Raw genomic sequence first — 111,942 nt, 5'->3', positions numbered from 1 at the left:
AAAGGGACAAAGACCTATGGCACGACGGTCGAATTCGAAGAGCCGGTTCGGGGTCGGCGTGTTCGACCAGATCGTCAATGCACAGCCATGGCCGACTGCGCCGTTGCGGGCAAACTATCTGGGTGCGGTGGCCGCCGGTGCGGACTCGTTTTGGGTGGGCGATCACCTGAACTCGTTGTTCCCCCGTTCGATCGCCACGCGCCGCTACGTCGGTGCGGCGCGACTGGTCCCGAAAGTCGACGCGATCCTCGAACCCTGGACCGTGCTCGGCCATCTCGCTGCGCGCAACCGGGTCGGGCGCCTGCGACTGGGAGTCAGCGTCACCGACGCCGGTCGCCGGAACCCCGCGGTCACTGCTCAGGCGGCCGCGACGCTGCACATACTCACCGGCGGACGGGCGATCCTGGGCATCGGAACGGGCGAGCGCGAAGGCAACGAACCCTACGGCGTGGAGTGGTCCAGGCCGGTAACACGGTTGGAAGAAGCCCTTGCCACCATCCGGGCCCTCTGGAGCTCCGGCGGCGAGTTGATATCCCGCGACTCGCCGTACTTCCCGCTGCACGACGCCGTTTTCGACCTGCCTCCCCACAAAGGGAAATGGCCCGAAATCTGGGTCGCTTCACACGGCCCGCGCATGCTCAGAATCACCGGCCGCTACGCCGATGCCTGGGTACCAGCACTCATCGCCCCCACCGATTACGCCGCCGGATTGGATGCGGTTCGAAGTGCCGCCTCCGACGCCGGCCGCGATCCCATGTCGATCAAAGGGGCCTGGCAAGGATTCGCTGTCGTCGGCCGCAACCGCGACGAGGTCGATGAGGCACTGAGCAGCGACGCCATCAAGTCCATTGCACTGCTAGCTCCAGCGGCGTGGTGGGAGCGCCACGGCGTTTCACATCCGCTCGGCCTTGCCGGCGGGGCAACCGACATCATGCCTCAACTGATCGATGAACAAACCGCACTGTCGTACACCCGGCAAGTCCCACAATCATTACTCAGGGAAGGCTTACTGGCCGGCACCCCAAACGACATCGTCGAACAGGCCGCCGAATGGCGAGACCAGGGCGTCCGCCACATCACACTGGGGAACATCAGCACGTTACAACCGAACTTACGCAAGGGACTTGCGTCGACTTTGCCGTTCCTCCAGGCGGTCCGTGGACTGAAGCGTCTCTGAGCCAAGCGATCTGGGGGTGCCGGGCTTGGCGGACGCGACCGTCGGTCGGCCAACTACGCATCCGTCGAGGCCACCGAAGTCACTCCTCCGCTGCCATCGGCTACTTGTACAACCCAATGGCGTTGTGAGTCCACTGCAGTTGTCATGATGGAGGTATGGCTGCTCGCGACCGCGACGATTCGGGCCGGCCCCGCAGCGCACGTCCGCGCGACGCCTTGGGTCGCCCACTTCCGCCTGGTGCCACCGGCATCCCGCGAATACCGGACGACCTTTGTCTGCCGCCGGCAGACAGCCTCGACTATGCCCAGGAACTACTGGACCAAGGCTTGGCGTTCCACGCGCACGAGGTACTTGAGGCCGCTTGGAAGAACGGCCCGGACGACGAGCGGATGCTGTGGCAGGGCTTGGCGCAACTCGCGGTCGGCATTACGCATGTCCAACGCGGCAATTGCACCGGCGCGGCCAGCCTGCTGCGACGCGCGGCCGGCCGACTGTCCGCCGATCCGCACGTGGGGCGTTACTCCGTCGATGGCGCAGGTCTGGTGGCGTTCGCCAATGCGCTGGCTGACGACCTTGACGCGGGAGCGGAAGTCGCCACTGACCGGCTGCGACCGCGGCTACGGATCTGACAGACGCGACGTGCCCGGGTAGCTCGCCCCAGTGACCGTGGCACACTCCCAGCTGTGCACTGCCACCACGGGCGCCGGCGTGATCGTGCCATCGGTGAAGCTGCGTTTCGAAGCGCCGGCCGGGGCGTCTAGCCCGGTTCTGATCGACCACATGGGTGGGACCACGACCTCGAATCGAGATCTGCGCGTGCAGATCGGCATCGCACAGATTGCGCAGGCCGGTCACTACCGGGTTATTACCGAGGGTCCTGGCAGCGGGAACCAGCGGCCGCGGTTGTCCTTCGGCCATGGAAGTCCATATGGTTCGGCGATCTGGCCATTTGTTGGGTTGATCGTTCTTGCGGTGGTCGCGTTGCCCCTGTCGATCCTGTGGTGGATCAGTGCAGATAGACGCAATCGACCACTCGCACAGTCGAATTCAGCCGAGTTCGCGATGCCGGTGCAGCCGGTCGGCGCACCGACCGAACATTCCGATGGGCAAGGCGTCCGAGTAGAACGACTCAGAACCGTGGTCGCACTGCGGCAGTCGGGGGCGCTCACCGAGGCGGAGTTTCAATCAGCGAAGCGCCGGATCCTCAACGACCCGAGTCTTTAACCGCTGCGTGGATATCGCTGCGTGGTCGTCAGACAAGCGGAGGGCGGGGCCGACCAGTTTCCTTGGTCGCCCCCGCCTCGGCCATTCCTACTGTTCGGCCTTCTCGCGAGACTCGTTGATATCGGCGGCCCTACGCGCAGCTTCCGCTTCGGCCTCCTTCTTCGCGGCCTCTCGTTGGGCGTCAGCCTTGTCCTGCTGTGCCTGGCCTTCACGGCGCAGGTCGTCGCGTCCCACGACCGAGCCGATGGCTTCCTTGGCCTTGCCCTTGACGCCTTCCACAACGCCTTCGATGCCTTCCAGGGGTCCGCTCTTGTCGGACATACGTACCAGCTCCTCTGCATACTGTGCGATGCGCCAACGACGCCGGTCGGCCCTGTGCCGACGTGATCGCGAGATACCCCGTGCTACGGCGTGGCCAAACCCGATCCGTAGAGATGTGAGAGCTGTCACGCCAGGCAGGCTTCTAGGGCTCGCCGGGCTCAGGGCGCTTACAGGTGCTCGGTGACGGTCCAGCCGCCGGCGCGGAGTCGGTCGCTGACGCGCTGCACGTCGTGTTGTGACGGCATGGTGTCGATGGCCTTGGTGATGGCGACTTCGATGTCTGTGACCGAGACCGGCAACTGCCCGTCGGCGATCAGTTGGGCGGCCACCTGGCGGACTTCGTCATCGCTGAGTTGGCGTTGCAGGAGTGCCAAAAGCGGCACGAAATCCGTGCTGGGGACGCCTTCTGGGTAGCCGGCGCGCAAGAAACCGACCACGCGAGCCACTATCGCCGAAATTGTCACTGCACTCCCCCGGCCGGACAAAGATCTTGGTCCCCGCACCACGGTAGGCCGCGACGGCGCGCTTCACACGTCGGACGCGACCGAAGCAGATATTTGCCACTTTCTGATAATCATCGGGTCAGTTACTGTTCATCGTCGATTCACACGAAGTTTCAAGGATTGCTGGACTCCATCAGCCGCGTGTCTGAGCCTCGGCCAGACGGCGTAGCCGATACCCGGTGGTAGCGTCGCAGCCGTGGGCGGCAAAGGGTTTGGCAACGTGCCCTTCACGGCCAAACGGGTCTCGTGCCGCATGGCTGTGTTGATCGCGATGCCGGCGGTGGTCGTGGGCTGCGCCGCGCAATCGGATCGCCCTGCTGCGTTGGAAGATGTGGAGACCACGCTGCCGGTTCCGGGCAATATTCCGCCGTTCCCGTTCCCGAGTGACCTACCGTCGGTGCCGTTGCCGAGTGCGGTGCCCAACGTGCAGATGCCCGGCGATATCCCGAAGGTGGAACTGCCGGCCGACGTGCCGCACGTCGAGATGCCCGCAGACATTCCCGAAGTTCCGCTCCCCTCTGCGATTCCCCCGATCACTTTTCCGTAGCTTGTCGTGCGGCCAGGGCGCGAGGTGGACGTGCACCGATCATATGGCCGACCGCCGGTACGGGCACGTGATTCGGCAGGGAGTTCGCTTCCCTGCAATTCGAGTCCTGCGAGAACTGTGGCTTCCTTGCGGGTCGGCTTTTCCGCTACCCGAAAGGGAAGTTCGAATTGCTCGAAAAGGTCAAGAATGGACGCTTCTGATGGCTCAACAGCGCCAGGTGGATATTGGGAGTTTACGATCGGGACAGGCCGGGGTATCGCATACTTTCCGGCATCGGCGACGAGGGGGTGGGCGTTCGTAAAGTGTTGGTGCCCTGTCCTTCTGCTCAATGATCTTCGCTTCACGCCGTCACTGACATTGCGCTGCCCGAATCCGCGTTGACAATACCGATGAAACTCTACTTGGAGGTGAGTTTGTCATGAATCCGTCTGATCATGGCCCCGACGAAATGGCCACGTCGCCGGTGATGTTCAATTTCCGGCTGGAGACGCTCTCGGCGCTCGTGCCCAACGAAAAACTCGTCCAGTGGGAGTCGCTGCTGCGCGAACGAATCGGCGCGCGCAGGGTTGCCCCGCTCCAGTCGGCCGGTGGTTACAGCGGCGGCACGGTCTCCATGTGCGACCTGAACGGCGACGGGTGGATCAACATTGCGACCGAGGGCTGCGACTGCGACTACATCGCGTAGCCGGTCGTTCAGACCTCGACACGTTGCCGGTGCGCCTCACTGGTAAGGAAATTCGCCAACAGCGTGGTCAACGGAATGCCGGCCAGGGCTTCGACAAACAGAAACTGGCCCTGGGGATTCAATTCCAACCAGACCGGGTCGCCATCTTCATCGAGTTTCAAGTCGACTATGCCCATCCGCAGGCCGAGTCGCCGGACCACTTCGCACAGCATGTGCCGAAGTTTCTCTGGCACAGCCCAGTTGGCCATCGGCGTGGTGAGATCGACACGCCAATCGAGTCGATCTGAGTCCAACATTGCCGCGTAGACATTGTCTCCGAACACGTGTGCGCGCAGATGATGTGTGCCCCCGACGAACTGTTGGTAGATCGTCGGGGCGACGCGGATGGAGGCTTCGTCGTCGAGCACCTCCGCGGTGACCATGCGGGTGGGGATGGCGCCCATAGCTCTGGAACCGTGCACCAACTTCACCACGACGTCGTTGCCGAGTCCGTCGCAGAAATCACGAACTGCAGTCGGATTGTTGGAAACCAGTGTGCGCGGCACGGTGAAGCCCACATCGCGTGCCACGCGCAACTGGCTCAGCTTGTTGTCTGCCAATTCGGTTGCCGCCGGGTCGCTGACCCATGATCCGCGGAAGTCGGTGAGCAATATGCCGCGCAGTGACGTCTTCGTGTCGTTGCGTACCACGTCCGCTTGCGGTGGCGTCAGGCCTGAGAGGTCGGCACGATCAGGTGCGTTGGCACGACGCCACCAGATGACATCCAAGTTGGCCACGTGAGTCGGCTCTGGCTGTGACGGCACCTGAGAGTCCGCAACATGGGCTTGCCAGTTGAACCCGCCTGAATTCACCAGCCGATCGACTTCGATGATGGCGCATTCGGTTCCAGGTCTGGATCTCAGCTCATGTGCGACGGCCAGCGCATGGATGTCGTCGGCGACGGTGACGATCGCAGCGTTGACGCTCACGCGGGTACCGTAGCGCGCGACACACCTACGGAGCCCTGGCAACGGGAGTTTTCCGGCGAGCCGACACAAAAGGCCTGTCCGAGTGCCGGTTCGGCGCAGGTAATCGACCACTGTGATATGGGTCACATGTTTTGATTGTCGGAAGTGTCACCGCGACTTTCCGACTGCTGAAGCGGTTTTGAGCTGTCTTCAGGATGCCCGATCTGCTATACGCCGCTCGAGCCCGGGACTTACTCGCGCGCAGCCTCCGTTACCGAGAATTGTTGGAGTCCAACAGCATCGGAGTAAGGCATGCCCGACACGCATTCACGTGCCACGTGACCCGCGTGCCCTGAGATCTGGCGATCCTGTGTAGAGCCTGGACACGACCGTGCGTCGTCCCGCTCAGCGGGCGATTGCAGGGCGGGAGCCGCTCGAGCGCTTCGTAGGATCCGCCCGTATGCGCAACATACTTCACGCGCAACTCGACGCACTGAGCGGCGGGATCGCGGACCTGTGCGATCGCACAGGATCGGCGATGAACGACGCCACCCGGGGATTGCTACAAGCCGACGTGCACGTTGCCGAAGATGTGATCGAGCGGCACCACGACATCACCTACCTGTCAGGGCTGCTCGAAGCAGACGCGCTGACGATTCTCGCCCGCCAAGCGCCGGTGGCCGGGGACCTGCGAGCAGTGGTCAGCGCGCTCAAAGACCTTGCCGACGTGCGACGGATGGGCGCGCTGGCCACCCACATCGCACACATCGGCCGTCTGCGCCACCCCACCAGGGTCGTACCCGACGAGGTCGAAGGCTACGTCGCCGAAATGGGCCGAATCGCGGTGCAGATCGCCGGAGACACCAAAAGTGTTGTGCTGTCTCGCGATCTCGAACGCGCGGCGCAACTGGGTGTCGATGACGAGGCGATGGATGAGTTGCACAGGCAGTTGTTCAGCCGGGTACTGAATCCGGCCTGGACCCACGGAACTGTCAGTGCCGTCGACGTGACGCTACTCAGCCGCTATTTTGAACGCTTCGCCGACCATGCCGTCGACATCGCCAACCGCGTCATCTATCAAGCCTCCGGGGCGCGCCGGCGCGAATAGCCGCCCACTGAGGTGGGATTGTGGAGTCCGACGGAACTCGATTGCGTGTGGCCGTAGGCTCGATGTCGTGGTTGACCTCGCATATGTCATCGCTGGATCTGAAGCCACCGGCGGCGCCGGCCTGCAGGCAGACCTGCGGACTTTCCAGCAGCTCGGCGCTTATGGTGTTGGCACCGTGACCTGCATCGTGTCCTTTGATCCGAACGCGAATTGGGCACACCGCTTCGTGCCGGTCGAGCCGCACGTCGTCGCCGATCAGATCGAAGCCGCGACTTCGGCCTATGACCTGGACGTCGTCAAGATCGGGATGTTGGGCACCCCTGCCACCATCGACGTCGTCGCACAGGCCCTCGCGCGTCAGCCCTGGCGGCACGTCGTCGTCGATCCCGTGCTCATCTGCAAAGGACAGGAACCCGGCGCTGCCCTCGATACCGACACCGCCCTGCGCAGGCAGATCCTGCCGCTGGCCAGCCTGACCACTCCGAACCTGTTCGAGGCGCGCACTCTGGCTGAGATGGACGACATCTCGTCTGTCGACGACCTCGTGGAAGCAGCCCAGCGCATCGCCGATCTCGGACCTCGCTATGTGGTTGTCAAGGGCGGCGTGGAATTTCCGGGCGACGACGCCGTCGATGTGTTCTACGACGGCAGCGACGTCGAGATTTTGCGTACGGCCAAGGTCGGGCAGGCTCGGGTGGCCGGAGCCGGATGCACCCTGGCGGCAGCGATCACCGCAGCACTCGCGACGGGCTCCGCTGTCGGCGACGCGGTGCGATTGGCCAAAGAGTTCACCACGGCAGGCATCGTCAACCGGATAACGGGCAACACTCCGTTCGACGCCGTGCGGCAGTCCGCGCTTCCCTGACCGGATGATCCGCTCCGCGTTGACCAGACGGGCGCCATGAGGCACGCGGCCTTCGCCGAGGCATGGGGATCGTTGCTCGCCGCCGCCGAGCGGCTCCCCGATCGAGATTTCAGGGCGCCGTCCGGTTGTGCCGGGTGGAAGGTTCAAGACCTGCTGTGCCATTTGGTGATTGACGCTCAAGACATTCTCATCACGCTGGCGACGCCGACTGACGACGAGCCGACGCGCGACGCAGCGACCTACTGGGACGTCACGCACACGCTGCCCAGCGGACGGGACCCTCTCGACGCGCTGACCGTGCGACTGGCAGCGGCATACGAGCAGCCGCACCTGCTCAAGCATCACCTCGATGATGTGGGTTCGGCAGCGGCGCGGGCGGCCCAGCTTGCCGCACCAGACCTGCGAGTCAGCACGCAAGGCGAAGTCCTCACTGCCAGCGACTATCTGGATGCCTACGTCCTCGAAGCGACCTTGCACCATCTAGACCTGACCAAGCATGTTCGCGGTGTGGACGGGCCGCCGGCGCCGACCCTGGCGGCATCACGCAAGCTGTTCGTGAGGATCGTCGACGCGTCATTCCCGACGTCGATGTCGGACACCGCTGTCCTGACAGTTGGAACAGGCCGGCGACCGGCGACCGCTGCCGAGCGCGCTGCGCTCGGATCCCTCGTCGACCGCCTGCCGTACGTTCTCGGGTGAACTCCCGCATCACCTCAGCTCTGGTAGGCCAACAGTGCCAACAGCAGCTCTGCCCGGACCCGGGCGACGTCGAGGTTGCACCCGATCAACTCCTGCACCGAGGTCATACGTTTGCGCAAGGTGTGGCGGTGCACGCCGATCGCGGATGCGGCTGTCTCCCAATGCCCGTTGGCCTCCAGAAACGCCCGCAGCGACACCAGAAGTTCACTGCCGTGCTCGCGGTCGTATACGTCGAGAGGTGCCAGGAATGTGTCGGCGACAGTATTGAGCACCTGGCGCGTCGAATCGATCGACAGCAGCGCCCGACCGGCGAACGCCGTGAATTCCAGTGGTACTGCCCCGCATTCGGCCGCCGCAGCGGCAATTTTGGCATGCTCCACGGCCACCTCAAGGCAGCCGACGGGAAGCGGTTCGCTGAGGCCGACCCTGATGAGTTTGCGGGCCGCCGCGGCGACATCGGTGGTGACGCGGCGGACGAATGCGACGTCGTGCGTGCCCGGGAGCACAGCGATCAGCTGGCACCCCTGCACGTGCGCGAACAGCACAGACCCGGTGCGCTCGACGGCCGGTGTGAGTGCGGCCCGCGCCTGCTCGATTGCCGGACCGGACCCGCAGTCGATGACGAGGGCCCGGATGTGCCCGTGCGAATCGGCGACCTGGGCGAGCTGTGCGCGAGCCGGTCCGAGATCGTGCTCGCCGCTCAGCAGTAGCCCCAGCGCGCTCGAATTCAGTTCGCGGTGGGCTTCCACCAGACGGGCGGGCTTCTCGAAGTCCAGTGCGAGTAGTGAATTGGCGTGGCCCAACAGAATCTGGTCGATCGCTGACAGCGGTGCGGCAGTCACCACAGCCAAGACGCCGTGGATCTTGCGGGTCACTTTGATGCGCTGGTATGTGATCGCGGTCCCCGCGACGACACTGCCTGCTCCGGCCGACGCCACCACGGCGCGCACTTCACCGACCAGCTTGGGGTCCAAGGACCGCGGGTGGCATTCGATGACGTCGCCCGATGGGGAAAGGATGAGCACCTTCGCGGACAGTGCCCTGGCGAGCTCGGCCACCACCGCGGATGTTCCGCCGCTGACCGCGGCACGCGTGATCCGCGGCTGCGCGCGCGATGCGCGGAGTACCGCTTCATAGTGCTGATCGGCGAGCCGCTCGCTCATGCGCTTGACCACCGCCGCGAACGGTGTCTCCAACGGCACTTCCAGCAGCGGAATCCCGATCTCGTCGGCCGCGGCGATGAGATCCGGCGGCACCGTCGCATGGCTGAGCCCGACGGCGAAACCGACTGCAGAGACCCCACATTCGTCGAGCCCACGCAGATAGGCCGCGCGCTTCGCGCGGGTCGTCGGCAGTCCGAGTCCGGTGGTGAGGACCAACTCGCCACCGGAGAGCCAGCGGAACGGTTCGGACAACTCGGTGGTCAGTGCCAGGGTGACCTCGCGCAACACTCCGGCGCCGCCACCGAGGAGCCGCAGCGACAGATCCGACTGCGCGAGCACCCAGGACACCGGAACGCCCATCGCAGCAGTGTACAGATCGTCGAAGTTGTACCGATGGTTTCGACGAAACGTCTACTCAGGGATTCCGCTCCAGAAGGGACACGCGTGCCAATGTGAACCGGTCAGAGCGGCTTGAGACCGGCAGCCGGTTCGATCGTGGCGGGCTCGGCAAGCGGTGTACCGCGGTACAGGGCTCTCAGCGAATCGATGAGGTGCCCAGCGCGAATGGTGAGTGCCGAACCGCCCTGTGCGAGTTCCCGCTGCAGCCGGCCCTTGGTGACCAGCACCCCGAGATCTGCGCCCTTCCAGCGGTAGTCGCCGGGTCCGTAGATGCGCAGGAAGAACGACTCCGACTCGTCCTGCAGCTGATGCCAGTCCAGTGCAGCACGGCGGAACACCAGCGCTCCGGTGGAGTCGAGGTAGTACTGACCGGTCGGCGGCGTTGCTTCGAGCAACTCGACGACGTCGGCCGTCTCCTTGATGATCATCTGGCTCCACACATCGGCGGAAGCCAGTTCCTCCCAGCGCTCATTGATCTCGTCGACGTCGATGTCGAATTCCACGCCCATGTATTCCAGGAGATGGAAGAGGAACAGGGGTACGTCGGCGTAGGCGCCCGCGGTGACGTTGGTGATCGCCGAGGCGCCGCTGATCCGTGGGTTGAGTTCGCCGAGATAGACCTCGTCGGTGTCGACGTCCACGAGCACGTCGACCTCGAAGAAGCCGCGGTAGCCTTCCTGACTCAGTCGATCCCCCAAGCGTCGGACGAGTTCGGTTGCCTTGGCGCGCCGCTCCGGTGACAGGACATCCGGATACATCTCGTTACCGCACCAGCCGCCGCGATACGGCGTCAGTTCGGCGTAGCCGGTCAGCTCGGTCATGAACGGACCGACGACTGTTCCGCAGCGAGTCAGGACCGCCTCGACCGCCACGGGCCGGTTGTTGATGCGGCGCATGACCTTGATGTCCTCGCCGACGATGTGTGCGCTGTGCTTGCGCCAATCGGCCTCCGACGAGATGAAGAAGGTGGTCTTGCCGGAATCGCCGTAGGGTGTCTGCACCACGAGTTCGTCACCGAGACCGGCCTTTTCGGCAGCGGCCGTGAGAGCTTCGTAGCTGTCGACCTTGGTCAGCACGTTGGGCACGCTTGGCGCGCCCGCCTCATTGCCGAGCTTGGTGGTGACGATCTTGGAATCCAGATGCTCCCGCAGCGCAGCCGGCGGCAGGATCAGGTCGTAGCCCAGCTCGGCGCAGATGGCCTCGGTCTCGGCGTCGAAGAACACCATCGCCACCTTGGGGCGCACTCCCGGCTGCACCCCGCGGCTCATGTGGGCGCGCACCTCCGCGTTGCGCAACAGCCAGTTGTTGATCTCCTCGCCGCTCGCGAACTCTTGGTAGGGCTTGTGGATCGGGGTGAACACCCGCGGGTGTGCGCCGTCCCAGGCGTCGTAGTAGGTGATGTAGGAGAACCTGCGTACCCAGCGGTCGAGGCCGAGCAAATTGAAGGGTGTCGCACCGATGAAGTACACCGGGACGTCGTTGGTGCGGAAGAAGTGGCGCACCTCCGAAATATTGCGCAGCGGACGACGTTTCGACGCGCCCGACGGAGACGACGCGAAGGCCGCGTCGGTACCGACGCTGACTTCACGCAGATCGTCGCCGAGCGTGGGGCTGGCCGCCGCCGTCACCTGCGCCGTCGCCTGCTCTGTCGCCACGTCCTCGACCGGTGCGGGCGCTTTGGTCGCCTTGGTCTTGGCAGTGGTCTTCGCGGCCCGCTTGCGCGGCGTTGCGGTAGGGCGGGGCTCGGTCATAGACGGGTTCTCCTGTGCGCTGTCGAATCTGCCTGCACTCAGATCGTCGCAGCCGCGTCCATGGCCGCACAGCTACCGAAATGGCACCCGAAACGCGGAAAAAGTGTACAAACCGGCACTCAGGCCGCTGACCATGCCCGAGTCGAACAACGCGCGTCCTACGACCCTGGCCACGTCGAAACGAGCACGGCTGGTGCCCATTTCGGCCACGTCGGTGCCCCGACGGCGAAGCCGCCGGCCACCTGGGCAACGATGCGAGGGCCTTTGGCGGAGCTGTTGTCGTAGAACGTCGCGGATTCCGAGCGGGCCGCCGCGGTGGCTACCATAGGCCAAAGTCGTTGGTAGCGCTCGCGAATCTTGTCGTCCGGCACGTCGTGCCCGCCGGCCTCGACACGGTGTCGCACGCGCAGCACGGCGAGGTCCTCCGGGATCATGACAGCGTGTAACACCACGCCGTATCCGGCCTTGTGCGCGGTGTCGATGAGGTCCAGTTTCGACGGGTGCGAGAACACCGTCTCGGCGATGAAGGACTCGCCCCGATCGATGAGTGCGGCCCTGGTGTGCGCCGCGATGCGCGCGGCGTCGTAGGAATGTGTGGCCGGGTCGGCCGGCCAGCGTCGCTTGGCGATCTCGTCGGCATTGACAAAGGGACTGTTCGGAAGCAGCGGCGCCAAGGTGAGCTCGACGAAGGTCGACTTCCCCGCGCCGTTGGAGCCGACGACGAGGTCGAGGCGTTTCACCGCGCGCCGGTGGGCAGCGCGTCAGCGATCACTGCTGCGGCACCAGCACCGACGTGCTGCCGTCGGGGCGGTACTGCACGATGTCGCCGTTGTCGTCGAGCGCGACCGTGGTGACCCCGCGAGCGGCCAGTGCCGCTCCGTAGTTGCTGCGCGCCAGGCTCTCTTCGATGGCCGCCGAGATCTCGGCGTTGAACACGATGCCCTCCTCGGCCGTCAGGTCCCGCAACGGCGTATCGCCGGCCAGGGCAGCCTCGACCTTGCGGCGGGCGGCGCTGTGCTGGCTGGAGACGGCCCGCCCCACGCGTGCCCAGTGATCGAGCTGCTGTTTGGCCGACCGGCTTTGCCGGGCCCCCTCGGCGGCAGCACTGTCCATCAGATCAGCGGCGAAACGCGTCACCCGGTCTGCGGTGTCAGTCATGGCTACCTCCTGTGTAGCATTGTGCTACGAGTGTAGCAGTCTGCAACACAAGTGTGCGCTCTCGTGGCCTGGCCAGCGAAAACAACGGCATTTTCGTGTTCGACGTGCCCTCGTTTGTAGGCTCCAACGTATGCCGTTCAACTCCGGTGACGTCTTCGCCGGCTACTCCATCCAGCGGCTGCTCGGCGCCGGTGGCATGGGCGAGGTGTACCTCGCCCAGCATCCACGGCTGCCCCGGCTGGACGCGCTCAAGATCCTGTCGACGGACACCACCCGCGACGATGAGTTCCGCGCGCGTTTCACCAGAGAGGCCGAGCTGGCTGCGACGTTGTGGCACCCGCACATCGTCGGTGTGCACGACCGCGGAGAGTTCGAAGGCCATCTGTGGATCTCCATGGACTACGTCGAGGGCACCGATGCCCGGCACATGCTGGAGAAGCAGTACCCGTCGGGCATGCCGTATGAGGATGTGGTGGAGATCGTGACCGCGGTCGCCGAAGCGCTCGATTTCGCACACGAGCGGCGCCTGCTGCACCGTGACGTCAAGCCGGCGAACATCCTGGTGACCACGCCGACGGCAAGCGCCCGTCGCCGCGTGCTGCTCACCGATTTCGGCATCGCCCGCGAGGCCGACGACGTGAGTGGTCTCACGGAAACCAACATGGCCATCGGCACCGTCGCGTACGTCGCGCCCGAACAGCTCAGCAGCAAGGCGCTCGACGGCCGGGCCGACCAGTACGCCCTGGCTGCCACGGCGTTCCACCTGCTGACCGGCGCACCCCTGTTCGATGACGCCAACCGCATCGTCGTCGCAGGCAAACACCTCAACACCCCGCCGCCTCGGCTGTCGGAACGCCGCCCCGACCTTGCCCACCTCGACGCCGCCATGGCCAAGGCACTGGCCAAGAATCCCGATCAGCGCTATGCGCGGTGTATCGACTTCGCGCGGGCGCTCAACGGGCGTCTGAACGAAGCGACCGCGCCCGAACCGGCCCTGGAACGGGTTCCCGCTGATTCGGGTGTGTTCACCGCCGGTCTGGAGAATCCCGGCGACGTTGGCCGTAGTTCCCCGCAGACCCGGCCGCTGGGCGTGCTCACGGTGCTCGGTACGGCGCGCGGGGTGCAGAAACGACCGAGCGGACCGGACGCGCACGAGGAGGTCTGGACTTTCCGCGTCGAGCGGTACGACTCGACGGGGCAAGCCCACACCGTTGTGCCGGTCGAGCTGCGGGGCAACTCCATCACCGGCGAACTCTCGGACGGCGACGTCGTGGAGGTGAGCGGCTTCTGGGATGACCGGACTCTTTTCGCCGATGCAGTGGTCAACCATTCGGCCGGTACGCGCGGCCGACGTCGGCGTGACTCGTTCGAGGTGACGCCGGCCAAGAAGTCCGTGTGGAAGTCCCGCCCGGCGCGCGTCGTCGGAATCCTCGCGGTGCTCGCCGTGGTTGTGGCGACGGCTGTGTACTTCATCACCGGTGGCTTCGGTGTCCCGTCATCCGGTGGCCCCGGGCCGCTCGTCACGCCGCAGCGTGCGACGGTGTTCTCCCCCGGCGGATCACCTGACCATCCCAACGACGCGGGGAAGGCGATCGACGGCAACCCCGACACGGCGTGGCCCACCGACATCTACCAAGACGCCACACCGTTCCCCGCCTTCAAGCAGGGCGTCGGCTTGATGCTGCAACTCGCGGCGCCCACGGCCCTGAGCGAAGTGACCCTCGACGTGCCCAGCACCGGGACCGAGGTGCAGATTCGTGCGTCCGACAGCGACGCGCCGAGCAGCCTGTCCGACACCACCGAGCTGACCTCGAACGTGTCGTTGCGGCCCGGACACAACACCATCCCGATCGACAACAAGACCAAAACGTCCAACGTGCTGGTGTGGATTTCGAAGCTGGGCACGGTCGGCGGGCAGAGCCGCACGGCCATCTCCGACATCACCTTGAGAGCCGCCAGCTGACCGACACCGCGAGGACGGTGGCGGTTCAGAACTTCTTGTCGAGGAACTCCGCGTAGGCCGGCAGATCGAGCTGGCCGTGGCCGGACAACCCGATCACCACCACCTGCTCGGTCGGGTCGTCGGCCACGTGCGCCGCTGCGGCGGCGATGGCATGCGTCGACTCGGGCGCGGGCACGATGCCCTGGGACCGCGCGAATTGGACACCGGCCGAGAACGCATCGTGCTGTGAGATGGCGATGCCCTCGACAAGCCCGAGTTCGACGGTGTGGCTGAGCGCGGGCGCCATCCCGTGGTAGCGAAGCCCGCCCGCGTGAATGGGGTCGGGCACGAAATCCATACCGAGCGTGTGCATCTTGAGCAGCGGCGTCAGGCCGGCCACATCGCCGTGGTCATAGCGGTACTCCCCCTGTGTGATCGACGGGCACGCGACCGGCTCGGCGGCCACCACGCGCGGGTTGGACCGCCCATGGATCTTCTCGCGCAGGAACGGGAACGCCAGCCCGGCGAGGTTGGAACCGCCACCGGCACAGCCGAACACGACGTCGGCACCGTTCGGCTCGACCGCGGCGAGCTGCGCGACGGCCTCCTGCCCGATGACGCTCTGGTGGAGCACGACGTGGTTCAACACACTGCCGAGCGCGTACCGGGTGTCGGGGTCGCCGGCCGCGACCTCGACCGCCTCGCTCACGGCCATGCCGAGGCTGCCCGTGGTGTTCGGGTTCTGGGCCAGGATGGCGCGCCCCGACTCGGTGAGTTCCGACGGGCTCGGGTGCACGGTGCCGCCGTACGTCCGGATCAGGTGACCACGGTAGGGCTTCGAATCGTAGGACGCCCGGACCTGCCATACCTCGATCTCAAGGCCGAACTGCGCCCCTGCGAAGGCGAGCGCACTGCCCCACTGCCCGGCGCCGGTCTCGGTGGTCAGCTTCCGAACCCCGTCGACGCTGTTGTAATAGGCCTGTGCCACGGCCGAATTGGTCTTGTGGCTACCGACCGGGCTGACGCCCTCGTACTTGACGTAGATGTGGGCGCCGGTGTTCAGCGCCTGCTCGAACCGTCGGGCCCGGATCAACGGCGACGGTCGCCACATCGAGTAGATCTCGCGCACCACGTCGGGGATCGCGATGTACGCCTCGGTGGACACCTCCTGGGCGATCAAGCCGCTCGGGAAGAGCGCCGCGAGATCGTCCGGGCCGACCGGCTCCTTCGTTGCGGGATGCAGATGCGGCGGGATCGGCTGATCGAGTTCGGCGGCCAGGTTGTACCAGTGCGTCGGCACCCCGACGGTCACCAGATCCGGATGGGCGGCGTCGGCATGCAGCGTCATGGGGACACTGTAACGATCCGTGGGCGGGCCTTCCCGAGTGTGTTCACACCGGCAGGCCGTTATCGTCGGTCTGCAACGACTGGGTCTTGAACTTCGTCAGAAACGCGTTGAGTGTCCCGCCGTTCGACTCGATGATGGTTCCGCCGTCCTGCCAGATGCCGTCTTGGCCCTGAAACTGACCCGGCGGATCGCCCTGGTTCATGTGGATGTCGTGGACACCCAAACCGGTCGTGTACGGGCGACCGAAGACGTACAGCCTCCTGGAGTGAGACAGCCGCTCCTCCAACAGATTCAGCGCGTTGTCGGCGGTGCTCTCAACCCAGCCGAAGCGGGGTGACCGAAGGATGGTGTTGACCAGATCGATCAGCGGACTCGCGACGAACCCGACGCATCCAGCGTGTCCCCGCAGCAGTGGTGAGCGCAGATAGTCGAGGGCACCCGACTCTTCCGAACGGGCCAGCGGATGCCACTCGTCGGTCGTTGAACTGACGGAGAACAGTCGTTTGTCGAGGTTGCGCACCTCTCGATACTGGACAGGCACACCACTTGGCGTCGACACATCGACAGCGCATTCGTACAGGCCGAGCCGCGCATTCACATAGATCTTGCCGTGATACCACGACCCGAAGTGATTGGGGTCCTCGCGTGCGAAATGGTCGAGGGTACCGATGAGCACTCCGTACGCCGGTAACGCCATGACGCCCTCCTCTAGCCCGCTGCGAACCGATTCTTGCTGTCAGCGAGGGGAAGTGGATGAGTAGCGCGCTACTCGACTTGGGTGGGCGTGGCGCTCAATGGTCGCCGGAGCCCGCGCAGATCGGGACATCGACCAGTTGTCCGTCGCTCTGCTTGACCCGCAGCGGTTTACCGTCCGCGTCGACGATCCGGCCGTCTTCGATGTGGTCACCCTCGCGGAGCTTGCTGTAGGCCTGGACCTCGTCGAAGGCGATGAAGCGGTCTGCCGCGGCGAACACCGAGGAGCCCGGCTTCTGGCGGGCGAACCGGATGTGGTTGAAGAACAGGTTGAGCAGCACCGCGGCGATGGCCGCCGAGCTGATTCCCGAGTGGAAGATGGTCTGGAACCAGGCCGGGAAATGCTCCCAGAAGTTCGGCGCCGCAATCGGAATCATGCCCATACCCACCGACGTCGCGACGATGACCAGATTCATGTTGCCCTGGTAGTTCACCCTGGCGAGGGTTCGGATACCGGACGCCGCCACGGTGCCGAACAACACGAGACCGGCTCCACCGAGCACCGGGTACGGCACCGCGGCGACGCCGCGGCCGAGCACCGGCAGCAGCCCGAGGATCACCAGGATGGCCCCGCCCGCGGTGACGACGAAGCGGCTCTTGACCCCGGTGATGGCGACCAGACCGACGTTCTGGGCGAAGGCGCTCTGGACGAATCCGTTGAAGATCGGTGATACCAGCGAGGCGCCCATGTCGGCCCGCAGGCCATTGCCGATCCGGCGGCGATCGACGCGGGTCTTCACGATCTCCCCGACTGCCAGGATGTCGGCCGTGGTCTCGGTGAGGATGACGAGCACCACGATGGTCATCGACAGGACGCCGGCGACGGTGAACACGGGTGCGCCGAAGTGGAACGGCTCGGGGAACGCGACGATGGGACCGTCTGCCACCTTGGAGAAGTCGGCCTTGCCGAGGACGGTGGCCACCGCGGTGCCGACGATGATCGCGAACAGAATCGAAAGCCGGGAAATGGCAGGCACATTGGATCGACTGAGGATGATCACCACCAGCAGCGTGAAGCCCGCGAGCATGATGTTCTCGATCGAACCGAAGGTCGGCAGCTTGGCGTTGTTGCCCATCGCCCAGTTGGCCGCCACCGGCATCAGGCTCAGCCCGATGGTGGTGATGACCGTGCCGGTGACGACCGGCGGGAAGAATCTGATGATGCGGGCGAAGAATGGTGTGATCGCCAAACCGATTGCGGCCGAGGCCATCACCGAACCGAACGCCGCGGGCAATCCCCCGCCCTGCGTCACGATCGCCACCAACGTGGCGACACTGGCGAACGAGGTGCCCTGCACGAGCGGCAGCTGGGAGCCGAACCATGGAATGCCGACCGACTGGAGAATGGTGGCCAGGCCCCCGATGAAAAGACAGCTGGCCACCAGTACGCCGAGTTGCGCGGGCGGCACACCGGCTGCCCCGCCGACGATCAACGGCGGGGCGATGATGCCGCCGTACATCGTGAGCACGTGCTGGGCGCCGTAGGCGAACGATCGCCCGACCCCGAGCCGCTCGTCCTCGGGGCGCTGGACTTCTTCGGCGCCGTCGTCGACCGTCCGATTGCGGTGCAGTTTCATGGTCACATTCCTCAGCAGAATCCGGCGATCCCCACCCAGGCGGCGTCGGCCGACGGAGCTCCGGCGCGGGCGATGGTGGCCTCGATGAGGCCATAGGGACGGTCGGCGGCGAAGAACACCTCGTTCGGGTTGTCCAGGCCGCAGAAGGACAGGTCGGCCACGAAATGGTGCTTGTTGGGGCACGAGAATTTGATCTCGTCGATCTCGGGGTGCGCGCCGATCACTGCCTCGCCCATCTGATACAGAGTGTGCTGCAGTGCTTTCGAGTATCCCTGCGTGAACGTGTCGAGCATGATCGCGCGGACGTCTTCGTAGATCGCGTTGAAGTCCAGATCGGTGGTGTTGTACCGCCAGCGGGTGGCGATGTCCGTGGCCAGGATGCGATCGGTGGTCTCGGCCAGTGTCGTGTACTTGTCCTTGGGATACCCGACGAAGCCGGACTCGGTGGACTTCAGCACGGTCAGGCCGTAGAAGCCGGTGATCATGGTGTCGCTGTCGCCATCGCGGACCAGCACCGCGGTACGCGTCTCGGGCCCGCTGCGGTAGAAGGAGTGGTCGTGGTCGTTGATCCGGCTCCACCGGTACTGTTCGGCGGCCCAACGCCCACCCGTGACCCAGTCGAATTCGCCGGTGAAGTGGTCGGCCAGCCGCAGCAGCAAGGCCTCGGGAGATCCGATGCCGTCCTTGGCGAACGCGAAGATCGTGTTCTTCTGGGTGTCGGTGGGCACCACATGCGAGTTGTCGCCTTCGGTGTGCGCCGCCGCGAAATCGCCACGCAACTGGGACGTGACGTTGAGGTCCTCGATCTCGTGCCGTGCGGTGTCACGCGTGATGCGCACGACCCGGTTCTCGGCTTTTCCGTACTGGTTGGCGGTGAGCACAACGTCACTCATGTCGATCGCTCCTAAAGGGTTGTGGGTGGCTGAGGTTGGGGTGAGAGGCTTCGCGCAGTCAGCTGCCGCGATAGGTCGAGTAGGCAAAGGGACTGAGCAGCAGTGGCACGTGGTAGTGCGCCTGATCGGCGCTGACGCTGAACGAGATCGAGACCTGCGGATAGAAGGTGTCCTGGCCGCGGCCTGCGAAGTAGTCGCCGGTGCCGAAGTCGATCCGGTAGTGGCCGGGCTCCAGGCGGTCGGGGCCGAGATCGGCGATCCGGCCGTCCTCATCGGTCACCCCGGAGGCGATCTGCTCGCCGGTGGGACCGGCACGCAGCGTGACGGCCACGCCTGCGGCGGGGCGGCCCGCGGTGGCGTCGAGCACGTGGGTCGTGATGTAGCTCATCCCAACACTCCTTGCAGGCGAAGCACCGCGATCTGACGAAGCTGATCGGCCATGATCGACTTCTCCGTCGCGGCGTCGTTGGTGAGGCGTTCTTCGAGCGCGGCGAGGATCTCCTCGCTGCTGCGGCCGGCCGCGCGGATCAAGAACACGTGGCCAAACCGCTTCTCGTAGGCGCGATTCCCCTCGACCAGACGGCGCTGCACGTCAGCATCGGAGGAGACCCCGGATTGTTCGGCCCGCGAAAAGCCGGCCTCCGCCGTGGCACCCGATGCGCGTTCCCCGATCCGCGGATGATGACTCAGCGCAATGGTCAGTTCGTCATCGGTGAACGGGTCGGCGGCCGACCGGGCGACGGCCACCGCCGCCTCGAGGTCCGGGTACGGCCGCGCGTCCACGATGGCGTTCACCCAGCGGTCCACGTCGAGGCAGGGCCGCACGGCCGCTGCGGCGTCTGCTGGGCCCGCGGCGTTGAAGTCCGTCAGTGACATCGGCATCGTCGGCTACGCCATTCCCCGGCTGAGCAGCCGCCCGCGCGGATCCTCGTCGATATCGATCCGCTTGCCGGCCAGCCAGGTACTGCGCACCACTCCGGCGAGCGCGCGCTGGTCATAGGCGGAGACGGGGTTCTTGTGCTGGAGGGCTTTCGCGTCGACGACGAAGGCGTCGTCCGGCGCGAAGACGGCGAAGTCGGCGGCGTAGCCAAGGGCGATGTGGCCCTTGGTGTTCAGCCCGACCTGCCGGGCGGGATTCTCGGCCATCCAGCGGACCACATCGCCCAGGCTGTAGCCGCGTCGCTTGGCCTCCGACCACACCGCCGACAGTGACACCTGCAACGAGGCGATACCGCCCCAAGCGACGCCGAAATCGCCGATGTCGAACCTCTTGAGATCCGCCGTGCACGGGGAATGGTCGGTCACGATGCAATCGATGACCCCGTCGACCAGCCCCTGCCACAACAGCTCCCGGTTGGCCGCTTCCCGGATGGGCGGGCAGCACTTGAACTGTGTGGCGCCCGCGGGAATCTCTTCCGAGACGAAGGACAGGTAGTGCGGACACGTCTCCGCGGTGAGCTTGACGCCGTCGCGGCGAGCCGACGCGATCATCGGCAGCGCGTCGGAACTGGACAGGTGCAGGATGTGGACGCGGCAGCCGGTCCAGCGAGCCAACTCGATGACCTCGGCGATCGCGAGGTTCTCTGCGCCGCGGGGTCGCGACGACAAGAAGTCGGCGTAGTTGTCGCCACCGGGCGAGGCGGCGCGGTCGATGGCGTGGGCGTCTTCGGCGTGCACGATCATCATGGCGCCGAACGAGGCGATTTCCTTGAGCGCCAACTCAAGTCCGTCGGGATCCAACGGCGGGAACTCGTCGACGCCGGAGTGCAGCAGAAAACACTTGAAGCCGAACACTCCCGCGTCGTGCAGCGCGCGCAGATCCGGCACGTTGCCGGGGACGGCCCCGCCCCAGAATCCGACGTCGACGTACGCCTGGTCTGCCGCGACGCGTCGCTTCACCTGTAGCGCTTCGACATTGACCGTGGGCGGGATGCTGTTGAGCGGCATGTCCACGATCGTGGTGATACCGCCTGCCGCGGCCGCCCGCGTCGCGCTGGCGAACCCTTCCCACTCGGTGCGGCCAGGTTCGTTGACGTGCACGTGGGTGTCGACCAGACCGGGGATGAGCACCTCGTCGTCACCGAGCTCGACGAACTGGTCGGCGTCGAGGTCGGCATCGATGGGCTCGATGGTGACGATGCGACCGTCGCTGACGCCGACACATCGCGCTACCTCGCCGGCCGCCGTGATCACGCGCGGAGCACGGAAAACCAGGTCGAGCTTGTCGGACATCGGATTCACCTTCCCTGAGCAGTCGGAGCCTGATCGGCGATCAGAACCTGGTGGCTGGCCGGCAGGGCGTCCCACCACTTGCGGCGAGCGTCAGAGCGGGCCTGCTCGTCGAGCTCGCCGAACAGCCGCAGCCGGGACAGACCACCGTCGGGGTAGACGTCGAGACGCAGATGGGTCACCGCGGCGGTGCCGTCCAGCACGAAACGGTGTCGTGTGTCTGGCTGCACGGCGGTGCGCGCCAACAGTTCGGTCCACGCGTCGGTGTCACCGATATCGGCCGAGCGCGCGTCGATCCCGCTGAGCCGCACCCAGCCGGGCGCGTTGCCGACGTAGTAGCTGGTGTCGATCTCGACGTGCCGGGGCCGGCCGGCCGCGGCGAGAACGAAGACCGCGTAATCGTTGCCACCGCCACGCCTGCGCGAGTTCTCCCAGCCCTCGCCCATGTTCCTGGCCCGGCCGGGCAGGATGATGTTTGCCGGCGAGGCGTAGAAGGCGTCGGAGCAATCCACCAGCCGCCCACCGTTTTCCGCGGCAAGCAGGTCGACCGTCCCGTCGAGGAACCGGGGATCCGGCACCACCTCGCCGTGCAAACGCAACCGCGCCACGCCGCCGTCCGGATAGATCGACAGCCGTACATGAGTCCAGCGGTGACGGTCGGTCACCTCGTAGGCGTTGGGTGTATCGCCCTGCGCGGGAGACTTCGCGACGATCGTCTGCCAATCCGCCTTCATGACTTCCTCGATGGAGGGGTAGCCCTCGATGGACGCGGCCTCGACCGAGATGAACGGCGGGTAGTTGCCCTTGAAATACGCTGTGTCGACGATGATTCCGTGGATGATGCCGGCGGTGCCGAGCCGGACGATCGCGTAGTCGTGGCCATCGTCGCGGCGGCGACGGGTTTCCCACCCGTCATAGACCTTGCCCTTGTGCCCGAACTCGTGCGGGTCGAAGAACGGCGCCTCGGGCTTGATCAGATTCTCCCGCTGCGCGAACAGTTCGTCGTTGGCCGCTGACACGCTGCCGCCGAGGGCGCGCGAGGCAAGATCGGGCAGGCCTGTGAAATCGGTGCTCATGATTCTCCTTATCGGCTGGTGGTGACGAGGTCGGCGGACACCGCGATGGCGCGTCCGATCCGGCGCAGCAGGGCGGCCGCATTCACCATGGACGTGTGGGTGTCGGGCTCGAGCTCGGCGAGCGTGTATGCCTTGGCAATTCCGGCGTCGCGCAACTGGATTTCGCGCAGTGTGCTGCGGCCGGCGACCGCGACGACGGGTACGCCGGCCTCGCGGGCCGCGGCGGCCACGCCGACAGGCGCCTTGCCGTGCAGGCTCTGTGTGTCCAGTGATCCCTCACCCGTGATGACGATATCCGTCTCGGCGAGCTTGCGCCGGAACTCGATGAGGTCGAGGACGGTTTCTATGCCGGGCCGGGTGGTCGCGCCGAGCACCGACATCGCTCCGAACGCGGTTCCGCCCGCGGCTCCGGCCCCTGCCACTCGGCTGTCGTCACGGCCGGTCGCGACGTGCAGCAGCTGGGCCCACCGGGTCATCGACTCCTCCAAGATCACCAGATTCACTGCTGTCGCGCCCTTCTGCGGTGCGTACACCGCCGTCGCGCCCCGCGGGCCGAGCAGCGGGTTGTCGACATCGCACGCAAGCTGAAAATGCGCAGTGCGGGCCGCTGGATGTAGCGCGCCCAGGTCGATGCGCGCCGCCCGTCGCAAGGCGGCTCCCCCGGGACGCACGTCGTTGTCCTCGGCGTCGAGGATCCGCGCACCGAGCGCTTGCAACATCCCGGCGCCCCCGTCGGTGGACGCACTGCCGCCGACCCCGATGATGATCTCGCGCGCACCCTGGTCGAGGGCGTGCCCGATCACGGTGCCGAGCCCGAATGTGGTCGCCCCCAAGGGATCCAGCTCACCGTCCGGGAGGGCCACGAGGCCCACGGCCGCGGCCAGTTCGACCACGGCGGTCGGCCCGCGGCGGGCGTACTGGGTGGTGACATGGCGGCCCGTCGGCCCGGTGGTGGCCACCGCGACCGGCGTCCAACCGGCGGCGACGGCGGCGGCCACCGTACCGTCTCCCCCATCGGCGACCGGGGCCGTGGTGACCGACCAGGACGGGTTGCCTGCGGTGAGTCCCTCGGCGAGTGCGTCGGCCACCTCCGCCGCGGTCAGCGAGCCCTTGAACTTGTCGGGCGCGACGAGTACGCGTGTCACGGCGACCTAATCCAGCAACATGAGGGCTGTGGGCGCGTGTTCGGAGCTCGTGGCGAGTTCCTCGAATTCGGCGACGTTGTCGATCTCGGTCCCCATCGCGATGTTGGTCACGCGTTCCAGGAAGACCTCGACGATCACCGGAACCTTGTGCTCACCGGCCAGCACGCGGGCCCGCTGCAGCGCGCCGGCGATCTCGCCGGGCTCGGTCACCCGAATTGCCTTGCAGCCCAGTCCCTCGGCGACCTTCACATGGTCGACGCCGTAGCCCTTGGGCATGGCGGGCAGGGTGTCGTGGTGGGTGGTCTCCTCGGAGTTGATGTTGTCGAAACCGAGCTGGACGCAGTAGTCCATGTCGAATGCCCGCTGCGCCTGGCGGATCAGGCCCAGGTAGGAGTTGTTCACCACGACATGGATGTAGGGCAGGTTGAATTGGGCGCCGACCGCGAGTTCTTCGATCATGAACTGGAAGTCATAGTCCCCCGAGAGCGCGACCACGGTCGCATCGGGGTCGGCGGTGACCACGCCGAGCGTCGCGGGAATGGTCCAGCCCAACGGACCGGCCTGGCCGCAGTTGATCCAGTTGCGTGGCTTGTACACGTGGAGGAACTGGCCGCCGGCGATCTGTGAGAGCCCAATTGTGCTGACGTAGCGGGTTTCCCGGTCGAAGACACGGTTCATCTCCTCGTACACCCGCTGCGGCTTGACCGGGACGTCGTCGAAGTGGGTCTTGCGTTGCATGGTGCGCTTGCGGCCCTGGCAGTCCGCCACCCACGCCGACCGGTCCGGCAGCGCGCCGGTGGCCTTGCGCTCGCGGGCCACGGCGATGAACTGCTCGAGGGCAGCCTTCGCGTCAGAGACGATGCCGTAGTCGGGGGCGAAGACCCGGCCGATCTGGGTGGGCTCGATGTCGACGTGCACGAATTTGCGGCCCTTGCGGTAGGTGTCGAGTCCACCGGTATGCCGGTTGGCCCACCGGTTCCCGATGCCGAGGACGAAATCCGAGGCGAGCATCGTCGCGTTGCCGTAGCGGTGCGCCGTCTGCAACCCCACCATGCCCGCCGTGAGCCGGTGATCGTCGGGAATCGCGCCCCAACCCATCAAGGTCGGCACCACCGGCACATCCAGCAGCTCGGCCAGCTCCACGAGCAGGTCCGCGGCATCGGCGTTGATGATGCCGCCGCCGGCCACGATCAACGGGCGCTGCGCCGCAGCCAGCATGTCCAGCGCCTTCTCGGCCTGCGCCCGCGTCGCGGCCGGCTTGTGCACCGGCAGCGGCGCATAGGTGTCCGGATCGAAATCGATCTCCGCCAGCTGCACGTCGATCGGCAGGTCCAGCAGCACCGGACCCGGACGGCCCGAGCGCATCAGATGAAATGCCTTGGCAAACGCACCGGGCACCTGGGCGGGCTCCAGCACGGTCATCGCCATCTTGGTGACCGGTCCCGCGATGGCGGCGATGTCAACGGCCTGGAAATCCTCCTTGTGCAGGCGTGCGACCGGCGCCTGGCCGGTGATCGCCAAGATCGGGATGGAGTCCGCCATGGCCGAATACAACCCGGTGATCATGTCGGTTCCCGCGGGCCCCGACGTACCGATGCACACACCGATGTTGCCGGCCTTGGCACGGGTGTATCCCTCGGCCATGTGGGACGCCCCCTCGACGTGGCGGGCGAGAACATGCCGGATGCCGCCGTGGGCGCGCATCGCGGAATAGAACGGGTTGATCGCCGCTCCGGGGAGACCGAAGGCCTGGGTGGCACCTTCGAGCTCCAGAATTTTGACTGCCGCATCCACGGCGCGCATACGAGGCATATCGGTTCTCCGTCGAAAAATAGTTTGGATGAGTTCACTCGGGCTTGCGGCCGGACAGCCGCTCGACCCCGCGGAACAGAGCTGAATGATCAAGGCCGCCATCACCGTTCGCTCGCGCCGAGGCCATCAGTTGGGCGACGACGGCGCCGAGCGGCGTCACCACCCCGGCTTCCCGGGCGGCGGCGGTCACGATGCCGAGATCCTTATGGTGCAGTTCGATGCGGAAGCCGGGGTCGAAAGACCTGTCCAGCATCTTCTGCGCCTTCTGGTTGAGGACGGCGGACCCGGCCAGTCCCCCGCCGAGAACCTCGACCGCGGCTTTGGTGTCCACGCCGTAGGCCTCGAGGAAGACGATCGCCTCGGCCAACAGTTCGATGTTGCCTGCGACGATCAGCTGATTGGCGGCCTTGACAGTCTGCCCTGAACCGCTCGGGCCGACATGCACGATCGTCTTGCCGACGACGTCGAGGATCGGTTTGGCGGCTGCGAAGTCCTCGGCAGACCCGCCGACCATGATCGACAGCGCGGCGTTGATGGCGCCCGCCTCGCCGCCCGACACCGGGGCGTCGAGCAGGCGGAATCCTCGTTCGGCGGCCTGCGTGGCGAGTTCGGTGCTGACATCGGGCCGGATGCTGGAGAAGTCGATGATGAGAGCGCCGGGTTTGGCGTGATCGAATACGCCGTGCTCACCGGCGAGCACGGCCTGTACGTCGGGCGAATCAGGGACCATCACGGCGATGACGTCTGCGTCCGCGACAGCCTGGGCGATGGACTCCGCGGCGGTCCCGCCGGCATGGACCAGCGCCGCGGTGCGCTCCCGCGAGCGGTTGTAGCCGACGACCTGATGGCCTGCCTTGGCGAGGTGAACAGCCATGGGGCTGCCCATGATTCCGAGTCCGATGAATGCGATGGTGCTCACGAGTGTGCTCGATTCCGTCAGAGGGGTGGTTGTCAGTTGGCGGCGCGGGATGCGCGCTGGTCGACCGGTAGCCAGTCGAAGGTGTCCGGGCGGGTCGACTTGTACTCCAGCCCGACGTAGCCGCGATAGCCGTGTCCCGCGAGGCGGCGCAGGTACCCGTCGATGTCGAGGGTTCCGGTGCCGGGTTCGCCGCGGCCGGGTGCATCGGCGATCTGCACGTGTCCGATGCGTGGTGCGTAGGCGTCGATGGCGGCGCCGACGTCGTCACCGTTGACCGCCAGGTGGTACAGATCGGCCAGCAGACGCAGGGATTCGACGCCGTGTTCGGCCTGCACCCGGTCGATCACGGCGATCGCGTCAGACGCACGTGTCAGCGGATACAACGGCGCCCCGCTGACCGGCTCGATGAGCACCACCGCACCGATCTGCTCGGCGGCCTTACCCGCATGCGCGAGGTTCTCCGTCGCGATGTCGTCCTGCTGTTTCGGATCGACACCGTCGATACGGTTGCCGTAAAGCGCATTGAAAGCCTTGGTGCCCAGCCGTTCTGCGATGCTGATGGCGACCTCGACGCTGTCCCGGAACGCGGCGACCTGGGCCGGGTCGGACAGCAGCCCGCGATCGCCTGCCGGCATGTCGCCCGCCGCGAAGTTGAGGCCGGTCAGCGATACGCCGGCGTTCTCGATCGCCGCCACGAACGCGTCGACGTCACTGTCGCGCGGTGCGGAAGTATCGAAGGGCCACCAGAATTCGACGGCGTCGAACCCTGCGTCGCGCGCCGCCTGCGGTCGTTGCAGCAGCGGCACATCGGTCAGCAGGATCGAGCAGTTGACGGTGTAGGCAGAGGTATTCATCGGTGTTCTCTCGCTTTTCGGTTCAGTGAGGGGTTCAGGAGGCTGGGGCGGTGTCGGGGTTCGGGAGCCCGCGATACTGTCGCCATCCGCCGTGTTGGGTGATCTCGATGAGCTCGTCGGCCTTGGTGTCGACCAACCCCGGGCGCAGGCCGACCGCGAGAACCGAACGGCCGTCGTCGAGTTGGATCACGGTCAGCTCGAGCTCCTCGGGCTCGTCCGGCAGGAAGTCGGTGCGGATGCTGTCCAGTGGCACGTCGTAGAGCTCCCCCTCGATCGAAGCGCCCCCGTTTTCGGTCAGCAACAGCGCCGGGAATTCGTCGCGGACGGAGAAGAAGCGGTACAGCGGTGCGGTGCGGACGGCGCCCAGGAATCGGTGTTCGGACACGTTGTGGTGGAGGTTGCCGCCTCGCATCGCTCCCCCGTTGCAGAACAGCTCGGCCATGTGTCGCTCCTCGTCGTCGATTGGGGCGGCGTGACATCCGCCCGGCCTCTGATTTTTCGTATTGTGAAATATATATTTCGTTTCGTGAACACAGTGAAGCGCGCTGACGCGCCCGCTGTCAAGGGTTCGCGGGCCGACGGATTGGGCCAGGCTCAGGCTGCGTGGTGCGCAGGGCTGGGCATCGCTACAGGTCAGGGCATTGCCGAAAATGTCAACGGTGCATCCCTCGGAGCGGGACGTCGAGCCGTCTCGAGGCGCCGATTCCGGCGCAGGGGCTTGACGTGATGCCTGCCACACGGCAGACTTTCGTATATCGAGAGTCGAATTTCACAATGCGAAATTTGATGCCAGCGCGAGATCCTCCTATCTCGTTGCTGACGCCAGATCCGATATCCCCTGCAACGAGGAGCGCCTGATGGCGATATCAGACCAGCCACACACTCAATCCATCGTGGGCAGTCGGTGGCGGCGCGGTGAGGCGACGCCGGCGCGGCCCGGATCCGCCGGCCACCACGACCCGATCCTGCATCACCCGCCGACGGATACGCCCGGGCTGCCCGATGTCAGTGAGCGGCTCTACAACCAGGACCTCGCCCCGACCAAGGCGGCAGGCAGGCGCTGGAGCGGCTACAACATCTTCACGCTGTGGGCCAATGACGTACACAGCCTTGGCAACTACGGCTTCGCGTTGGGATTGTTCGCTCTCGGATTGGGTGGCTGGCAGATCCTGCTCGCACTGGGCATCGGCGCCGCGCTGCTGTTCGGGTTGCTGACCTTCTCGGGGTTCATGGGTTACAAGACCGGCGTTCCCTTCCCCGTCATGTGCCGTATCTCGTTCGGTGTCCGCGGCGCCCAGATTCCCGGAGCCATCCGCGGTGGCGTCGCCATCGTCTGGTTCGGCATCCAGACCTACCTGGCCTCACTGGTACTGCGCGTACTGCTGATCGCGCTGATCCCGGGGCTGCAGACATGGGACCACAATTCGATCCTGGGGTTGTCCACGCTCGGCTGGCTGACCTTCGGCGTCTTGTGGATCGTGCAGACCTACATCGTTCAGCACGGCCTGGACATGATCCGCAAGTACGAGGCCGTCGCCGGCCCGATCATTCTGGCCACCATGGCCGCGCTCGCGGTGTGGATCTTCGTCAAAGCGGGCGGCGGGATCGCCTGGTCGAACGGCAAGCCGTTGACCGGTGGCGCCATGTGGCGCGAGATCTTCGCCGGTGGCGCGCTGTGGGTGTCGATCTACGCCACGTTCGTGCTGAACTTCTGCGACTTCACCCGGGCTTCGAAGACTCGGCGATCCATCGTCAAGGGCAATTTCTGGGGCATTCCCATCAACATGCTGTTCTTCGGCGTGATCGTCATCGTGATGGCCGGCGCCCAATTCAAGATCGACGGCGTCGTCATCGAGAGCCCCGCAGACATCGTTCACGCGATCCCGAACACGTTCCTGCTGGTCGCGGCATCTCTGGCCCTGCTGGTGCTCACCATCGCGGTCAACCTGATGGCCAACTTCGTCGCACCGATTTACGCATTGACCAATCTCTTCCCGCGCAAGCTCAACTTCGCCCGCGCCGGTGTGGTCAGCGCCGTCATCGGTCTGGTCATCTTGCCCTGGAACCTCTACAACAGCCCGGCGGTGATCGTGTACTTCCTCGGTGGCCTCGGCGCCCTGCTCGGTCCGCTGTTCGGCGTCATCATCGCCGACTACTGGCTGTTGCGTCGCACCAAGATCAACGTTCCGGCGCTCTACACCGAGGATCCTGACGGGGTTTACTTCTACCGCAACGGATTCAACCCGAGGGCCATCGCCGGATTCATCCCCGCCGCCGTGCTCTCCCTGCTGATTGCCTTCATTCCCGCGTTGCATGCCGTCGCGCCGTTCTCATGGTTCTTCGGCGCCGGCCTCGGTGCGATCATCTATCTCGTGATCGCCGACCGAAACCAAACGTTCGAGGATGTCTCCGGTGAGCCGATCGCCGTCCCCAGCGTGCACTGATCACATCCGGCCGACACCTCACTTCCGAAGGGCCCGCACATGCGCATCCTTGTCGTGAACGTCAACACCACCGAGTCGATGACCGACTCCATCGGACGCCAGGCCGCCGCCGCGGCCTCGCCCGGTACCGAGATCGTCGCGTTGACACCGCTTTTCGGTGCCGACTCGGTCGAGGGCAATTACGAGAGCTATCTCGCCGCGATCGCCGTCATGGAAACCGTGCGGGCATACCCGGAGCCGTTCGACGCTGTCATCCAGGCCGGATACGGCGAGCACGGTCGTGAAGGGCTGCAAGAACTGCTGGACGTGCCGGTGGTCGACATCACCGAGGCGGGCGCCAGCACCGCGATGTTCCTCGGCCACAAGTACTCGGTGGTCACCACGTTGGACCGCGCGGTGCCGATGATCGAAGACCGCTTGAAGCTGGCCGGTCTCGACGTGCGGTGTGCATCGGTGCGGGCCAGCGGCCTCGGGGTCCTCGAACTCGAAGATGATCCGGACCGTGCTGTGACCGCGATCGTCGAACAGGCGGAATGCGCTGTCACCCAGGACCGGGCCGAGGTCATCGTGCTCGGCTGCGGCGGCATGGCCGGACTCGACGCGGATATCCGCAAGCGGACCGGTGTACCGGTGGTCGACGGGGTCGCCGCAGCGGTCACCATCGCCGAATCGCTGGTTCGGCTGGGCCTGAGCACATCCAAGGTGCGCACCTATGCGCCACCGCGACCGAAGACGTTCAAGAACTGGCCTCCGCGCTGACGTGTCCCACATCGCTCCATCCGCCGGGCGCACTTCGGGATACGAATAACCGATTCCGCTTTGTGGATTACTATGGCGGCATCGGGCGAGACCGAATCGAAGGGTTGGCATCCATGGCACGCACAGAGGGAGCATCCGGCGGCGTGCAGTCGGTCGAGCGCGCATTCGACCTACTTGAGGTCATGGCCGCCGCCGGCGGGCCGATCGGACTCAGCCAGCTCTCGGAAGCCTCCGGACTTCCGGTGCCGACCATCCACCGACTGGTACGCACCCTGGCCAACCGCGGATACGTGCGCCAACTACCGTCGCGGCAATATTCGTTGGGGCCCAGGATGATTCGGCTCGGCGAGAGCGCCACCCGAATGCTCGGCGCGTGGTCGCGGCCACTCCTGGCCGAGGTCGTCAAGACCACCGGGGAGACGGCGAACATGGCGCTGCTCGACGACACCATGGCGGTGTACGTCTACCAGGTGCCCTCCGAACATTCCATGCGGATGTTCACCGAGGTCGGGCGGCGCGTCTACACCCACTGCACCGGCGTCGGCAAGGCCCTGCTGATGCAACTGCCCGACGAGGCCGTCCGGCAGATCGTCGCCCGGGCCGGCATGACCGCCCAGACCGCGTTCACGCTCACCGATCCCGACGCCCTCATCGCCGATCTCGAGCTGAGCCGGCACCGCGGCTACGCGCTCGACGAGGGCGAGCAGGAGATCGGTGTGCGGTGCTTCGCGGTTCCGGTGCCGGATGCGCCGATACCGACGGCGATCTCGGTGTCCGGGCCCGCTGCGCGCGTCACCATCGACTCGGCGGATCACATTGTTCCGTTGCTCGTTCGGGTCGCCAAGGAGCTCAGCGCGCAGTTCAGCGACGGCGCCTGACGGGGACTTTCGCGCGCCGAGTTCGACGCAAACGTTGCGCCGCCGCGCGTGCCGCGACATTGCCGTCGAACTCGGGGCGTGTCAGCGGCGGGACCGCGCCGGGGCGTCCTCCCACAAGGCGGCGGCTGTGCGGTCTGCTTCCCGGATGCCGTGGTCGAAATCGACAGTGACGACCAGAAATTCGGTCGAGTCGGCCTCGCCCACCCGACCCGCCTGCGCCACGGTGGTTCCGTCGGGCGCGATGACCTTGCTCTTGCCGAGCAATTCACCTCCGCATTGGTTGGCCATCACCCACCATTGCCCGTTGACCAGAGCATTCGCCGGATACAGCACGTCCCACCAGGTCTCGGCCGCTGTCTCGTAGGCGGCGGGTTCGACGACGATGCGCGCTCCCAACTGTTGTAGGCGGCGGGCATATGCGGGATGGTCGCCGTCGAAGCAGACACTTAGTCCGACCACCCCGACACCGTCGACGTCGACGACCGTGGGTTCGGTCCCGGCCTCGAACACGTGGTCCTCCCCTAGCGGGGTGTACAGATGAACCTTTCGATGCGCCGCGGCGAGCTGGCCATCGGGTCCGTACACCACCGCAGTGTTGTAGAGGCGATCACCGTCCCGTTCGGGCACGGTGCCGGCGAACAACCAGACGCCGGCGTCGCTGGCCGCGGCTGACAACGCTTGGCCGCGAGGCCCTTCCAACGGCTCGGCAGCCGCCGCCGCATCACCCGCCAACGTCGCCGGGTCGTACCCGCACGGCCACAGTTCCGGTAGGACGACGAGATCGCAGCCACGCCCGGCGAGGTTCGCGATCGACGTCACGGCCGCGCGCAGGTTCTCCTCGGGCTCGTTGCACGCCGGTAACCACTGCGCGATTCCGACCGTGCATGTGTCAGCCATCAGCCGACTATCTCGGCGCTTGCCTGCCGGGGTCAAGCAGTCAGTTCCGATGCCATTCGTCGGTTTCTCAGATGTGGGCAGTAAACACCTATACCGCTTGGCATTTCAGGTCGATCATGCTGTTGGCCGGCCTTGATTGCCGCGGGATCAGCACGGCTGCCGAGTTGTCGGACTCCACGCGTTCGGCGTACTGGTTGTCCGGGTCCGCTGTGATGGTCACGCGGTTGTCGCGCTGGTAGAAGCTGCTGTCCACCGTCAACTGGGCGTAGTTCTGGGCCCGTCCATCGGGGCCGCCGCCGAGCGAGGAGTTGTAATTGACGGTGGCGCCGCTGTCGAGTGACACACGAACCGGAACGAGCTTGTCGACGGTGCCCGGGCCCAGATTCTGTACCTGATAGCCGACGTTGAGGGTGTCACGGCCGGGTCCGGCACCATCGAGCACGACAGAACAATCCGGCGCCACCCAGATGATGAAGTTCGGGCCGCTGGGATCACTCTTCGGCGCGTTGGCCTGTTTGCGTGACGCCGCAGCGGCATTGTCGGCGCGCGTTTGCGTCCGGATGTCGGGAGTCACGCACACCACGTCACCGTCGAAAGCCTCGCGCCACACGAAACCCTGCAGGCACGTGTCGGGTCCGTAGGCTCCCCCGTTGGGCTCGCGGCGGTCGGCTGCCGTGGCGTTCTCTTGGGCGGTGCGAGCACGGACCGCGGGGGTGACGCATACCGTGTCGCCGGTTCGCGCTTCCCGCCAGACGTAGCCCTGGATGCAGGTATCCGGTCCGTAGGGCAGGTCGGTGGGATCGGCCTGCGCGCGGAGCGGACTGGAAACTGCCGCCAACGCGGCGAACAGAGCTATCGACGCCGGTCTGCGCAATAGGTGGTGTGTCATGGTGATCCCTCCGCTTGATCTGTGTTTGGGCAGTTCAGCGACTCCAAGGGCACCATCGCATCGCGGGATGCAGCGGCATAGCGTAGGGGCCTACCCGACTTGTGCGGACACCCTTATTACGAGGGTTAGTATCTACGTATGCATGCAGATAATGCTTCGGTGCATCCTCTTGATCAAGAGCAGGCGGGGCTGATCGTCGAGGTGTTCCGAATGCTCGCCGACGCCACCAGGATTCAGGTCCTGTGGGCGCTCACCGGGGGCGAATTGTCCGTCAACGACCTTGCCTCGCGGGTGGGTAAACCGGCTCCATCGGTGTCGCAGCACCTGGCCAAGCTCCGCATGGCGCGCCTGGTGCGCACGCGACGCTCGGGCACCACGATCTTCTACAGCCTGGAAAACGAACACGTCCGCCAATTGGTCGTCGACGCGGTGTTCAACGCCGAACACGCCGGCCCCGGCGTTCCGCCGCACCACCGCGACGACGCCCGGGTGCGTGAACTGACCGTCGACGCCGACCCGCGGAAAGCGGCACGGCGATGAGTGGCCATCACCCGCATCATCATCACCACCACGATCATGACCATGGCCATGAGCAGCCGGGAGGTGTGCGCGGGTTGGTTCGGGAGATATTCGCGCCCCACTCCCACGACGCGGCGGACAGCATCGACAGCGCGCTGGAGTCCAGCGCGGCCGGCATCCGGGCGGTCAAGATCAGTCTGTTGGTGCTCGGACTGACGGCGATCGCCCAGATCGTCATCGTCGCGCTGTCGGGATCGATCGCGTTGGCGGCCGACACCATCCACAATTTCTCCGACGCTTTGACCAGCGTTCCGCTGTGGATCGCTTTCGTGCTCAGCACCAGGGCCGCCACCCGCCGATACACCTACGGCTTCGGCCGCGCCGAGGACATCGCCGGGCTGTTCGTCGTCGCGATGATCGCCTTGTCCGCGGTGATCGCCGGCTGGGAAGCGATCCGGAGGTTGATCGAGCCGCAGCAGATCGAACACGTCGGCTGGGTCGCGCTCGCAGGCCTTGTGGGATTCCTCGGCAACGAATGGGTTGCCTTGTTGCGCATCCGAGTTGGGCGCCGAATCGGTTCGGCCGCGCTGATCGCCGACGGGCTGCACGCCCGCACCGACGGCTTCACGTCCCTGGCGGTGCTGATCGGTGCCGGCGGCGTGGCGCTCGGATTCCCGCTCGCCGACCCCATCGTCGGGTTGTTGATCACCGTGGCGATCCTGGTGGTGCTGCGCACGGCCGTTCGAGATGTGTTCCGTCGTCTCATGGACGGCGTGGACCCCACATTCATCGACACCGCCGAAGCCGTGCTGGCCGCACACCCCGGAGTGCGAGCGGTGCGCAGTGTGCGCATGCGCTGGATCGGGCACCGCCTGCACGCCGACGCGGAACTCGACATCGACCCCGACCTCAGCCTCGCGAGCGCCCACCGGATCGCCCACGACGCCGAGCACGACCTCATCCATGCGGTACCGAAGCTGACCACCGCGCTGATCCACGCCTATCCCGCGGAGCACGCCCCGATCGGCTAACCCCCGCACTCAGGGAAACCGCTTGAGACAGACGTCTTGATCGCCGAGCACACCGGTGCGGAACGCATCGATACGCGCGAAGCCCGCCGGTGCCGTGAGTCCGTTGACATCGCCGGCCGCCAGCCCGTTGGTGAGTAGCCCGGCCACGGCTTCGTCGAGATCGCCGGCGGTCAGGGCAACCGTGTTGCCGTCGGACGTGCTGACCTGGAGCGCCAGCTTGGTGGTGGCCACCCCGGTCAGGCATGCCGTGCGCAAGCCGGCGTTGGCCGAATCCACCGGCAACCCGGCCTGCTGCTGCACCGACAGCAGATATCGCGATATGAGCACCGAATAGGCGGTGTTGTCGCCCGTGAGGCCGGCCGGACCGTCGGTTGGGGCGCCGAGTTGCTTCAGTGCTGGGAGATCGACGGCAATGGTGTTGGTGGCCGGGCAGAACGAAACCGGCGGTGTGGCTTTCGCGTCGGGACATTTGGTCGCTGCAACGGTGTCGAAGCTCAGAGTCGGGCGTGTCGCAGGCTTGAACAAGATGTTCATCGCGGCGATGACCGACTTGACCGAGGCCTGCGAGACCGGCCAGTTGCCGGTCTGATTGCGCTGCAACTCGACCGGCAGATCGCCGCGCCGGCGGGTGACCTCGTCCACATCGATGGCCATGCAGGTGCCCGGGCCTTCGGCGAAGCCGAATTGAAACGCCGAGATCCGTTCGAATGCCGAGCCGTGCTCGCCCCCGCCTGACACCGCGCGCCTGCCGCTCATGAGCGGGTCGCGGAACGCGATCATGCTCGCCAGCAGGGTATTGAGTCCGTTGCCCGTGGACAGGGTGAAGCGCCGGGAATGACCTTGGGCCACCCAGTTCATGTACGCCCCCGCGAAACAGTCAGCCTGCTGCTCGGCTACCAGCACGGGCGTGTTGGGCGAGTTCAATCCTGCCTGATGCTGTACGGAGTGGCCGTATTCGTGGGCCAACACCATGGTCACCGCCATATCGCCATAAGTCTTCTTCAGTGACGGCAGCAGGGCGCCACGATCCCACCCGATTGACCGGTCTACGGGGCAGTACGCGGCGTTGACCAAGCTGGAAGTCGTTTCGCCGCAGAATGATACGGCGTCAGACGATCGTCGCGAGTCCCAGGAGATGAGTTTGGCGACCGGGGTGAAGTTGCGTTTGAACGCGTCGCGATACACCCCGCCGCTCCAATAGTCCTCGACATCGCTGACCGACTGAACGGCCAGCAGGTCGATGGCGCCGCCGTCGGTGTTGGTCACCGTGCGCGACGGTTTGGGTGCGTTTGAGCGCAGACCCGACGGTCCATCGGTGGCGGGCATGCCAGCCACCATGGAGGGGTCGGCGGATTTCGATATCGCGGATGTGCCGCATGCCCCCAGCAACACCGCCACCGTGGTCACCGCGATGGATCCCAGGATTCGCCGAACCGACGTTCTCATCCGCATGTCGCGCCTCTCGCCGTTCGGTGATTTTCCCACACCGGCACTGATCCGCCGTCGCCTTCACGGATGTCGAACTCTATCCGAGAGCGCCGGCGAGACGAATTGCGAAGCCGTTGGCGGAGACTCGGTTGATCAAAGCGAAACACACTGCCAGGCCGTTGATTTCGCGATCTGCCGCACCTGGATAGAGCGACAGGGGTTCGACGACGAATCCCTGTGCAGTGAGTCGCTCGGCGACGCGCCGGTCGTCATGTTCACCGGGCAGCACGACGGCGACGTGGAGACCGGCCTCGACGCCGAGTACGGAGAGCTCGGGGCAGTGGGTGCCGAGCGCGGCAATGAGGATGTCGCGGCGATGCCGGTACTCGCGTGCGGCGCGGGCCAGGTGCCGCTGCAGGTCACCGGCGAGGATCAGCTCCGCGAGCGCGTCGCGGGTGATCACGGACAGCGCGAGCCGACGCTCACGCAGGTAGGTCAGCACGGCATCGCGCAGCGGTCGGGGTGGGACGAGCCAGGCCGCGCCCAGGCCGGGGGTGAGGATCTTCGACGCCGTCCCGATGTAGGCGACGTGCTCCCCCGCTCCCGGGACCGACCGGACCGCCGGAAGCGGCGCGACCCCGTAGCGGAATTCACCGTCGTAGTCGTCCTCGACGATGATCGAGCCGGTCCGCCTGGCCCAGGCGACCAGTTCGGCACGCCGGTTCACCGACAATCGGTGTCCGAGCGGATACTGGTGCGCCGGCGTGCAGTACACCAGGCCTGCGGCCTCGTCCAGCTGATCGACGCGCAGGCCGTCGTCATCGACCGGAACGAAGGTCGGGTGCAGCCCGGCCCGCAGGAATTCCTCGTATGCGGCTGGATAGCAGGGCGATTCGAGATAGCACCGCGTGAGACCGCTCACCGCCGCCACGGCCTCGAAGGCTGCCCCGGAACCGGGCACGTCGATCACGGTGTCGGTGTCGATGCCGCGATTCGTCCGCAGGTGATCGGTCAACGCCGTGACGAACGAATCGCTCGTGTCCTGCCACGGCGACGAGGTGGTCGGGGTCCGGGCCGCCGCCGCGCGCCAGGCGCGGGTCCACGCGCGCATGTCGATCAACCCCGGGTCGGGATAGCCCGGGCGGAGGTCCACCGAGGGAACCCGTTCGGGAGCAATGCCATTCGACGGCGACGGACGCCGCGCGCGGTCGGTGCGGGGCCGGCCTGCCGGACGGCTGGAGAGTCCGGCGGCTGCTGCGGCCGCCGCGCCGGACGTCGTGCGGGTACCCGAGCCGGGCACTCCTTCGAGGAACCCGGCAGCGACCAGCTCGTCGTAGGCGGCCGCGACCATGGTGCGCGAACATCGGAGGTCGTCGGCCAATGCACGTGTGGAGGGCAGCCAGTCCCCATCCGCGAGTTGGCCGCCGGCGATCAGGGCCACCATCTGCGTGGCGATCGACTTCGCGCTCAGGTCGCTGGTGCTCAGCGGAAGATGGACCAGTCGGGTGTGCCGCGGCATCTGCCCAGAATACTGGCATTCGATATCTGCGGTTTCTGGCCGTTCCAGTAAGGCCGCAATCATGGTTTTGTGTAAGCCATGGAGAAGCTCACCCGCAAAGAAGGTCGACAGTCCACCGAGCGTGCCGCCTTGGAGGAGTTCCTCGACGGGCAGTGGTGGGGCGTGCTCGCCATGGGCGGAGTCGAACGACGTGACGGCAGGACGCGGCCCCTTGCGGTGCCGACGCTGTTCGTCCGGCACGAGGACCGGATTCTCATGCATGGTTCGACTGGCGCCGGCGCGATGGGAGCCAACGCAGTGGCAACCTCTGCGGCGTTCTGCGTGACCGCGATGGACGCGCTCGTGGTCGCTCACAGCACTTTCGACTCGTCGGTGCATTACCGGTCGGCGGTGCTCTACGGTGATCTGCAGCCCGCCCGCAGCGAAGAACGCGCCATGCTCTTGGACCGGTTCAGCGATCTGCTGCTTCCCGGGCGCACGGGCGAAGTCCGTGGCATGACACCGAAAGAGATCGCCGCCACCAACGTCGTCGCCATGCCCATCACCGATGGGGACTGGGTGTACAAGGTCAACGACAGTCCGGTCAAAGAGCCCGACGAGGACACCGACGTGTGGGCAGGCACCGTCCCGTTCGTCGTCAATTATGGGACGCCGCACCGGGCTTCGTGGTCATCGGCCGAATTGCCGGACTCCGTGCGGACATTGGTCGCCTCGGGACGTCCGAGCTCCGTCAGGTCTGCGCCGGTGTGACCAGGAACTTCTCCCCCGTCGCCTTACGCGAGATCATCTGTAAGATCTGCGGTTTGAGCAGGTCGGCCAGCGGGATCGTCTGGGTGTAGTGGCTGGCGAACGTGGTTTTCACCCCGGCCGCCACGCGGGCGTGCAGCTCGGCGATGCGGGAGGGGCCGATCTTCTGCAGGAACGGGGTCAACAGCCACCCGCCGACGCTCCAGCTCATGCCGAATGAGCGGTCGAGCTCCGTCGGTCCGGTATCCAGGGATCCGTAGATGTAGACCTGTTTGAGGACAGACGACCCGTACCTGCTGTAGCTCGTCATCCGTCGACCGGCCGCGGTCTCCATGGCAGAGAGGATTGTGCTCGCCAGGCGCCCGCCGCCGATCGCGTCGAAGGCCAGGGTGGCGCCCGTCTCGGCGACGGCCTCGACGAGCGTCGGGACGAAGTCGTCGGCGGTCGAGTTGCAGACATAGCGGGCCCCGATGCCCCTGAGCAGCTCCTCCTGCGCCGCGCTGCGGACGATGTTGACCAGCCCGACGTTGTCCTGCGCGCAGATCTTGTTGAGCATCTGCCCAAGGTTGGATGCCGCGGCGGTGTGGACCAGGGCCGTGTGTCCTTCGTCGCGCATGGTTTCGACCATCCCCAGCGCGGTGAGCGGGTTGACGAAGCACGATGCCCCCTCGGCGGGGGTCACGTCGTCGGGCAGCACGAGACAGTTGCCGGCAGGCACTGTCCGGTACTGGCTGTACATGCCACCGGCGAGCACCGCGACGGTCTTCCCGAGCAACGAGGCCGCGTCGTCACCCGCCGAGATCACCACGCCAGAGCCCTCGTTGCCCACAGTCATCGACTGTCCGAGGCGGCTCGCCATGGCGTGAAAGCCCTTGGGCGGGACGGAGATCGATGTGTGCCGGGCCGCGCCTTCGCCCTCGGTTCGTGCAGTCGCCAGGTCCGCCGCGCCCAGCAGCAGCCCCAGATCTGACGGATTGACCGGCGACGCTTCGACACGCACGACGACCTCGCCCGGGCCCGGCGGAGTGACCGGCTGGGGCTCGAGTGTCAGCTCGAGCTCACTGGCCTCGGTGAGCAGGGAGCGAAGTTCAAGACCCGAGACAGGCAGGTCGGCGGTGGCGGAGTCAGTCATGACGCTGCGTCCTTCCAGGCGTAGTCGCTCGGTCGAGGGCAAGAGTGACTCCATTTTGGCCTGACGCACCGCCGATGTCTGCGGACTCGCTCGGCGGACGAGGATAATCGGCCCTTCGAACAACGCGCGGGATCGAGGATGCATCGATGACTCCGGAGGGACTGGCCGCAAGGTCCGACGGCGCCGACGGACCACGCAACGGCTGGGCGCCATCAGGGCTGACGCCGTTTCTGCTGGGCCCGACGGCGCCGCTGTGGCTGGGCTTCGCGGTCGGTGCTGTGCTGATCGTCGCCGAGGCGGCATTGGTGGGCCTGCTCGGCAGGGCTCTGCCGCATCAGATGTTCGGCGTGGTGTTTTTCCTTGGCGTGCTTGTGATCTCGGCCGGATGGCCGATGTGGATGGGCGTGGTGATGACGTTCGCGAGCACCGTCGTCTATCTGCGTATGCACCTCGGTGGCATGGTGATTCCCCATACGCTGCAGGACTTGATCCCGATCGTGGTGTACATGCCCGTTGCCCTGCTGGCCAATGTGCTCGTCGGACAGGCGCGGTTGCGTGCGGTCGAAGCCCGGGAGGCTGCCGAGAAGGTCAGCGAGCTCGCCGAGCGTCAGGCGGCGCTGCGCCGGGTCGCGACCCTGGTCGCCCGCGGGGCGCCGCCCGACGAGGTGCTGACCGCGGTTGCCGACGAAGTCGCCAACGCCCTGCACATGGGCAATGCGGCGTTGTTTCGGTATGTCGACGACGAGTACGGCGAAATCGTCGCGGTCCACGACGAGGCAGGCCATCCACGGATGCCCGTAGGCGTCCGACTGCGGCTGACCGGTGACAACGTCGCAGGCATGGTGCTGCGGACCGGTCGTGCGGCACGTCTGGACAGCCACGAGGATGCGACCGGGGCGGCCGCTGCGGCGATCCGTGACCTCGGCCTGCGCTCCGGGGTGGGCGCCCCGATCATCGTCGAGGGACGCCTGTGGGGTGCCGCGATCGCGGGCTCCTCGCGACCCGGGGCGCCGCCGCCGGATATGGAGTCACGCCTTGCCGACTTCGCCGAGCTGGTGGCGACGGCGATTGCCAACACCGAATCCCGCCGGGAATTGATGGCCTCACGGGCACGGATCGTGACGGCAGGCGACGAAGCCATGCGGCGGATAGAACGAGACCTGCACGACGGTGCCCAGCAGCGGTTGGTCGCGCTGGCGTTGACGAGCCGATCGCTGCAGGCATCGCTACAGCCCGACGATGCGCTGGCACACGAGATCGCCGAACTCGGTGACGGATTGGTAGCGGCCAGCGAGGAACTCCGCCAGATCACCCACGGAATACACCCCGCGGTTCTCACCAACGGGGGTCTGCGGCCGGCGTTGCGCGCGTTGGGCCGCCGGGCGCCCCTGCCCGTCGAGGTGTCCGTCGATGTCGCGAACCGACCACGCGAGTCCGTCGAAGTCGGTGCGTATTACGTTGTCGCAGAGGCATTGACAAACGTCACCAAGCATGCCGACGCATCGCAGGTCGAGGTGTCCGTCGATGTCGACGGCGGCGCCCTGCGCATCGTGGTGGCCGACGACGGTGTGGGGGGCGCCGACACCGGCGGTGGATCGGGACTGGTCGGCCTGAAAGACCGCGTGGAGGCACTGGGCGGCCGCCTGCAGATTGTGAGCCCGATGGGCCGGGGCACCACCTTGACCGCGTACATTCCGCTTGCCGCTGACTGATGGCCTGCGCGCCAACAGGTTCCGTTGAGCCTTTCTCAGCGTAGGTTCAGGGACCCGCCTCTAGCGTCTCGGGCATGGCCGATACCGCAAGATCCGGGACCAGTTCTTCCGCACTGAGCCGGGTTCCCGAAGTCACCGTGTGGTTCTGGGTGATCAAGGTGCTGTGCACCACCGTCGGTGAGAGCTTCGCCGACTGGATCAACATGACGCTCGGTGTCGGGCTGGTTCGGACAGCCATCATCTTCACCGTGATCCTGGCGGTCGTGCTGGGGTGGCAGCTGAGCATGCGCCGCTACGTCCCCTTCGTGTACTGGCTCACGGTCGTCGTGATCAGCGTGACCGGCACGCTCTACACCGACATTCTCACCGACGCCATGGGAATTCCGTTGGCGGCGAGCACCTTTGCCTTCGCCGCGGCGCTGGCCGTGGTGTTCGGCGTGTGGTTCGCGCGCGAGCGCACGCTGTCGATCCACAGCATCGTCTCGCTACCGCGTGAACTGTTCTACTGGCTGGCCGTTCTGGTGACGTTCGCGCTGGGCACGGCCGTCGGCGACTGGACGTTGGAGCTCACCGGCTGGGGTCCGGGGCGGTCGGTGCTCCTCCCGGCCGGGCTGATCGCCGCAATCGTGATCGGCTGGCGGTTCGGCGCCAACGCCGTGCTGTCGTTCTGGCTCGCGTACATCCTCACCCGTCCGCTGGGTGCGAACCTCGGCGACTGGCTGGCCGCCCCGAAGTCCGAGCAGGGTCTGGGACTGGGCGTCGCGGTGACGAGCGTGATCTTCCTCGGAGCCATCCTGGCCACGGTCGTCTACCTTTCGGTGACGCGCTCCGACGTGATCGAACGCGACGTTGCCACCGCGGCGGCGCCAGATCGTGACGCCGCCCGCGAGCGCGTCATGCTCGGTTACCTCGGCGTGGTCGCCATCGGGACCGCAGCCCTGCTGGCGTGGGCTGCCGCGCAGCCCCACCAGATGCCCGCAGGCGGTGAAGCGGAATCGGAATCGGCCGCAGCGGTGACGCTACCGGCCGGGCAGTCGGTCACAGCCCAGTTCCCGCCCGCCGCGGTCACCAAGTACCGCGGAATCGTGCAGGACACCCTGGTGAAAGTCAACGCGGGTGACCAGACCGGTGCGGTCACCCGCATCAAGGACCTCGAAACCGCATGGGACGACGACCAGGCCACCCTGCAACCGATGGACAACGCCGGGTGGGCCGTGCTCGACGGTCAGATCGACCAGGTTCTCTCTGCGCTGCGTGCGCCCTCACCCGACCAGGCCACCGAAACACGAACCCTTAATCAACTGCTCACCTCGTTGCAGTAGCCGCCGGCACCTGACAGTCCGATGGGAAGATCCTGCTACTGCGTGTCGCATCGCTCGCGGTACGCCGAGCAGAGGTAGACCGGCTGACTGTGGGTGTCGGCAGGCGGCAACAGCAACCGCACAGGTACTCGTCTGCAAGATATGACCGTGGCGGTTGAGATGGCAGAGCCCTTGCGCCACCGCATCGCACAGCTATCCCTGGTCGACGGGTGGGTGCCGATCGCGGTGCAGGTGCTGGCTGCGCTGCTCGTGCTGTACGTGATGTGGGCCCACGCCGACCGCCGAGGCTGGCGGAGGCTTGCGCTCGCCGCCCTGATCGGCGCGCCGATTGCGGTATGGGCTCGCTACTACATCTCCTCGATCGGAGTCTCCGGTGAGGCGGCGCCGAGCCGACTGTGGCTGTGGATCGGATTGATCGGTGCGGCTGTGAGCCTCATCTTCCTCACGTGGCGGCGCGCGTCCTGGTGGCGGCGCGGTGCATCGGTGCTGGCCGTACCCCTGTGTGTGGTGTGCGCGGCACTGTCGGTCAACACCTGGGTGGGCTACTTCCCCAAGGTCCGCACTGCGTGGATGCAACTCACCACGGGTCCGCTACCCGATCAGACCGACCGGGTCGGCGTCACCGCCATGCAATTGTCGAACGCAAGGCCTGATCGAGGCGTCGTCGTGCCGGTGCGGATCAATTCCAACGCATCGGGTTTCGCGCATCGCCGAGAATTCGTCTACCTGCCGCCGATATGGTTCGCGAGCAAGCCGCCGCCACGCTTGCCCACGGTGATGATGATCGGGTCGGCGTTGAACACGCCGGCCGACTGGCTTCGGGTCGGTAATGCGGTCGCCACCATCGACGACTTCGCCGCCCAGCACGATGGCAGCGCGCCAGCAGTGGTCTTCGTCGACGCGACCGGCGGGTTCGACAACGACACCGAATGCGTGAACGGACCCCGCGGGAACGCCGCCGATCACCTCACGAAAGACGTTGCCCCCTTCATGGCGGCGAATTTCGGAGTCAGCGCCGAGCGCACCCATTGGGGCGTCGCCGGATGGTCGATGGGCGGAACGTGCGCGGTCGTCTTGGCTGTGATGCACCCCGAGCTGTTCAGCGCCTTCGTCGACATCGCCGGCGACATCGGCCCCAACACCGGTAGCCGTGAGCACAGCATCGCCACGTTGTTCGGCGGCGACGCCGACGCGTGGGCCGCATTCGACCCCACCACCGTCATGAAGAAACACGGCCGCTACACCGGCGTGACGGGATGGTTCGAGGTGCCCGGGTCGCCTGACGGCACGTCACGTGACCCGGTGTCGAATCCCGAGGGCCAGGACGTCGCCGCGCGTTCGCTGTCGGCCACCGGCGCAACGCAGGGCATCACGTCCACGGTGGTGACGCGGCCCGGCAGGCATGACTGGCTGTTCGCGTCCCAGGCCTTCGGCGATGCGCTGCCTTGGCTGGCAGCACAACTCGGAACCCCTTCGGTACCACGAGTGGCGATGCCGAATTCGACGACAGATGCGGCAGGGCCGACGGGCATTCCCGGCTTTACTCAGCACCATTGACTCGGCCATTCGAGTAGCGCACTACGCTAGCCGATCTCGGTTCTCCGACCGACCCTTGATGTCTGCACCTTTGACGAGGGTGCCTGCCGGCTGAGACTCGGAGGGACAGCTGTGGACGTCGAGACCCATTCCCGCGGAAAGATACTGGCCGCGATCGGGGTGCCGGTGGCGATCACCCTGCTGTCCGGGGCGACCGTACCGTGGTGGTGGCACGAGGTTTTCGACCACCACGGCGCAGGCGGCGGTTCCACGGCTCAGAATCCGGGCGCCGCAGCGGGTACAGAGGGCAAGACACCCGGGCCGGTCTCGGCGGGAACGTGCGCTGTGACGGTTGCCAACCCGCTGGTGATGCTGCGTGAGACACCGGAGCCATTCGGGCAGGAATCGGTGAAAGTGGCGGCGGGCACGTACAAGGTGTCCGACATCGCCGACACGTCGTGGGCAGGCGCTCCGCAACGGTGGTTCAGAATCGATGTCGGCACCCGTTCCGGCTGGATCCGCGACGATTCCTTCAGCATCGATTCGCGATCGGATTCCTGCCCGTAACGCCTCCGCTCGACTGCTCAATAGCATTGATGGCAAACAGTTTTCAATTCGTTACCGCAGTGTCCGAACCGTTATCGCTTGCACAGCTGCGCCATAAGGTCGCCACAGGGCCGGCAAAAATCCAGGTCATAGCTTTGCTTCGCATCCGGCATTGACGCCGTAACACGAAGAAACGGAGTAAACCTATGACGTTCAAGCGAACCCTGGGTGTCTCGGCGCTGGCCGCGGGCATCGGAATGGCCGGGCTGTTCGGTGTCGGTCTCGGCACGGCAAGCGCGGACCCGGGCTGGGGCTGCGACCGTCCCGGCGCCCCGCAGTGCGACAACCACCGCGACGATCGCGGACCCGACCGCGGACCGGCCGGACCGGTCGACTGGCACAACCGCGGCATCGATCAAGGCCGCAACGACCACCAGCCGTTCAACTGGAACGGCCAGCAGGTGACGCCGATGCAGGCAGCGGACGGCCACGGTTGGGGCTTCTGGTTCCTGGGCACCTGGATTCCGATGTAACTCCACCGAAACTGTCGATGGGCCGCCGCTTTCGGGGCGGCCCATCAGCTATCCGGCGCCGCGGTCGTCGGTCGGGCGCGTCGCGAACGGATTGAACTTCGACAGCCCCGGGATGTTCGACAGCATCCGGAACACGTCGTTTCCGGTGGCGACGAGCGCCTCCAACTGAGGCAGAAGCCGATCCATCGTGCGGAACATCGGGTCGGCCATCGCCAGATAACGCTCGGTGCGATCGATCGTCGTATTGAGCCGTTCAGTCGCAACCGCCAGATTCTCGATCAGATCGGGTAATTGCACGGCGAGTTGGGCTGATGCGGGCGGAATGCGCATCGCGCTGTTCGCGACGGCCTGCGCGGTCTCGACCGCCGACTGAGCGGTCTCCACCGCAGCCTGTGCGGCCGATTTGAGGTCACTCGGTTTGGGAAACTTCGGACTGGTCATGTCGGTAACTGTGCCGCACCGCGACGTCGCTGTCAGCAGGTTTGGTCGGCGGTGTCGGGGCTGCATCGAATCGGATACCGCGCGGGAGCGTTAGGCTGCTTGCGGCGATCGGCAACCGGAAATCGGCGGGCCCACCGTGGCCGTCAAATGCCCTGCCCGAGAGGACAATCCGTGCCGATCCCGATTGCCACGTCGGGGAGAGGGTGCGAGATGGAACAGTTCCGCCGCGGCGGCCTGGTTTTTGACGTCATCGACGACGGCCCTGCGGATGGGCCGGTCGTGGTTCTGCTGCACGGATTTCCTCAGCGCAACACCAGCTGGGAAGCCGTGATGGCGCGGCTGACGGCGCACGGATACCGGTGCCTGGCACCGAATCAACGGGGCTATTCCCCCGGCGCGCGGCCGCTGCGCCGCCGCGACTACCGGATGTCCGAGTTGGTCGACGACGCGCTGGCCCTCATCGACGGCAGCGGAGCCGACCGCGTGCACCTCGTCGGGCACGACTGGGGCGCTGCCGTCGGCTGGGGAGTCGCGCTGCGCCGGCCAGACCGATTGGCATCGTTCTCGCCGATCTCGGTCCCCCATCCGGTGCCATTCCTGCGTGCCATACCGACCAGCCGGCAGGGGCTGGCGTCCTGGTACATGTACGTCGCTCAACTACCCCGGCTGCCCGAGCGGCTGCTGCTCGGGCGGAATGGCGCAGGCACCAGGATCACCGATGCCCTGCTCCGCAGCGGTCAGGCTGCCGCGCACGCGCAACGCGACACCGAAGCGATGCTCGAACCCGGCGCGCTGACCTCGGCGCTCAACTGGTACCGCGCGATGCTCTTGTCCGATTCGGGCGAGATCAAGCACCGGGTCCGGGTGCCGACGATGTACATCTGGAGCGACGGGGACACCGCGATCACCGCCAAACCGGCCCACGAGACCGCGAAATTCGTGTCCGGACCGTACCGCTTCGAAACGATTCGCGGCGCATCGCACTGGTTGCCCGACGAAGAGCCTGACACCGTGGCGGACCTACTGCTGGAATGGTTCGCCGAACACCCGCTGTGAAGTTCTACTGCCGGCCGCGTTTGGCCTGCAGCAGCCGGTAACCGCCGTAGAGCGCCAGAGCGACACCGAAATTCACGAAGTAGGCGATGTCGGCGCCGTACCACGCGGTCGCCACCGGCCCGTGGATCAGTGAGGTGTTCATGAACGGCATCGCCACCGCGTAGGAGATGACGAAGGTGATCAGCGCAGCCACCGCGTCGGACCGGCTGGTTTCCTCGACCGATGGGTCGAGCGTGTCGCGTCCGCGGATCCGGAACGCCCAGTCCACCGACACCACTGCCACGAACGCCGGAATCCAGTAGCTGACCAACAACAACACGTCGGTGAATCGGCTCGCGGTATCGGCGGCGTGCAGCCACAGGATCAGGAAAAAGGCGAGTGCCGTGACGATGACGGCGGAGACCGGCCGTCGCACCCGCACTCCGATGGTCTGCAGCGCCAGGGAACCGCTGTAGTCGTTCATCACCCCTGAACCCACGGCGGCCAGTGCGATGATCAACAGGGCGAGCCCACCGAGGATCCCGCCGCCCATCACCGTTCGCACGCCCTCGGCGGTCTGCTCACCGATCGCTGCCGCGCCGGCGATACCGATGCCCTGAACGAAGATGTACGCCGATGCGATACCGGCGAACGTGTACCCGAAGACGTGGCCCCGGGGTGCCGTCGCGGGCAGGTATCGACTGAAGTCTGCGGCATAGCTCGCCCACGAGATGGCCAGGCTCAGCGCGATGGTCACCTCGAAGACGAAGGCACCGACCAGCGCTGCACCGTGGGTGGTCGCCGGTGTGACCACGTCCTGCCCGCTGACCAGCTTGGCGGCGAACACCACGAAGGTGACCAGCAAGACGACGGTGAGCACCGCCTGCAGCCGGTGGATGAGCTCGTAACCGAAGAATCCGACGACACCCTGGACACCGAGGACGATGAGCACGGCGATCCAGAACGGGATGCCGACGAGGACAGCCAGCGCTTCCCCGCCGAACAATCCGACCAACGCGTCCCACGCGATCGACGAACCCCACTGCAGCACACCGGGCACCACGACGAATCCACCGAACGCCATTCTCGCGTTGGGCAACTGGCCGGCGCCGGTGCGCGGGCCCCACGTCGACAGGTAGGCCACCACCAATGACCCGAGAACGGTGCCGATGACCATGGCCAGCATGCCCAGCCAGAAGCCCAGACCCAGTGCGATCGCCAGCGTCCCGGTGAAGACGCCCGTCATATTGACCTGAGGTGCGAACCACACGGTGAACAACCGCGACGGACGGCCGTACCGCTGATCCTGAGCGATCGGCGCGATGCCGTGCGTTTCGACCGCGAGGTCACCGGCGCCGGTCGGGCGGCGCCCGGTGAAGGCGGTGGCGTTGAGCACGTTGGACCGAGAAGGCATGGCCCATTTCATCATGCCGATGAGCGCCGGTTCATAATCGGGAAACTGAAAAGATAGGCTAACGAATGGAGTGACGGTGGTGGTGCCCAGGATCGGAAACCCTGACACCACCGCGACCCGCCCCGCCGTGCTGATCGCCGGGTTGAGTCTCGTCGTGCTGACCGTCGCGGTCCTGCAGACCGCAGTGGTGCCCGTCCTCGGTGTCATCGCCACACAACTGGGATCGACAACCGCTGCGGTGAGTTGGGCGGTGACCGCGAACCTGCTTGCCGCAGCCGCGGCCACCCCACTCATCGGCCGCCTCGCCGACCTGTACAGCAAGAAGCGGGTTCTGCTCGCCGTGCTTGCCGTCGTACTCGCCGGCTCGCTGCTGGCCGCGACCACCGCCTCGGTGCCGCTACTGATCGTCGCGCGGGTGCTGCAGGGCGCCTCCTACGCGCTCTATCCGATCAGTATCGCCGTACTGCGGGCCGAACTCGCCGAGGACAGACTGGTGGGGGCGATGTCGATCCTGTCGGGGACCCTCGGCTTCGGTGGCGGCGCCGGGTTGGTCGTGACGGGACTATTGATGTCGGGCGACGCCGGCTATCACCGCGTCTTCTGGCTCACCACTGCCTTCACCGCCGTGGTCATTGTCCTTGCGGCACTTGCCGTTCCAGACCGTCGGCCGGACACGACCGGCACCATCGACTGGCTCGGGGCCATCGGGCTGGCCGTCGGACTGTCGGCCTTGCTGCTCGGCATCACCCAGGGCAACGCGTGGGGCTGGGCCGTCCCGGCGACGCTCGGCCTGCTGACGGCCGGAGTGGTCGTGCTGGCCGGGTGGTGGTTGTGGGAGCGGCGGGTGCAACAGCCCCTCGTGTCGACCGCGATGCTCACCCGACGGCCGATCCTGATGACCAACGTCGCCACTGTCTTCGTCGGCATGGGGTTGTACTTCGCCTTCCTGGGGCTCACCCAGTTCGTCCAGATGCCGCGCGAGGTGGCCGGCTACGGGTTCGGCGCCACCGTGCTGCAGGTCAGCGTCTATTTCCTGTTGCCGGGCGCACTCACCGGATTCGTCGTGGCCCTGATCAGCGGTCGGTTCATCGACCGCTACGGCGCACGGCGGGTGATGGCAGTCGCGGCCGTCGCCGGCATCGCCGGGTTCGTCGTGCTGGCGCTCGCCCACGACCAGGCCTGGCAGGTGATCGTCGCCGGGGTGCTGGCCAACGCGTACATCAGCCTGGGGTACGGGGCGTTACCTGCCCTGGTTGTCAGCGAGGTCGACGCGGCGCAGACGGGTATCGCCACGAGCATGAATGCCATAGCCCGGACAGTCGGGAGCTCGATCGCCGCCGCGATCGTCGCGGTGCTCATCGGCCACGCCCGCGTACCTTCGGAATCCAGCTTCGTGATCATCTTCGTCGCAGGCGCGGTCACGGCCGCCCTGGCGATGGCTCTCATCGCAATGTCGCGTACTCCCGATCGCCACCGGCAATCGGTGCAAACCCTGTCGGAGGCCCGGGCGATGAACCACGAATGGGGCTGATCCCGTCGTCGGTTTCGCGCCGCCGGATCGCAGCATCCTGAGAAACTGAGCGCAGCCTCCCAGACCCGTCAGCGCGAGCGCGCTGGTTGTGGTTGCACGCCCCCTTCACTGTAGGAATACGTGCAAAAGTCGCCTTCAAACGAAGGATTCCATTGTAGAAATGTTAAATCGTTGCGGAATCGCTTGCGAACGTCGGCCCCATCCGCGATGGTTTACCCACAGCGCCACGCTGAGCCTTAGGAGGAACTCCACTGACCGGCCCAGACACCACCGCCATCGACGATTCGGCGGGACAAGCTGGAGCGCCACCTGCAAGTGGCAGCCCAGTCATCGAGATCGACCATGTGACCAAACGCTTCGCCGACTACGTCGCCGTACAGGAGGCGGACTTCTCGATCGCCTCCGGCGAGTTCTTCTCCATGCTCGGTCCATCCGGGTGTGGCAAGACGACGACGCTTCGGATGATCGCGGGATTCGAGAGCCCCACCGAGGGCGCGATCCGGCTCGAAGGCGTCGACGTGTCCCACGTCCCGCCGCACAAGCGCAACGTCAACACTGTGTTCCAGCACTACGCGCTGTTCCCGCATATGACAGTGTGGGACAACGTCGCCTATGGGCCACGCAGCCGGAAGAAGTCCGCGAAGAAGAGCGCGGCCGAGATCAAGCGCAGCGTCGACGAGCTGTTGGAGATCGTGCGACTGACGGACTTCGCCAATCGCAAACCCGGCCAGCTGTCCGGCGGGCAGCAGCAGCGGGTCGCGCTGGCACGCGCGCTGGTCAACTACCCGAGCGCGCTGTTGCTCGACGAGCCGTTGGGCGCGCTGGATCTGAAGCTGCGGCATGCCATGCAGTTCGAACTCAAACGCATCCAGCGGGAAGTCGGGATCACCTTCATCTACGTCACGCACGATCAGGAAGAAGCGCTCACCATGAGCGACCGGATCGCCGTGATGAACGCGGGCAACGTCGAGCAGATCGGCACCCCGACCGAGATCTACGATCGGCCGGCCACGGTGTTCGTGGCGAGCTTCATCGGCCAGGCCAACCTGTGGGCCGGACGGCAGACCGGAAGGGCCAACCGCGATTTCGTCGAAGTCGACGTGCTGGGAACGACATTGAAGGCCAAGCCCGGCGACACGACGATCGAGCCCGGCGGCCACGCGACGCTCATGGTGCGTCCGGAACGAGTCCGGGTGACCATGGACCGGCCGGACGGGGACGTAGCGACCGTGCCCGCGACCGTCAAGGATCTCACCTTCCAGGGCCCGGTGGTGCGGCTTTCCCTTGCCGCGCAAGATGATTCGACCATCATCGCCCACGTCGGCGCGGAGCAGGACCTGCCGCTGCTGCGGCCCGGCGACGCCGTGCACGTCAGCTGGTCACCGGACGCCTCCCGGGTACTGCCCGCGGCGGACATCCCGACCACCGAGGACCTCGAAGAGATGCTCGACGACTCGTAGTCGCCGCCTGCCGTCACCACTCCCCCTCATCCGAAAGCGCCCCAATTCACCGAAAGGTCGCTCATGCCCAACCACACCGATCCCGCACTGCTCGCCCGACTGGCCGCCAACCCCACTTCCCGGCGCCGGTTCCTGGGCGGAGGCGCGGCGGCCGCAGCCGCGCTCGCCCTTGGCCCGTCGTTCCTCGCGGCGTGTGGCTCCAGCGAGAAGGCCAGTAGCCCCTCGAGCTCCGCGCCCCCCGATGACGGCACTCCGGCGAGCGGCCATCTGCGCATTTCGAACTGGCCGCTCTACATGGCGCCCGGCTTCGTCGACGCCTTCCAGAAGGCTTCCGGGCTCACCGTGGACTACCGAGAGGACTTCAACGACAACGAGCAGTGGTTCGCCAAGGTCAAGGAGCCGTTGTCGCGCAAGCAGGACATCGGCGCGGATCTGGTGGTGCCCACCCAGTTCATGGCGCTTCGGCTCAACGGCCTGCACTGGCTCAACGAGATCCGCGATTCCCGCGTCCCCAACAAGAAGAACCTGCGCCCCGATCTGCTCAACGCGCAGGTCGACCCGGGCCGTAAGTACACGGCGCCGTACATGACCGGCATGGTCGGTCTCGCTTACAACAAAGCCGCGACCGGCCGCGACATCGCGAAGGTCGAGGACCTGTGGGACCCCGCGTTCAAGGGCCGGGTCAGCCTGCTGTCCGATATGCAGGACGGTCTGGGCATGATCATGCAGTCTCAGGGCAACTCGCCAGAAAACCCCACGAAGGAAGGGGTCCAGAAGGCCGTCGACCTGGTCCGTGAGCAGAAGGACAAGGGGCAGATCCGCAGGTTCACCGGCAACGACTACGCCGACGACCTTGCTGCCGGCAATATCGCTGTCGCCCAAGCCTATTCGGGTGATGTGGTGCAGCTGCAGGCAGACAATCCCAATCTGCACTTCGTGGTCCCGGAAGCGGGCGGCGACTGGTTCATCGACACCATGGTGATCCCCTACACCACCCAGAACCAGAAGGGTGCCGAGGCCTGGATCAACTACGTCTACGATCGCCCGAACTACGCCAAGCTCGTCGCGTTCACCCAGTACGTGCCCGTCCTGACGGACATGGCCGAGGAGCTCGACAAGATCAATCCGAACTTGAGCAAGAACCCGCTGATCAACCCGCCCGCCGAGACACTGGCCAAGCTGAAGTCCTGGGCGGCGCTCACCGACGAGCAGACCCAGGAGTTCAACGCCATGTACGCCGCAGTCACCGGCGGCTGAGCCGATGGCAGGTGTAGCGACCAGTAGCCGGCAGCGGAGCAAAGTGGCTCCGTACCTGATGATCCTGCCGGCGCTGGTGTACCTCGGGATCTTCTTCGTGGTGCCGTTCTTCTCTCTGGCCCGCACGTCGTTGTCCAGCTCGGGCGGATCGGTGTATCTGCCCACGCTGACCTTCGACTGGAGTATCGGCAACTACGCCAAGGCATTCAGCACCTACAGTGAGCAGATCCTGCGCTCGTTCGGGTACGCACTGACTGCCACGGTGGTGTGTGCGCTGCTGGCATTTCCGCTCGCGTACGTGATCGCCTTCAAGGCAGGCCGGTACAAGAACCTGCTTCTTGGCCTGGTGATCCTGCCGTTCTTCGTGACGTTCCTGATCCGGACGCTGGCCTGGAAGACGATCCTGGCCGACGACGGCTGGGTGGTCAGCACTCTCGGTTCGCTCGGGTTGCTGCCCAGTGAGGGCCGGTTGCTGTCGACGAGCTGGGCGGTGATCGGTGGCCTCGTCTACAACTGGATCATCTTCATGATCCTGCCGCTCTACGTCAGCTTGGAGAAGATCGACCCGCGCCTGATCGAGGCGTCCAAGGATCTGTATTCCACCAATCGGCGCAGCTTCACCAAGGTGATCCTGCCGTTGTCCATGCCCGGCGTGCTGGCGGGCAGCATGCTGGTGTTCATTCCGGCCGTCGGTGACTTCATCAACGCCGACTACCTGGGCAGCACGCAGACCAGCATGATCGGCAACGTGATCCAGAAGCAGTTCCTGGTGGTCAAGGACTATCCGGTCGCAGCCGCGCTGAGCATGGTTCTGATGGCGATCATCCTCGTCGGCGTCCTGCTGTACACGCGGGCTCTGGGGACGGAGGACCTGGTATGACATCCGTGGCGGTTGCCGCCGCGACGAGTCCGGACGTACCGAAAACCGTCAAGGGCACCCCGAGGTGGGGTGACTGGGCGTTGCGCATCGTCGCAGGCCTGGTGTTGCTGTACCTGTTCCTGCCGATCTTCGTCATCGTGTTGTTCTCGTTCAACAAGCCTGCGGGCAAGTTCAACTACACGTGGCAGGAATTCACCTTCGACAACTGGACCCACCCGTTCAAGTACCCGGACCTGACCGCGGCGCTGAAGTTGAGTCTCAACGTCGCCGCCGTGTCGACCGCCGTCGCCCTCGTCCTGGGCACGCTGGTGGCGATCGCCCTGGTGCGCCAACGGTTTCGGGGACAGAAGGCCGTCGACACGTTCCTGGTGTTGCCGCTCACGGCGCCAGAGGTGGTGATGGGCGCGTCGCTGCTGACACTGTTCCTCGACCTGGGTTGGGCGACAGGCTATGTCACGATCCTCATCGCGCACATCGCCTTCGAGGTCAGCTTCATCGCCATGACGGTGCGAGCCAGGGTCCGGGGATTCGACTGGACGTTGGAGGACGCGTCGATGGACCTCGGCGCGAGCCCCACCCGCACGTTCTTCAAAGTGACTCTGCCACTGATCGTTCCGGGAATCGTCGCCGCGGCGATGTTGTCGTTCGCCTTGTCACTCGACGACTTCATCATCACCTACTTCGTCAGCGGGTCGACGGTCACGTATCCGCTGTATGTCAACGCGGCGGTCAAGGCTGCGGTGCCACCGCAGATCAACGTGCTCGCCACCGCGATTCTGGTGATCAGCCTGGTGTTGCTGATGGCGGGAACGCTCTACCGGCGCAAGCGAATCGACGCATAAGCGGTTGATCCCGTCGAGATCGACGCCAGGGCTGTGAATTTTCGTATTCCACAGCCCTGGTGTCAATTTCGACGATCGGTCAGCCGACCTCGGCGGGCACCGGTGCCGTGCGTGCGCCGTTGCTCGTCGCGCCGACACCGGCCACGACCACCAGCGCGATGCCGACCACGCCGAGCAGTGCCGGAACCTGGTGCAGGATGAGCAGTCCCATGAGCATCGCGAAACCGGGTTCGAGACTCATCAGCGTGCCGAACGCCGCGGTGGTGAGCCGACGCAGCGCCAACAGTTCCAGAGCGAACGGGATGACGGGCAACAGGATCGCCAGGCCGAGACCGATCAGCAGGAGCTGCGGGGTGAGCCGCCCGAATGTGGCCGGTCCCGCTGCCAGGCTGGCGACCAGCGCAGCGACCGGCATCGAGATGGCCAGCCCCCTGAGCCCGGCCACCTCGTCCCCGACGCGCTGGGTCAGCAGGATGTAGGACGCCCAGCACAATGCCCCGGCGAGGGCGAACAGCACACCGATCGGATCGACGGACCCCGTCCACGGCTCGGTCAGCAGCACCACGCCGACACCGGCCGCGGCGGGCCAGACGAACCGTCCGCGGCCGCTGCCTTTGGCGACCGCAACCCCCAGCGGCCCAAGGAATTCCAGAGCGCTCGCGGTGCCCAGCGGGATGCGCGCCACCGCCAGCATGAACAGGATGGTCACGCCGGCCGTGGCCGCTCCCAGCAGCACGCATGCGACGAACGACGACCGGGTGAAATGAGTCGGGCGTGGCCGCACGATCGCCAACAGGATCAGACCGGCCCAGGCCAGGCGCAGCCACGCGACGCCCACAGCGCCCAGGTCGTCGATGAGCTCGACGGCGATGGCAGCGCCGAGCTGCACGATGAGCATCGCCGCGATCGCCATGAGGGCGCCTTGGCGGGCACTACCGGTGGTCATTACTGCATTGAACGGCACCGAAATCGTTCGTGTCCACGTGATATTTACGGACATACCGTTCGGGATTTATTGACGATCAGCACGATTGGTCCTGGCGCAGGATGGCGGCGTCGACGAGGTTCGCGATGATGTCATCGGTGCTGAAATCGCTGAGCCACAAGTTGGGTGAATCAGTGCGGTGCAACATGGCGACACCGTGCAGTGCGACCGACAACGACGCGGCGCTGCGGTGCGAAGCCCGCGTCGGCGTCGACTTGGGGTCGGCACCGCGGCAGGCCAGCAGTCCTCGCGTCACCACCTCGAGGGCCTGGCGCGCCGCGGGCGCGACGTCTGCGGCCTGTGTCATCAGCGTGTACCGCAACGGATAGCGTTGCGCGAACGCGACATACGCCCGGCATCCGAGGATCACTCGATCCCTCGCGGTCTTGCCGGCCTTGCTCTGTTCGGTGATCTCCGCGCAGACCTGTTCCCAGCTCGTCTGTACGACGGCCTGCAGCACCTGGTCGCGGTCTTCGAAATGGGCATAGACCGACGGCGCCGCGATACCGGCCTCGCGTGCGATGCTGCGCAGCGACACCTCCGCCTCGGTCTGTGCGACATCGATGACGCGGGTTGCGGCCGAAAGGATCTCGTCACGGAGCAGCCCGCCCTGACCGCGCGAATTGCGCTGACGTGTGGACCGCGACATGTCCGTATCCTAACACGTTAAACTAACATCCGTTAGGTTATCGGGCCCCGCATCAGACGTGACGCACGTCAACTGTACGCGTGTTTGCTTATGGCTGTAAGGTTATAGGCCAGTGAAAGGGATGACCTTGACCGAAACATTGACCTCCACGCGGCCGTTCACCGATCTGACGAGGCTCGAACCCGTCGGCAACGGCACCTACGCGGCATCCGTGGATCCCATCTGGACCATCGGCCCCAAGGTGCACGGCGGTTGCATGATGGCGCTGTGTGCGGCCGCGGCCCGCCGGGCCTTCGGCGCCGAGGCTGACCTGCAACCGATCGCCGTGAGCGCCAACTATCTTCACGCCCCCGAGCCGGGCGACGTGACGCTCACCGCCACCGTCCGCAAGCGGGGGCGACAGGTCAGCGTTGTCGATGTCGAGCTGTCCCAAGGTGATCTGGTGGCGGTGTCCTCCGCAGTCACCCTCGGACATCTGGATGTGGCGGATCCTCGCGATCAGGAGCCGCTGCCCCTGTCGGACATGCCCGCCGAACCGTCCGCCGACGCCGTACACGTCTCCCCTGCGCACCCCATGGGGCAGGTCGTGCATGTGGCCCAGGGTTGCGATCTGCGTATCGATCCTTCGGCGGCCTTGTTTCTGGCCGGGCAGCAGGGCGAACCGATCAATCGAATGTGGCTGCGGCCCTTCATAGCCGACGAAGCCGATCCCGATACGGCGCTGCTGTTCGCGGTCATGGCCGGTGACATCAGCGCACCGGTGACGATGAACCGGGGCATGTTCGGCTGGACGCCGACGGTTCAGCTCACCACCTACCTGCGCCGCCGGCCCGCGCCGGGCTGGATGCGGGTCATGGCGAGCGCCACCGTCATCGGCGAGACCCTGTTCGAGGAGGACCATTTGATCCTCGATGCGACGGGGCAGGTCATCGTGCAGAGCCGCCAGCTCGCGATGATCCCGAAAGGACACTGAGCCGTCGCCGAGGCGGAAGACGACGCCGACCCACATCGTTCGCTCGGCGATCACGGTCCCGACACCCGCAACTGTCACGGTGGACATGTGGTTATCGAGCCTGATCAACTGTCGGCGGCGGAGCGGTTCCACCGCTTCTGCGAACGGGCCGTCGGCCGCCTGCCGTTCGGGTTGAGCAGGCTGGTGGCGTCGACCTTCCTCGGGTTCGTGCTGATCAACAGTTTCACCTTCGGTGTGGACCTGCTGGCGTTGACGGTGCTGCGCGGGTCGTTCGGGCTGCCGCTACCAGTGGCGGTGACCATCGCGTACTCGTGCGCATTCGCCCTGGCCTACTACTTGAACCGGACGCTGAACTTCCGGTCGCATGCCTCCGTCGGCCCGCAGCTGGCGGTGTACGTGATCGTCGTCGTGATCAACTACGTGGCGTTCATCCTCGGGGTGTCGAGCGGGCTGGCCGCGCTGGGCGTCGAATATCACCTCGCCAGGATCGCCGCGGGCGCCTGCGAGGCCATCTACATGTACAGCGCGATGCGCTGGTTGGTGTTCCGCCGGTGAGCGGGTGTCGTCACCGCAGCCTCTCCCCCGAGTCGGAGTCGAACAGGTACACGCGCTCGGCCGGAGCGCTCAGGGTGACCTGCTGCTCGGGTTCATAGCTTTCCGCAGCAGGGGTCTGCACCACGATGCCTTCCTCGATGCCGGCAACCGTGCTGGTGGCCAGCCCGAATTCCAGCAGATGTTCGAAATAGGCGACGGTGACCCGGATGCCGTTGCCGGTGGCTGAGCCGATCACGCAGTCCTGCGGCCGGATCCCGACGGTGACCTTCGTGCCGTCGGCGACGCCGGTCACCGTGGTATCCAACGCGCCTGCGCCCGAACCGATCTCGACCCTGACCGCGCCACCCGCTGCCCGCGCGACGCCGTGCAGAACATTGATCTGCGGTTCACCGACGAACTGGGCGACGAACAGATTCGCGGGATCGTCGAACACCTCGTCGGGGGTTCCGAACTGTTGCACCACACCGGCATCCATCACCGCGAGCCGGTCGGCCAGCGACAGGGCCTCCACCTGATCGTGCGTGACGACGATGGTGGTGTAGCCGAATTCACGTTGCAGCACTTTGAGTTCCCGACGCACCCGCTGCCGGGCCGACGCGTCGAGATGGCTCAGCGGCTCGTCGAGCAACAACACCGGAGGATTGCGCACCAGGGCGCGGGCCAGCGCCACGCGCTGCTTCTGCCCGCTGGACAGGCCGGCCGGGCGCAGCCCCATCATGTCGTCCATCTCCAGGCGCCTGCTGATGGAATCGACCATCTGCTCAGCGCCTTTGACCTTGCGCGCCTTGAGCCCGTAGAGCAGGTTCTCCCGGACCGACATCGGCGGGTACAGGGCGTAACTCTCGAACCCGACACCGATGCCGCGCTTGGCTGCCGGCAGCTGCGATACCTCGCGATCGCCGATCCGGATGGAGCCGCTGGTCACCGTCTCCAAGCCGGCGATCATGCGCAGTGTGGTGGTCTTGCCGCAGCCCGAAGGCCCCAGCAGCGCCACCAGCTCTCCCGGGCGGATCGCCATGTCGATGCCCTTGACCGCCTGGAAGCTCTCGCGGCCCCGAGACGAATAGGTCTTCACCAGCTTGTCCAGCGTGAGGCTCTGTGCGGTGTCGGGGGGTGTCACGGTCGTGGTCACTGAGCTACCTCCAATGCGGAATCGCGCTTGCCGTCGTCCAGTCGGCGGGTGTCACCCGGACCCGCGGCGAACACATGGATGTCGGAATCGGCCACGGTCATGGCGACGTCCGCGCCCTCGCCGACGCCTTCGCGGCCCGAGGTGAGCACGATCAGCTGAGTCCCACCCACCGTCACGGTGAGTTCGACGTTGCGGCCGAGACGTTCGGCCAGCAGCACGCGGCCGCTCAACACGCCCGCACCGGAGGTGACGTGAATATCGCAGGGCCGCAGGCCCACCCGGACCTGATCACCACGCGCACATTCGACCCCGGCGGGAACGGGGAGGTCGAACGATCTGTCGCCGAGGCGGATCCGGCTGTCGTCGACGACGCCGTCGATCAGGTTGATCTCGGGCTGACCCAGCGCTTTCGCGACGAAGGTGTCGGCCGGGCGGCGCCAGATCTCCTCCGGTGTGCCGATCTGAACCAACCTGCCCTCGCGCATCACCGCGATGCGGTCGCCGAGCGCGAGCGCCTCCTGATAATCGTGAGTGACGTAGACGGTCGTGGTGTTGCTCATCGCACCGAGCTGCTTGAGTTCTGCGCGCATCGCCGCGCGCAACTTGGCGTCGAGGTGGCTCAGCGGTTCGTCGAGCAGGTAGATGTCGGCAGGCCGCACCAACACCCGACCGAGCGCCACGCGCTGACGCTGACCGTTGGACAGCTCCCGCGGAAACCGCTTCTGCAGATGATTGATTCCCAGGGTCGAGGTAACCTGGTCGATGCGCTCGGCGCGCTCCTGCTCCGAATACCGGCCGGTGCGACCGCTTTTCAGGGGTGAGGCCAGGTTCTCGGCCACCGTCTTCTGCGGGTACAGCGCATAGCTCTCGAATGCCATCGCCACATTCCGGTGATATGGCTCCACCTTGGTGACGTCCACACCGCCGATGTGCACCGACCCCTCGTCGATGTCGACCAGACCGGCGACCGACTTCAACGTGGTGGTCTTGCCCGCGCCGCTGGGGCCGAGGATGACGAAGAACTCACCGTCGGCGATGTCCACCGACAGTCCGTCGACCGCTTTGGTCTTGCCGAAACTCTTGTGTACATCGGCAATCGACACCGTGGACATCAGGCCTTCACCGCCCCGAACGACAGGCCGCGCACGAGGTACCGCTGGATGGTCAAGGCCAGGACCAGCGGCGGGAGCGCGGCGATGATGGCGGCCGCGGCGGTCAGGTTGTAATACGCCTGCCCGCCGCCGCCGAGGAACTTGGTGATCGCAACGGTCACCGTGCCGGCATTGCTGTCGGCGAGAATCAGCGGGAACACGTAGTTGTTCCACGCGAAGATGAACGCGAGCAACGCTGCGGCGGCGATGCCGGGCCGCACGATGGGTAGCGCCACCATGACGAACGCGCGCCGCCGCGTGTATCCGTCGAGCAGTGCGGCCTGCTCGAGATCCTCGGGCAGGTCCTGGAAGTAGGACCGCAGGATCCAGACCACCAGAGGCATGGTGACCAGCTGCAGCACCCAGATCATGCCGACCTTGGTGTCGAACAGCCCGATCTGGTTGTAGATCACGAACAACGGGACGATCACCATGAGCTCGGGCGCGAACCGGAACGAGAGCATCTGGAACATCAGGTCATTGGAGCCCTTGTACTGCCACCGACCGGCGGCGTACGCGGCAGGGATGCCGATGACCAGTGAAACGATCACCGCGCCACCGCAGTTCAGCAGGCTGGTCAGCAGCGAGGCCTTGAAGTCGACGCTGGTCATCTGGGTGCCCTTGTCGGAGAGCACGGTGGCGAAGTTGGACCATGTCGGGCTGAACGAGAAGTAGGTGGTGGTCTGTTGCTCGGCGTTCTTGAGGGCCAGGACCACCATCCAGGCGATCGGGAACAGTGAGAACACGAACCAGAAGACCAGACCGACGTCGGCGGCCACCGACCCGATCGACAGGCGCTTCTGTCCCGGGAGGAGTTCGGATCTGTTGAAGAGTCCCATGGTGTTACGACTCCGCTCCGGCAGCTCGGCGCTGCGCCTTGCCCAGCACGCTCACCAGGTAGCGTGCGGTGATGAACACGATGATCCAGAGCAGCAGCATGTAGGTGCTGCCGCGGGAGTAGTCCAGGTTGATGATGGAGTCTTCGAACGCCCCGATCTGCAGCGTGCGGGTGGCGACGCCAGGACCGCCGGCGGTGAGCACGTAGATGTGGTCGAACACCTTGAGGTTGTCCATGAACCGGAAGATGACCGCCACCAGGATGTAGGGCCACAGCATCGGCAGCATGAGCTTGCGGAACATGTAGGGCCAACTGGCGCCGTCCACTTCCGAGGCCTCGAACGGCTCCTTGGGCAACGACCGGATGCCGGCGAGCACGAGGATCGCCACGAACGGCGTGAAGATCCACAGGTCGACGAGGATCACCGACCACAACGCATGCGTCGAGGACAACCAGTCGAACGTGTTGCCCAGTCCCAGAACATGGTTGAGCACACCGAACTGCGGATTGAACATCAGCTTCCAGATCACGCCCGCGATGACGGGGGCGATCATCAGTGGCAGGATGAGCACCTTCTCGAAGATCTTGCCGATGATCGACGACCGGTTGAGCAGGAGCGCGAGGCCCACGCCCAGCACGGTCTCGACGCCGGTGGCGACGACCGCGAAGATCAGCGTGACCGTGACGCTCTTCCAGAACACCCGGTCGCCCAGCACGGATTTGAAGTTGTCGAACCAGACGAAGTGCGGATCCGGGTTGACCGCGGCGTAGTTGAGGAAGGCGTAGTAGGCGCCGAGGACGAACGGGTACAGGATGCCGATGACGATCACCAGCGCGGGGATGGACAGCACGTACGGCCGCAACCGTCGGCGCCAGGCAGGCACCTCCGGCAGGTTGCGGCGGGCCGCGGCCGCGTGCTGCTCCTGCGATGTCGCCGGCGCCTTCGGAGTCTGAGTTGTCATGTGGGCCAGAGCTCCTAGAGGTTGACCTTGGATGTATTCGTCTTGGCGAGGCTGCGCAGCCGGGTGGCGGCGTCGTCACCGCCATAGATGTCCTGCAGCGCGACGGCCCAGTTCTGGGTCGTGTCGAAGAACTTCTTCTGGGGTGTGAACTGGATCTTCGACTCGGCGATGACGGTCTCGAAGGCCTGCAGGTAGCCGAACTGGTCGGCCGCCACCCGCTTGAACGTGGTGTCGAACACCGACTTGCGTACCGGATCGGCGTAGGTGCCGCCCTCGACGGCCTTGTTCATCGAGTCCTTGCCGGTGGCCCACTGGATGAACAGCCAGGCGGGAAGTTTGTTGCGGGAGTTCGCCGACATCGCCCAACTCCACGTCCACAGGTTCGTCTTGTAGTTGCCGTCGGGCCCGGCGGGGCCTGCGTACCATCCCAGGTTGCCCGCCTCCTTGCTGGCCCCCGGCTTGTTCTTCGGATAGGTCGCGCTGTCGGCATCGAACACCATCATCGCCTTGCCGTCGCCGAGATCGCCTGTGGCATTGGGATAGTCGTAGGTGGTCCACGACGTCGGGCCGGCGCGGTGCTGCATGTCGATCCACTTCTTGGTGAAGTCGATCGCGATGTCGCTGTCCATCTCCGCGATCAGTTCCGAACCGTTGAACTTGTAGTCGACGGCGCCCTCCCGGGTGTACTGCGTCATGAACCCGGGATGGATGGTCGCCCATGACTTCGAGCCGCGGGTGGAGATGCCGTAGCGGTTCTCCGAGCGGTCGGTCAGGTCGACGGCCAACTGGATGAAATCGTCGAGGTTGTCCGGGAGCTTGGTGATGCCGCGCTGATCGAAGTATTTCTTGTTGTAGGCCACCACGTTGTTCTCGAAGCCCCACGGGATCGCCCACTGCCCACCGGTTCCCAACGGGTGACCGAGGGTGAAGTCCCAGCGCGTGGAGGTCCGCAGGCCTTCGAAGATGTCCTCGAAGTCATACTCGGCGCTGGTGGCCGAGCTGTTCTTCAGCCACGGGCCGAGATCCTCGATCCACCCGGGCGGGCCGTACTGCCAGATGAAGTAGGCCCCGAGCATGAAGGCGTCGTGCTTGCCGGAGCCGCCCGCCAGCTCGGTGTTGAGCTTGGTGAAGTAGTCGGCCTCGGGCACCAGGTCGACGTTGACGGTGATGCCGGTGAGTTCGGTGAACTCCTTGATCAGCGGCTGATAGGACAGCTGATAGGGATGGGGCGTCTGCAGGATGTTGATGGTCGCACCCGAGGCCTTCTTCCAGTCGAAGCCACCGGTGATCTCGTCGGCGCCATTGGGCGCCGACACCCGGCCACCCACACCGCACGAACTCAGGATCGGCGCGCTGGCGGCGGCCGCCCCCGCGATTCCCAAGGCCGCCAACATGCTTCGACGCGACAGTTGCGGTCCCGACGAACCGGGACGGACACGTCTGCTCATTGCTTCGGGCTCCATTTACGCCGGGATCAGGGAGACTTTGACGGATTCCTTGCCGCTGGCCACCAGATCCAGGCCGCGCTGGAATTCGGTGAGGGGCAGCTGGTGGGTGCAGATCTGGTCCATCGGCAACGTGCCGGATTCGATCATCTTGATCGCGGCGGGCCAGCAGTACGGCCCGAGGTGGGCGCCCAGCACGTCGAGCTCCTTGTCGTCGCTGATGATGCTCCAGTCGACGGTCACGTCACTGCCGAAGACGCCGTATTCGACGTACCGGCCGAGCTTGCGGAGCAGGTTCAGGCCCTGGGGCACAGCGGAAGTATGGCCGGTGCCCTCGAGGTACACGTCGGCGCCGTAGCCGTCGGTGAGGCCCTTGACGATCTCTTCGGCATTCTGTTCGGCGATGTTGATCGTGAGGTCGGCGCCGCAGCGCTCGGCGAGCTTGAGCTTCTCCGGTGCCAGGTCCAGGGCGATGACCCGCATGGGGTTCTTGGATTTCGCGCCGGCGATCATGCCAAGGCCGATGGGTCCGCACCCGGCCACCACGACGGTGTCCTCGAAAGTGATCTGGGCGCGCTCGACGGCATGCAGCGCGCAGGACAGCGGCTCGGCGAACGCGGCGTGGGCCGGCGGGATGTCACCGGAGACCTTGTGCACCAACGCTTCCGCCGGATAGACCATGTAGCTGGCCATGGCGCCGGGCGTGCGGCGCTTGAAGCCGTAGAGATCATGAGGCTGGCACATGTGGTACTGGCCGCGCTTACAGAACCGGCACTCCCAGCACGGCACGATCTGTTCCGACACCACCCGGTCGCCCACGGCGATGCCCCACCGCTGGGCGGCTTCGTCGTCGAGTTCGACCACCCGACCGACGAATTCGTGCCCGGGGATGACCATGGTCTCGGCCCAGGCCGGGCGGTTCTCGTCGCCCCAGAACTTGGCGGCGCCGTGATAGCACTTCAGATCGCTGGCGCAGATGCCGACCGCTTCGACGCGGATCAGCGCCTCACCCCGGCCGCGTTGTGGCACAGCCACTTCCTCAAGCCGGTAATCCTGCGGGCCATGGCAGACCACTGCCTGCATCTTCTCGGGGATCTGGGCGGAGCCTGGATTGGACACTACGGACACCTTTCACACTGTGGTTGGTGTCACATTAACCAGCCTATGCACATATGTCCAGAACAATTGTGCAGAGAAATCTGAACGAGAACAGATGTTCAGTGTCATACTCGTCAGATGCCCAGGTCAGCGCAGCCGACGCCGTCGAACGGTGTCGACGGCTCATCGGTCGACGCCGAATCCGGCCACTTTCCGGCCTCGCTGCTGTACGCCGCCGCGAAGATGTACTACACCGAGGACGCAACCCAGGCCGATGTCGCAGCCCAGCTCGGTACCAGCCGGGCGACCGTCAGCCGGCTGCTCGCAGAAGCCAAGCGGCGCGGGATCGTCCGCATCGAGGTGGTGCCGCCGGCCGAAGTGACCGCCGGCGACGTCGCGGACCGATTGACGCGAGCTCTCGCCCTCAACACCGTGTTCCTGTGCCATCCCCTGGCGCAGCCGGGTCCCGGCCGCACCGACGTCGACGTGATGGGCGCGGCGTTGGCGCCCGCAGTGGGTCGCGCGCTGACCGCGGCCGGACTGCTGCCGGGTGACGTGTTGCTCGTGTCGTCGGGCCGCACCGTCTATGAGGTCGCCCAGTATGAACTCGTCGACCTCCCCGGTGTCCTGGTCGCCCCCACCGTCGGCGGCAATGATCAGCCCGAAGAGTGGTACCAGACCAACGAGATCACGCGACTGGTGGCCAACCGCGTCAAAGGCAGGCCGAACTACCTGTTCGCGCCCGCATTGCCAGGGCCCGATCTGTACCCGTCGTTGCTCAACGATCCGAGCATCCAACGGGTGCTGAACCTGTGGCCGCGGGCCCGATGCGCATTGATGGGCGTCGGCGCCCCGCCGCTGAGCCGTTCGGACATCCCCCGGTTCGTGCCGACCGGGTCAACGTCACTGCGCACCGCGGTCGGCGATGTGTGCTCGCGGTTTTACGACCGGGACGGCGAACCGGTGGAGTTCGACGGCAGCGACCGCCTCATTGCGGTGGAACTCGAAGTGCTGCAACATGTTCCGGTCACCATTGCGGTAGCCGTCGGCGGGGACAAGGTCGACTCGATCATCGCCGGCGCCCGCGGCGGATACTTCAACCAATTGGTGACCGACCCGGTGACGGCGTCGGCCATCCTCGAACGAACCGAACGGGGCTAGCCGTCACCCGGTGGTCTGACCGGACAACCGGTGCACCTGCTCCCTGGTCGCCGGGTACAGCTCCCGCCACGTCGAATACAGATCGTCGTAGAGCGCGCGGTTGCGCGCGTCGGGCTTGATCTCGCGGGCGATCTTGGCCCAGTCGGTGTCGGCAGGCACCAACCCTGTCCCGATCGCCGCCAGCAGGGCGTCGCCGTAACTGGCGCCGATCCCCTGCTCCGGGATCAACTGCGGCCGGCCGGTGATGTCGCTGACCGCCTGCACCCAGATCGGACTGCGCAGCCCACCGCCGACCGCGACGGTGCGGGTACCGCTGTGGGCGTCGTCGAAACGTTCCAGAATCTGCCGGATCCCGAACGAAATCCCTTCGTAGGCAGCGCGGAACAGATGCCCACGGCCGTGGCGCAGGGTCAAACCGGCAACCACGCCGCGGGCCTGCGGATCGAATACCGGCGTGCGCTCCCCCGCCAGGTAGGGCAGCACCAACAGCCCTTCGCTGCCCGGCGGGACATCACCGGCTTCGGCCACCAATTCCTCGAAGGACGCTCCGCCGGTGACGCCTTGCAGCCAGTTGATCAGGCTGCCTGCGGTCGAGGTGCCCGCGGCCAGCGCCAGGGTGCTGCGTTCGACGCCTGCCGTCGTCCACAACGCCGGATCGCTGTGGTACTCGGCGATCACCTGCACCAGGAACATCGTCGACCCGTACATCAGCATCTGGTCGCCGGGGCGGCGTACCCCGACCGAGAACGCCTCGGAATACGCGTCCACCGTTCCGGCCACGACCGGCGTCCCCGCGGGCACGCCCGTGGCCGCCGCAGCCTGCGCGGTGACGGTACCCACCACCTCGCTGGGCCACACGAGCCGCGGCAGCGGCAGGTGCGCGCAGATGCGTTGCGCCCATGGCAGATTCCATGTGAAGTCGCGGGTGGCGTAGAGCGGGTCGCACTGGCTCGCCGTGTGGTGGTCCATAACGTACTCACCGGTGAGCTTGGCGGCGATGAACGAGTTGGACCCGAACCAGCCCGTGGCACGTTCGAACACCTCGGGCTCGTGGCGACGCACCCATTCCAGCTTGGGCCCGACCGCCTGGCTGGACAGCAGGGTGCCTGCCCGCTCGAGGATCTCGGCCTCACCGAACTCGGCGGTCAAGGCGGCGATCTCCGCGGCAGCGCGGGTGTCGATGCCGTACAGGATCGCCGGGCGCAGCGGGCGCAGATCGTCGTCGCACAACACCAGGCACGGGCCGACGCCGCTGACGCACATGCCGGCCAGCGCAGCCCCGCTCGGCATGCGGGCCATCAGTGCCGTGCTGATCAGGCAAACCTCACGCCACCACAGGTTTTCCGCATCGACCTCGGCCCACCCAGGTCGCGGTAGGTCCATGGAGTGCGCAACCGTCTCGGTGGCAATGACCGAACCTGACGTGTCGACGAGGACACCTTTGGTGCTTCCGGTCCCCATGTCGATTCCGAGCAGCACCTCCACGCCGACAACCCTACGACGAGGCCCTCACCTCGGGGCAGAGCGCTCCGGGAACGGGTCGTTGGCGAAGTCGATCTGCGCCTGCGGATTGCTCACGGCGGTGACGAGGCCGGTGCCGAATGCGCCCGCGCTGTCGAACAACGTCGAGGCGCCCACCGCGATGCCGTCCACGGCCCAGTGCGAGTCCGCCTGTACGCCGATCCAGTCATCGAGCGGTAGCCGGGCCAGACCCACGGTGAGATCGCCGTTGATGTAGCCGACGCCCGCGGTGCCCAGGTTGGTGACGAGGCTCGTGCCCTCGGCCGCCATCGCGGCCCGGACGAACGGGGAGTTCGGCCGACCGTCGACGACGGTGATGGTTCGATTGATGAACCGTTTGCGCGAGGCATTTTGGTGATCGGCAATGGTTCCGCCCCAACCGGCTTCGTCGCTGCCCATGAGCGTCATCTGGGTCGAATCGAGCGTGGCCGGCGCCGCGAATTCCGGTGTCGCGAACCATTCCTCGCCCCGCGGGGCCGATGACCTCCGATACTGCACGAGCGTGGCCTTCGCCACCGTGACGCCGTCCTGCACCAGCTCGCACTCCGAATTGCGCACTCGCCTGCCGTCGCGGACCAACGCGACCTTGGTGGTGGTCGGCACCCCGCGGGCCGCTTTGAACAGGTCGACCGTCAGCCGGGCGGGCAGGAACTCGGGCAGTCCGTATGTCGACTCGAGCGCGTGGGCCGCCAGGCCGACCAGCGCCGGTCCGTTGAGGTGGTCTTCACCCCAGTGGCTCTGCGCGAATTTAGTCGGCATGAACCGGTCCTGATCGGTCTGGGTGAAATGCGTGGCACGCTCGGTCATCACCGCATCGTCGCATATGAGCTAACTATCCGGCTTGGGCCCAATAATATGGACAGATCGTTCACGATATGCGGACAATCGGTGTGTGGACACCCGCCGATTGCAGTTGCTGCTCGCCCTGTCGCGGCTGGGCTCGATGCGAGCGGTCGCCGAGGTTCACCATCTGACCACCTCGACGGTGTCGCAGCAGATCGCCGCGCTGGCCAAGGACACCGGCGCGCAGTTGATCGAGCCCGACGGGCGCAACGTGCGCCTGACGCCCGCGGGTCTGCGGCTCGCCGAGCACGCGGTCACGATCCTCGCCGCGGTCGACAGCGCGCGGCTGGACCTCGACCCGGATGCCGAACCGGCCGGCACCATCCGCATCGGCGGGTTCGCCACTGCGATTCGCGTCTCTCTGCTGCCGGTTCTGGCCGACATCGCCCACACGCATCCGCGCGTCGAGGCGATCATCAGCGAGTACGAGCCCATCGAGGCCTTTCGCAGGCTCGTGGACAACGAACTCGACATGGCCCTGACCTACGACTACAACCTGGCGCCTGCCTCCCCCGATCCCGTGCTGGAATCGTGGCCGCTGTGGTCGACCCGATGGGGTCTGGTGGTGCCTGCCGACGCATCCGACTCGGTGGATCTCGTCGACTATGCCGACCGCACGTGGATCGTCAACTCCCGCAACACCGCCGACGAAGACGCCGTCCGCACGCTCGCCGCCCTGTCCGGGTTCAGGCCGAGGATCGCGCACCAGATCGACACCCTCGACCTTGTCGAGGATCTGGTCCTGGCCGGCTACGGAATCGGCCTGTTGCCCGTGGACCGTGCGCCGCGCGACGGGCTGAAGGTGTTGGCGCTGCGCTCCCCGGAGGTGATCATGACCACCTATGTGGTGACCCGGCGCGGACGCTCCGGATGGCCTCCGCTTCGGCTCGTGCTCGACCGACTGCGTCCCGCCGACACACGGCCCACGTCATTGCGGCACTGGCCTCGGATGTCCGAATAGGGCTACTGCCTGGCGGCGCGCCAGGCGACCAGCCACTGCTGTTGCCGCCGAACGAAATCCGCGTCGACCACGGCACCGTGTCCCGGCACGAGAAGCCCGTCGGGGCCGGCGGCGTCGAGCAGCACGTCCAAGGTCGACGGCCACGCCGTGACGTCGGAGTGCTCGTCGATCGCCGGATCACCGGACTCCTCGACGAGATCACCGCAGAACACGACTGTGCGTCGACCGGAGACCACGACGATGAGGTCGTGGTCGGTGTGCCCGCGCCCGGGATGGCTCACCGTCACCGTGCGGCCGCCGAGATCGATTGTCGCCGGACAAGTCCCGGGTCGAGGCGGGCGCAACGCCAGGATGGTCTCGTCCACCTCGACCGGGTCGGCGCCGTACGCGACGGCGTCGGCGCGCAGGTGGGCGGTGCCGTGCGACAGCGTCTCGGCCACCTCCGGTGCGCAATGGATCTGCGCCGCGGTGAAGTGCGCACTACCGAGCACATGATCGAAGTGATTGTGGGTCAGCACAATCTGGCCGACGGGCCGGCCGGTCAGGACATGAACGTCGGCGTCGAGCGCTCTGGCCTCGGCCAGGGTGGTCCCGCAATCGACCAGCAGCACATCGCTGTCCCCCGCGACCAAACCGACCGTCACATCGAGGAACGGCAACCGGGCCCGCCACACGCCTTGCGTCAACGGCTCCCAGTCGAAGTTCACTGACCGAGCGTCAACGGCTGCGCCGTCAGGTACTGCTCGAAGACCTCCGGAGTGGGCGTCGCCGTGTAGGGCGTGATGGGGCCGAGACTCCACGCCGGCGGCGCATCCTGCTTGCTCAACGCCCAGGCCGCCTGCCGGGCGGCGCCGAGCGCGACGTACTCGTCAGGCCGCGGCACGTGCACCGGTCGACCCCAGATGGCCGGGGCGATCCGGCGTACCGCCTCCGAACGGGCTCCTCCGCCGACCAGGATGATGCGGTCGACGCTGACGCCGTAGCTGACGATCTTGTCGATGCAGTACGCCATGGACGCCAAGAGCCCCTCGACACCCGCGCGGGCGAGGTTGGCGGAGTTGAAGTTCCGCGCCGTCACACCATGCAGCGCGCCGCGGGCCTGCGGAAGGTTCGGTGAGCGTTCGCCTTCCAGATAGGGCACCAGCGTCAAGCCGTCGGCTCCTGGCTGCGCGGAAAGAGCCAGGCGGTCGAATTCGTCGTAATCCACCCGCAGCATCGCGGCCGTGGCGGCCAGCACGGGCGCGCCGTTGAGCGTGCACACCAGCGGCAACTGCCGCCCAGTGGCATCGGCGAATCCGGCAACGATGCCGTCCGGATCATGCGGTGCTGCGTCGCCGACGGCGCTGACCACGCCCGACGTGCCGAGCGAGACGACGCAATCCCCCGGCCCCGCCCCAAGACCCAGCGCGGCAGCGGCGTTGTCACCGGCGCCGGGCGCGAGGATCGCGCCACCCGGCAGCGTCCCCGCGATCTCCGCCGGGCCGAGCACAGCGGGCAGCGCGGGCCTGCGCCCTCGCATCGCCAGCTCGAGCAAGTCTTCGCGGTAGCTGTCGGTCTCCGCCGAGAAATAGCCGGTGCCGCTCGCATCGCTACGGTCGGTGCGCAGGTCGACGATGTCGGTCGAACCACTCAACCGCCAGGTCAGCCAATCATGCGGGAGGCACACCGCCGCGGTGGCATCGGCGTGGGCCTGCTCGTTGTCGACCAACCACCGCAGTTTGCTCGCGGTGATCGCGGCGACGGGCACCACGCCGACGCGGTTCGCCCATTCCGCAGGGCCGCCGAGCTCGTCGACCAGCTGGGCCCCGCTGGCGGCCGAACGGGTGTCATTCCACAGCAAGGCATCTCGCACCACCGCCCCGGACCGGTCGAGGCACACCATGCCGTGCTGCTGGGCACCCACGGCCAACGCCTCGACGTCGTCGAGACCGCCGACCGCGGCGATGGTCGTCTCCAGAGCCGCCCACCAGTGCTGCGGGTCAATCTCGGTTCCGCCGGGATGCGGGGTCGACGCTGAGCGCACCACCGCGCCGCTGTCAGCGTCGCAGACCACGATCTTGCACGATTGGGTGGATGAGTCGATGCCGGCAACAAGAGCCACGCCCGAGAAGCTACACCGATACGGCCGGTTCTGGTCAGCGCTTGGGCTCGGTTGCGGCCGTCGGCGCCCAACCGGTTTGCCGCCACAGGTTTGCAGCGGCGCCGCCGGGGAAACACCTAGGGCATGCTGATCAGACGAATTGCCCGGCCCATGCTGGCGACCACGTTCATCGCCCGCGGCGTGGATGCGCTGCGGAGCCCTAAACCCGCCGCAGACGCTGCCCGGCCTGTTGTCGGCGCCGTCCGCAAGCTCCCGCCTCCCGTCGCGCCCACGTCGATACCCGAGGCCGAAACCGTGGCCAAGGTCAACGCAGCCGTCCAGATCGGCGGCGGTTTGTTGCTGGCCACCGGCCGAATGCCGCGGCTGGCCTCAGGATTGCTCGCGCTCTCGGTGATACCCGGCGGGCTCGGCAGCCACACCTTCTGGTCCGAATCCGACCCGGAGCGGCAAGCCGAACAACGCCGCGCGTTCCTTGCCGACGTCAGCCTGATCGGCGGGTTGATCATCGCGGCGGTGGACACCGAGGGCAAACCGTCGCTGGCATGGCGCGGACGGCGGGCCGCGAAGGCCGCATCGGCAACGGTGGCGGCGGCCTGGCCGCTCGGCGAATCGGCCGGACAGTCGTTGGTCGACAGCGACGTCGCCGAGAAGCTCGGCCATGGCTTGCAGACCGGCGCCGAGCGCGGTCGAGAACTAGCCGAAGCGGCCCGTGAGCGTGCCGTGGAGTTGGCCCACGTGGCCCGTGAGCGCGGTCCCGACCTGGCCCAAGCCGCCGGCGAGCGCGCGACCGAATTGGCCCATGTCGCCCGCGATCGCGCCCCCGAACTGGCTCAGGCCGCCGGGGACCGGGCCTCAACCGTGGCCGACGTCGCGCGCGAACGCGGCGCGGAATTGGGCGAGAGGGTGCGTGCACAGCTCAACGAGCGCCGCGGGCGGTAGTTTGGCTGTATGACGACGGGTGACTTCCAGGGACAGTACGGCCAGTCAGGATTTCCTCCGCCATACGGGGCTCAGCAGCCGGGTGGTCTGGCCGCGCGGTTCTTCGCGCGGGTGATCGACGGGATCCTGGTGGGCATCGTCTCCATCGTCCTGTCGGTGGTGACGGATTCGCTGTCGAGCTACTGGGTCACCGGATTGTTCACTGGCCTACTGAGTTTCGTCTACTTCGTGCTGTTCGAGACCACCAGCGGCTGGACTCCCGGTAAGCGTCTGCTCGGGCTGGCGGTCCACGGGCCCGGCGGTGCCGCCAAGCCCACCGCTGCGCAATCGGCGATCCGAAATGCGTTCACCCTCTTGCCGATCATCCCGTTCATCGGCGGGTTCCTCGGCGTGGTCGCGATCATCGTGATTGCGGTGACCATCAGCAGCAGCCCGACCAAGCAGGGCAAGCATGACGAACTCGCCGGTGGCACGCAGGTCGTCAAGAGCTGAACCGGTCACACCACCAGACTGAGCAGCAGCACGAACAACAGACCGGCGACCGACAACACGGTCTCCATCAACGACCAGGTCTTGATGGTCTGACTCACGGTGAGCCGGAAATACTGGTTCACCAACCAGAATCCGGCGTCGTTGACGTGCGAGAAGAACAGTGAGCCCGCCCCGACCGCGAGAACCACGAGCGATGTCTGGCCCGTGCTCATCCCTTCGACGAGGCCGAGCACCAACGCCGATGCGGTGATCGTGGCGACGGTCGCCGAGCCGGTGGCCAGCCGGATCAGCACCGCCAGGACCCAGGCCAGCAGGATGACCGAGATGTTGACGTTCTCGGCCCAGCGGGCCAGCATCGTGCCGATACCGCTGTCGACCAGAACCTGTTTGAAGCCGCCGCCGGCGGCGACGATCAAGATGATGCCTGCGACCGGCGGCAAGCCGGACTCGACGCACTTGGTGATGGCTGCCCGCGACATCCCGGCGCCGCGGCCCAGCGTGACCATGCCGACGACGACCGCGATGAGCAACGCGACCAGCGGGGTGCCCAGCACGTCGAAGGTGACCCGCAGCCACTGCTTCTTGTTGTCGATGAAGATGTCGCACAAGGCTTTCCCCATCATCAACACGACGGGCAGCAGAACACTGAACATCGTGATGCCGAACGAGGGACGCTGCGCGTCGTCCGTATCGTTTCGGTCGCCTTCGAAGGTGTCCGGGGCATCGACGACGACCCAGCGGCCGGCCAGTTTGCCGAACAGCGGACCGGCGACCACCACGGTCGGCACCGCGACCAGCACCCCGAGAGCCAGCGTCACGCCGAGATCGGCGTGCAACAGGTCGATCGCGGTGAGCGGCCCGGGGTGCGGCGGCACGAACCCGTGCATGGCCGACAGACCGGCCAGCGCCGGGATGCCGACGGTGATGAGCGACAGGTGCGAACGGCGTGCCACCAGGTAGATGACCGGCATGAGGAGCACGAGGCCGATTTCGAAGAACATCGGCAGCCCGATGATCGCACCCACCAGGGCCATCGCCCACGGCAGCATCCTCGGTGAGGCGTGCCCGACGATGGTGTCGACGATCTCGTCCGCGCCACCGGAATCGGCGAGCAACTTGGCGAACATCGCGCCGAGGGCGATGAGGATGCCGACACCTGCTGCGGTGGAACCGAATCCGTCGCTGAACGAGGTGATGACCGTGGGCAGGCTCTGCCTGACCGTGTCGCCGGTGAACACGCTGAGCACCAGAGGCACGACGCCGACGGTCAAGGCACCGAAGATCAGCGCGAGGAACGGGTGCAGTTTCACCCACGAGATCAGCACCACGATCACGGCGATGCCGGCCAGGAAGGCCACGACCAGTTCCCAGCCCGGTGCGACCGGCTCGGGCAGTTTCGCGCCGTCGGCGAGGACGGTCAGCGCGGGGTTCACCGCTCGCCCCGAACCGGCGAGGTGGCGGCGACGTAGGTGTCGACGATCGCGTCGATGTTCTGGTCGACGTCGATGGTGATCCCGGCCTCGTCGGAATCCAGCGGCTCCAGCGTCTCGAACTGCGAGTTCAGCAGCGCAGCAGGCATGAAGTGCCCGGGACGGCTGGCCTGCCTGCGACCGATCACCTCCGGTGTGCCGGTGAGGTGCAGGAACTGCACGTCCGGGCAGTGCCGTCGTAATTGGTCGCGGTATTTGCGCTTGAGTGCCGAGCAGCTCATCACACCACCGTCATGATGGTCGGCCAGCCACTGGCCGATGGTCTCCAGCCACGGATAGCGATCGTCGTCGTCGAGCGGGTGTCCGGCCGCCATCTTGGCGATGTTGGCCGGCGGGTGGAAATCGTCGGCGTCGCCGAACGGCACGCGCAGCCGCTGCGCCAATGCCGCGCCGACCGTCGATTTTCCTGAACCCGAAACGCCCATGATGACGATTGGTGATCCCATGCACTCCACCTCACGGTTGTGGTTACCGTCACAAAGCGTGCCTTAAAAGTCATACTTTTGCAAGCTTTCCTGAAAGTAATCTGTTTTTACTCCAGTGCGACGCATTTATGACACGATGTATCCCGTGTCCTCGCCGTCAAACGTCGGAGCGTTGCATGGCAACCTGCTGACCGCGCTAGGCACCGGCATCGTCTCCGGGAAACTCGCCGCCGGGCAGGTTCTGACCCTGGAAGGGGTCAGCGCCGAGCACGGGGTGTCGCGCAGTGTCGCGCGTGAGGCCATGCGAGTGCTGGAGTCGATGGGCATGATCGCGTCACGACGTCGCGTCGGCATCACCATCCAGCCGTCGGCCAACTGGAACGTCTTCGACCCCAGGCTGATCCGCTGGCGCCTGGAGGCCGGCGACCGGGCCGCCCAACTGGTGTCCCTGTCGGAACTGCGCCGCGGATTCGAGCCGGCCGCCGCCGCGCTGGCGGCTCGCCGGGCCAATCCCGATCACTGCCGCATCCTGGCCGCGGCGGTATCGGACATGGTGGTGCACGGACGGTCCGGGGACCTCGATGCGTACCTGTTGGCGGACAAGGTGTTTCACCGAACCCTGCTGGAAGCCAGTGGCAACGAGATGTTCCGGGCGCTCAACGACGTCGTCGCCGAGGTGCTGACCGGCCGCACTCACCACGGGCTGATGCCGGTGCAGCCCAACCCCGCCGCGATCGAACTGCACGACGAGGTGGCCCGCGCGATCCGGTTGCGCGACGAACACGGTGCGGAACGCGCGATGCGAGCCATCATCGACGAAGCGGTCACCGCGGTTGATCATGATGACGAGACCGGTGCTTAACTGACGGTATGGGTCGTTCACCGTCGCTGGCACGCCGCTTCTACGAACGTTTCGAGCCGGTACACGGGATCACCTATTTCGCGCCAGAATGTCGCTCCGCCTTCGACGAGCTCGGCTACCGCGGGTTCTGGATGGGGTACATGGCCGCCCGTTCGGCGCCGTTGGGCCAGGTGCCTGCCGACGTGGTGGCGGCGGTGTTCTACAACTTCACCAGTGCCCGGGTTGCCAAGGCCCTGCCCGCAGCGTGGGACATCGCCGGTCCTCCAGCAGCTTTGGCCGCCCGCCTCGACTCCGCCGTGGCCGCGCTGCGCCGCTCGGGCGTCACCGACGAAGAAGCGACCCGCACCGCAGCCGATCTCGCCGCCAAGGCCGCCCGCACCGCGCCGCTGGACGGCAGACCGCTCTACGCGGCCAACCGGGCACTGGACTGGCCCGACGATCCCATCGCGCAGTTGTGGCAGGCCGCCACCCTGCTGCGCGAACAGCGCGGCGACGCCCACGTCGCGATCCTGGTCGGTGAGGGCATCACGGGGCGACAGGCCAATGTGCTGCACGCCGCGGCGGGGCGCACGCCGCGCGAGATGCTCATGCGCAGCCGCGACTACGACGACGAACAGTGGGAGCACTACAGCGACGAGCTGCGGGTGCGCGGATTGCTCGACGGGGCAGGCGAACTCACCGAGGAGGGTCGACGGCTCAAACAGACGATCGAGGACCGCACCGATGCCGCGGCGCTGAGCGCGCTCGACGGCCTCACCGACGCGGAGGTCGAGACCCTGTTCCAGACGCTGACCCCGATCACCCGACAGGTGGTGGCCGCAGGCGATCTGCCTGCCGCGACGCCGATGGGGCTACGCCGCGACGATCTCGCCGACGGCAGCGCGCATCTGGGCTGAGCGTCAGCGCGGGCCGTACATGATGATGCCGACACCGCCCAGGCATATCAGAGCCCCGATCACATCCCAGCGGTCTGGGCGGAAGCCGTCGGCGATGACGCCCCAGATCAACGACCCGGCGATGAACACGCCACCGTAGGCAGCGAGAACCCGGCCGAAGTGGGAGTCGGGCTGGAACGCCGCCACGAATCCATAGGCGCCCAACGACACCGCACCGGCACCGATCCACAACCAGCCCCGATGTTCACGCAAGCCCTGCCACACCAACCAGGCACCGCCGATCTCGAGCAACGCGGCCAGCACGAACAGGGCAGCTGACTTGAGCACCATCAGGCGACGCCGAGATACGCCGCCCGAACAGCGTCGTCGGCCAACAGTTCTCGGGCAGGACCCGTGCGGGTGACGTTGCCGGTTTCGAGAATGTAAGCCCGGTCCGACCTACTCAATGCTTGCTGCGCGTTCTGTTCCACCAGCAAGACCGTAGTGCCCTGGTTGTTGATCTCGGAAATGATGCGGAAGATCTGTGAGATCACCATGGGCGCCAACCCCATCGACGGCTCGTCGAGCAACAGCACACGGGGTCGGGCCATCAACGCCCGGCCGATCGCCAGCATCTGCTGCTCGCCTCCCGACAATGTGCCGCCCACCTGGCTGCGCCGCTCGGCCAGCCTCGGGAAGGTCTCCAACACCCAGTCCAGTCGCTCGTCATGCTCGGCTTTGGAGGCGAACTTCCTGCCATAGCAACCCATTTCGAGGTTCTCCAGAACCGACATGCCCGGGAAGACCCCGCGGCCCTCCGGCGCCTGGATCAGCCCGGCGGCGACGCGCAGATGCGCCTTGACACGAGAGATGTCCTGACCCTCGAACCACACAGAGCCCGACGTCAGCGCGCGAAGCCCAGAGATCGCGCGCATCATCGTGGTCTTGCCCGCGCCGTTGGAACCCAGCAGTGTCACCAGCTCGCCCTCGTGCACAATCAGTGAAACCCCGTGCAGCGCTTGGATCCTGCCGTAGTGCACGACGGCGTCGCGAACCTCGAGCAGGACCGGGCGGTCGCCGGTGTCAGCTGAGCTCGTCATCAGGCACCCCCAGGTATGCGGCGATCACCTTCGGGTCCTCGCGGATTTCCGAGGGCAGGCCGTCGGCGATCTTGCGACCGAATTCCAGTACGACGATGCGATCGGTGACTCCCATCACGAGGCGCATGTCGTGTTCGATCAGCAGCACGGTGTATCCGTCGTCACGGATCTTGCGAATCAAGTCGATGAGAGCGGCTTTCTCACTCGGGTTGAACCCCGCAGCCGGTTCGTCGAGGCACAGCAGCTTCGGCTCGGTCGCCAGCGCGCGGGCGATCTCGAGCCGCCGCTGATCCCCGTACGGCAGGTTCTTGGCCTTCTCCTCACCGCGATGGGCGATCCCGACGAAATGCAGCAGTGCGGCGGCGCGTTCGATGGCGGAGCGCTCTTCGCGGCGGTGCCGCGGTGTCCGGATCAGCGCGCCGGGCACCGAGGTGCGGTGCCGCGCATCGGTGCCGACCACCACGTTCTCCAGCGCCGTCATCTCGCCGAACAGCCGGATGTTCTGGAATGTCCTGGCGATCCCGCGCCGCGTGATCTGGTGCCGTTTGATGCGCCCCAACGGAGCGCCGTCGAACAGCACCGAGCCCGAACTCGGCCGGTACACCCCGGTGATGGCGTTGAAGCAGGTGGTCTTGCCCGCGCCGTTGGGCCCGATGAGGCCGAGGATCTCACCGCGGCGGATGTCGAAGGTGACGTTGTCCAACGCCACCAGGCCACCGAACTTGACCGTCAGGTCCTTTGTCTGCAACAGCACTTCGCCTTCGGCGGCGTTGATCTCCCGGTGTACCCCGGCCAGTTCCTCGATGATCTCCGTCGACGCGGACGTGTCTTCGGTCATGGCGCCGACCTCTCCGTCGGGCCGGTACGCAACAATCGTCGTGCCGCGCTGCCGTAGGTGAGCAGGAATTGGCGGGCCGGGAACAGGCCTTGCGGCCGGAAGATCATCAACATCACCAGGGCCAGCCCGAAGAACAGGTACTTCAGGTCGCCGAGATTGACCCCGAACAGCTCGACGCCCAGAAGCCGGTTGGGCAGATACACGATGATGAACGCGCCGAAGATCACGCCGAGTTTGTTGCCCTGGCCGCCGAGCACCACCGCGCACAAGAACAGCATCGAGTTGATGATGTTGAAGGTCGGCGGTGCGACGAACTGCACCTGCCCGGCGTAGAGGGCACCGGAGAGTCCACCGATCGCGGCTCCGATGATGAACGCCCACAGCTTGAAGCGGAAGGTGTTGACGCCCATCACCTCCGCGGCGTCCTCGTCCTCGCGGATCGCGACCCAGGCGCGGCCCACCCGGCTGCGCTCGAGATTGCCCACGATCAGCAGGATCACCACGATCAACAGCAGGCTCAGCCAGAACCACCAGGTGCCGTAGTTGTCCTTGCCGATCGAGTTGCCATGGGAGAACACCCCGTTCGGCGGTTGCTGCGCCTCACGAAACCGTGGGTACGCGAGCTCGTTGAGACCGCGTGGCCCGTTGGTCACGCCCGCCAGATTGTCGGCCAGCAGCCGGATGATCTCGCCGAAGCCGAGGGTGACGATGGCGAGGTAGTCACCACGCAACCGCAGCGTCGGGATGCCCAGCACCAGCCCGGCCATGGCAGTGACGGCCATGGCCAACGGCACACAGGCCAGCCAGGCCCAATGGGTGCCGAGGAATCCGTTCGGCCCGGCCTGGTTCCACGGGCTGCTGGGGCTGGTCAGCAACGCCACGGTGTAAGCGCCCACTGCGTAGAACCCGACATACCCGAGATCGAGCAGGCCGGCTTGGCCGACAACGACATTGAGGCCGATCGCGATGATGGCGACCATCGCGAACTGGGCCATGGTGCCGCCGAAGCTGACACCCGGCGTGTCGAGGATGTGTGGAGGATTCAGCGGCAGCAGCGCCAGGAAGGCGAAGACCGGTATGCCGAAAACCCATTTCAGCTGGCGTGGCAACGCCGACCAACCGTCGCGGATGGCGTCGCCCGGCGCCAGCAGGGTCGACGTGATCGATCGCGGTTCGGATTCATGCCCGTTCGTCATGCCCGTGCCTTTCCGAGGCTCTCCCCCAGGATGCCGGTGGGCCGGAACAACAACACCAGAACCAGCAGAACGAACGCGACGACGTCACGCCACTGGGTGCCCAGCACCGCCTGCCCGTAGTTCTCGATGATCCCCAGCAGCAGGCCGCCCAGCAGTGCCCCGCGCAGATTGCCGATGCCGCCGAGCACGGCCGCCGAGAACGCCTTGATACCGAGCACGAACCCGCCCCAATAGACAATGCCCTGCGGCACTTTCAGGGTGTAGAGCAGCGCCGCGGCCCCCGCCAGCAGACCACCGATGAGAAACGTCATCATGATGATCCGTTCCCGCGACACGCCCATCAGCGTCGCCGTGGTCGGGTCCTGGGCCACCGCCCGGATGCCGCGTCCGAACTTCGTCCGGTTGATGGCGATGTCGGTGAGCACCGCGAGGATCACCGCTGCGACGATGACCACGACCGTGACGTTCGAGACGCTCGAGTTGAACACGTGGAACTGAGTCTTGGGCTGTACCAGGATGATCGGTGGCTGGGCGTTGCTGCCGCCGTAGCCTTTCAGGAATTGCGGTAGCACGAAGTGCACCACTTCCTGCAGCACGAACGACATGCCGATCGCGGTGATGAGGAAGGTCAGCGGCCGCGCGTTGCGTTTCCGCAACGGTCGGTAGGCGACCAACTCCAGGCCCACGGCCGCGGAGCCTGAGACCAGCATCGCGAAGATCATCGCGACGCCGAGGTACATCAGCGTCAGCCCGACACCCACGTTGTATGCGTTGCCGTTGGCGCTGAAACCGAGGATCACGTCCAGACAGAAGTAGGCACCGAACATGCCGAGCATGAAGATCTCGGAGTGGGCGAAGTTGATCAGCCGCAGCACACCGAAAACCAGGGTGTACCCGACCGCCACCAACGCATAGATGGCGCCCCACGCCAGTCCGTCGATCGTGAGCTGCCAGAACCCGTGCAGCAGGTTCTCGACGTTGAAGTTGATGTCGGCGGCGGTGCACACGTAGCCACTGACGCAATCCGGGATCATCCGGGTGCGGCTCCTCTTCGCTTGGTGTCAACGAAGAACGCGTCCGGAACTGGTTGTTCCGGACGCGTTTCCGTCGTCAGACCGTCACTGAACCTTGTACACCCAGATGAGGGTGTTGGTGAGCTCACCGGTGTCGGTCCACTGGTATTGGCGAGCCACGCCAGGTGCGTTGTAGGTCTTCACGTACTCCAGCAGGCCGGGCCGATCCTTGATGCCGGAGTCGATGCCCTTGAGCAGGATGGTGGCCAGGTCATAGCCCTCGGTGCTGTACGTGCCGGGTTCCTGGTTGAACTTGGCGGTGTACTCCTTGGCGAACGCCGCAGGCGCCGGGCTGCACGGGCAGCTCAGGATGGCGTCCTTGGAGGCTTCGCCGGCCTGCTTGACGAACTCCGGGTCCTTGGTGCCGTCGGCGCTGACGAATGCCGCGGTGACGCCTGCGTCGCGCAGCTGCTGGACGAACGGGGCTGCCTGCGAGTAGTAGCCGCTGTAGAAGATGGAATCCGGGGCCACGCCCTTGATCTGGGTTACCGCGGCCGAGAGGTCCTTGTCCTCTTTCTTCACCGAGATGTTGCAGCCCGAGTCGGCCACGGGCCCAAGGGTTTCGCGCACCACCGTGGCAAGGCCGATGCCGTAGGCGGACTGGTCGTCGACGACGCAGACCTTCTTGTTGCCCAGGGTGTTCTTCAGGTAGTTGGCGATCGCGGTGCCCTGGCTGCCGTCGTTGCCGAGGCCGCGGAAGAACGTGCGCCAGCCGTTCTTGCTGAGATCGACGCGGGTCGCCGAAGCGGTGGTGGCAACCAGGCCGGCCTGGTTGAACAGACCGCCCGTGGCGTCGGTCTCACCGGAGAACGCGGGCCCGATCAGCCCGATGATGTCCTGGGTGTCCACGATGCGTGGTGCGACGCCGTTGGCCTTGTTGGGATCGCCCTCCGTGTCGAACTTCTCGAGCGTCACTTGGCAGCCGGGGTTGGCGGCGTTGTGCTTGTCGACCGCCAACTGCGCACCGTCGAGAATGTTGATGCCCAGTGCGGCATCGGGGCCTGTCAGCGCGCCCATCATCGCGAGCTTGAGCGGCGGGCAGGTGGCCTTGCCGTCGCCGGCCGGATCCGCCGCCGCTGCGGTGTCCGGTGGCTTTATCTGGGCACCGTTTTCGTCGATCGGGAACTGCTCGACGATCTTCAGACTGGTTTGCGCTGCCTGCTGCTCGGGCGCCGACTGCTTCTGGCAGCCAGCCATGCCGAGCACCATCAGCCCCGCACTACCGAGAACCAACGCTTTTCGTGCAATGCCACCGCGCACGTTCACCTCCGGGTCAGTGTTGTCAGCGGCGCCGACGACCATGCCGACCAGGCAGGCGCCGATGCTTCGGGGTAGAACATAGCCAAAGCGTCGCCGTGGTGCGGGATGTTGACTGATGCTGGTCGCGTCGGCTCTCGCGGAATGCGATTGTCCGCAACATCAGAAACCCACAATTAACACCGCTAGCCTTCGTCGGCGGCAGCCTCCGTGGGTTCGTCGAGCGATTCCAGCACCACCTCTGCGACCCGCTTCATGGTGGTCCGACGGTCCATCGCGGCCCGCTGGATCCACTTGAACGCCTCGGGCTCGCTCATCTGGTGCTTGGTCTGCAGCAGGCCTTTCGCCCGCTCGACCAACTTGCGCGTCTCCAACCGGTCCGACAGGTTCGCAACCTCGTTTTCCAACGCCGTGATCTCACCGAACCGGCTGACCGCCACCTCGATGGCCGGGATGAGGTCGGTGACGTTGAACGGCTTCACCAGATAGGCCATGGCTCCTGCATCGCGGGCCCGCTCGACCAACTCACGCTGACTGAACGCGGTGAGCACCACGATCGGAGCGATGCGCTTACTGGCGATCTCGGCTGCCGCGTCGATGCCGTCGCGGCGCGGCATCTTGACGTCCATGATCACCAGGTCGGGCCGCAACTTCTCGGCCAGATCGACTGCCTCTTGCCCGTCGCCGGCCTCACCGACCACGTCATAGCCCTCCTCTCGCAGCATCTCTGCGAGGTCGAGGCGGATGAGCGCCTCGTCCTCGGCGATGAGTACGCGGTGGGGCTTGGCGGCGTGAGTCGGTGACCCGGTCATGGAGATATTGTGTCGTGGCAGCCGCCGACGAGCGACTGCGGGGCCATCATCTATGGTGGTAGGCCGCAGCACCCAACGCAGCGATGCCCTCGTATCCCAACTGGCAGAGGAAACGGATTCAAAACCCGTACAGTGTGAGTTCGAATCTCACCGAGGGCACCAGAAAACAAGCAGGTAGTGGTAGGTATCTAGTCAAACTAAGCCGTCGTAGCACCGCCCAGATACCGCAGTCATACCGCAGTGGCTTTCCTTCCGGCGGCATCCAGGCCCTTCGCGACCTGCTCCAAGTCGTCCGAGAACAGATGTCCGTAGCGGTCGAGTGTCATTGATGCTGTCTGGTGTCCAAGTAGCCTCTGAACTGCGAGGATGTTCGCGCCGGCCGATATCGCTAGTGATGCTGTGGTGTGCCGCAGCTCGTGCGGGACTAGCCCCTCCACACCCGTCTTTGTAGCCGCCGGATCGAACTGCCAGCGGTACTCACCGTTAGTGAGCCATCCATCCTTGCCGGGGAACACCAGGGCGTCAGCGTCCACCGGTAGTTCTGCCTTGAGCCGCTTCCACAGGAACGCGGGCACGGGCACCCACCGGATCTTGCCCGTCTTGGTGCCGCCTTCGGTGAGGCCCTTGCCGGTCACGAAGGTGACCGAGCGGCGCACAGTGATCTTTCCGTCGTTCACGTCTTGGCGGCGTAGCGCTACGGCCTCCCCGAATCTCAGGCCGCAGTAGCCGAGCACCAACGTCAGCGTCTGGAATCGCTCGGTGTTGGCCGCGAGGGTCTGCAACTGCTTGTGGGTGAGGTACCGCCGTTCGCTCTGCCCCTTGCCGGGCAGCTCGATGCCATCGGCGACGTTCTTCCCGATGCGCTCGGTTCGCATCGCGTACTTGAGAACAGCCGACAGGCACTGGTGTGTCTGGATCACGCGCGAGGCTGACAAGCCCTTGCCCTCGGTGCGGACCGACCCGTTGACCGACAGGCCAGTGATCCACTTCTGGACTTCACCGTGAGTGATGCCAGAGAGCTTCACGTCTCCCCATCGGGGCAAGATCAACGTATCCAGGAGGCTGCGGTACCCGGCGACGGTCTTGGGAGCCCTGGCGCTCTTGCCCTCTATCCATTCCTCTGCGATGTCACGGAACAGCGCTGAGGACTTGTGCGGGCTGACGTAGCGGCCTTTGACGACCTCGGCGGTAAGGGTGTTGAGGAACGCTTGCGCATCCACCTTCTTCTCAAAGACCTTGGTGTGTTCTCGGCCGTCGACCACCCAGCGCACCCGCCAGCGGGTGACCTTTCCGTACACGCTGCTGCGCTCCGTGGCCATGGTGCCGTCTGGTCGGCGTACCTGTTTGTGCCAGCGATCATCGATCCCGGCGCGGTCATTCCTCATGTGCTGAGCGTACCGCAGTACCGCTGAAATCCGTTTCAGTCGATGTAGTTTCTAAGAATTGAGTGTGAGTATCTGGCTGCATCCTGAGCGTCCGCTAAGAATGAATATTGCACGGATGCAACGGCTTTCAGCTCGTGCACCCCGTCGTTCGGTAGCCAGATCGCCTTATCCGTCGGCCGGCTTATCCCTCAGGTCATACCCGGCGAAGCGGTCCCTATCCCCTATCGACAGGCATGAGGTGATTGGAAAAACATGCTCTGAGCTGGGGGTCTGCGAGATGATATCCCTATAGGTATTGATACCTATCCGTGGGCGCAATGCCTGGTTCAGTACCTCGCCAAGAATAAACACAAATTTGCTGCAGGTAATGGGCATAGGTGTTGACAACTACTGTAAGTGCAGGTCAGGAGGCATAGCGATGCCGCATCCATCCTCTTGTGCTAGTTCGCCGAACTGCTACTGTCTCAAACAACCCCAAACAGGGGTTGCGACACACAGTCAGGAGACGACAGTGACCACTACCCTCACCCCGCTGGCCGAACTGCTCGACCAGGTCAGCACTTTCGACATGGTCTGCGAGCTACTGAGCCGACCGAGCGTCGATATCGACGATTTCTGCCAACGAGTCGGCGTGGCCGATGTCGATGGCCTGCTTGTACGCGCACGGGAGATCGACGCAGAGCGGACGGCGGCCCGATGAGCACGCCAGAGTTGATGTTCATTGACGAGGTTTCAGTGCTCACGCGGAAACCCGTTGCGACACTTCGCTGGTGGCGCGCCACCGGCCAGGGGCCGCGCTCCAGTTCGCTGGGCAGGCGGGTGGTTTACCGACGAGAGGACGTAGAGGCGTGGATCGAGTCGCAGCTTGAGGAGACGGCCCGATGATGACCATGAACAGCAACCCCCGACGACAGGAGAACGGCAAATGATCGACTTCAGTAACCTGACCCCGGCGGGCGGCGTGGTCGAGTACCACGTCTGGCCCGTTCACGATGGCCAGCACGATGACATCCTCATCGAAGGGTCACCCATTTGGCGCCGACCCGTCACCGGCCTGATCGGCGACATGCCTGTCGTTGCGCCCGAGTCGGGCGGACTGATGTTGGCATCCGACTACCTCGACACGGTGCTTCCACGCGAGCTACAAGCCGATCACAGCAACCGTGGCCAGTACCGCGCCGACGACTTCGAAAGCCCCATCGGAGACGCGCCGGTAATCACCGTGCGGGAGCGTCAGGAAGATTGACCGATAACGACGCGCCGGGGGCCTGGCCAGACGAAGAGCCGGAAGCCGTCGATCGCTGGACCCTCGCAGACCAGGACAACGAAGACTTCACGTCCGCTGTCGACACGTTCTGGCGCGACACCGGCCATGTCGGCGAGTTGTGGTTGGGTGACGGCGATTACGAAGGTAGCGGCGCGAACAAGACCCGCAAGCTGCCCTCCGCGGTGGTCAGGGTCTGCGCCTGCGGCTGGCCGCTACCCATCCGCTGGCACTGGCGAGCGTGTGAGTTCGGCGGCCCGTGCGCATGGCGCACCACCAACCCAGAGGCGGAGGCCGTTCTCGATGACGATCCGTTGCTTTATCGCATTGCACCATGGCTTTGGACATTCTGTCGCTGCAATGGGTGTGTCGGTATTTCGAGACAGCGCGGCCGGCCGCCGGAGCGGTGCACGAAATGCGATCGCGATGCGCGCAATGAATGGCGTCGGGAACGGTATCAAATTGTTACCAGAATCACAGCGGAAATGATCGACAAACAGCCCGTTTTCGTACTTTAAATTACCGTAATTATAGAGGGTTCTATTCCTCGCATTTTTTTATCCACAAAACGTGGAACTACTGCCTCTATGAGAGGGGATGAAGGGATGCCAATGTGCACCCATAATGACGGCAAGCGCTACAGCGACAACCAGTGTGCAACGTGTGATCGGGAGAGGAACGACCGTTACCGGCGCAGAAAGCGCCTTGCGATGGCTTTGCTTCATGCCGCGGAGGCTCGGGGTTTGAGCGGCAGCGAGGCTATTGCGGTCCTTCAGAATGCCGATTATTGGACTCTGCAGCAGTGCCAATCAATGGGCATTAAGGCTGCGCCGAGCGAAGAGGAGATCCTGGCGAAATGAGTCCACAAGAGATCCTGCAGCGGACGATCGCTTTGCAGGCCGACTACAAGGCCGGCCGGATCGGTGACGACGCATTCATCCGCCACACGGCGTGGCTCACATGGGTCGCCCAAGGCGTTCCACGGGCGACCGTAGAGCAGCTGCAGAAGCGCATGGCCGAGGTTGCGGATGCCGCCCGCTTCGTGGGCGAGAATCCCACACCCGCAGAGGTAGACGCCGCGACTTCGTTTATCAGCCCAGCGGAATAAGGGGAATCAATGATCGAACTTGAACAGTCGCCCCTGGGGTGGCGGGCTATCAATCCGAACCATCCCGCCACGCCCTGGACTAGCGCCCGCGAGGACGCCATCACGGATGCTCGGTTTTACCTGGAATGGGACGCGCTGATCGCCGAAGGGTATGCGACGGTGGACATTCACAACATGAGAATGGGGCGATGAGCGCAGTACGGCTATCGCGTCGTTACGGCGGTGGAGCCCAGATTAGCCAAGGCCGATCATTCATATTGCTGAACCGCGATGAGCTGGCCGAACTGATCGAAGACCTACACGAACTTTCACGAGATGATGGCCCGCGACGGGCAGATACGGTGAAGATTGAAGATCTTATTTAGAAAGGTGCGGGTGGAGGCCTGCCAGGACCTGGCCAATAGGAAAGGCAATCCCGCCTATCTCAGGCTGCATTACCTATGCCTTGCGAAGTGCGGGGTGAATGGACATGCCCCTTTCCGACGCGGTGAGTTATCCAAGTGGCTGGGTAAGCAGGGGAAGCGCTACCGCAATGTCGACAGCGCTATAGCACAGGCGGTCAGATTGGGTTTGCTCGATTCGAGGTCCCATCCCGGTTGCCTGATTCTGCCCGACGGCCTGGTAGACCCGCCTGATCCCTCCGTGGCCTGGTTGCCATGCGAAACCTGTGACGGCAACGTTCCACCACTGATTACCGCGTCGTGCCACCCGGATCGTAAGCACTACGCAGGCGACCTGTGTAAGTCATGCTACGAGGTGGCCCGCCGTAACGGAATGACACCAACAAGCGCCAAAAGTACACCAACAAAGACACCAACAACTGCACTTTCTACACCAACAAATGACACCAACGACGCACTTTTCGAGCCCCTGACCAGCGCGTTGGTGCCCGACTCTATACTCTCCTCTTCGGCTACCCATGGGTATTGGCAGGACACATCTGAAGACGCATATCTAGCAAGCGTGTTCAACAGTGAACCACCTGAATTGGAACCTGCAGAACCGGACCACCTCGAAACCGCAACCCGCATGCAAGCGAATGCGGAAACCGACCCGCTACGGAGTGAGTGCCTCCTCTCGTAAGTGTGGGAACGCTCACCCCCGGCTGCCGCCGGGAGGGGGTTGGGTTTCTGCTCACTGCGTTCGCAGGCTGGCCATTTAGTCGCCTGCGTGCTGATTTTTGATTCCTACCTCCTGTTGGCATGGTGGCCGGGTCTACCGAGGGCTGGCCATAGGGAGCATGGACAGGGCTTGGTAGGTACCCATGGCTAGGTAGGTGGTTGGCCTCTTGTTTTGGCGGGTATTGATTAAAAATACTGATTAGAAGTATTTCTAATAGTGAGTTGGAAATTTTTTTGAAAACGGGGAACTATGAACACAATCACCATTGGCGGCCTGACCGCCGAACTGACCGCCGACCCTACTGGTTGGCACGCATCGATTGACATCGATGGCCAATCGCACTTGGCCTTCGTCAATATCGTGCGGTCGGCACCGGCCGTATCGCCCGCCAAGGCCAGGATGGAACGCATTTGATCGAGATCCCCGCCAATAGCGGCGAGCCCTACCGACTGAAGCGCACACGCAGCGGCCTTCTCCGCCTGAGCCGTGTCGCGTCTACGGGCTCCGATATCTTCCTGTTGATTGACGAGAAGGCGGCAACAGGAATCGCTGATGCGCTTATCGACGCCATAGAGGCGGATAACTGAATCTTTTCGTTCGGCAGCCCGGGGGCGTTTTTTGATGAGTTTCTTCCGTCCTGCTTGCCCTGAACGAAAAACCGCTGCGAGAATAACCAACGCCCGGCGGAATTGCCGGTGAGGGGTGCCACCCGAATGTTGGCTCCGTAAGCGGTCGGTGGCCCGTAGGGGGCTGAGCGGCCACCACCCCCATTCTCCCGCGTTACTCGGTCAACGCGGGCTCACCGGGAAACTCCTGGCCCGGTAAACAGGCTGAACCCCTGGTTGAGCGCGCCCCTCTTCCGCGCTCCCAGGGGTTCAGTCTTTCTCTTTGCTTTCTTCACTCCGAAAGGAGGTGTCATTTGACCAGTAATGTCGAAATTTCGATTGCCGCGAGGCTCGATCCCCAGAACCTCAATAGTTCGATTGATAATATGCACCGCAACATCCACCGGGCCGCCGACGTGGCCGGCAAGGATTGGGCGAACACCTTCACCAGAACCGCCAAGGTGGATGCTGGCAAGCTCACTCCGGGCTCTGGCCGCTTTGCCGCTAAGGGTGCGGAGGACGGCAGGGTCTACGGCAAGGCCTTCGAGCGGGCGGCAAAAGACCCCATCGCCCAAGCCGTCGACCGCCTCCAGTCCCGCCGCGTCCGTGCTGAGGCAGACACCATCGCTAAGGGAATGCTGGGCATCACTGACGCGGTGCAGAACACGGGTTCGGCGTTCGCGCATCTGGGAGCTACCGGACCGGTTGCGCTGGGCACCATCGGCATCGCGGCCTACAACCTAACCGGGGCGGCGATCTCCGCGAGCCAGGCACTTTGGCTGCTCCCTGGCGCCTTCGCGGCTATCGGCGCGGGCGTCCTCACGGCCAAAATCGGCCTCAGCGGTTTTAGCGACGCTATTTCCGATATGCGCGATGCAAAGAAGTTCGCCGAGGATCTGCAAAGCCTCTCGCCAAATGCACAGCAAGCGGCCCTGGGCATCCAGGCGATGCTCCCCGCGCTTGACCGGCTGAAGGCGGCGACCCAAGACGCGCTGTTCAACAACGTCGGCCCGCAACTGAACCAGTTGGCTAACGCGTATCTGCCTGTCATTCAGCAGATGACCACCACTATTGCTACTGGGTTTAATTCAGCATTCTCCGGTATCGCCAATGCGATGATGGACCCGCAGACCATGCAGACAATGCAGGTCACAATGCAGAATATTGGTCAGGCGTTCCAGAATATTGCCCCGGCAGCTCCGGCCATCGCACAAGCGCTCACCGATATCATCAATGTTGGCTCTGGTTTTCTTCCGCAGATCGCGACGCAGATTTCAAACGCAGCGACAGCATTCCAAGAATTCATCGCTAACGCCAGGGAATCTGGCCAGCTAAGGCAATGGCTCGCCGATGGCTTGAATACAATCTCGGATCTCGTGGACCTCGGTAAAGCCGTCGTCAAGGTGTTCTGGGAATTGAAGCCCACCGCCGAAGTCGCACTTAAGGGGACAACTCTTCTGTGGCAGGGCTTGGGCGGGGCTATCGACCTGTCGAAGCGCAGTATCGACGTGTTCTCTACGGCGTTCAGTGGGATAACCACTGTGGCGTCGGCCGTGGGCAGCGCGGTCATGCCGATCCTCGACAACATCCGCGACGCCATCGACCGCATGCTCGCGCCAGTACGCACGGCCATCGACTGGGCCAACAAGGTCCCTGGCGTGCATATCGATCAGATCCCTAGCATCAGCGGCAATACACCCGGATACAGCGGCGGCAGTGGTACTTTCGGCCCGCCACCCATCCCGCAAGGCAGCCCAGTGGGGTCTGGGAACGGCGCACACGGCGGGTATGCGGATCGCCGCCGTGCCGGTATGCCGAACACGGCAGGCGGGCCGCTTGTGCCCGCGATTCCCCAAGGCGGCTACGCCGTCCCGTTGCCCCCGCCTGACGGCAGCTCACGGGGTGGTGGTGGCCGGAATGCGGTAGAGGTCCCTTGGCAGCAAGGTGACCCCACGCAATTATTGCAGGGCTACGCGATCACCAGCAGCCTCTACAGCGCGGCCCAGGGCGTCCTAGAGGCGCGGCAGAACATTCTGCAGCAACAGGCCGAACTGGACGCTGCACAAAAGGACTCGAATAGCACCGAGGCGGATATCCAGAAGGAGCGCAATGATCTTATCGCTGCGCAGCAACGCCTTCAGGAATCGGAGCTACGGCTCAATGAAGCCAAAGCCCAGTCGACGAAGAAATTCCAGAGCTCGATGCAGGACGCCACAAAGGCGATAGACGATATCACCGGGAATATCTCGTTCGACGGCGGCATTCCCGGGTTGATAAAAGGTATCATACAGACTGTAGCCACACTCGCCGCAGCTCCCCTGCTAGGACAATTGTCCGCTATAAAGCAGGCTAATAGCGGCGAAGGATCTGGCTTGCTGGGCATTGCTGCGGCTCGTGGAGTATTCGGCGAGCAATACACCCCGCAGGCCATCAACGCCGCCAATCAACCGCAGCAAGGCTATGGCCCACAACAGGGCTACGGCGGCCCTGGATACGGGTATGCGCCCATTGGGAGCTACGCCCCCGCTGGACAGCCTCTGCCCGGCGAATCGGCACGGGACTTTGCCCACAGGGTGATGATGCCGTTCTGGCAGAACCAGGGCCTGACGGTCGGCGACCATGCCGCGGACAAGTACGGCGAGCACCAGAACGGCGCGCTGGACATCATGGTGCCGTCCATCGCCCGGGGGCAGCAAGTCCTTCAAGAGGTACTGTCCGACCCCAACGTCTACGGCGCGATTTTCAACAACCAGGCGTACGGCTACGGCCAGGGCTCGGCGCCTCGTGACTACACCGCGGGCCACACCGGCAACCCGACGCAAGACCACCAGGATCACGTCCACGCTTGGTACAAGCCTGGCGGCAACAACAACATCGTGCCTAGCGGGTATAACCTGACCGCACCGGCGAATCCCGTTGCGCCGCAGGGTAGTCAGTACGCCTACGGTCCGGCCGGCCCGCTCCCCACCAGCTTCCCCGGTGGTGCTCTGAGTTCTGGAATGCCCACGGCCACGCCGCAGTACGCACCTACGCCGCAGGCACAAGCGGCCCCCGGCTGGACGCCCCGGCCTGGTGGTGGCGGTGGCGGCGGACTACTCGGAATGGCGGCAGGCGCCGCAGGGAGCCTCTTTCCCGGCGCTGGGGCCGCGGCCTCGCTAGCCATGGCCGTCGCACAGAGATCCATTGCCTACGCCGGAGAAGTGGGGGGCGCACTCGCCAAGGGTGGGCTCCAAGCGCTCTCGGTTGGCTCACCGGATGGTGAAGGGGGAACTGATCTTTCGGAGTCGTGGATCGGGCGGTTGGCGACCTCGATGTTGAGCGCTTCGCCTCAAATCCCCTCTGCCGCAGGGTCGCAGGATCGCAAGCAACAGGATCAGCAGCAGGCGAACCCGCAACAGCCGCAGCAGGGCAACCAGCAGCAGCCGGGACAGGGTGGGGTGCACATCGAGAACTTTGTGCAGTCCCCGGATCGCCAAGGCGTGCAGCAGACCGCCAATGATCTGGCCTACGCCACCTACGCCAGCGGCATGCGCTAACTCGGGGAACGGGTAGAAACGGTGGGCTCACATCCCTTTGCGAGCCCACCGTTTTCTATTCCCCAGGAATGGAATTCATTGGATACTCTCGCGCTACTCATCGAGTGGCTCAAGCCAGTGGGCGAAGTTCGTAGCGAACGCCCGAACGGCGCCCCACTACCGTTCATCGTGGTTCGGCGTATCGGCGGCGGCGATGACGGACTCACCGACAAAGGACTGTTCTCGGTCCACACGTACGCCGCCACAAGGGCTGGAGCACTGTCTCACGCACGTTCTGTGGATCGGCGGCTAAAGCTCCTGGCCCCACCATTCGGTGGCCAGACAGCCGTTAACGGCGACTACGTCGACAACGTCGTGTGCACCGAGGAGCCAGTAGAGACAGCGTTCACCGACGACCGGTCCATCTTTCGGTTCACCGGGACCTACCGCGTGGAGACCCGGCTGTGAAGCCGTGCCTGGAGCCTGGTTGCCCAAACCGGGCCAAGCGCGGCAGTAGTCGGTGCCCCAGTTGTGAGAAACGCCGTAGACGGGCGACCTACGACCACCCCCGCTACCGGGCACTGGCGCGCCCTACCGGGCTGTGCCAATTACGCATCCTCTGCGACGGCGCCCCGGCAACCACGCTCGACCACCTCGACGGCAATCCACGCAACCACGACCCGAGCAACATCGCTCCGGCGTGCTTGGCGTGCAACGGAAGCAAGCAAGACAGGCAACTATGACCAGCAGTAAACGTGACATCGAAAAGGCATTCATCGACGCGATCAACGAAGACCCAGAGTCGCGACGGGACCTGGAAAAGATTCCGGAGCGAGTGGCCGATCTGGTGCGCGAGTTCACCCCTGTGCTCACCGGGGAGACCGAGAAGTCCATTGAGGTCGCTCTGCGCAAGACCGAGTTGAAGAAGCTCTCCAAGCGCAAAGTAAAGCTGGGCACGGTCTATTCGACCTCCGACCCAGAACGTGTTGGGGCAATCGAGTACGGCCGCGACGCCAGCGACACCAACGGTGCCAGTCCCGAGTGGGCCATGTTCCGCAGAGCCGCAGCAGCTTTCGAAAACATGGAGTTGTAAGTGGCTCTCGCCGCAGGCCCCAAGGTTCGCGGCAACCTCAAACCCTTGCCGCCACCGCAAGATCCCGTCACATGGATTGAGAACGCCACCGGCGACCTGTACCCATGGCAACGCGAACTGATCGGCGAACTGAGTGCACCCAAACGGCCCAGGGTGTACTACGCCCAGGTTGCCCGCAAGAACGGGAAAACCAGGGCGGCAGCGTGTTTAGGATTGGCCGAGATCTGCCTCAAGCCGCAACGCCACGTCTACGCCATCTCCGACTCGGAGCGCAACCTCAACAGCGTCCTCATGCAGGAATTGCACGACATCATCAACGCCAGCGATGTACTGCGTGACTCTCTGTGGATATTCAAAGACCGCATCGAGTGCCCGGAGACCGGCGGATTCATCAAAGTCCGACCCGGCAACTACAAAGCCGCCCAAGGCATCAACCCGCACCTGGTCCTGGCCGATGAGGTGCACTTGCTACCCAACGAGGTGTGGGACGGCATGCAGCAGGCCGGACGCGCGCGCGCCGATGCCCTGCTACTGGGCATCACCACCCCCGGTTATGACCTCACCTGCCGCGCACACGAGCTGTATCAACAGGTCAAGGCCGGCACACTACCTGGGCGGATCTACGAGGGCGACCCCGCGCTACCACTGGACGACCGCGACAACTGGCGGCTGGCCAACCCTGTACACGACTTCCTGCCCAGCTTCGCTGAGGCGCTGGCCTACGACCTGCAAACGATGCCAGAGCACGAGTTCCGCAGGTTCGCCCTGGGCTGCTGGACGGCAACGGAAAGCGCGTGGATGCCCTATGGCAAGTGGGATGCGCTGGCCGTACCGCAAGGCCCACCACCACAGGGCACAAAGGTCTGGCTCGGGTTCGACGGCAGCTACTCGGGTGACAGCACCGCCCTGGTCGGTGTCACCGATGAAGGTCATGTGTTCGTCGTCGGGTGCTGGGAGAACCCAGGGCGCAAAGGCTGGCGCGTCCCCCGAGACGACGTCATGCAGACCGTGGCCGAAGCCATGAACCAGTGGGACGTAGTAGAGCTGTGCTGCGATCCACCCTATTGGAGCCGCGAGATAGCGGAGTGGACAGCGCAGTGGGGCGACAAGGTGCTTGAGATCCCCACCTTCTCCCGCGATCGCATGGCCCCGGCCTGCACCGGGTTCTACTCCGCGGTGATGGACGGACGGCTCACCCACGACGGCGACCCCCGCCTAGCCCGCCACGTATCCAACTGCGTGGTCAAGGCGACGCCCCGGGGCGACGTAGTTACCAAGGCGGACAAGGACAGCCCGGCCAAGATCGACCTCGCCGTTGCCGCCATCCTCGCGCACAGCCGCGCCAGCGTCTGCGTGGACACGCCATTGCCCCCGCTGGTCTGCCTCTAGCGCATAACCCGCAGGTCAGAGGGCAAAAAGTTCAGGAAGCGAACGCCCTGCTCGACCCCGGCAGTCGTTTTATCCCACTCTCTCCGGCCTTTGCCAGCGAACAACTCTTTAAGGAGTTCCATTTGAGCTTTTTGACGCGCATGTTCCGTGCGCCAAATCCCCCGTACGAACCACCCCAGACCCGCGATTGGTCGATCTCCAACCCGGCTGCGGTGTTCTTGTTCGGCGGTGCCCCATCGCTGGCCGGCGTCACCGTCTCCGAGCAGACCGTCCTAGGCATCCCGGCCGTCAAGGCTGCGGTGTCACTTATCGCCGGTTCGATTGCATCGCTACCGCTGCAGACCATTACGGAGCAAGCGGACGGCACCAACAAGCGCGTACCGAGCATGTTGGACGACCCCGGCAAGGTGGTCGGCCTCACGTGCTACGAGTGGAAAGAAATCGTTGTCGCGCACCTCCTGATTCACGGCAACGCGTTCCTGATTCACGTGCGCGGCGGCGCCGGGCAGTTGGTCGGGCTCCAGCCGATCCACCCGGCAGCGGTCGGTGTGGAGATCGCCAAGGACGGTTCTAAGCGGTACCGGGTCAGCATGCGCGACGGCACCACTCGCGACTACACCGACGCGAACCTCACCCACATTCCGTGGATGCCCCTTGACGGTATCCGCGGTTGGTCACCACTGCAGTTGGCCCGCAGCATGTTCGGTACGTCGATAGCTGCGGAGCGCTCTGCGGCACGCCTGTTCGGGAACGGTGCGCTCATGAGCGCAGTCGTCACGCCAGAGGACACGCTCACCGCCGAAGAGGCGGCCGAGATCAAGGCTTCGCTTGAGAAGACTGCCGCGGGTGAGGCCAATGCGGGCGCGATTGCGGTGATCAACCGCAAGTTCAAGATGACCCCTTGGTCGCTGTCCAACGCCGATGCCCAATGGCTGGAGGCTCGGGCGTTCCAGATTGAAGAGATCGCACGGTGGTTCGGCGTCCCGCCCCATCTTCTGGCTCAGACCGAAAAGCAGACCAGTTGGGGAACCGGCGTAGCCGAGCAGAACCTAGGTCTTGCCCGGTACAACCTTGAGCCCTGGACGACGCGCATTCAGGAGCGCTTGTCGTGGCTACTGGGACCCAACCAAAAGGCCGAATTCTTCTACTCGGCGTTTGTCGAACCCGATCCCGAGACTGAGATTCAGTTGCTGATCGCACAGGTTGAGGCCGGTCTGATCACTCCGAACGAGGCTCGCAAGGTCCGCAACCTACCGCCGATCGAGGGCGGCGACGTACTCCGCACACCTCAACCACCGCAAGGAAATACGCCATGACGGAAACGAAAACCCTAGAAATCAGGCTTGCTGACTCATCCGTTGCGCCGATCAGACTCCCGCTGGAACTGGTTCTTGATGAGGCTGTTGACCTGGGCGCCGTCTTGCGGAGGCACTTGCGTAAGCGGCTCGCCGAGTGACCGACATCGAACGCCGGTTCGTGGACCTGCAAACCACCATCACCGGCAAGAAGCTCGGCGGGTACGCCGCGGTCTACGGCCAGCGCGCCGATATCGGCGGCTACTACTTGGAAAGCCTTGCGCCAACGGCGTTCCGCTCGGTACTGGCCTCCAATCCAGACGTGCGCGGGTTGTTGAATCACGACCCGAACATGCTCTTGGCCCGCACCCGCAACGGCAGCCTCAAGCTGTCCAGCGATAGCCATGGGTTGCAGTTCGAGCTGGACATCCCCGACACCACGTTGGGCAACGACGTTCGCACCATGGTGGATAGCGGTCTCATCACCGGGTGTTCGTTCGGCTTTATTGCAGGCGAACAGGACTGGTCTACCCACGAGGGTAGGGACCTCCGCACGCATACGTCCGTAGCAAGCCTGCTGGACGTGTCTGTCGTGACCTATCCCGCATACCAGGGGACCTCGGTGTCCCTGCGCAGTAAACCCACCATCCCGGCCGATTCCATCGATCGCCGAACTCAACTCATCCGCGCACGCGCGCGGGTGCACCTTCTCTGAAAGGCAATCATTTGAAGACTATTGAGGACATCATCACCGAACAGCGTTCCATCACCAATGCTGCCGAGGGCCGCAACCTGACCGACGAAGAGGCAACCCGGTACGAAGCCCTGGAGGCCGAACTGAAGGCCACCCAGCGCAGCGAGGAGATCCGCAAGCGGCAGGCTGCATACGAGGCTCCCAATGCGTCTCTGCAGGCTGCGGTGAACGTCGGGACCGTCAAGCAGGACGACACCCTGGAACGCGCATTTAACGCATATCTGCGTACCGGCCAGGCCAATTCGGATATCTCCGAACTCCGCGCGCAGGGTACCACTCCCGACAGTGCAGGCGGGTATATGGTCCCGCCCGGGTTCCGGCAGAAGCTTGTTGAAGTGCAGAAGGCATTTGGCGGCCTGGCCGCCGAGATCGATTCGTGGAACACCGACACCGGTAATTCGGTGGAGTTCCCGTCGAACGATGACACCGGCAACGTTGGTCAGATCACCGGGGAGGGTTCGAACTTTGCCGGTGGTTCGGACCTAACCTTCGGCACCGTGACTCTCGGCGCGTGGAAGTACACCAGTGCTGGTGCGTCGAACGCTCCGCTGAAGCTGTCGGTAGAGCTACTGCAGGATGCTGCCTTTGATCTCAACAGCTACGTTGCGAAAAAGCTCGGCGAGCGCATCGCCCGTAAGCAGGCTGTCGACTGGGTAACCGGCACCGGCACCACTCTGCCCGTGGGTATCGCAAACGCGAACCTGACCGCCAACGCCACCCTGGCCGCCGGCAATGCCATCACCTACGCCAAGCTGCTGGAAATCGAAGGCCAGCTTGACCCGGCCTACGAGCAGAACGCCAAGTGGGTCATGTCCAAGGCGACGTGGCAGAACATCCGCGCGGTGGTGGGCACTGATGGCCGCCCGCTGGTGCAGGACCAAGCTGTCGCCGGTATCGGCTCGGCCCCGACTCGCATGCTGCTGGGCTATCCCGTGGTCATCGATCAGGCGTTCCCGTCGAACACCACCCTGTCGGCGAAGTTCGCCGTTCTGGGTGATCTGCGGGAGGCGTACGTGATCCGCAAGGTTGGTACCCCGGTGTTGATGGTCAACCCGTATTCCAGCGCTGCCACTGGTCAGGTGGAGTTCACCGCATGGGAGCGGGCCGACGGCAATATCCAGAATCGCAAGGCGTACAGCTTGGCGGCTGCCAATGCCGCGTAAGTTGACCATCGCTGAACTCGCCGCCAAAGAGCTGGAACTCATGGCGGCACTCGCACAGGTGCGTGTCGAGATCTCCGAACGGGCGGGCCAGCAGGACCCGCCCGCTAAGTGACGTGGGCACCGCCCTACTGCACCGCTAGTGACCTTCAAAGCTGGCTCGGTGGTGGTGACACCGTCGAGCTGGCTTTGGCCGCTGAGGCTGCCAGTAGGGCGATAGATCAAGCCACGGGCAGGCAGTTCGGCTCAGCCACTCAGACCCGTACCTACCGTCCACGCTGGCACCGCAACTGTTGGTATGTCGATACCGAAGACATCATGAGCGTGACGTCGGTGGCGAACCACGACAGTACCGCGATCACGGATTTCATTCTCACGCCCCGCAATGCGGTCCCGAACGGCAGGCCGTACACCGGAATTGAGTTCCACGGCGGTACGCCCTTCGCGTGGTACGGCGGCTATCCCGTCAACCATCACCACAGTGTCATCACGGTGACCGGTGAGTTCGGATGGCCAGAAGTACCCGAGCCGATCAAGCTGGCTACCCAGATCCATGCCTCACGGCTGTACGCCCGCCGAGACACGGCCGCCGGTCCGCTCATCCAAAAAGATGTGGATGACGTGAGTTACAAGTGGGGCACTGCAACGGATTTGGATGCCGACGTAGAGTCCACGATCCGGCCATTCCGCAGGATCTGGGCGGCGGCATGACATTTGGAAACCAAACAGTCGTATTCGTCACGATCGCCGAAGACCCCGACACCCGAGACCGGTATAACTCTCCCTTGCGGATTCGTACTGAGGTCCCGGTTGCAGGGTGCCGATTCCGCCCCCTCACAGCCAAGGAAAAGTTCGACCTCGGCACCGATCTCGTAACCGATCCGCAGAAGATCACGGCCCCACCCGTCGCCGCTGTGGTTGGCGCATCGGCCAACGACGAAGTGATCTATGGCGGGGAGACGTTCCAGTTGGTCGGCCCTCCACGGGTCTACACGGACATGGGCGGCACCCCGCACAAGGTCACCCTGATTGTGCAGAGGCAGACGGCCTGATGGCTCACTGGTGGGTCGAAATCTTCGAGAAGCTCGATCTTCACGTCGCCCCACAGATCGCCGCCACAGGTGCCCCCAACGTCCCCGCAACAGCGGGACTGAACGTCTCACCCAACCTCGGCGTGACCGTCACGAGCAGGTCTGTCGGGGCCGTAGCCCTGGCGCTGCCGCCCACGGTGACGATGCAGCCGAGCGGCCGGGGTCAGTTCGCACTGTCCATCCCGCCGAGCCTGTCGGTCAGTGGTGCAGAACGGTATTCGGCCGCTGCGGGCATCGCCGTTCCACCAACGGTGTCCGTTACAGGGGCAGAGCGCTACGCGCGTTCGGCTCAACTGGCTATCGCTCCCACGTTCACACCAGACGGCGTCGGCACCAACGGGATTCCGTTTACGCCGTTCAACGTCGAGAACACTGACGTCACCAACGATCTGGTTCCCGCTGGCTGTACTGGCTGCTGGGTCACTCTGATCGGTTCGGGTGGCGCTGGTGGCCACGGCGGCGTCAGCAATGTCACTGAGGGTGGTGGCGGCGGCGGAGGTGGCGGCGGTTCCTACGTCGAGCGGATCTTTATCCCTCTATCGAGTCTGGGGGCCACCTACAGCGTCACGAGGGGTGCCGCAGCTGTCTTCACGTCCGGCTTGATCAGCATCACCGCTGGAGGCGGCAGTGTTGGCGGCAACGGCGTGGGAGGCACGAACGGCACCGGGGGTGCCGGGGGTGTCGCAACAGCCTCCGGCATAACCATCGTGGGACGCAACGGCTCCAACGGCGGCGGGGGTGGCCAGCCTGGCACCAACAACACCCAGGGTGCAGGCGCGGGCGGCGGCGGTGGAGCGCAGGAGCTCGGCAGTCCCGGCAGCGGTGGCACGTCCACGGGGAAGGGCGGCCGGGGCGGCGACGGCGGCGAAGACGGAACATTCTTCAGCAATGGATCGCCCGGCTCTGCTGGCGGCCTGTACGGCGGCGGTGGTGGAGGCGGCGGCGGCTGCAACTCCGCGACAGCCGGACTCGGCGGCAACGGCGGACCGGCCTACACGTTGGTCGAGTGGGTTTGATGGACCCGTTTCACGGTCGTGCGCGGGTGGCAATCTGTGAGCATGGATTTGTGGACTGATGCATTCGACACCATGAACACGATTGATCCCAAGGGGCTCAACACTGATCAGAAACTCAAGCTTGCCGAAATCAAGGCACTGCTGGCCATCGGCCAAGAACTTGGGCTCATCCAAGACTCGGGGATCAACCCAGCCTGGAGTCAGCGCAACCTCTAGGTGACGAAAACCACCCCCGCCGAATAGTGCCGGGGGTGGTTCGTCGCGGGTTCGCCTACTGGACCCGCGGCTCCCTCCCATCGCTGATGGCAGTCGCAAGGGGTGACAGCTCAGGCTCATCGACACCAATCCGCTTGAGGGCGGCTTTCACCTCTGCAAGGGGACGCCCACCGACTTGTCGATAGACCTTGTCAAGCGTCTGTTGGAGTTCCCGCTTCATCTGGCGCTCGAAGTCGGGGTTCATCTTGAACTCCATCAGCTACTTCTTACGCGAACCGGTACCGGCACCGTTGTGGGTGCGGTCCGGCTTGCCGTAGGTCTGGCCCGGCTTCGGAGTCGGCGGCAACGGCCGACCCTGAATCGCGGTGCGCTCCTTACCCGTGTCGCCGCCGCGCGGTCCCACGATCGGATACTGGCCAGAAGCTGGCGCTGCCTGGCCAGGCTTCAGGTTTCCCTTACTTGCGCTCATGGCGCACTCTCCTCCTGCACTTTTCAGTGCGGTCGGGTTGGTCAGAGCGCGCGGGCGGACTAAGGTGGACATTTCCGACATCTCCACCACACCCCGTGACCGCTTGCTCTACACCTCGCGGTTGCGGGGTGTGTTCTATGTATACCCCTAGCCACCGACAACTCCGGGGATCGCGAGGCGTTGCGTTTCAGTGGTGTCGCCCACCATATTGTGGTTACGTCGCCCGTTGACCCCAAGGTATTGGGGTTGCGTTACCCGTCAATTTTGAGGCGGCGGTGATAGTTCTGTGTGCTACCTGTGAGAATGCAGTGTTTGCCATCTCCGCGGTGAGGCTCAGTTTGTCGAGAACGTGGTACCTGGTGACCTTGAACAGGATGCGCAGCTCGGCCGCGTTCTCCCGATGCGGAACATGAGGCGTGTCGATGAGCTGCTGGACGAACGTCTGGCGACGGCGGAAGGCCCCGCCGCCCGGTGAGATACCGCAGTGGATACCGCAGCACTGCTATCCGCGACCAATAACAGCAGTTCGTCTCCGTTCCTATAAGTGCTGGTAGAGGCGTATTTATCCAACGGTTGCCGACAGCTGCCGTATACCGCAAACGTCGAGAAAACCGGATTCAAAACCCGTACAGTGTGAGTTCGAATCTCACCGAGGGCACCAGAAAATGCCAGGTCAATCGACCTGGCATTTGTTGTATGGACGTACCTCACATGCCGGGACGCCACGGGCCGTTGCCGTGCCAGTGCCACTGATCGCGCGGCTCGCCGTCGTAGTACCAGTCGTCGTGGCAGCGGCCGAAGTCCCAGTTGAAGCCCCACTCGGGATGCCAGAACTCACCGGGGCACCAGTGGTAGTCGGGCATGGGCGCAATGGGTGCGGCCTGCGCCACGGCCGCGCCGAGTCCGGCGAGTCCGATCGCGGTGGCAAACATTGCCGTGGTTGCCGCAATTCGTGTTTTGGTCATCATGTGACGAGCCAAGCACCCCACCCCTGCGCACCACTGTCAAAACACTTCGAGTCCGCTGGCGTTGTTCGCTCATAGCCGACTCATAGCCTGAGAAGGTATGGCGCACAGCCATTTCCAAGGTGCTCGGGTGGAGGTGAAAACCTCCCGGCCGCTACGGGAGGAAGCGGGCGATCTGCGGCGTCGGCAGGGTGCGTGCCGCTCGCGCCTGGCGGAAGCCGACTGCGCCGCCTGCGGCGGTGAGCAACACCATCCCGGCAAGCCCCGGCAGTACCGCGAAGAGGAGATCTGTGGTGCTGGACACGCGCAGGTAGTCGGCGTAGCCGATGCGGAACGACTCCGGGATCGCGTTGATCGCCGGTGTGGCGTGCTGCGGCGGCTCGGCGCTGGGGATGGTGACGTGAGGTGTGCTCGGAGCAGCCGGCGGTGCCGCGGGTACCCCACCGCCGCCGGACGGGGCGGGCGGTGCGATCTCGGGCAGCGGTGGCAGTGGAAGCACGATCATGACTGGCGGCGCCGGAACGGGCGCAGCGACCTCAGGGGCCGAAGGCGACCCGATCGACGGGGACTGCGCTTCCGGTGCGGACTGCGTAGGTGCCCATGGCGCCTCGGCAGGCTTGGCGTGGATGACGATCTGCCGACTGCTCGGGGCGGTCGGCACCGGTGCGAGGTTCGGGGCTCGGCCGATGCGCCCGCTGGTGGCTGCTCCACCCCCGCCACCTCCGCCGCCAGTCGAGGGGATGCTCACCTGCGCCTCCGGGACGCTCACCGACGTTTCGGCGACGCCCGTCCCTGCGCTCAGGGTCGCCGGGGTGTTCGCTGACTGTGCCGCGCGATTCGTGGTGCCCTCGGTGCTCCCGGCACTCTGACCGGAGGATTCACCGCCCAGGCCGGACTTCTGTTTATCGGCCTGAGCAGATTTGCCGGTCTTCTGATTACCGGGCCGCCCGGTCTTGGCGGGGCCACTGTTCTGCTTACCGTTGGTGCCGGTGCGGTGGTTGGAACTCTTCTTGTTGTCCTTGTGGCCGAAGATGCCGAGGACATCGACGTCGATGCCGAGCAGATCAGCCGATGCGACAGCAGTGCCGGACACGCCGGGCCCGGCGACCATGGCGCCGCAGGCGATGGCCGCACTGATCGCTGTATTCCGTACCCACACCCGGTCCACGTTCACACTCCCCCAGAGGTTCCCGACACACCGATGTCGCATTCGATGGACAATATTCCATTCTGACACATCGATACCGCCCAGGAGTTTGCTGTGACCAGGTCGAGGCGACGGCTCCGATGAGCGGCGGGCGTAGCTACTGCAGCGGAGGCGGGTCGGTGAAGACGTTCGACCGCATGACCGGACTTTCGATGAAGACATGCCACTTCTTCACCATCCATCGGAAGGCGTTCCACGACTCGAACACTCGTTTGTAGTCGGCGCTCTTGGCGCTCTCCCGGACGTGGATGCCATCCATCACTGCGAAGGCGGTGCGCATCATGTCGACAGGAAACTCGCGCAGCTGCGTCCCGCCCTTGACCAGGTCCGTCAACGCATTGCCGTTCTTCGCGTCATACTCGGCGACCACTCGCTGATTGGCTTCCCATGCCGCGGACTCGACGATCTGCTGATACTCGGCGGGCAGGTCGTGGAAGGCCTTCTTGTTGACGATGAAATCCAGCTGATCGCCGATCTGCCACCAGCCCGGCGAGTAGTAGAACTTCGCGACCTTGTTCAGTCCGAGTTCGGCGTCGTCGAACGGTGCGACGAACTCCGCGGCGTCGAGCTGGCCGGACTTGATGGCGTCGGCCAGTTTGAGATACGGAACGTCGACAGGGGTGACGCCGAAGGTCTTCATGACCTCGGCCCCGATCCCACCAATGCGCATGCGCAGCCCTTTGAGATCGTCGGTGCTGTTGATCTCCTTGTTGAACCAGCCGCCCATCTGTGCGCCGGTATTGCCTGCAGGGAAATACACGATGCCGAACTGGTCGTAGAGTCCGCTGATGAGCTCCATTCCGCCGCCGAACCGCAGCCACGAGGCGTGTTCGGCCGCGGTCAACCCGAACGGCGCCCCGGAACCGAATGTGAGTCCGGCATTCTTGTCCGCGTAGTAGTCCGACGAGCTGTGACCGCATTCGACGAAGCCCTTGCTGACCGCGGTCATCAGGTCGTCCTTGGTGTCGAGCTCGCCCTCGACATGCAGGTCGATGGTGAACCGGCCGCCGGTCATCGCCTTCACCCGATCGGCCACGAACTGGGCGCCGCCGTACATGATGCTCAGGTCCTTCGGCCAGCTCACCATCATGCGCCAGTGCAGCTGGGGACCGTCGACGCCCGAGGCCTTGCCCGAATCCGGTGTGGCACATGCGGTGGTGGCGCCGGCGAAGAGTGCGGTACCCGCCATTGCGGCCGGTACTCCGGCGAGCAGTCGGCGTCTGTCAATTGTCATTCTGCTCCTGGTCGCGCAAACGTCTGGCGGGATTATTTGTTGCTCAAGCGATTTCGTTCGCAGGCTCCTCGACCGTCGACTCGCCGCGGCTGCGCCGGTCCCATTCGGTCAGAATCTCGGGTGCCGTGGGCTTGCTGGCCAGGCTGCCGATCACGTACACCACCAGCCCCGAGGCGAGTCCGACATAAATCGGTTCGTTGGCGAAGATGTCCGTGGCCACCATCGTGACCAGCGTGGCGAGTGTCCCGACGGCCATGGCCATGACGGCACCGACGTTGGTGCCGCGACGCCACACCAGCCCGCCGAGGATCGGCACCAGCAGGCCGCCCACGAGGATGTCGTAGGCCACCGTCAGGGCCGCGACCACGTCTTGCAGCACGCAAGCGATGATCACCATGACCACCCCGAACCCGGCCACGTACAGCCGGTTGTTGCGGACGTGGTCGTGTTCGCTGCCGGACTCGACGTCCTGATGCCGCAACCGGGCCACGATGTCCTGGCTGAACACGGTGGCCGTGGCGATGAGCGCACCGCTGGAGGTGGACATGACCGCGGCCAGCGCGGCAGCGAGCACCAGACCGGCCAGCAGCGGATGCAGCTGGGCCTCGACGATCCGGGCGAAGGCATCGTCACGGGCATCCAGCTTGGGCAGCAGCACGTGCGCAGCCATCCCGATCAACGCCCCGGCGGCGGCGTACAGCAGGCAGTACACGCCGGCCGCCGTTCCCGCCCACCGGGCCACGCCCGGACTGCGCGCGGTGAACACCCGCTGCCAGATGTCCTGGCCGATCAGCAGGCCGAAGGTGTAGATGACGAAGTAGGTCACGATGGTGCTGCCGCCGATGGCGGTCCACGAGGTGGCGTCGGACGGCAGCTTGGCGATCATGCCGCTGAAACCGCCTGCGCGGATCACGACGATCGGCAGCAGGATGAAGAAGATGCCGATGGTCTTGATGATGAACTGCACGAAGTCGGTCAGGGTGATCGACCACATGCCGCCCAGCGTCGAGTAGAGGATCACCACGCTGCCGCCCAGGATGATCGACGGGACTTTCGCCATGTCGAACAGTGCCCCGAAGATGGTGGCGTAGGCGATGGTCGAGGTGACCGACAGCATCAGGGTGTAGCCCCACATCACCAGACCGGACAGCACACTCGATCCCGGCCCGTAGCGCAGTTCGAGCATCTGGCTGACGGTGTAGACCCGCAGCCGCTGGATGCGGCCCGCGAACAGCAGGCTCAGCAGCAGGATGCCGACGCCGATGGCGACCACCAGCCACATGCCCGAAATGCCGTACTGGTAGCCGAGTCCGACGCCTCCGATGGTGGACGCTCCCCCGAGCACGATGGCGGCCATCGTCCCCGAATACAGGAAGGGCCCGAGCCGCCGGCCGGCGACGAGGAAGTCGGATTGCGTCGTTGCCTTGCGTTTACCCCAGAAGCCGAATGCGATCATCGCGACGATGTAGATCGCAACAACAGCGACGTCCATGGCGGCGCTCCTTTCTATCTGTCAGGTCTGTAGAGCTGGACTCAGCGCAGGTCCAGGTGAATCAGGGTCGGTCCGTCGGCGCCCAGTGCAGCGCGGATCAGGTCGGTCACTTCGTCGGTGGATGTGGTGCGGATGCCGTTGGCGCCCATGGCTCTTGCCATGGCGGCCAGATCGGGCGTACGCAGGTCGACGCCGATCGGGGCGATGCCGCGGCTCGCCTGCTGTTCGCGGATCTCGCGGTAGCCGCCGTTGTCGACGACGACCACCGGTACCGGAAGTCGTTGCTCCACAAGGGTGATGAGCTCTTGGACGGAGAACATCAACGCACCGTCGCCGAGCAGCACGGCGACGGGCACGTCCGGTCGGGCGATCGATGCCCCGAGGCCGGCCGGCAGGCCGTAGCCCAGCGTGGCGTAGCCGGGCATGTAGCAGAACTGACGGGGGCCGGGCACGTCGAAGAAGTGCACCGAGCCGAAATACGTGACCTGCGAGCTGTCTCCGGTGAGGATCACCTCGGCGGGCAACGCGGCCCGCACCGCTGCGTTGATCTCGGCGTACGGCCCGGCGTCGACGGTGGCCTCGGAAACACACTCGGCGCGCAATGCAGCGGCCCGCGCAGATCCGTCGGTCGCAGGCCGGTCGGGCAGCGATGCCGCCAGCGCGGCCAATGTCGCGGCCGCGTCGCCCAGCAGCGCGATATCAGCGGGGCAGTTCTTGTCGAGCTGGCCGGGTTCGATGTCGCACCGGATCACGACCTTGCCCCGAATCTGCCCTTCCCACAGGTCGGAATCGCCAAGCTCGGTCCCGATCAGCAGCAGGGCGTCGCTGTCGGCGGCCGCCTTCTGCACGGTCCGCAGCCGCACGGACGCGCCAACCGAGAGCGGATGTGCCTCGGAGACAGCGCCTTTGCCGTTGACGGTGGTCGCGACGGGAGCACCGAGAAGTTCGGCCAGCGCGGTGAGTTCTGTCTGCGCGTCGACGGCTCCTCCCCCGGCGATGATGAGCGGCGCCTCCGCAGCAGCCAACGCCGCGGCGGCACGTCGCACTGTCTCCGGATCAGCCTGCGGCGCAACCAGGTTCACGCAATGACGAGCGCGTCCCGACCAGGGGGACTCCAGCACGTCGATGGGGATCTCGATGTGCACCGGACGCGGCCTGCGGCCGGTGAAGCTGCCGAACGCCTCGGTCACCGCCTCGGCGGCCTCGTCGGCGCTGCGCACCCGACGGCTCCAGCGCACCAGCTCGTTCATCGCCCCGCTGATGTTCTTGGCCTCGTGGAGCTGACCGAGATCGCGTCCTTCCGCGCCGGTCGGCATGCCCGAGGACAACACCAGCATCGGCTGAGATTCGGCATAGGCGGTGGCGGCCGCGGTCATGGCGTTGGTCAAACCGGGGCCGCTGGTGGCCACCACGACGCCGGGACGCCCCGAGACGCGAGCGTAGGCCTCGGCAGCATAGCCCGCGCCCTGCTCGTGCCGGGGTGTCACCGCACGGATGCCGGCATCGCCGAGGTGGCGATAGATCTCGAGGTTGTGGGTGCCCGGGATGCCGAAGATGGTGTCGACACCATGCACGGCAAGGGTTTCCACGACGGCGGCGCCGCCATTGCGGTGGTCGGTCATATCAGGCCCCTCTGCTGGTGGCCAGCACCGACATCAGCTCGTAGGCGACGTGCGCCGCGGCGATACCGGTGATTTCCGCGTGGTCGTAGGCCGGGGCGACCTCCACGATGTCGGCACCGACGACGTTGAGGCCCACCAGGTTTCGCAGGCAGTGCAGCAGCTCACGGCTGGTCATGCCACCGGCCTCGGGGGTACCGGTGCCTGGTGCGTGGGCGGGATCGAGCACGTCGATGTCGACCGAGACGTAGACGGGTGCCTCACCCAGGCGGGCCCGCATCCGTTCGATCACGGCCGCCAGACCGTCGATCTGGAAATCGTCGGATCCGAGCACCTGGAAGCCGAGCACCTTGTCGTCGGCCAGGTCGGTCGAGGCGTAGAGCGGGCCGCGGGTGCCCACGTGCAGGCAGTGTTCCTTGTCGAGCAGGCCCTCCTCGCTGGCCCGCCGGAATGGGGTTCCGTGGGTGTACGGTGCGCCGAAGTAGGTGTCCCAGGTGTCAAGATGCGCGTCGAAGTGCAGCACCGCGATCGGGCCGTGGTCGCGGTGCAGTGACCGCAGCAGCGGCAGCGCGATGGTGTGGTCACCACCGAGGGTGATGAGTTTCGTGCCACCCTCGCGCAGTTGATCGGAGGCGTATTCGATGGTGGAGATGGCCTCGTTGAGGTCGAACGGATTTACGGCGATGTCGCCGGCGTCGGCCACCTGCTGTGCGGCGAACGGCTCCACGTCGAGGCGGGGGTGGTAGGGCCGCAGCAGCTTGGACGAGGCCCGGATGTGGCCTGGGCCGAATCGCGCACCCGGGCGGTAGGAGACCCCGGAGTCGAACGGGACACCCACCACGGCGACGTCGGTGTGCGGCACCTCGTCGGTGCGGGGCAACCGGGCGAACGTGGCGGGACCGGCATACCGCGGCACCTTGGTGGCGTCGACGGGTCCGACCGGTGTGGTGTTAGGTGTCTGCTGGGTCATAGCTACACGATGTACGAGAGACGCATCACAGCGATATCGACATCTGGGCGAAAATCGCGCGAACGTGTTCGACAATCTGTCCATGCTGTCGATAGCCGAGCTGCTCGCCGATCCCGATCTGCGGCTGAGTCTCGTCGCAGGTCAGGACGCGGCCCAGGACGGTGAGATCGAAGCCGCGGCGGTCTCGGAACTGGCCCGCCCCGGTCCGTGGCTGCAGGGCGGTGAGCTACTGCTGACCATCGGACTGCTGCTGCCAGGCGACTTCGAGGGCTGCCGAGACTATCTCGCCGACCTCAAGGCGGCGGGTGTTCGTGCCGTCGCCCTGGGGCTCGGCGGCGATCTCCCCCACCAGAGCGCGCCGCAGCGCCTGATCGACGCCGCCGACGAGGTGGGCTTGCCATTGTTGACCGTGCCCGACCCGGTGCCGTTCATCGCCGTCACCAAGGCGGTGTTCGCCCACCGGGCCCGCGCCGAACGGCGGGAATTGGAATGGGCCTTGCGCACCCAGCGGGCCCTGACCGCCGCTGCGGTCAGCCCCGGCGGGCTGCTCGGTATCCTGGCCGCCCACCGCACCGCGACCGGACGCACCGGGGTGGTGATCGATCTGCTCGGCCGGGTCTTGGCTGAATCCGACCCTGGCGGCGACGAGCTCTCGGCCGCCCTGGCCGATCAGCTCACTGCGGTGCGCGACCACGGCCTCGGCGCCGCGGCGGTCGATATCAGCGGCGGCCGCAGACGCGAACTGCACGGCCTGGGCGCCCGCAGGCTGCGCGCTTGGCTGCTGCTCGACAGTCCGGCGGAAATGCCTGTGGCCCAACAGATCACCGGCGACCTGGTGTCGCTGCTGTCGCTGGAGATCGAACGCCGCCATGGGCTGGACTCCGGCCAGCGCCGCGGACGCGCCCAGGTTTTGGAGCGCCTTGCCCGAGCCACCGTCGACGACGTGGTGGCCGCGCGGTGGCTGACCGCCGTCGGCGTCCCCGACGTGGATCTGCGCGCCGCGGCGGTGGCGGCGCCGCAGGACGCCGACGATCTGGCGGCGGATCTGCTGATCACCCTGCCCGATGCGCTCGTCCGCGTCGTCGACGACGTCGTCGAGCTCGCGGTGCCACGCGGGACCGATCTGCCGGGCGTGCTCGGCACGCTGGCGGGCCAGCGTGCCGCGGGCATCGGGATCGGCGTGAGGCCAGGGGCGCTGGCCGTGTCGCTGCGGCAGGCCCGCTCGGCCCTGGCCGCCAGCCGGGTGAACGGCAGGCACATGCCTGCCGAGGAGATCGCCAGCAGCCGGCTGCTGCTCACCGCGGTCGGCGCGGAGCCGCTGAGCGCCTTCGCCGACGCGGTCCTGGGACCACTCGATGCCGCCGACCGCTCGGCTGAGCTGTTGCACAGCTTGACGGTGTTTCTGGAGAACAACGGGCAGTGGGCCCCCGCGGCCGCGGCCCTGCAGGTGCACCGACACACCATGCGCAATCGCGTCGACGCCATCGAACGGCTCACCGGTCGCAGGCTCGATTCGGTGCACGATCGGCACGAGCTGTGGCTGGCGCTGCGGGCCCGGGACGCTGCGCGAATGTCGACCGACTGACCGGTCGCCGCAGATACCCTCTCAGTGTGGCCGTCAGCGAGTTCCGGCGCTCGGTTTGCATGCCCGAGCTGGTGTTGAGCGGCCAGCTGCCCGCCCGCACCGCGCACTACGCGGAGAGCCTGTCCAGCCGGCTGCGCGTGCTGACCATCGCGACCTGGATCGCCGCGTCGGTGTCGGGTTTCTTCGGCTTGTTCCAGCTTGTCGTCGGCGGGGCCATCTGGCGCGTCGGGTTTCTCAACCTCGTGTTTGCCGCCCTGTTCGTGCTGGTGCCCCTGCTGTACCGGTTCGGCGAGCTGATCGCACCGTTGAGCTTCTTCGTCATCGCCTACGTCTCGGTGTCGCTGATGTGTTATCAGGTCGGCACCGGTTCGGGCCTGCAGCTCTACTTCCTGGTGTCGGCCTCGTTGGTGGTCCTGGTCCTGGGTATCGAGCGCATCGGTCTGGCCGCCGTGTTGGTCGGGTTGGGCGTGGTCGCGTCGATTGCGCTGGCGTTCGTGGCCCCGGTCGACCGCGGCCTGGGGCCGTCGTGGACCCTGCGGTTCGGCTTCGTCGTGACGACGGTCTCGGCGACCGTGATGGTCTTTGCGACGGTGTGGTTGGCGTTGCGGGAGAACGCCCGTGCCGAGGCCGCGATGGAAGCCGAGTACCAGCGCTCCGAGCAGCTACTCGCCAACATCCTGCCCGCCACGGTGGCCGCCCGCCTCAAGGATCCGGCCCGGACCATCATTGCCGACAAGTACGACGACGCGTCGATTCTGTTCGCCGACATCGCCGGCTACACCAGCCGGGCCAGCGACACCGCCCCTGCGGACCTGGTGCGTTTCCTCGACCGGCTCTACACCGATCTCGACGCGCTCGTCGACAAGCACGATCTGGAGAAGGTGAAGACCAGCGGGGATTCCTACATGGTGGTGTCCGGTGTGCCGAAGCCGCGGACCGACCATGTCGAGGCGTTGGCCTGCTTCGCCCTCGACATGGCCGATGCCGTCGCCGATCTCAAGGATCCGCAGGGCCGAGCGGTCCCGCTGCGCATCGGCCTGGCGTCGGGCCCCGTCGTAGCCGGCGTGGTGGGCGCCCGCAAGTTCTTCTACGACGTGTGGGGTGACGCCGTCAACGTCGCGTCCCGCATGGAGACCACCGACGTCGCCGGCCGAATCCAGGTGCCGCAGAACGTCTATGAGCGCATCAGCGACCGCTTTGTGCTCGAAGAACGCGGCGAGGTCACCATCAAGGGCAAGGGCGTGATGCGGACCTGGTACCTGGTCGGCCGACGCGACGACGATATCCGTGCGGCCGTGGAGACCGGTTAGACCTTGCCGTTCTCCGACTTGATCAACCAGGCCAGCTTCTCCAGCCCGTCGATGAGCTGATGCAGGATGTCCGCGGTGCTCGGGTCTTCGGCGTCGACCGCGTCGTGCACGCTGCGCATGGTGTCGACCACGGCGTAGATGCGGGTGGTGACGAGATCGACCACCTCGGTCGTATTCCGTTCGTGGGCAGGGAATTCCGGCACCGTGGTGGTCGCGGCGACGCTGTCGGAACGGCCGTCGGGCACGCTGTCCAGCGCCCGCATCCGTTCGGCGATGGTGTCGCTGCCGGTGCGGGCGAAATCGACCAGTTCGTCCAGTTGCAGGTGCAGGTCGCGGAAGTTGGTGCCGACGACGTTCCAGTGTGCCTGCTTGCCTTGGAGGCCGAGTTCGATCAGGTCGACGAGCACCTGCTGAAGATGGGCGCTCAGTTGCGGTGTGGCGCGGAAACCTTGGATCTCTGTTTCGATTCGACGTGTACTCATGCCCGTTCCAACGATGCCTTTTCTGGAATCAATCCAGAATAGTCGAGGAGTGACTCAGATCACATCCGTGGTTCGGTCAGCTGGTCATCGTTCTTGTCCTGCTGGCTGAGCAGACGCGCATACCCGGCTCCCATGCCCAGCAACGCCAGCCCGACCACGATGAACACCGCGACCCGGAAGATGCCGTCGAGGGTGCCCAGGTCGAACAGGAACAGCTTGGCCATCGCCGCGGCCACCAGCGCGAGACCACCGCCGATCGGCAGCGATCGCTGCGCCTTGGGCAAACGCGCGGCGTAGTACAACAGCCCGGCCGCGACCACGATCCAGCAGATGGTCGCGACCATGTGCCCCCCGAAGAACCCTGCGCCGGTACCCCCGACGAGCACTCCGACGGTCACCGTGAACGTCGTCACCGCATAAGCGATCACCGTCGCCGCGGCCACCCACAGCAGGCGAATCGTGTCGTCGTGCGCAGGCCGCTTGCCGGTCCACGACCAGACGATCGTCGCTGCGGCGGCGATCGCCAGAATGCTCGAGGTCAGCACCGACACCGCGACTCCAGCACGGAGTTCGGTTGCCCGCGTGAGGGTTTCCGGCGGCGCGTAGCTCAGGAAATAGCCGCCGCCGATCACGGCGAACCCTATGGCCGCCCACCTGCCGACATCACTGCGTCGCGCCGCGATGGCAACGGCGATCGCCATCGCCAGCAGCACCGGGCCTGCCACCGTGCCGTCGAAGGCGACGGTGACCGCGATCAGCGCGGCAACAGCCGACTGCGCCGACCACACCTGCCGCACCACGGCCGTTACGCCGGGCAACCGATCACCAAGCGCGGTGACTGCCACCAGGGCAGCGGCCAACGCGCCGATCATCAGCGCAGCAACCACGCGATCCGTCGCGGCCGAAACGCACAGCAGCGGAACAGTTCCCGCCGCTGTCAAGAGCGCCATGGCGGCCTTGTTGTCGGTCCAGCGCAGCAACCCCACGCCGGCGCCGACGGCCAGCACCGCAGCCACCGCGACCGCGAGCGCCAACCGCAGATCGTCCGATGTCGCCGCCGCAAGAGCGAACAGCAGCGGCGCCGTGGCGGCCGCGACGCGCGCCGCATGCAACATCAGCCAGTCCCGACCCCACTGCACGGGCAACGTGGCTGCTGACAAGGCGAGCATGAATCCGATCAGCAGTAACGTGACGCCATCGGTGACGACGGGCGCCAGGATGGTCAACGGCACGAGAACCAGCAGGCCGAGTTGCTCGGAGTTCCAGAGTCGAGCCAGCACCAGCCCACCGCCGCCGATGACCGCCGCGATGACCAGGCCGACTGGCGCGGCGACCCAGTGGTAGATCGCCGTCACGGCGATCACGTCGATGTAGGCGGCCGCGATCCCGGTCGCTGCCAGCGCGATCGCGCCGGTGCGTCCGCCGGGCCGCGACTGTTGCCACCAGGCGACCGCGACCAGGCCCATCGCCAGCACAGCGCCCGCCGCGACCCGGAACCCGGGCCGCAGAATGCCTGCCTGGGCGGCAAGCACCACCAGAAGCACGACGCCGACGAGCGTGACCGCAACGCCGGCGACGGCGAGCACCTTCCCGATCCAGCCCTCGGAGCGTTCGGTGCGCTGCGCCGGTACCGGTGCAGCGGCCGCAGGTGCGACCGTCGCCGGCGGGCTCGCCTGCGGAATCGCCGGGTACGGGGCCGCTGCCCAGTACGGGGCAACCGGCGCTGCCACAGGCGCAGCCCCCTGGTGCGTCAGCAGCCGGTCCAGCTCTGCCAGATCGGCCGCTACCCTACCCGTGTAGGCGTTGATCGCAGCGATGTCCGAGGCCAGCCGGGACATGAGGGCACGGTGCGGTTCGGTCATGCCTGTCATCGTGGCAGCAAACCCGGTACGGCCGGATGAGTAGGACTACTCGTCGAGTCCGTGTTCGATGGCGTAGCGGGCCAGCTCGACCCGGTTGGCCACCTGTAGTTTGCGGAACGTGGCCTGGACGTGGTTCTCCACGGTCCGGTGGCT

Annotated in this window: 116 protein-coding genes and 1 tRNA gene (1 of these 117 only partly in view); 57 read left to right on the top strand and 60 right to left on the bottom strand. The window is 65.6% G+C overall.

What is annotated here, in order from left to right; translation table 11 throughout:
• The first annotated feature begins 16 nt into the window (after positions 1–16).
• The 3 genes from BST13_RS05270 (at position 17) to BST13_RS05260 (ending at position 2,401) form a co-directional block, all read left to right on the top strand.
• The gene (locus BST13_RS05270; RefSeq protein ID WP_083161324.1) at positions 17–1,177 is read left to right on the top strand and encodes an LLM class flavin-dependent oxidoreductase; all 1,161 of its coding nucleotides are present in this window, start codon (positions 17–19) and stop codon (positions 1,175–1,177) included.
• 155 nt (positions 1,178–1,332) lie between these two features.
• Positions 1,333–1,806: a DUF309 domain-containing protein gene (locus tag BST13_RS05265; protein ID WP_083161322.1), complete on the top strand. Its 474-nt coding sequence runs from the start codon at positions 1,333–1,335 to the stop codon at positions 1,804–1,806.
• A 94-nt stretch (positions 1,807–1,900) separates the two neighbouring features.
• Positions 1,901–2,401, top strand: coding sequence for an SHOCT domain-containing protein (locus BST13_RS05260; protein ID WP_142282727.1), 501 nt, complete (start codon positions 1,901–1,903; stop codon positions 2,399–2,401).
• A gap of 87 nt (positions 2,402–2,488) precedes the next feature.
• Here BST13_RS05260 and mbp1 read toward each other — a convergent pair whose 3' ends face one another.
• Positions 2,489–2,722, bottom strand: a complete 234-nt coding sequence (gene mbp1, locus BST13_RS05255) for a microaggregate-binding protein 1 (protein WP_083161318.1) — start codon at positions 2,720–2,722, stop codon at positions 2,489–2,491.
• A gap of 167 nt (positions 2,723–2,889) precedes the next feature.
• Positions 2,890–3,159, bottom strand: coding sequence for a DUF3349 domain-containing protein (locus tag BST13_RS05250; protein WP_245839356.1), 270 nt, complete (start codon positions 3,157–3,159; stop codon positions 2,890–2,892).
• Positions 3,160–3,478: 319 nt separating this feature from the next.
• Here BST13_RS05250 and BST13_RS05245 point away from each other — a divergent pair, with 319 nt between their 5' ends.
• Both BST13_RS05245 and BST13_RS05240 read left to right on the top strand, forming a co-directional pair.
• Positions 3,479–3,772 carry a hypothetical protein gene (locus BST13_RS05245; RefSeq protein ID WP_245839354.1) on the top strand — a complete coding sequence of 98 codons (294 nt, stop codon included), beginning with the start codon at positions 3,479–3,481 and terminating at the stop codon, positions 3,770–3,772.
• 418 nt (positions 3,773–4,190) lie between these two features.
• A complete protein-coding gene (locus BST13_RS05240; protein WP_083161314.1) occupies positions 4,191–4,457 on the top strand; it encodes a hypothetical protein in 267 nt (88 codons plus the stop codon).
• Between the two features lie 8 nt (positions 4,458–4,465).
• On the opposite strand, the gene BST13_RS05235 is transcribed toward BST13_RS05240, so the two are convergent.
• Positions 4,466–5,425: an ATP-grasp domain-containing protein gene (locus BST13_RS05235; RefSeq protein ID WP_083161312.1), complete on the bottom strand. Its 960-nt coding sequence runs from the start codon at positions 5,423–5,425 to the stop codon at positions 4,466–4,468.
• A 439-nt stretch (positions 5,426–5,864) separates the two neighbouring features.
• Between BST13_RS05235 and phoU the strand changes: the two genes are divergently transcribed.
• From phoU to BST13_RS05220, 3 genes are all read left to right on the top strand, one after another.
• The gene (gene phoU / locus BST13_RS05230; RefSeq protein ID WP_083161310.1) at positions 5,865–6,512 is read left to right on the top strand and encodes a phosphate signaling complex protein PhoU; all 648 of its coding nucleotides are present in this window, start codon (positions 5,865–5,867) and stop codon (positions 6,510–6,512) included.
• A gap of 67 nt (positions 6,513–6,579) precedes the next feature.
• Positions 6,580–7,377 (top strand): bifunctional hydroxymethylpyrimidine kinase/phosphomethylpyrimidine kinase, encoded by a 798-nt coding sequence (gene thiD / locus BST13_RS05225; RefSeq protein ID WP_083161308.1) that lies wholly within the window; start codon positions 6,580–6,582, stop codon positions 7,375–7,377.
• A 36-nt stretch (positions 7,378–7,413) separates the two neighbouring features.
• Positions 7,414–8,076 carry a maleylpyruvate isomerase N-terminal domain-containing protein gene (locus tag BST13_RS05220; protein WP_083161306.1) on the top strand — a complete coding sequence of 221 codons (663 nt, stop codon included), beginning with the start codon at positions 7,414–7,416 and terminating at the stop codon, positions 8,074–8,076.
• A gap of 14 nt (positions 8,077–8,090) precedes the next feature.
• Here BST13_RS05220 and BST13_RS05215 read toward each other — a convergent pair whose 3' ends face one another.
• From BST13_RS05215 to BST13_RS05200, 4 genes are all read right to left on the bottom strand, one after another.
• Complete coding sequence (locus BST13_RS05215) at positions 8,091–9,599, bottom strand: PucR family transcriptional regulator (protein WP_083161304.1); 1,509 nt, start codon at positions 9,597–9,599, stop codon at positions 8,091–8,093.
• 101 nt (positions 9,600–9,700) lie between these two features.
• Positions 9,701–11,389 carry a biotin carboxylase gene (locus BST13_RS05210; RefSeq protein ID WP_211296008.1) on the bottom strand — a complete coding sequence of 563 codons (1,689 nt, stop codon included), beginning with the start codon at positions 11,387–11,389 and terminating at the stop codon, positions 9,701–9,703.
• A gap of 158 nt (positions 11,390–11,547) precedes the next feature.
• The gene (locus BST13_RS05205; RefSeq protein ID WP_083161302.1) at positions 11,548–12,129 is read right to left on the bottom strand and encodes an ATPase; all 582 of its coding nucleotides are present in this window, start codon (positions 12,127–12,129) and stop codon (positions 11,548–11,550) included.
• A gap of 28 nt (positions 12,130–12,157) precedes the next feature.
• A complete protein-coding gene (locus BST13_RS05200) occupies positions 12,158–12,547 on the bottom strand; it encodes a TA system antitoxin ParD family protein (RefSeq protein WP_083161300.1) in 390 nt (129 codons plus the stop codon).
• A gap of 130 nt (positions 12,548–12,677) precedes the next feature.
• Between BST13_RS05200 and BST13_RS05195 the strand changes: the two genes are divergently transcribed.
• Positions 12,678–14,510 (top strand): serine/threonine-protein kinase, encoded by a 1,833-nt coding sequence (locus BST13_RS05195; protein ID WP_083161298.1) that lies wholly within the window; start codon positions 12,678–12,680, stop codon positions 14,508–14,510.
• A gap of 25 nt (positions 14,511–14,535) precedes the next feature.
• Here the strand turns inward: BST13_RS05195 and BST13_RS05190 are convergent, their stop codons facing one another.
• The 13 genes from BST13_RS05190 to BST13_RS05130 all read right to left on the bottom strand — a co-directional run bounded on the left by BST13_RS05190 (position 14,536) and on the right by BST13_RS05130 (position 27,537).
• Positions 14,536–15,837: a TrpB-like pyridoxal phosphate-dependent enzyme gene (locus BST13_RS05190; protein ID WP_083161296.1), complete on the bottom strand. Its 1,302-nt coding sequence runs from the start codon at positions 15,835–15,837 to the stop codon at positions 14,536–14,538.
• Positions 15,838–15,880: 43 nt separating this feature from the next.
• On the bottom strand, positions 15,881–16,534 hold the full coding sequence (locus tag BST13_RS05185; RefSeq protein WP_083161294.1) for a DUF2278 family protein: 654 nt from the start codon (positions 16,532–16,534) through the stop codon (positions 15,881–15,883).
• A gap of 94 nt (positions 16,535–16,628) precedes the next feature.
• Positions 16,629–18,167 (bottom strand): nucleobase:cation symporter-2 family protein, encoded by a 1,539-nt coding sequence (locus BST13_RS05180; RefSeq protein WP_083161292.1) that lies wholly within the window; start codon positions 18,165–18,167, stop codon positions 16,629–16,631.
• A gap of 11 nt (positions 18,168–18,178) precedes the next feature.
• Complete coding sequence (gene pucL / locus BST13_RS05175; RefSeq protein ID WP_083161290.1) at positions 18,179–19,060, bottom strand: factor-independent urate hydroxylase; 882 nt, start codon at positions 19,058–19,060, stop codon at positions 18,179–18,181.
• A 58-nt stretch (positions 19,061–19,118) separates the two neighbouring features.
• Positions 19,119–19,448 (bottom strand): hydroxyisourate hydrolase, encoded by a 330-nt coding sequence (gene uraH / locus BST13_RS05170; protein WP_083161288.1) that lies wholly within the window; start codon positions 19,446–19,448, stop codon positions 19,119–19,121.
• Positions 19,445–19,936 carry a 2-oxo-4-hydroxy-4-carboxy-5-ureidoimidazoline decarboxylase gene (uraD, locus tag BST13_RS05165; protein ID WP_083161422.1) on the bottom strand — a complete coding sequence of 164 codons (492 nt, stop codon included), beginning with the start codon at positions 19,934–19,936 and terminating at the stop codon, positions 19,445–19,447. Before uraD ends, uraH begins: the two co-directional genes overlap by 4 nt.
• 12 nt (positions 19,937–19,948) lie before the next feature.
• Positions 19,949–21,292, bottom strand: coding sequence for an allantoinase AllB (gene allB, locus BST13_RS05160; RefSeq protein ID WP_083161420.1), 1,344 nt, complete (start codon positions 21,290–21,292; stop codon positions 19,949–19,951).
• Positions 21,293–21,297: 5 nt separating this feature from the next.
• Positions 21,298–22,365, bottom strand: a complete 1,068-nt coding sequence (gene alc, locus BST13_RS05155) for an allantoicase (protein WP_211296007.1) — start codon at positions 22,363–22,365, stop codon at positions 21,298–21,300.
• Between the two features lie 8 nt (positions 22,366–22,373).
• Positions 22,374–23,510, bottom strand: a complete 1,137-nt coding sequence (locus BST13_RS05150) for a glycerate kinase (RefSeq protein WP_083161284.1) — start codon at positions 23,508–23,510, stop codon at positions 22,374–22,376.
• Positions 23,511–23,516: 6 nt separating this feature from the next.
• Positions 23,517–25,322: a glyoxylate carboligase gene (gcl, locus tag BST13_RS05145; protein ID WP_083161282.1), complete on the bottom strand. Its 1,806-nt coding sequence runs from the start codon at positions 25,320–25,322 to the stop codon at positions 23,517–23,519.
• Positions 25,323–25,356: 34 nt separating this feature from the next.
• Positions 25,357–26,241 carry a 2-hydroxy-3-oxopropionate reductase gene (locus BST13_RS05140; protein WP_083161280.1) on the bottom strand — a complete coding sequence of 295 codons (885 nt, stop codon included), beginning with the start codon at positions 26,239–26,241 and terminating at the stop codon, positions 25,357–25,359.
• A gap of 32 nt (positions 26,242–26,273) precedes the next feature.
• Positions 26,274–27,095 (bottom strand): hydroxypyruvate isomerase family protein, encoded by an 822-nt coding sequence (locus BST13_RS05135; protein WP_083161278.1) that lies wholly within the window; start codon positions 27,093–27,095, stop codon positions 26,274–26,276.
• 34 nt (positions 27,096–27,129) lie between these two features.
• Positions 27,130–27,537: an allophanate hydrolase-related protein gene (locus tag BST13_RS05130; RefSeq protein WP_083161276.1), complete on the bottom strand. Its 408-nt coding sequence runs from the start codon at positions 27,535–27,537 to the stop codon at positions 27,130–27,132.
• A gap of 415 nt (positions 27,538–27,952) precedes the next feature.
• Between BST13_RS05130 and BST13_RS05125 the strand changes: the two genes are divergently transcribed.
• The 3 genes from BST13_RS05125 (at position 27,953) to BST13_RS05115 (ending at position 31,176) form a co-directional block, all read left to right on the top strand.
• A complete protein-coding gene (locus BST13_RS05125; RefSeq protein ID WP_083161274.1) occupies positions 27,953–29,539 on the top strand; it encodes an NCS1 family nucleobase:cation symporter-1 in 1,587 nt (528 codons plus the stop codon).
• 39 nt (positions 29,540–29,578) lie between these two features.
• Positions 29,579–30,298, top strand: coding sequence for an aspartate/glutamate racemase family protein (locus BST13_RS05120; protein WP_083161272.1), 720 nt, complete (start codon positions 29,579–29,581; stop codon positions 30,296–30,298).
• A gap of 113 nt (positions 30,299–30,411) precedes the next feature.
• Complete coding sequence (locus tag BST13_RS05115) at positions 30,412–31,176, top strand: IclR family transcriptional regulator (protein ID WP_083161418.1); 765 nt, start codon at positions 30,412–30,414, stop codon at positions 31,174–31,176.
• Between the two features lie 81 nt (positions 31,177–31,257).
• Here BST13_RS05115 and BST13_RS05110 read toward each other — a convergent pair whose 3' ends face one another.
• Both BST13_RS05110 and BST13_RS39650 read right to left on the bottom strand, forming a co-directional pair.
• The gene (locus BST13_RS05110; RefSeq protein ID WP_083161270.1) at positions 31,258–32,073 is read right to left on the bottom strand and encodes a carbon-nitrogen hydrolase family protein; all 816 of its coding nucleotides are present in this window, start codon (positions 32,071–32,073) and stop codon (positions 31,258–31,260) included.
• Positions 32,074–32,161: 88 nt separating this feature from the next.
• Positions 32,162–32,962, bottom strand: a complete 801-nt coding sequence (locus BST13_RS39650; protein ID WP_245839352.1) for a hypothetical protein — start codon at positions 32,960–32,962, stop codon at positions 32,162–32,164.
• 138 nt (positions 32,963–33,100) lie between these two features.
• On the opposite strand from BST13_RS39650, the gene BST13_RS05100 reads away from it, so the two are divergent.
• Positions 33,101–33,502, top strand: coding sequence for an ArsR/SmtB family transcription factor (locus BST13_RS05100; RefSeq protein WP_083161268.1), 402 nt, complete (start codon positions 33,101–33,103; stop codon positions 33,500–33,502).
• Positions 33,499–34,512 carry a cation diffusion facilitator family transporter gene (locus BST13_RS05095; protein ID WP_083161266.1) on the top strand — a complete coding sequence of 338 codons (1,014 nt, stop codon included), beginning with the start codon at positions 33,499–33,501 and terminating at the stop codon, positions 34,510–34,512. Before BST13_RS05100 ends, BST13_RS05095 begins: the two co-directional genes overlap by 4 nt.
• A 9-nt stretch (positions 34,513–34,521) precedes the next feature.
• On the opposite strand, the gene BST13_RS05090 is transcribed toward BST13_RS05095, so the two are convergent.
• Both BST13_RS05090 and BST13_RS05085 read right to left on the bottom strand, forming a co-directional pair.
• Positions 34,522–35,964 (bottom strand): neutral zinc metallopeptidase, encoded by a 1,443-nt coding sequence (locus BST13_RS05090; protein WP_095533417.1) that lies wholly within the window; start codon positions 35,962–35,964, stop codon positions 34,522–34,524.
• A 73-nt stretch (positions 35,965–36,037) separates the two neighbouring features.
• Positions 36,038–37,459: an aminotransferase-like domain-containing protein gene (locus BST13_RS05085; protein WP_083161264.1), complete on the bottom strand. Its 1,422-nt coding sequence runs from the start codon at positions 37,457–37,459 to the stop codon at positions 36,038–36,040.
• Positions 37,460–37,537: 78 nt separating this feature from the next.
• Between BST13_RS05085 and BST13_RS05080 the strand changes: the two genes are divergently transcribed.
• Positions 37,538–38,209 carry a pyridoxamine 5'-phosphate oxidase family protein gene (locus BST13_RS05080; protein WP_083161262.1) on the top strand — a complete coding sequence of 224 codons (672 nt, stop codon included), beginning with the start codon at positions 37,538–37,540 and terminating at the stop codon, positions 38,207–38,209.
• On the opposite strand, the gene BST13_RS05075 is transcribed toward BST13_RS05080, so the two are convergent.
• Entirely contained in the window at positions 38,190–39,338 is a 1,149-nt protein-coding gene (locus BST13_RS05075) for a zinc-binding dehydrogenase (RefSeq protein ID WP_083161260.1), read from the bottom strand. The two genes, BST13_RS05080 and BST13_RS05075, sit on opposite strands and share 20 nt — an antisense overlap.
• Before the next feature lie 146 nt (positions 39,339–39,484).
• Here BST13_RS05075 and BST13_RS05070 point away from each other — a divergent pair, with 146 nt between their 5' ends.
• The 5 genes from BST13_RS05070 (at position 39,485) to BST13_RS05050 (ending at position 44,987) form a co-directional block, all read left to right on the top strand.
• Positions 39,485–41,050, top strand: a complete 1,566-nt coding sequence (locus BST13_RS05070; protein WP_083161258.1) for a GAF domain-containing protein — start codon at positions 39,485–39,487, stop codon at positions 41,048–41,050.
• 74 nt (positions 41,051–41,124) lie between these two features.
• Positions 41,125–42,372 carry a COG4705 family protein gene (locus BST13_RS05065; protein WP_083161256.1) on the top strand — a complete coding sequence of 416 codons (1,248 nt, stop codon included), beginning with the start codon at positions 41,125–41,127 and terminating at the stop codon, positions 42,370–42,372.
• Positions 42,373–42,513: 141 nt separating this feature from the next.
• Positions 42,514–43,929, top strand: a complete 1,416-nt coding sequence (locus BST13_RS05060; RefSeq protein ID WP_425436978.1) for an alpha/beta hydrolase — start codon at positions 42,514–42,516, stop codon at positions 43,927–43,929.
• Between the two features lie 111 nt (positions 43,930–44,040).
• Positions 44,041–44,475, top strand: a complete 435-nt coding sequence (locus tag BST13_RS05055) for a hypothetical protein (protein ID WP_083161254.1) — start codon at positions 44,041–44,043, stop codon at positions 44,473–44,475.
• 185 nt (positions 44,476–44,660) lie between these two features.
• Complete coding sequence (locus BST13_RS05050) at positions 44,661–44,987, top strand: hypothetical protein (protein WP_083161252.1); 327 nt, start codon at positions 44,661–44,663, stop codon at positions 44,985–44,987.
• A gap of 48 nt (positions 44,988–45,035) precedes the next feature.
• Here the strand turns inward: BST13_RS05050 and BST13_RS05045 are convergent, their stop codons facing one another.
• Positions 45,036–45,428, bottom strand: coding sequence for a hypothetical protein (locus BST13_RS05045; protein WP_083161250.1), 393 nt, complete (start codon positions 45,426–45,428; stop codon positions 45,036–45,038).
• A gap of 210 nt (positions 45,429–45,638) precedes the next feature.
• Between BST13_RS05045 and BST13_RS05040 the strand changes: the two genes are divergently transcribed.
• On the top strand, positions 45,639–46,484 hold the full coding sequence (locus tag BST13_RS05040) for an alpha/beta fold hydrolase (RefSeq protein WP_083161248.1): 846 nt from the start codon (positions 45,639–45,641) through the stop codon (positions 46,482–46,484).
• Positions 46,485–46,488: 4 nt separating this feature from the next.
• On the opposite strand, the gene BST13_RS05035 is transcribed toward BST13_RS05040, so the two are convergent.
• Positions 46,489–47,877, bottom strand: coding sequence for a purine-cytosine permease family protein (locus BST13_RS05035; RefSeq protein ID WP_211296006.1), 1,389 nt, complete (start codon positions 47,875–47,877; stop codon positions 46,489–46,491).
• A 76-nt stretch (positions 47,878–47,953) separates the two neighbouring features.
• On the opposite strand from BST13_RS05035, the gene BST13_RS05030 reads away from it, so the two are divergent.
• From BST13_RS05030 to BST13_RS05010, 5 genes are all read left to right on the top strand, one after another.
• The gene (locus BST13_RS05030; protein WP_083161410.1) at positions 47,954–49,408 is read left to right on the top strand and encodes an MFS transporter; all 1,455 of its coding nucleotides are present in this window, start codon (positions 47,954–47,956) and stop codon (positions 49,406–49,408) included.
• A gap of 344 nt (positions 49,409–49,752) precedes the next feature.
• Positions 49,753–50,868, top strand: a complete 1,116-nt coding sequence (locus BST13_RS05025; protein ID WP_083161246.1) for an ABC transporter ATP-binding protein — start codon at positions 49,753–49,755, stop codon at positions 50,866–50,868.
• Between the two features lie 63 nt (positions 50,869–50,931).
• Positions 50,932–52,125: a polyamine ABC transporter substrate-binding protein gene (locus BST13_RS05020; protein WP_083161244.1), complete on the top strand. Its 1,194-nt coding sequence runs from the start codon at positions 50,932–50,934 to the stop codon at positions 52,123–52,125.
• Between the two features lie 4 nt (positions 52,126–52,129).
• Positions 52,130–53,005, top strand: a complete 876-nt coding sequence (locus BST13_RS05015; protein WP_083161233.1) for an ABC transporter permease — start codon at positions 52,130–52,132, stop codon at positions 53,003–53,005.
• Complete coding sequence (locus BST13_RS05010; protein ID WP_064946297.1) at positions 53,002–53,847, top strand: ABC transporter permease; 846 nt, start codon at positions 53,002–53,004, stop codon at positions 53,845–53,847. Before BST13_RS05015 ends, BST13_RS05010 begins: the two co-directional genes overlap by 4 nt.
• A gap of 79 nt (positions 53,848–53,926) precedes the next feature.
• Here BST13_RS05010 and BST13_RS05005 read toward each other — a convergent pair whose 3' ends face one another.
• Together BST13_RS05005 and BST13_RS05000 are read right to left on the bottom strand one after the other, a co-directional pair.
• Complete coding sequence (locus tag BST13_RS05005) at positions 53,927–54,793, bottom strand: EamA family transporter (protein ID WP_083161231.1); 867 nt, start codon at positions 54,791–54,793, stop codon at positions 53,927–53,929.
• A 76-nt stretch (positions 54,794–54,869) separates the two neighbouring features.
• Positions 54,870–55,481 carry a TetR/AcrR family transcriptional regulator gene (locus BST13_RS05000; protein ID WP_245839351.1) on the bottom strand — a complete coding sequence of 204 codons (612 nt, stop codon included), beginning with the start codon at positions 55,479–55,481 and terminating at the stop codon, positions 54,870–54,872.
• A 121-nt stretch (positions 55,482–55,602) separates the two neighbouring features.
• Between BST13_RS05000 and BST13_RS04995 the strand changes: the two genes are divergently transcribed.
• Complete coding sequence (locus BST13_RS04995; RefSeq protein WP_083161229.1) at positions 55,603–56,454, top strand: thioesterase family protein; 852 nt, start codon at positions 55,603–55,605, stop codon at positions 56,452–56,454.
• A gap of 87 nt (positions 56,455–56,541) precedes the next feature.
• Positions 56,542–57,009, top strand: coding sequence for a GtrA family protein (locus tag BST13_RS04990; protein WP_083161227.1), 468 nt, complete (start codon positions 56,542–56,544; stop codon positions 57,007–57,009).
• Positions 57,010–57,019: 10 nt separating this feature from the next.
• Here the strand turns inward: BST13_RS04990 and BST13_RS04985 are convergent, their stop codons facing one another.
• The 6 genes from BST13_RS04985 to eltD all read right to left on the bottom strand — a co-directional run bounded on the left by BST13_RS04985 (position 57,020) and on the right by eltD (position 63,620).
• On the bottom strand, positions 57,020–58,141 hold the full coding sequence (locus tag BST13_RS04985; RefSeq protein ID WP_083161225.1) for an ABC transporter ATP-binding protein: 1,122 nt from the start codon (positions 58,139–58,141) through the stop codon (positions 57,020–57,022).
• Positions 58,138–59,253, bottom strand: coding sequence for an ABC transporter ATP-binding protein (locus tag BST13_RS04980; RefSeq protein WP_083161223.1), 1,116 nt, complete (start codon positions 59,251–59,253; stop codon positions 58,138–58,140). Before BST13_RS04980 ends, BST13_RS04985 begins: the two co-directional genes overlap by 4 nt.
• The gene (locus BST13_RS04975; RefSeq protein ID WP_083161221.1) at positions 59,253–60,131 is read right to left on the bottom strand and encodes a carbohydrate ABC transporter permease; all 879 of its coding nucleotides are present in this window, start codon (positions 60,129–60,131) and stop codon (positions 59,253–59,255) included. Before BST13_RS04975 ends, BST13_RS04980 begins: the two co-directional genes overlap by 1 nt.
• Before the next feature lie 4 nt (positions 60,132–60,135).
• The gene (locus tag BST13_RS04970; RefSeq protein WP_083161219.1) at positions 60,136–61,092 is read right to left on the bottom strand and encodes a carbohydrate ABC transporter permease; all 957 of its coding nucleotides are present in this window, start codon (positions 61,090–61,092) and stop codon (positions 60,136–60,138) included.
• Between the two features lie 14 nt (positions 61,093–61,106).
• On the bottom strand, positions 61,107–62,486 hold the full coding sequence (locus tag BST13_RS04965) for an extracellular solute-binding protein (protein ID WP_170064259.1): 1,380 nt from the start codon (positions 62,484–62,486) through the stop codon (positions 61,107–61,109).
• Between the two features lie 69 nt (positions 62,487–62,555).
• Positions 62,556–63,620 (bottom strand): erythritol/L-threitol dehyrogenase, encoded by a 1,065-nt coding sequence (eltD, locus tag BST13_RS04960; protein ID WP_083161404.1) that lies wholly within the window; start codon positions 63,618–63,620, stop codon positions 62,556–62,558.
• 153 nt (positions 63,621–63,773) lie between these two features.
• On the opposite strand from eltD, the gene BST13_RS04955 reads away from it, so the two are divergent.
• The gene (locus tag BST13_RS04955; protein WP_083161217.1) at positions 63,774–64,796 is read left to right on the top strand and encodes a sugar-binding transcriptional regulator; all 1,023 of its coding nucleotides are present in this window, start codon (positions 63,774–63,776) and stop codon (positions 64,794–64,796) included.
• A 3-nt stretch (positions 64,797–64,799) separates the two neighbouring features.
• Here the strand turns inward: BST13_RS04955 and BST13_RS04950 are convergent, their stop codons facing one another.
• Positions 64,800–66,281, bottom strand: a complete 1,482-nt coding sequence (locus tag BST13_RS04950; RefSeq protein WP_083161215.1) for an FGGY-family carbohydrate kinase — start codon at positions 66,279–66,281, stop codon at positions 64,800–64,802.
• Between the two features lie 24 nt (positions 66,282–66,305).
• Positions 66,306–67,124, bottom strand: coding sequence for an acyl-CoA thioesterase domain-containing protein (locus BST13_RS04945; RefSeq protein WP_083161213.1), 819 nt, complete (start codon positions 67,122–67,124; stop codon positions 66,306–66,308).
• An 85-nt stretch (positions 67,125–67,209) separates the two neighbouring features.
• Between BST13_RS04945 and BST13_RS04940 the strand changes: the two genes are divergently transcribed.
• A complete protein-coding gene (locus tag BST13_RS04940; RefSeq protein ID WP_083161211.1) occupies positions 67,210–68,121 on the top strand; it encodes a LysR family transcriptional regulator in 912 nt (303 codons plus the stop codon).
• Between the two features lie 2 nt (positions 68,122–68,123).
• Here BST13_RS04940 and BST13_RS04935 read toward each other — a convergent pair whose 3' ends face one another.
• Both BST13_RS04935 and xylB read right to left on the bottom strand, forming a co-directional pair.
• Positions 68,124–68,828, bottom strand: a complete 705-nt coding sequence (locus tag BST13_RS04935) for an MBL fold metallo-hydrolase (RefSeq protein ID WP_083161209.1) — start codon at positions 68,826–68,828, stop codon at positions 68,124–68,126.
• Positions 68,825–70,222: a xylulokinase gene (gene xylB, locus BST13_RS04930; RefSeq protein ID WP_083161207.1), complete on the bottom strand. Its 1,398-nt coding sequence runs from the start codon at positions 70,220–70,222 to the stop codon at positions 68,825–68,827. The genes BST13_RS04935 and xylB overlap by 4 nt, the downstream gene beginning before the upstream one ends.
• Positions 70,223–70,372: 150 nt before the next feature.
• Here xylB and BST13_RS04925 point away from each other — a divergent pair, with 150 nt between their 5' ends.
• Together BST13_RS04925 and BST13_RS04920 are read left to right on the top strand one after the other, a co-directional pair.
• Positions 70,373–71,161 carry a DoxX family membrane protein gene (locus BST13_RS04925; RefSeq protein ID WP_083161205.1) on the top strand — a complete coding sequence of 263 codons (789 nt, stop codon included), beginning with the start codon at positions 70,373–70,375 and terminating at the stop codon, positions 71,159–71,161.
• 9 nt (positions 71,162–71,170) lie between these two features.
• Positions 71,171–71,653, top strand: coding sequence for an RDD family protein (locus BST13_RS04920; RefSeq protein ID WP_083161203.1), 483 nt, complete (start codon positions 71,171–71,173; stop codon positions 71,651–71,653).
• Positions 71,654–71,658: 5 nt separating this feature from the next.
• Here the strand turns inward: BST13_RS04920 and BST13_RS04915 are convergent, their stop codons facing one another.
• On the bottom strand, positions 71,659–73,086 hold the full coding sequence (locus BST13_RS04915) for a GntP family permease (protein WP_083161201.1): 1,428 nt from the start codon (positions 73,084–73,086) through the stop codon (positions 71,659–71,661).
• Positions 73,083–73,589: a gluconokinase gene (locus BST13_RS04910; protein WP_083161199.1), complete on the bottom strand. Its 507-nt coding sequence runs from the start codon at positions 73,587–73,589 to the stop codon at positions 73,083–73,085. Before BST13_RS04910 ends, BST13_RS04915 begins: the two co-directional genes overlap by 4 nt.
• 124 nt (positions 73,590–73,713) lie before the next feature.
• Between BST13_RS04910 and BST13_RS04905 the strand changes: the two genes are divergently transcribed.
• Positions 73,714–74,430: a FadR/GntR family transcriptional regulator gene (locus BST13_RS04905; RefSeq protein WP_245839350.1), complete on the top strand. Its 717-nt coding sequence runs from the start codon at positions 73,714–73,716 to the stop codon at positions 74,428–74,430.
• 8 nt (positions 74,431–74,438) lie between these two features.
• A complete protein-coding gene (locus BST13_RS04900; protein ID WP_083161195.1) occupies positions 74,439–75,326 on the top strand; it encodes an SCO6745 family protein in 888 nt (295 codons plus the stop codon).
• A gap of 3 nt (positions 75,327–75,329) precedes the next feature.
• On the opposite strand, the gene BST13_RS04895 is transcribed toward BST13_RS04900, so the two are convergent.
• The 7 genes from BST13_RS04895 to BST13_RS04865 form a co-directional block, all read right to left on the bottom strand.
• Positions 75,330–75,656 carry a YnfA family protein gene (locus tag BST13_RS04895; protein ID WP_083161193.1) on the bottom strand — a complete coding sequence of 109 codons (327 nt, stop codon included), beginning with the start codon at positions 75,654–75,656 and terminating at the stop codon, positions 75,330–75,332.
• Positions 75,656–76,405: an ABC transporter ATP-binding protein gene (locus BST13_RS04890; RefSeq protein WP_083161191.1), complete on the bottom strand. Its 750-nt coding sequence runs from the start codon at positions 76,403–76,405 to the stop codon at positions 75,656–75,658. The genes BST13_RS04895 and BST13_RS04890 overlap by 1 nt, the downstream gene beginning before the upstream one ends.
• A complete protein-coding gene (locus BST13_RS04885) occupies positions 76,389–77,243 on the bottom strand; it encodes an ABC transporter ATP-binding protein (protein ID WP_083161189.1) in 855 nt (284 codons plus the stop codon). Before BST13_RS04885 ends, BST13_RS04890 begins: the two co-directional genes overlap by 17 nt.
• Positions 77,240–78,439 carry a branched-chain amino acid ABC transporter permease gene (locus BST13_RS04880; protein WP_083161187.1) on the bottom strand — a complete coding sequence of 400 codons (1,200 nt, stop codon included), beginning with the start codon at positions 78,437–78,439 and terminating at the stop codon, positions 77,240–77,242. Before BST13_RS04880 ends, BST13_RS04885 begins: the two co-directional genes overlap by 4 nt.
• Positions 78,436–79,473, bottom strand: coding sequence for a branched-chain amino acid ABC transporter permease (locus tag BST13_RS04875; RefSeq protein ID WP_083161185.1), 1,038 nt, complete (start codon positions 79,471–79,473; stop codon positions 78,436–78,438). Before BST13_RS04875 ends, BST13_RS04880 begins: the two co-directional genes overlap by 4 nt.
• Positions 79,474–79,557: 84 nt before the next feature.
• Positions 79,558–80,772, bottom strand: a complete 1,215-nt coding sequence (locus tag BST13_RS04870; RefSeq protein ID WP_083161402.1) for a branched-chain amino acid ABC transporter substrate-binding protein — start codon at positions 80,770–80,772, stop codon at positions 79,558–79,560.
• A gap of 182 nt (positions 80,773–80,954) precedes the next feature.
• Positions 80,955–81,581, bottom strand: a complete 627-nt coding sequence (locus BST13_RS04865) for an ANTAR domain-containing response regulator (RefSeq protein WP_083161183.1) — start codon at positions 81,579–81,581, stop codon at positions 80,955–80,957.
• 85 nt (positions 81,582–81,666) lie between these two features.
• Between BST13_RS04865 and BST13_RS04860 the strand changes: the two genes are divergently transcribed.
• Positions 81,667–81,743 (top strand) — tRNA-Leu (locus tag BST13_RS04860).
• A 68-nt stretch (positions 81,744–81,811) separates the two neighbouring features.
• Here BST13_RS04860 and BST13_RS04855 read toward each other — a convergent pair.
• The gene (locus tag BST13_RS04855; protein ID WP_083161180.1) at positions 81,812–82,966 is read right to left on the bottom strand and encodes a tyrosine-type recombinase/integrase; all 1,155 of its coding nucleotides are present in this window, start codon (positions 82,964–82,966) and stop codon (positions 81,812–81,814) included.
• 511 nt (positions 82,967–83,477) lie between these two features.
• Between BST13_RS04855 and BST13_RS04845 the strand changes: the two genes are divergently transcribed.
• The 20 genes from BST13_RS04845 to BST13_RS38980 all read left to right on the top strand — a co-directional run bounded on the left by BST13_RS04845 (position 83,478) and on the right by BST13_RS38980 (position 98,594).
• Positions 83,478–83,666, top strand: coding sequence for a hypothetical protein (locus BST13_RS04845; protein WP_083161166.1), 189 nt, complete (start codon positions 83,478–83,480; stop codon positions 83,664–83,666).
• On the top strand, positions 83,663–83,851 hold the full coding sequence (locus BST13_RS04840) for a helix-turn-helix transcriptional regulator (protein ID WP_083161164.1): 189 nt from the start codon (positions 83,663–83,665) through the stop codon (positions 83,849–83,851). The genes BST13_RS04845 and BST13_RS04840 overlap by 4 nt, the downstream gene beginning before the upstream one ends.
• A 40-nt stretch (positions 83,852–83,891) precedes the next feature.
• Positions 83,892–84,212, top strand: a complete 321-nt coding sequence (locus tag BST13_RS04835; protein ID WP_083161162.1) for a hypothetical protein — start codon at positions 83,892–83,894, stop codon at positions 84,210–84,212.
• Entirely contained in the window at positions 84,209–84,748 is a 540-nt protein-coding gene (locus BST13_RS04830) for a hypothetical protein (RefSeq protein WP_083161160.1), read from the top strand. Before BST13_RS04835 ends, BST13_RS04830 begins: the two co-directional genes overlap by 4 nt.
• 338 nt (positions 84,749–85,086) lie before the next feature.
• Entirely contained in the window at positions 85,087–85,338 is a 252-nt protein-coding gene (locus BST13_RS04825; RefSeq protein WP_083161158.1) for a hypothetical protein, read from the top strand.
• A 9-nt stretch (positions 85,339–85,347) separates the two neighbouring features.
• Positions 85,348–85,530, top strand: a complete 183-nt coding sequence (locus tag BST13_RS04820) for a hypothetical protein (protein ID WP_083161156.1) — start codon at positions 85,348–85,350, stop codon at positions 85,528–85,530.
• Positions 85,531–86,709: 1,179 nt separating this feature from the next.
• Positions 86,710–86,874 carry a hypothetical protein gene (locus BST13_RS38995; RefSeq protein WP_158087109.1) on the top strand — a complete coding sequence of 55 codons (165 nt, stop codon included), beginning with the start codon at positions 86,710–86,712 and terminating at the stop codon, positions 86,872–86,874.
• Positions 86,871–87,047: a hypothetical protein gene (locus tag BST13_RS38990; RefSeq protein WP_158087108.1), complete on the top strand. Its 177-nt coding sequence runs from the start codon at positions 86,871–86,873 to the stop codon at positions 87,045–87,047. The genes BST13_RS38995 and BST13_RS38990 overlap by 4 nt, the downstream gene beginning before the upstream one ends.
• Positions 87,048–87,379: 332 nt before the next feature.
• The gene (locus tag BST13_RS04815; protein ID WP_142282726.1) at positions 87,380–90,601 is read left to right on the top strand and encodes a hypothetical protein; all 3,222 of its coding nucleotides are present in this window, start codon (positions 87,380–87,382) and stop codon (positions 90,599–90,601) included.
• A gap of 276 nt (positions 90,602–90,877) precedes the next feature.
• A complete protein-coding gene (locus BST13_RS38985; RefSeq protein WP_158087107.1) occupies positions 90,878–91,048 on the top strand; it encodes a hypothetical protein in 171 nt (56 codons plus the stop codon).
• A 271-nt stretch (positions 91,049–91,319) separates the two neighbouring features.
• Positions 91,320–91,673: a hypothetical protein gene (locus BST13_RS04805; RefSeq protein WP_083161150.1), complete on the top strand. Its 354-nt coding sequence runs from the start codon at positions 91,320–91,322 to the stop codon at positions 91,671–91,673.
• Positions 91,674–93,062 (top strand): terminase large subunit domain-containing protein, encoded by a 1,389-nt coding sequence (locus BST13_RS04800; RefSeq protein WP_083161148.1) that lies wholly within the window; start codon positions 91,674–91,676, stop codon positions 93,060–93,062.
• Between the two features lie 122 nt (positions 93,063–93,184).
• Complete coding sequence (locus tag BST13_RS04795; protein ID WP_245839348.1) at positions 93,185–94,378, top strand: phage portal protein; 1,194 nt, start codon at positions 93,185–93,187, stop codon at positions 94,376–94,378.
• A 136-nt stretch (positions 94,379–94,514) separates the two neighbouring features.
• Positions 94,515–95,072 carry an HK97 family phage prohead protease gene (locus BST13_RS04790; protein ID WP_083161144.1) on the top strand — a complete coding sequence of 186 codons (558 nt, stop codon included), beginning with the start codon at positions 94,515–94,517 and terminating at the stop codon, positions 95,070–95,072.
• An 11-nt stretch (positions 95,073–95,083) separates the two neighbouring features.
• Positions 95,084–96,274, top strand: a complete 1,191-nt coding sequence (locus BST13_RS04785; protein WP_083161142.1) for a phage major capsid protein — start codon at positions 95,084–95,086, stop codon at positions 96,272–96,274.
• The gene (locus BST13_RS40150; RefSeq protein WP_281254729.1) at positions 96,264–96,386 is read left to right on the top strand and encodes a hypothetical protein; all 123 of its coding nucleotides are present in this window, start codon (positions 96,264–96,266) and stop codon (positions 96,384–96,386) included. Before BST13_RS04785 ends, BST13_RS40150 begins: the two co-directional genes overlap by 11 nt.
• A gap of 203 nt (positions 96,387–96,589) precedes the next feature.
• Positions 96,590–96,982: a hypothetical protein gene (locus tag BST13_RS04780; protein WP_083161140.1), complete on the top strand. Its 393-nt coding sequence runs from the start codon at positions 96,590–96,592 to the stop codon at positions 96,980–96,982.
• A complete protein-coding gene (locus BST13_RS04775) occupies positions 96,979–97,323 on the top strand; it encodes a hypothetical protein (protein WP_083161138.1) in 345 nt (114 codons plus the stop codon). The genes BST13_RS04780 and BST13_RS04775 overlap by 4 nt, the downstream gene beginning before the upstream one ends.
• Entirely contained in the window at positions 97,323–98,378 is a 1,056-nt protein-coding gene (locus tag BST13_RS04770) for a hypothetical protein (RefSeq protein WP_083161136.1), read from the top strand. Before BST13_RS04775 ends, BST13_RS04770 begins: the two co-directional genes overlap by 1 nt.
• Positions 98,379–98,420: 42 nt before the next feature.
• Positions 98,421–98,594 carry a hypothetical protein gene (locus tag BST13_RS38980; RefSeq protein WP_158087106.1) on the top strand — a complete coding sequence of 58 codons (174 nt, stop codon included), beginning with the start codon at positions 98,421–98,423 and terminating at the stop codon, positions 98,592–98,594.
• A 55-nt stretch (positions 98,595–98,649) separates the two neighbouring features.
• Here the strand turns inward: BST13_RS38980 and BST13_RS04760 are convergent, their stop codons facing one another.
• The 8 genes from BST13_RS04760 to speB all read right to left on the bottom strand — a co-directional run bounded on the left by BST13_RS04760 (position 98,650) and on the right by speB (position 106,550).
• Positions 98,650–98,850 carry a hypothetical protein gene (locus tag BST13_RS04760; protein WP_083161132.1) on the bottom strand — a complete coding sequence of 67 codons (201 nt, stop codon included), beginning with the start codon at positions 98,848–98,850 and terminating at the stop codon, positions 98,650–98,652.
• Between the two features lie 3 nt (positions 98,851–98,853).
• Positions 98,854–99,063, bottom strand: a complete 210-nt coding sequence (locus BST13_RS04755; RefSeq protein ID WP_083161130.1) for a hypothetical protein — start codon at positions 99,061–99,063, stop codon at positions 98,854–98,856.
• A 707-nt stretch (positions 99,064–99,770) separates the two neighbouring features.
• Complete coding sequence (locus BST13_RS04750) at positions 99,771–100,031, bottom strand: Mtp family mycobacterial-type pilin (protein WP_083161128.1); 261 nt, start codon at positions 100,029–100,031, stop codon at positions 99,771–99,773.
• A gap of 151 nt (positions 100,032–100,182) precedes the next feature.
• Positions 100,183–101,196: a hypothetical protein gene (locus tag BST13_RS04745; RefSeq protein ID WP_245839346.1), complete on the bottom strand. Its 1,014-nt coding sequence runs from the start codon at positions 101,194–101,196 to the stop codon at positions 100,183–100,185.
• A gap of 136 nt (positions 101,197–101,332) precedes the next feature.
• Complete coding sequence (locus tag BST13_RS04740; RefSeq protein WP_083161124.1) at positions 101,333–102,469, bottom strand: TRAP transporter substrate-binding protein; 1,137 nt, start codon at positions 102,467–102,469, stop codon at positions 101,333–101,335.
• A gap of 43 nt (positions 102,470–102,512) precedes the next feature.
• Positions 102,513–103,961 (bottom strand): sodium:solute symporter family protein, encoded by a 1,449-nt coding sequence (locus tag BST13_RS04735; RefSeq protein WP_083161122.1) that lies wholly within the window; start codon positions 103,959–103,961, stop codon positions 102,513–102,515.
• A 41-nt stretch (positions 103,962–104,002) separates the two neighbouring features.
• Positions 104,003–105,583, bottom strand: coding sequence for a 5-guanidino-2-oxopentanoate decarboxylase (locus tag BST13_RS04730; protein WP_083161120.1), 1,581 nt, complete (start codon positions 105,581–105,583; stop codon positions 104,003–104,005).
• A 1-nt stretch (position 105,584) separates the two neighbouring features.
• Complete coding sequence (gene speB, locus BST13_RS04725; protein ID WP_083161118.1) at positions 105,585–106,550, bottom strand: agmatinase; 966 nt, start codon at positions 106,548–106,550, stop codon at positions 105,585–105,587.
• An 82-nt stretch (positions 106,551–106,632) separates the two neighbouring features.
• Here speB and BST13_RS04720 point away from each other — a divergent pair, with 82 nt between their 5' ends.
• Positions 106,633–108,135, top strand: coding sequence for a helix-turn-helix domain-containing protein (locus BST13_RS04720; RefSeq protein WP_142282724.1), 1,503 nt, complete (start codon positions 106,633–106,635; stop codon positions 108,133–108,135).
• A gap of 59 nt (positions 108,136–108,194) precedes the next feature.
• On the top strand, positions 108,195–109,445 hold the full coding sequence (locus tag BST13_RS04715) for an adenylate/guanylate cyclase domain-containing protein (RefSeq protein ID WP_083161400.1): 1,251 nt from the start codon (positions 108,195–108,197) through the stop codon (positions 109,443–109,445).
• On the opposite strand, the gene BST13_RS04710 is transcribed toward BST13_RS04715, so the two are convergent.
• The 3 genes in view from BST13_RS04710 to BST13_RS04700 are tightly spaced (at most 59 nt apart) and all read right to left on the bottom strand, a layout consistent with a single transcriptional unit that may run on beyond the window.
• Complete coding sequence (locus BST13_RS04710; protein ID WP_083161114.1) at positions 109,442–109,927, bottom strand: Dps family protein; 486 nt, start codon at positions 109,925–109,927, stop codon at positions 109,442–109,444. The genes BST13_RS04715 and BST13_RS04710 overlap by 4 nt on opposite strands.
• Before the next feature lie 59 nt (positions 109,928–109,986).
• Complete coding sequence (locus BST13_RS04705) at positions 109,987–111,789, bottom strand: DUF2339 domain-containing protein (protein WP_083161112.1); 1,803 nt, start codon at positions 111,787–111,789, stop codon at positions 109,987–109,989.
• A gap of 45 nt (positions 111,790–111,834) precedes the next feature.
• On the bottom strand, positions 111,835–111,942 hold the final stretch of the coding sequence (locus BST13_RS04700) for a response regulator (protein ID WP_083161110.1). 546 nt of this gene lie beyond the right edge of the window; only the last 108 of its 654 coding nucleotides appear in the window; the start codon falls outside the window, past its right edge — the gene reads right to left on this strand; its stop codon occupies positions 111,835–111,837.

This window comes from Mycobacterium aquaticum, assembly GCF_002086485.1.
Taxonomy (GTDB): Bacteria; Actinomycetota; Actinomycetes; order Mycobacteriales; family Mycobacteriaceae; genus Mycobacterium; species Mycobacterium aquaticum.
This window is presented reverse-complemented; position numbering and strand designations above follow the sequence as displayed.

What these genes read in the sequence shown, in the direction of transcription:
- BST13_RS05270 (WP_083161324.1), top strand. Translation starts at nt 17, where the DNA reads ATGGCACGACGGTCGAATTCGAAGAGCCGGTTCGGGGTCGGCGTGTTC.
- BST13_RS05265 (WP_083161322.1), top strand. Translation starts at nt 1,333, where the DNA reads ATGGCTGCTCGCGACCGCGACGATTCGGGCCGGCCCCGCAGCGCACGT.
- mbp1 (WP_083161318.1), bottom strand. Translation starts at nt 2,722, where the DNA reads ATGTCCGACAAGAGCGGACCCCTGGAAGGCATCGAAGGCGTTGTGGAA.
- BST13_RS05245 (WP_245839354.1), top strand. Translation starts at nt 3,479, where the DNA reads ATGGCTGTGTTGATCGCGATGCCGGCGGTGGTCGTGGGCTGCGCCGCG.
- BST13_RS05240 (WP_083161314.1), top strand. Translation starts at nt 4,191, where the DNA reads ATGAATCCGTCTGATCATGGCCCCGACGAAATGGCCACGTCGCCGGTG.
- phoU (WP_083161310.1), top strand. Translation starts at nt 5,865, where the DNA reads ATGCGCAACATACTTCACGCGCAACTCGACGCACTGAGCGGCGGGATC.
- BST13_RS05220 (WP_083161306.1), top strand. Translation starts at nt 7,414, where the DNA reads ATGAGGCACGCGGCCTTCGCCGAGGCATGGGGATCGTTGCTCGCCGCC.
- BST13_RS05215 (WP_083161304.1), bottom strand. Translation starts at nt 9,599, where the DNA reads ATGGGCGTTCCGGTGTCCTGGGTGCTCGCGCAGTCGGATCTGTCGCTG.
- BST13_RS05210 (WP_211296008.1), bottom strand. Translation starts at nt 11,389, where the DNA reads ATGACCGAGCCCCGCCCTACCGCAACGCCGCGCAAGCGGGCCGCGAAG.
- BST13_RS05200 (WP_083161300.1), bottom strand. Translation starts at nt 12,547, where the DNA reads ATGACTGACACCGCAGACCGGGTGACGCGTTTCGCCGCTGATCTGATG.
- BST13_RS05195 (WP_083161298.1), top strand. Translation starts at nt 12,678, where the DNA reads ATGCCGTTCAACTCCGGTGACGTCTTCGCCGGCTACTCCATCCAGCGG.
- BST13_RS05190 (WP_083161296.1), bottom strand. Translation starts at nt 15,837, where the DNA reads ATGACGCTGCATGCCGACGCCGCCCATCCGGATCTGGTGACCGTCGGG.
- BST13_RS05185 (WP_083161294.1), bottom strand. Translation starts at nt 16,534, where the DNA reads ATGGCGTTACCGGCGTACGGAGTGCTCATCGGTACCCTCGACCATTTC.
- BST13_RS05180 (WP_083161292.1), bottom strand. Translation starts at nt 18,167, where the DNA reads ATGAAACTGCACCGCAATCGGACGGTCGACGACGGCGCCGAAGAAGTC.
- pucL (WP_083161290.1), bottom strand. Translation starts at nt 19,060, where the DNA reads ATGAGTGACGTTGTGCTCACCGCCAACCAGTACGGAAAAGCCGAGAAC.
- uraH (WP_083161288.1), bottom strand. Translation starts at nt 19,448, where the DNA reads ATGAGCTACATCACGACCCACGTGCTCGACGCCACCGCGGGCCGCCCC.
- uraD (WP_083161422.1), bottom strand. Translation starts at nt 19,936, where the DNA reads ATGTCACTGACGGACTTCAACGCCGCGGGCCCAGCAGACGCCGCAGCG.
- allB (WP_083161420.1), bottom strand. Translation starts at nt 21,292, where the DNA reads ATGTCCGACAAGCTCGACCTGGTTTTCCGTGCTCCGCGCGTGATCACG.
- alc (WP_211296007.1), bottom strand. Translation starts at nt 22,365, where the DNA reads ATGAGCACCGATTTCACAGGCCTGCCCGATCTTGCCTCGCGCGCCCTC.
- gcl (WP_083161282.1), bottom strand. Translation starts at nt 25,322, where the DNA reads ATGCCTCGTATGCGCGCCGTGGATGCGGCAGTCAAAATTCTGGAGCTC.
- BST13_RS05135 (WP_083161278.1), bottom strand. Translation starts at nt 27,095, where the DNA reads ATGAATACCTCTGCCTACACCGTCAACTGCTCGATCCTGCTGACCGAT.
- BST13_RS05130 (WP_083161276.1), bottom strand. Translation starts at nt 27,537, where the DNA reads ATGGCCGAGCTGTTCTGCAACGGGGGAGCGATGCGAGGCGGCAACCTC.
- BST13_RS05125 (WP_083161274.1), top strand. Translation starts at nt 27,953, where the DNA reads ATGGCGATATCAGACCAGCCACACACTCAATCCATCGTGGGCAGTCGG.
- BST13_RS05120 (WP_083161272.1), top strand. Translation starts at nt 29,579, where the DNA reads ATGCGCATCCTTGTCGTGAACGTCAACACCACCGAGTCGATGACCGAC.
- BST13_RS05115 (WP_083161418.1), top strand. Translation starts at nt 30,412, where the DNA reads ATGGCACGCACAGAGGGAGCATCCGGCGGCGTGCAGTCGGTCGAGCGC.
- BST13_RS05110 (WP_083161270.1), bottom strand. Translation starts at nt 32,073, where the DNA reads ATGGCTGACACATGCACGGTCGGAATCGCGCAGTGGTTACCGGCGTGC.
- BST13_RS39650 (WP_245839352.1), bottom strand. Translation starts at nt 32,962, where the DNA reads ATGACACACCACCTATTGCGCAGACCGGCGTCGATAGCTCTGTTCGCC.
- BST13_RS05100 (WP_083161268.1), top strand. Translation starts at nt 33,101, where the DNA reads ATGCATGCAGATAATGCTTCGGTGCATCCTCTTGATCAAGAGCAGGCG.
- BST13_RS05095 (WP_083161266.1), top strand. Translation starts at nt 33,499, where the DNA reads ATGAGTGGCCATCACCCGCATCATCATCACCACCACGATCATGACCAT.
- BST13_RS05090 (WP_095533417.1), bottom strand. Translation starts at nt 35,964, where the DNA reads ATGCGGATGAGAACGTCGGTTCGGCGAATCCTGGGATCCATCGCGGTG.
- BST13_RS05085 (WP_083161264.1), bottom strand. Translation starts at nt 37,459, where the DNA reads ATGCCGCGGCACACCCGACTGGTCCATCTTCCGCTGAGCACCAGCGAC.
- BST13_RS05080 (WP_083161262.1), top strand. Translation starts at nt 37,538, where the DNA reads ATGGAGAAGCTCACCCGCAAAGAAGGTCGACAGTCCACCGAGCGTGCC.
- BST13_RS05075 (WP_083161260.1), bottom strand. Translation starts at nt 39,338, where the DNA reads ATGACTGACTCCGCCACCGCCGACCTGCCTGTCTCGGGTCTTGAACTT.
- BST13_RS05070 (WP_083161258.1), top strand. Translation starts at nt 39,485, where the DNA reads ATGACTCCGGAGGGACTGGCCGCAAGGTCCGACGGCGCCGACGGACCA.
- BST13_RS05065 (WP_083161256.1), top strand. Translation starts at nt 41,125, where the DNA reads ATGGCCGATACCGCAAGATCCGGGACCAGTTCTTCCGCACTGAGCCGG.
- BST13_RS05060 (WP_425436978.1), top strand. Translation starts at nt 42,514, where the DNA reads ATGACCGTGGCGGTTGAGATGGCAGAGCCCTTGCGCCACCGCATCGCA.
- BST13_RS05050 (WP_083161252.1), top strand. Translation starts at nt 44,661, where the DNA reads ATGACGTTCAAGCGAACCCTGGGTGTCTCGGCGCTGGCCGCGGGCATC.
- BST13_RS05045 (WP_083161250.1), bottom strand. Translation starts at nt 45,428, where the DNA reads ATGACCAGTCCGAAGTTTCCCAAACCGAGTGACCTCAAATCGGCCGCA.
- BST13_RS05040 (WP_083161248.1), top strand. Translation starts at nt 45,639, where the DNA reads ATGGAACAGTTCCGCCGCGGCGGCCTGGTTTTTGACGTCATCGACGAC.
- BST13_RS05035 (WP_211296006.1), bottom strand. Translation starts at nt 47,877, where the DNA reads ATGCCTTCTCGGTCCAACGTGCTCAACGCCACCGCCTTCACCGGGCGC.
- BST13_RS05020 (WP_083161244.1), top strand. Translation starts at nt 50,932, where the DNA reads ATGCCCAACCACACCGATCCCGCACTGCTCGCCCGACTGGCCGCCAAC.
- BST13_RS05015 (WP_083161233.1), top strand. Translation starts at nt 52,130, where the DNA reads ATGGCAGGTGTAGCGACCAGTAGCCGGCAGCGGAGCAAAGTGGCTCCG.
- BST13_RS05010 (WP_064946297.1), top strand. Translation starts at nt 53,002, where the DNA reads ATGACATCCGTGGCGGTTGCCGCCGCGACGAGTCCGGACGTACCGAAA.
- BST13_RS05005 (WP_083161231.1), bottom strand. Translation starts at nt 54,793, where the DNA reads ATGACCACCGGTAGTGCCCGCCAAGGCGCCCTCATGGCGATCGCGGCG.
- BST13_RS05000 (WP_245839351.1), bottom strand. Translation starts at nt 55,481, where the DNA reads ATGTCGCGGTCCACACGTCAGCGCAATTCGCGCGGTCAGGGCGGGCTG.
- BST13_RS04995 (WP_083161229.1), top strand. Translation starts at nt 55,603, where the DNA reads ATGACCTTGACCGAAACATTGACCTCCACGCGGCCGTTCACCGATCTG.
- BST13_RS04980 (WP_083161223.1), bottom strand. Translation starts at nt 59,253, where the DNA reads ATGTCCACGGTGTCGATTGCCGATGTACACAAGAGTTTCGGCAAGACC.
- BST13_RS04975 (WP_083161221.1), bottom strand. Translation starts at nt 60,131, where the DNA reads ATGGGACTCTTCAACAGATCCGAACTCCTCCCGGGACAGAAGCGCCTG.
- BST13_RS04970 (WP_083161219.1), bottom strand. Translation starts at nt 61,092, where the DNA reads ATGACAACTCAGACTCCGAAGGCGCCGGCGACATCGCAGGAGCAGCAC.
- BST13_RS04965 (WP_170064259.1), bottom strand. Translation starts at nt 62,486, where the DNA reads ATGTTGGCGGCCTTGGGAATCGCGGGGGCGGCCGCCGCCAGCGCGCCG.
- eltD (WP_083161404.1), bottom strand. Translation starts at nt 63,620, where the DNA reads ATGCAGGCAGTGGTCTGCCATGGCCCGCAGGATTACCGGCTTGAGGAA.
- BST13_RS04955 (WP_083161217.1), top strand. Translation starts at nt 63,774, where the DNA reads ATGCCCAGGTCAGCGCAGCCGACGCCGTCGAACGGTGTCGACGGCTCA.
- BST13_RS04945 (WP_083161213.1), bottom strand. Translation starts at nt 67,124, where the DNA reads ATGACCGAGCGTGCCACGCATTTCACCCAGACCGATCAGGACCGGTTC.
- BST13_RS04925 (WP_083161205.1), top strand. Translation starts at nt 70,373, where the DNA reads ATGCTGGCGACCACGTTCATCGCCCGCGGCGTGGATGCGCTGCGGAGC.
- BST13_RS04920 (WP_083161203.1), top strand. Translation starts at nt 71,171, where the DNA reads ATGACGACGGGTGACTTCCAGGGACAGTACGGCCAGTCAGGATTTCCT.
- BST13_RS04910 (WP_083161199.1), bottom strand. Translation starts at nt 73,589, where the DNA reads ATGGGATCACCAATCGTCATCATGGGCGTTTCGGGTTCAGGAAAATCG.
- BST13_RS04900 (WP_083161195.1), top strand. Translation starts at nt 74,439, where the DNA reads ATGGGTCGTTCACCGTCGCTGGCACGCCGCTTCTACGAACGTTTCGAG.
- BST13_RS04895 (WP_083161193.1), bottom strand. Translation starts at nt 75,656, where the DNA reads ATGGTGCTCAAGTCAGCTGCCCTGTTCGTGCTGGCCGCGTTGCTCGAG.
- BST13_RS04890 (WP_083161191.1), bottom strand. Translation starts at nt 76,405, where the DNA reads ATGACGAGCTCAGCTGACACCGGCGACCGCCCGGTCCTGCTCGAGGTT.
- BST13_RS04885 (WP_083161189.1), bottom strand. Translation starts at nt 77,243, where the DNA reads ATGACCGAAGACACGTCCGCGTCGACGGAGATCATCGAGGAACTGGCC.
- BST13_RS04880 (WP_083161187.1), bottom strand. Translation starts at nt 78,439, where the DNA reads ATGACGAACGGGCATGAATCCGAACCGCGATCGATCACGTCGACCCTG.
- BST13_RS04875 (WP_083161185.1), bottom strand. Translation starts at nt 79,473, where the DNA reads ATGATCCCGGATTGCGTCAGTGGCTACGTGTGCACCGCCGCCGACATC.
- BST13_RS04865 (WP_083161183.1), bottom strand. Translation starts at nt 81,581, where the DNA reads ATGACCGGGTCACCGACTCACGCCGCCAAGCCCCACCGCGTACTCATC.
- BST13_RS04855 (WP_083161180.1), bottom strand. Translation starts at nt 82,966, where the DNA reads ATGAGGAATGACCGCGCCGGGATCGATGATCGCTGGCACAAACAGGTA.
- BST13_RS04840 (WP_083161164.1), top strand. Translation starts at nt 83,663, where the DNA reads ATGAGCACGCCAGAGTTGATGTTCATTGACGAGGTTTCAGTGCTCACG.
- BST13_RS04835 (WP_083161162.1), top strand. Translation starts at nt 83,892, where the DNA reads ATGATCGACTTCAGTAACCTGACCCCGGCGGGCGGCGTGGTCGAGTAC.
- BST13_RS04825 (WP_083161158.1), top strand. Translation starts at nt 85,087, where the DNA reads ATGAGTCCACAAGAGATCCTGCAGCGGACGATCGCTTTGCAGGCCGAC.
- BST13_RS04820 (WP_083161156.1), top strand. Translation starts at nt 85,348, where the DNA reads ATGATCGAACTTGAACAGTCGCCCCTGGGGTGGCGGGCTATCAATCCG.
- BST13_RS38995 (WP_158087109.1), top strand. Translation starts at nt 86,710, where the DNA reads ATGAACACAATCACCATTGGCGGCCTGACCGCCGAACTGACCGCCGAC.
- BST13_RS04805 (WP_083161150.1), top strand. Translation starts at nt 91,320, where the DNA reads ATGACCAGCAGTAAACGTGACATCGAAAAGGCATTCATCGACGCGATC.
- BST13_RS40150 (WP_281254729.1), top strand. Translation starts at nt 96,264, where the DNA reads ATGCCGCGTAAGTTGACCATCGCTGAACTCGCCGCCAAAGAGCTGGAA.
- BST13_RS04780 (WP_083161140.1), top strand. Translation starts at nt 96,590, where the DNA reads ATGAGCGTGACGTCGGTGGCGAACCACGACAGTACCGCGATCACGGAT.
- BST13_RS04775 (WP_083161138.1), top strand. Translation starts at nt 96,979, where the DNA reads ATGACATTTGGAAACCAAACAGTCGTATTCGTCACGATCGCCGAAGAC.
- BST13_RS04770 (WP_083161136.1), top strand. Translation starts at nt 97,323, where the DNA reads ATGGCTCACTGGTGGGTCGAAATCTTCGAGAAGCTCGATCTTCACGTC.
- BST13_RS38980 (WP_158087106.1), top strand. Translation starts at nt 98,421, where the DNA reads ATGGATTTGTGGACTGATGCATTCGACACCATGAACACGATTGATCCC.
- BST13_RS04760 (WP_083161132.1), bottom strand. Translation starts at nt 98,850, where the DNA reads ATGGAGTTCAAGATGAACCCCGACTTCGAGCGCCAGATGAAGCGGGAA.
- BST13_RS04755 (WP_083161130.1), bottom strand. Translation starts at nt 99,063, where the DNA reads ATGAGCGCAAGTAAGGGAAACCTGAAGCCTGGCCAGGCAGCGCCAGCT.
- BST13_RS04750 (WP_083161128.1), bottom strand. Translation starts at nt 100,031, where the DNA reads ATGATGACCAAAACACGAATTGCGGCAACCACGGCAATGTTTGCCACC.
- BST13_RS04740 (WP_083161124.1), bottom strand. Translation starts at nt 102,469, where the DNA reads ATGACAATTGACAGACGCCGACTGCTCGCCGGAGTACCGGCCGCAATG.
- BST13_RS04735 (WP_083161122.1), bottom strand. Translation starts at nt 103,961, where the DNA reads ATGGACGTCGCTGTTGTTGCGATCTACATCGTCGCGATGATCGCATTC.
- BST13_RS04730 (WP_083161120.1), bottom strand. Translation starts at nt 105,583, where the DNA reads ATGACCGACCACCGCAATGGCGGCGCCGCCGTCGTGGAAACCCTTGCC.
- speB (WP_083161118.1), bottom strand. Translation starts at nt 106,550, where the DNA reads ATGACCCAGCAGACACCTAACACCACACCGGTCGGACCCGTCGACGCC.
- BST13_RS04720 (WP_142282724.1), top strand. Translation starts at nt 106,633, where the DNA reads ATGCTGTCGATAGCCGAGCTGCTCGCCGATCCCGATCTGCGGCTGAGT.
- BST13_RS04715 (WP_083161400.1), top strand. Translation starts at nt 108,195, where the DNA reads ATGCCCGAGCTGGTGTTGAGCGGCCAGCTGCCCGCCCGCACCGCGCAC.
- BST13_RS04710 (WP_083161114.1), bottom strand. Translation starts at nt 109,927, where the DNA reads ATGAGTACACGTCGAATCGAAACAGAGATCCAAGGTTTCCGCGCCACA.
- BST13_RS04705 (WP_083161112.1), bottom strand. Translation starts at nt 111,789, where the DNA reads ATGACCGAACCGCACCGTGCCCTCATGTCCCGGCTGGCCTCGGACATC.